Source organism: Parvibaculum sp., from assembly GCF_019635935.1.
Taxonomy (GTDB): domain Bacteria; phylum Pseudomonadota; class Alphaproteobacteria; order Parvibaculales; family Parvibaculaceae; genus Parvibaculum.
This window is the reverse complement of record NZ_JAHBYN010000001.1, coordinates 1,339,773-1,455,115: the sequence shown is the minus strand read 5'-3', so window position 1 is coordinate 1,455,115 and position 115,343 is coordinate 1,339,773. Positions and strand designations below refer to the sequence as shown.

Below are 115,343 nucleotides of genomic sequence, written 5' to 3'. Positions count from 1 at the left end.
AGCTGTCTATAGATTCGATTCGAAGTCTAGGACGCGCATCGAAATTATCGGCATCGGTTCGTGTGGTCGATAACGAGGCTTGGCGGCAATATGCTTTGGTTTTCTCTGATTTCAGCTATCGCTTGCTTCGCGGATATTCGGTCATGGCGGCACGGCGTGTGCGCGCCACATCGGAAGCGGTCGGAATTTTCCTTGGTGAGGCTATAATCGGGTTAGCGGACGTTCGAGTCCGGCGGGTGCCATTGCTGCCCATCGGGATCGCCTATGTCAGTGGTGGACCTGTTACCTGTGTGAATGGGAAATTTGACGGGCCCCGATTCGCAATCTGTCTGGAAGCGCTATGCGATGAGTATGTTGGCCGTCGCAGACTGACGCTTCGGGTGACGCCACCGATCATGGCAGGAGAGAATTCGGCATCTGTGGAAGACATTTTTGGTAGACTTGGATTTGTGCCAAGGCCCGAGGATGAAAAATACCAGACCATACTCAAGTCGATTTCCGGGGAAGAGGAATCTCTCGTTCGTTCTCTTGATAAAAAGTGGCGTAGTGAGCTTGTCAGGTCACGTAAGAGCGGCGCCACGGTGCGCCGCTCGACGCAAGTGTCGGATTTCGATGCGATGATGCCGATCTTTGAAAATTTACGTCAAGCAAAGGGGTTCTCCGTAAACATGGACGTGGCATTTTTCCGGGATGTCCAGGAGATGCTGAGCGAGGGCGAGGAACTCATCTGGCATCTGGCGGAACTTGATGGTGATCTGGTTGCTGGCCATCTCGGCAGCTACTCCGGCAATGTCGCAACTTACCTGCTCGGCGCTGCCAACGACAAGGGGAGGGCAAACCGTAGCTCATACATGCTGCAATGGGAAGCGATGTGCTATGCTGCGTCGCGCGGCATGGGTTGGTACGATCTTGGGGGAATCGACCCGATCGACAATCCGGATGTCTATCGTTTCAAGCGGCGTATGGGGGGATATGAGATGGCCGCAGCTGGACCATATGAACGACACCCAAGCGCCTTTGCCGGTGCTACCTTGTCCGGTGTGGAGTGGGCGCTCGACAAGGCGCGGTGGCTTTCGGCGCTGAAGCGGTGAAGTTGGCCGCGCAATATTTTGGTCAATGAGGACAAAGTGACGGCCGGGCAACAAGAACCTCTTCCCGACATCTCAGTTTTAATTGTCAGCTATAATACTTGTCACCTGACACTGCGGTGCATTGAGACGGTTCTGCAATATGTCGATGGAATCGATATCGAGGTTGTCGTGGTGGACAACGCCTCATCAGATGGATCAGCCGAAGAAATTCGGAATCGATATCCCAACGTCGTGGTCATTGCATCCGACGTCAACGGTGGGTTTGCGTTCGGAAACAATCTTGGTTTCAAGGTCGCTAGGGGCCGTTACGTTCTCCTGCTGAATCCGGATACTGAAGTCAGGGAAAATACGCTCGTCCGATGCTTGCGCTATATGGATATGCATCCCGAAGTCGGAGTGCTTGGGTGTCGTGTCAGGTACGGGGACGGAAGTCAGCAGTCGACAATTTTCAGATATCTACGATTGCGGGACTTGGTGCTGAACATCGTTCTGCCGAACAGGCTGACTCGGAAACACCCTCTGCTTGGTCAATCGCGTTATGCCCGTTTGTCGAGAGATGAAATTCAAGATGTGGACATCGTCGCCGGGTGTTTCATGATGGTGCCGAGGCACGTGATCGAGACGGCGGGCGATATGAATACGATCTTCTTTATGTATGGTGAAGAAGCTGAATGGTGCCATCGTATTTCCCGCTACGGCTTCAAGGTTCGGTACTATCCCGATGCCGAGATCATGCATCACGGCGCCGCAAGTACCAGTGACGACTCTGAGTGGAAGATTTTGGAGATGGCAAAAGGTCAAATTCTCTTTCTCCGTGTCACGCGAGGATATTTTGTAGCTTGGGTGGGAAACCTTTTAATGTTCCTTCGCGATTTGGTTCGTCTGGTCACGTTCCTGCCCCTTCGGCTGTCGGGCAAGGCGAATTCGCGTTCGTTTGCGAGAAACGGAATGTCCAGATTGATATTTCACTGGAAGTCCGTCTGGGGTTTGCCAGGCGGTCAGAGAGTGGGTGGATGAACGGATGCACAGGCTGAGGGGGACGTTCGTTAGTGCTCTGCGCTGGACAATCATGCTTGCGCTTCTGCCACTGGAGCGCATGATTCTTGCGCGCCAGGGGCAGAATGACCGCTGGCGGCCAATTTTCATCGTGGGCGCGCCGAGATCGGGAACATCGCTTCTCTATGAACTAATGGTCGCACGATTTCGGTTTGCCTATTTCTCCAATCTTGCGCACCGCTTCTACATGGTTCCGATCGCCGTAACGTGCCTTGGGTGGCCGGTGGTACGCCGCTGGAGCGGTGAGTTCAGGAGCCGTTATGGTCATATTGACGGATGGGGTGCGCCAAATGAGGCGGGGTGGATATGGGCGCGCTGGTTCAAGACGAACGAATGGCGAGGCCGGGAGCCAAATGCCGCAGGTGCATTCGATCAAATGCGACGGACCATTCAAGCGTTGTCGGCTGTGTTTGGAGCACCCTTTGTCAACAAGAATGTAATGCACAGCAATCGTATCGGTTTGATGTGCAGTATTTTTCCTGGAGCGCTTTTCATCGAGATAAAGCGCAAGGAAACCGACAACGTCCAGTCAATCATGAGGGCGCGAATGAAAGAAGCCGGCCCAACTGAAGACGGCGCTGGGTGGTGGTCGGTGCGACCGCGTATTGCAGATCGGTACATAGGTCGTGATCGACTTACACAAGCTTGTGCACAGGTCCTCGGAGTGAGCTTCGATATTGAACGCGACAGCGCTGAGTATTGCCCGGGCCACGTGTTTACTGTGGACTATGAGGAATTATGCCGTCATCCGGAGGTGTCACTTGACAGTATTCGTAGATTTCTTGAATCTCACGGTCAGAAAGTGGAAAATTATAAATCTGTCCCTGAAGCATTCGAAGCGCTGAACGACAAGCGGCTTCCCGAGGCTGTCATGGATGATCAAATCCGAGATGTCCTGTCAATGATCGAGAGTGATATCCGCGTTGTGCGAGTAGGTGGAGCTTGACCTGCTCCCCGAAAACTGGGCCGTTTGAAGCGGGAAATTCTAATTTAGCGTCCTTGGCCGGGCGGAGGATTTTCCATGAAGAAGACGAAGTTCGGCGAACAGCAGATAGCGTTTGTTTTGCGCCAGGTGGAGGAAGGGACGACGGTCGGGGAGGTCTGCCGGAAGGCGGGGATTTCCGAGGCGACCTATTACAACTGGCGCAAGAAGTATGGCGGGTTGATGCCGTCAGAGATGAAGCGGCTGAAGCAGCTTGAGGAGGAGAACCAGCGGCTGAAAAAGCTGGTGGCGGACCTCTCGCTCGACAAGGAGATGCTTCAGGACGTCATCCGCCGAAAAATCTGAGGCCTGCCCGGAAGCGGCGGCTGGTCGACCATGTTCGATCGGTCTGGCAGGTCAGCATACGCCGCGCATGCCAGGCGGTGCCCGTTGACCGGTCGACCTATCACTACCGGTCGAAGCGTGACGACCCGACGGCACTCAAGCAGCGGATCAGGGAGATCGCGGAGACGCGGGTGCGGTATGGTTATCGCCGCATCCATGTTCTCCTTCAGCGGGAAGGATGGCAGGTCAATGCAAAGCGTGTCTGCCGGCTCTATCGCGAGATGGGCCTGCAATTGCGGAACAAGTCTCCCAAGAGACGGGTCAAGGCGAAGCTGCGGGAGGGGCGCTCTCCGGCACAAGAGCCCAACCAGGTCTGGGCAATGGACTTCGTCCACGACCAGCTCTTTGACGGGAAGAAGATCCGTGTGCTCACGGTCGTCGATACCTTCACGCGGTTCTCGCCGGCGATCGATGTGCGCTTTAGCTACAAGGGGGCAGATGTGGTCGACACGCTTGAGCGTGCGGCACGACAAGCGGGTTACCCGAAGACGATCCGCCTCGACAATGGCCCGGAGTTCATCTCTCGCGAGCTCGATCTGTGGGCCTTCATGCGGGGCGTCACGCTCGACTTCTCACGGCCAGGCAAACCGACGGACAATGCCTTCATCGAAAGCCTCAATGGCAAGTTCCGGGCGGAGTGCCTGAACGCCAACTGGTTCCTGAGCCTCGACGAAGCGCGATCAAAATGCGAGGCTTGGCGTAGAGACTACAACGAGGTCCGACCGCACAGTGCGATCGGAAACGAAGTGCCGATCAGGCTTCATCTTCCGGCCGGCAACCCCGGCCAGCCTGCCGTCAGATGAAGCCGGAATTTACCAGCCCGGCCGGTCCAAGGTTGGGGGCAAGTTCAAATGTTCAAAGGACTCTGCTTCCAACTGGAGGAAACTTGGGGCTCAGGTCATATGGCTACAGTGAACTGATTGAGCGTATGAAAACTCTTCCAATGTCTGCTCCCACCATACCTCGCCGCGTTGCGGACGTAGATGACGGGCGAAATAACAATTTCGATCTAATTCGAATAATTGCCGCAGCTTGTGTGCTCGTTTCTCACTCGTTCCCAATTGCAATCGGGAGTGGCGCAGGTGAGCCTCTCGCTCAGTGGACCGGCTATAGCCTCGGCTTCATTTCCGTCGGTGTTTTTTTCGCGATCAGTGGATATCTGATCACACGTAGTTTCGATCGTCGGAACGATGTGCGGATTTTCCTGCTTTCAAGGTGCCTGCGTATCTTTCCGGGGCTCCTCTTTGTTCTGCTCGCGACGGTGATCATCCTTGGCATGGTCGTAACCGAATTTTCGTGGACGGCCTTTCTCTCCGACTCGCGCAGTCTTGCGTACGTGCCGCGGAATCTATCGCTTTACGCTCTGCAGTATGACTTGCCGGGCGTATTCGAGGAGAACCCGTTCGGACCCGCAATAAATGGTTCATTGTGGACACTCAGACATGAGGTGACTTGCTATCTCGGGGTGATGTTTTGCGGAATGCTCGGATTTTTCAGGCAAAGGATTTTGTTCGCATTTGGACTTATATTATATGCGATCTTCTACATAGTTTCCTTGATACTGGGAGACGAAGGTGGACTTCTATTCTTTTTGTCGCAGTTGCGTTTGCTTTCGCTGTTTTTTGTGTTCGGTGTCGCAATATATGTATTCAGAAATGAATTACATTTAGATGTTAGAATTTTAACCGGTCTTCTTGTTTCAGCATTTCTTTCTTTTGGCACTATATTTTACGAGCTATTATTTGCGACTTTTGTAAGCTATGCGACCATTTACGTATCTTATTGGGCGGTGGACTATTTCAAGTTTTATCGTCGTGTAGGCGACTATTCATATGGCCTTTATATTTACGCTTTTCCCTTGCAGCAGCTCATCACATGGCTTGTTCCCGGCATTTCCCCTTTCCATCTGACGCTTTTTGCGCTTCCGGCGGCGCTGACTTGTGCGATTTTTTCGTGGCACCTTATTGAGCGACCGAGCCTTTCGCTTGTAAGGCAATGGGGGTCATAAATTGAGCTTTGCCTTCGCTAGGGCGTCCGATCAACATGTTTTGAAAGAGACGAGCAAGCAGGCGGCTGAATTCTCAGATTTGGCGAATGCGTCTGGCTGCGCGGCCATTCTCGTAAGTCGGGGTCGACAATGCACCGGCAGCGACCGACCCGCCGAGGCCGAGCATCAGCAGAAACAGGATAAATATGCTGCCCCAGTAGTGAACGGTAAACGCCATTAAAATCAGTGCGAGTATGGAGATCAGCGTAGCGAGAGCAATCGTCCGGGCTTTGCTGTCCATGTTGCGGCTACGCTTGATGACGCGTCGAAATATGTCGATCGACGCGTAACCGAGCAATAGGGCAACAGGGAGGCCAAAGGTCATAGCCATCAGAAGCCAGAAAGTGTCGACGGTGGAGCTGTACATCCACGCCGGCCGCGCCCAATCGTGATGGCCGATGCCAAAAAGCGGATTGTTCATGACGACATCAGTCCCGAATATCCAAATGAGCTGACGATAATAGGCTGTCCCGGCTTCTAGAGTGAAGGACGTCGACAGGAACATTATCGCCCCGCGATTGGAAGCTAGTTCGAGGGACACGAAAAGAATGGCAAAAGCGACAAAGAACCACATCCAAGGATTTTTAACTCTCAGCCGATTGCAGGTCGAATGAAAGGTAAGGAGTCCGACTTGCAGGAAGAAGCCAAGCCACGGTGCGGAGGAGAGAGAAGCGAACGCACCTGCTAGAAGAAAGCCAGATACGAAAACGCGTTTTGCAAGCGTTGCCGCAGTGAGCCAGGCGAACGGCAGCATCGCGATCATGAAGATGCCAGCGTGAATAGGGTGTGCAAATGGGCCTTGGGCGCGAATTAGTCCTAACCGAAAATGCTTCTCCTGATATATGAATTCGGATGCGTGGCCACTTAACATTGAGCTGAGCTCGGAAACTAGATTTCGACCGGCGGAGATTTCTAGGAGCAGTATCGGTACCGAGACTATGAGGCAAAGTACGAGAAGCTTGACAAAATCGACGATGGATTGGAGATCGCGAAAATAGACGCGGGCGACGAAATATCCGAGAACGGTCTCGAAGGCGATAATGCCGCCTGACTCAAACCCCTGCAAGATGCCATGATTGATAGACATCGCCAGCACCATCCATAGCGCCGCCAGCAGGATCGCCACGTCGTAGCTCTTGAACCGGACGCCGCCACCCAGAAGCCTTGCCGTCACAAACGGCAAAATGAGGAAGAGCACGATTCGATAGGCGCTCAGTCGGAAGGAACCAATGTCGACATAGAATTGCGCCGGCACGAAGAGGCTGAGCGTCAGCAGCGCCAGCGGCCATGCGACGGCGAGGCCGCCTTGTCGGACCCGCCGCAGGGCCGGCGCCGCGTGGCGCCTGGTTCTCGCATCGGTGACGGTCACGCTGTTGTTTTCCGGTTGTGTTGGAGACGACTGTTCCCCGGGAGGGCCATTCCGGCGAATATGCCAGCTTTCAGTGTGCAGCGCACCGCTTCCATGTCTTATGGTTACCGCGTCCGCCACATCACGCGATGTGCCTCGACAAAGCGCCATATTCGGATGGCGAAGAGGGCGGCAATGGCTTTCAGCCGGTCGGCAGGCGCTTCGAGCTCCGGCGAGCGCAGAACCTGCCAGACATGAATGAGGGGCGAGAGCAGCACGGCCCAACTCCGGAGTAACCATTTCAGGCGGCCGAAGCGCCGCTCGCGCATCAGCAGATAGCTCTCCAGCGACATGCGCCGCCATTTCGCCTTGAGTTCGGTCCATGTCGCGCGCGCCGGATGCTCGACAACGACCTCATGGCCATAGGCAAGCCGCAAGCCCATGCCGGCCGCCCGGCGGCCCCATTCCACATCTTCCGAGACGCCGCCGCGGAAGCCGCCCACCGTGCCGAAGGTCGCGCGACGGACGAACATGTTGCCGCTGGGCACGAAGCGCTTTTTCGTCACATAGGATTCGATGTCGAAGGCGAAGATGCATTCGAAAGCCTCTGCCGGGGTCAGCGCGCCGGGTTTGCCGCGCCCGACCCGCACGCGCCCTCCAACAACATCGCAGCTTTCCAGTGCCGCGAGGCCCTTTTCCAGCCAGTCGGCGGCTGGCCGGCAATCGGAATCGATGAAGGCCAGCACCTCGCCGCTCGCCGCCGCGGCGCCGCAATTGCGGGCCAAGCCAGCGCCTTTACGCGTTTCCCGCAGCGCCCGCGCGCCCGGGCCTGCGGCGGCGGCGACAGCCTCGATGTCCAGTGGCGAGTTGTTGTCGGCGACCAGGATCTCGAAGCTCCCGCGCGGCAGGCTCTGCACTTCAAGCAGGGCGATGCACTGCCGCAGATTGTCGAGGTCGTTATAGTGGGGAATGACGACGGAGACGCGAATGGTCATCGCTTGGGCCGTCGTCGCCAATTGGTCCAGAGAAGCCGGATATAGGCCTTATTGGTTTTATAGTAGCGCCGCCAGAGACGGCGAGGCTCCTGCCATATACGGAAAGCCCATTCGAGCCCCGCTCTTTGCATCCATTCCGGTGCACGCTTTACCTTGCCGCCATAAACATCGAAACTCCCGCCGACGCCCATCACGAAGGAAACATCCAGTTCATCGCGATAACGATGCAGAAACCGTTCCTTGCGGGGCGTCGGCATGGCGACAAACAGACAGTCGGCATGCGCTGTGTTGATCTTCGTGACGACTTCGTTCTCGGCTTCCGGTGGAAAATACCCGTCACAAAATCCCGCGATCTCAAGCGCGGGGAATTCATTTTCCAGGCGCTGGAGAACCGATTCCAGAACATGAGGCTCGGCGCCGAGCAGGAAGGGACGAAACCCCTGTCGCGCACAAAGCTCAAAGAGCCGTTCCATGATTTCGACGCCGGCGACACGTTCGGGGATTGTCATGCCAAACATCCGAGCTCCCCACACGATCCCCATGCCATCGACATTGATCAGATCGGCTTCCGTCACGTCGCGTCGTAGTTCCTCGTCATTCTGCATGGTCACGAGCTTGGCGACATTGACGACAGTGTGATGCAGTGGCTTGCGCTCGGTCATCGCTTCAACGGCAAGACCAAGCGTTTCCTCCATTGTCAGGAGATGCATGGGCGAGCCGAGAAATACGGCACGCCGCGCCGAGATCAACGGATGATCTGCCCATGCATAAGGAACAGACATGTCGGTCATTGCGCTGCCTAATCCATCCGGCCGGTGTTGCGCCGTTTCTGGTGCCATGTCCAGAGGCCGCGCGTGTCGAGTAGTTTGCGTGTCCCAAGCGCGGCAGCGTCGATCATGGCGAACTGGCGGTGATCGACCAGCAGGACCACAATGTTGGCGGCATCAATCGCCGAGAGCGGGTCGCGAAATTCGACGCCCAGCCGGGCGATGGAATCAGGCAGCCTGTCTATATTCGGCTCCGATGCAATAATGCGTCCGACTTTTGTTCGCGCCAGCAGTTCGACGATCTCGACCGCCGGACTCTCGCGAAGATCGTCGATATCGGCTTTGAAAGCGAGGCCAAGGCAGGCGATCACGGGGTTCTCGATTCCGGCTGCGAGTTCTCCGATTGCCGCAGCCACCCGGTGCGGGCGTTCGCTGTTGACGCGACGTGCGGCCTGCATCAGCGGCGTGTCGTCAGGCGCAGCCGAGATGATGAAATAGGGATCGACCGCGATGCAGTGACCGCCGACGCCGGGACCCGGCTGCAGGATCGAAACCCGAGGATGACGATTTGCAAGATCGATCACCGACCAGACGTCAAGATTCAGCTGTTCGCAGACCGCCGCCAATTCATTGGCAAATGCAATGTTGACGTCCCGAAAGGCATTCTCCGCAAGTTTCACTAGTTCGGCGGTTTCGGCGGTTGTTTGAACGATCGTGCCTCGAACAAAGCTGGCGTAGAGAGAGGCCGCATGTTCGGACGAGCGAGGGGACAGGCCGCCGACGCTCCGGTCGTTCTGTACGAGTTCGGTAAGAATTTTGCCGGGAAGCACCCGCTCCGGGCTGTAAGCAACGAGGACATCCGCTTCGTCACCGGCCGCATGGGGGAAGGCGAGATCCGGGCGTAGCTCCCCGAGAAGCGATGAGACCTGCCGTGTCGTACCGACGGGTGACGTCGATTCCAGGATGACAAGATTTCCCTTCTTCAGATGTGGTGCGATACTGCGCGCCGCGTCGAGGACATAACGGATATCGGGTTTGCGGTCGTCGGTCATCGGCGTCGGTACAGCTACAATGAATGCGTCGGCCGGTTCCGTCCCGATGGTGGCGCGCAGTTTCCCATTGGAGACGACTTTTTGCACCAGCCCGTCGAGATCGGGTTCGACAATGTGCACGGCGCCGCGATTGACGCTGTCGACAACATTCCTGTTTACGTCCACGCCGATAATGGAAATGCCGCGACTTGCGAGCAGGGCGCATGTCGGCAGTCCGATATAGCCCATGCCGATGACGGATACAGTATTCCATTCACGCATGACGGAGCAGTTCCTCGATAATTCGCCGGCTTGCCTCGCCGTCGCCATAGGGGCTGTGTTGCCGACTCATTTTCTCATAGGCAGTCTGATCATCAAGGAGCTGTGTCGCCTCGGACACGATCCGCTCGACGTCGGTTCCGACAAGGCGTGCGGTCCCGGCCTCCACGCCTTCTGGCCGTTCGGTCTTTTCGCGCATCACCAGAACAGGTTTACCGAGAGCCGGCGCCTCTTCCTGTACGCCCCCGGAATCCGTGATGACGATGTATGAATTCTTCAGCAAATAGAGAAACGGGAGGTAATCGAGCGGTTCCAGCAGATGGATATCGGCCGTCTGCCCCAGCGCCCCAAAAACCGGCGCTCGGACATTCGGGTTGGGGTGCACGGGATAGACGATCTGGGTATCGCGACGACCGGCCAGTTGCTTCAAGGCCTCGCATACACGGTCCATGCCGCCGTCGAAGTTTTCGCGGCGATGGCCGGTCACAAGGATGAGACGCTTCCCGGAATCGAGAAACGGAAAGCGGCCGGCCAGCGATTGTGCATGTGCTGGATTTCGGTCGATATCGTTGCTGAAATGCACAAGTGTATCGATCGCGGTGTTCCCGGTCACGATCACCGAAGCGGAAGGCTTTCCCTCGGATAACAGGTTCTTTCGGGCCTGAGCTGTGGGCGCGAAATGCAGCGCAGCGATGTCGCCTATGATTTTCCGATTGAGTTCTTCGGGCCAAGGCGAATAGATGTCGCCGCTACGCAGGCCCGCCTCAATGTGGCCGACCGGAATGCGCTTGTAGAATGCTGACAGTGCCGCGGTCATTGCCGTTGTCGTGTCGCCCTGAACCAGCACATAGTCTGGTCTGGATTTATCAAGTACGCCTGCCATTTCGACCAGTATCTTCGCAGTCGTGTCGAAGAGCGTCTGCCCGGGTTTCATGATGTTGAGATCATAATGAACGGGCAAGCCGGTCAATTCGATGACCTGGTCAAGCATGTCGCGGTGCTGGGCCGTCACACATATGTCAACACGGATACGAGGATCGGCCAATGCACAGCGTGCGACCGGAAAGCATTTCAATGCTTCCGGACGGGTTCCAAAGACAATGAGTAGACGAAGTTTCGATCTGGAATCTTGAGGCATGTTCCGATTTCTTAACGTGTGTCGCCTTGCTACGATCTTACACAGGCTGTGTCGAACGCCCTAGCGCCTTTGCTTGCGACAGTTAAAGGCGTGGCGTCGCATCCGTCATATCTGTAGATTTGATGCGTTCAATCTCACAAAGCGGTAGCTCATGCGCGTGTTCAGCTTCGGCGACGACTATTATGCGAACGAGAAGTCGCTGGGCAACCGCTTGCGGCGGCGGCGGTTCGCCGTGGTTCGGAACATGCTGAGCGGGATCAGCCGGCGGACATCGCCTGTCAGGATCCTCGATATCGGGGGTACGGAGCTCTATTGGCGACCGTTTCTAAAAGACATCGAGGCGCTCAATTGCGAGGTTACCCTGGCCAACCTCGCCAGGGCGGAGGCCGCGAACCCGCGTTTCATTTCCATGGAGGGGAATGCCACCGGCCTTCCATTTGCGGATAATTCCTTCGATTTCGTCCATTCCAATTCGACCATCGAGCATGTGGGTCGCTGGCCGGAGATGCGTGCCATGGCCGGGGAAGTGCGCCGGCTGGCGCCTTCCTACTACCTGCAAGTCCCCTATTTCTGGTTTCCGGTCGAGCCGCATTTTCGTGCTCCCTTCTTCCACTGGCTGCCGGAGCAGGTGCGCGCCCGCTTGCTGATGCGGTTCGGGCTCGGCTATGGCGGACGTCGGCGCGAAACGCTTGACGAAGCCATGGCGGCGCTACAGAGCTCGCAGCTTCTCGACGCGAAGCAGCTCGGGTCATTGTTTCCCGACGCGGATATTCGCCGGGAACGTTTCCTGGGCTTTACCAAATCGCTGATGGCCGTTCGCGACGGTGGGACTTGAGCCAGACCGTGGCGCACCGCGTTAGCCTTCTGGACCTGCGCATTGGGGTGGCGGTTATTTCCTGCCGAACGGGCGCTGCGGCCCTTGGGTACGGCGCGCTTCTTTGTCTCGTGCGAACGACAGCGCTAGACTTTCCGCGGGATGTGTCCCTGCGGCAACAAGCCCGTGGGACAATATGCTGACAATAGAGCATCATACAGGTGGTCTTGGCCGGGCCCGGCGAGTAGTTGCGCCGCTGGCCGGGGATTTGGGGGAAGCAGCATGCGAAGGGCCGAACGGCAGCCCGAGAACGGGGCAGGCTTCGCCGGGAACGGAGCGGTTCAGGAGACGTCCGGCCAGATGCCGACAGCCGGTATGCAGGCGTCGGGGGGGGCGCTTCCGCCGCGTGACGATCGGCGCGTTGTCTCGAAGCGGGTGATTGGCGACGCCGTCATGGCCGTGGATGCGCTTGTCGTCTTCGTTGCGGCGGTCGTTGCCAAGTGGTTCTATATCGGTGCCGTTCTCCAATCGGATCAGGATGTCATCCCCTATGCCGCCGTCGGTGCCGTTGGTGCCATTGTTGCGGCGCTCGCGTTCCATTTTCAGGGGCTCTATGTTTTCGAAACGCTTGCCCGCCCGCGCGGGCAGACGCGGCGGGTCCTTGCCGGCCTCGTGCTGGCCGCGCTGGCGGTCGTGACCGCCGGCTACCTGCTCAAGATCGGCGAGGACTATTCACGCGGCTGGTTCATCTCCTGGATTTCGTTGTCTGCACTCACGCTGGTTGTTTTTCATCCGACACTCGGCAGGATATTGCGCCGATTGACGGCGGAGGGCCTTTTCGCGCGGCGCGTGCTCGTCTATGGCAGTGGCGCCATCGCGGCGCGTCTGACTGAAAAGGCAGCCGGCGACGGATCCCAGATGAGGATCTGCGGGGCCTTCGACGATCCGGCAAATGGCGTCGAGGCGCGAGTTGCCGTTGCCGGCGGGTTAGCTGAACTCATCGCCTATGCCCGCGAAAATCCCGTCGACGAGGTGCTGATTGCCTTGCCGCTCGACGAGGTCGAGCGGATTTCGCAGCTCGTCGAAGCGCTATCCGTGCTGCCGGTCGATATCCGGCTCTGTCCCAGCGCCGCAGAGATTAGGCAGTCGCCCAAAGCCCTGCTCAACTATCAAGGTTTGACGGTGGTCGAGCTTGAAAGCCGGCCGCTCGACGATTGGGGGCCGATCCTCAAGGTGATCGAAGATCGCATGCTGAGTTTTCTCGCCCTGGTCTTCTTCGCGCCGTTCATGCTCCTCATCGCGCTGGCGATCCGGCTCGACAGCAAGGGCCCCATCTTCTTCCGCCAGCGTCGGCATGGCTTCAACAACACGATCTTTCATGTCTACAAGTTCCGCACCATGCATGTCGCCGAGGATGGACCGGACATCGTCCAGGCCCGCCGCGACGATCCGCGCGTGACGCGGGCCGGCCGGTTCCTGCGCCGGACCAGTCTCGACGAGTTGCCGCAACTCATCAATGTGCTCCGAGGCGAAATGTCGCTGGTCGGGCCTCGCCCCCATGCGATCTCGCATAACGAGCATTATTCGACATTGCTTGAGCGCTACGCCAACCGTCACAAGGTGAAACCGGGTATGACCGGCTGGGCGCAGGTAAAGGGCTTCCGGGGGGAGACGGACACGCCGGAGAAGATGAAGGGGCGCGTCGATTGCGATCTTTACTACATCGAGAACTGGTCGCTCTGGTTCGATCTGAAGATCCTGCTGATGACGCCGTTTTTCGGTTTTATCGGGAAGAATGTGCGGTAGGCCTTACCGGCCTTTACCCATTCTCGCGAGCCTCAGATACGGCGTATCCAGAAAGCGCCCGGTTGGCGTTCAGGTTCTTGCGACAGCGCTGGACAAGCGACCGCCAGCTTTTCGATATGGTCATTGGCAAGCATGTTTGCGGCGAGTAAGACTTCGAACGCCTGATTGAACGAAAGAAATGCTTCCAGAAGGTATTGTTCATTCCACATGCGGCGATCGCGCACGATCCAGTCTTCAGGATAGTCGCGCGGCGTAAATATGTCGTGGATATGAACGATCACGCCGGAACGCATGCGTGGCAATATCTCAAGATATTCGAACAACACGTCACCTTGCGGACGGATGACATGCGAACTGTCAATGAAGAGAATGTCATTGGCTTTGAGCTCAGAAAAGAGCTCCATTTTGCAGTCCTCGACTTTTGCGCGGATTAGCTCAACACTTAACTGTTCGAGCCATGGCTGCTCAAAGGGTTCGATGCAGATGTGTCTGCAGGTGTATGAAGCATCATCTCCCTTGTTCTTCGATATGGCCTTCTGCATCAGGATTGTGGACTGGCCGCAGCCGATCTCGACGATGCGTCGCGGCCTGAAATGCCGGATGATATTGTACAAGAGTTCCGCATCACCGTGTTCGTAAGCTCCATTGTTGTAGCCGAACTCGATTTCGCCGGACTTTTCCAGTGGAATTTCCAGAAGCTCTTCCCGATAGCTGAATTCCGCGATCAGATCGAGCTGCTGTGCGACTCGAAAATCGAGACCCGGCAGATTTCTTCTGGCGCTCAGCTGTTTTCCGATGTCGGACGGTATGATCGCCGGGGCGTAGTAGTGATGCCGTAAGACGGTTACACCTAACCGGTCCAGTACTTTGCGTGTATGTGGCAGGAGAGCGGGGCTTCTCGCCAGCGCACGCAGAATTGGGCCGCCAAGCGTGGCGATAGTCGCCAGTGTCATGTCGACCGCAGGCGCGATGTACCTCTTCCACCCAGTTCTCGGGGTCATTTCTTGAGTCCCCCCGGTCTGACCGTTTCCCTGCCCACCGAGTGATATTCGAAACCGGCTCGTGCCATTTCAGCCGGTGTGTAGATGTTGCGCAGATCGATCATCAGCGGTGCCTTCAGTTCGCGCCGTACACGATCGAGATCGAGAACGCGAAACTCGTTCCATTCAGTCAGGATCAACAAGGCGTCGGCGCCGGGCATGACGCCGTAGGCGTCGTCGGCCCATTCGATATCCTTCAAGTGTTTTCGTGCCTGGCCCATACCTTCGGGATCGTAGGCGCGAATATGCGCGCCGGCCTGTTGAAGCAGGGGCAGGATGTCGAGGCTCGGCGCATCGCGCATGTCGTCGGTGTTGGGTTTGAAGGTCACGCCCAACACGCCGATCGTCTTTCCCTCGATGCTGTCGCCGCAGGCCGCGATCACCTTTTCGGCCATGCGGCGCTTTCGTTCGGCATTGGCGGCCATTACGGCCTCGACGATCTGTGTCGGCCGGCCGACCTTTCTTGCGGTGCCTGTCAGTGCCAGCGTGTCTTTCGGGAAGCAGGAGCCGCCGAAGCCGGCGCCGGCCTGCAGGAATTTTGTGCCAATGCGGCTGTCGAGGCCGATGCCACGCGAGACATCCTGCACGTCGGCGCCGACGCGTTCGCAAATGTCGGCGATCTCGTTGATGAAAGTGACTTTCATGGCGAGAAACGCATTGGCGGCATATTTGGTAATTTCCGCCGTGGCGCGGCTTGTGTGGACAATCGGCGTCTCGGCCAGCATCAGCGGCCGGTAGAGAGCCTGCATGACCTCTTTCGCGCGCGCGGCATTCGTGCCGATGACGATGCGGTCGGGTTGCATGAAATCGTCGATGGCGTTGCCCTCGCGCAGGAATTCGGGGTTCGATGCCACGTCGAAATCGGCTTCGGGATTTTGCTTGCGGACAATCGCTTCCACCTCGTCGCCGGTGCCGACGGGTACCGTCGATTTGTCGACAATGACCGTGTATCCCTCCAGATGCGCCGCGATGCCTTGCGCGGCAGCGTAGACATAGGAGAGGTCGGCATCGCCGTCTTCGCGTGGCGGGGTGCCGACGCAGATGAAAATCGCGTCGCATGACGGCACGGCACTGGCTGCGTCCGTGGTGAAGGAAAGCCGGCCTGCTTCGACATTGCGGGCAACGATGTCCTCGAGACCCGGCTCGTAGATCGGGATTTCCGCGCGGTGGAGCTTCTCTATCTTTGCGGCGTCCGTGTCGACGCAGATGACGTGATGGCCGAGGTCGGCAAAACAGGCGCCCGACACCAGGCCCACATAACCGGTGCCGATCATGGCAACTTTCATCCTTCACTCCTGATTGTCATCGGCCGGACAGGCGTCATTTCGATATCTATCTGTTTTTGACCAGCGCGCGCAAATAATTGCCGTAGCTGCTTTTTCCGACGCTGCGGGCGGCCGCCAGCAGTTGTTCGGCATCGATATAGCCCATGCGGTAGGCCACTTCCTCGGGGCTGCCGATCTTCAGGTTCTGGCGTTCCTCGATCGTCTCGACGAATTGCGCCGCCTGCAGCAGCGACTGGTGGGTGCCGGTGTCGAGCCAAGTGAAGCCCCGGCCCAGCAGTTCGACCGTCAACTCGCCGCGCTTCAGGTACATCTCGTTCAGCGTCGTGATTTCGAGCTCCCCGCGTGCCGAGGGGCGCACTTCGGCTGCCCTGTCGCAGACATGGGAGTCGTAGAAATAAAGCCCGGTGACGGCGAAGTTCGATTTCGGCTTTTCCGGTTTTTCCTCGATCGAGATTGCGTTGCCCTTGCCGTCGAATTCGACGACGCCGTAGCGTTCGGGATCGCGCACCCAATAGCCGAAAACCGTCGCGCCCTTGCCCGGCCGCGCGGCGCGCTGGAGGATCGCCGAGAGGCCGTTGCCGTAGAAAATATTGTCGCCCAGCACCAGGGCGCAGCGTTTGCCGCCGATGAAATCGCGGCCGATGATGAAAGCCTGGGCGAGGCCTTCGGGTTTTGGCTGCACGGCATAGGAAATCGAGATGCCCCACTGGCTGCCATCTTCGAGCAGGTGCTCGAAGGCGGCGGCATCCTGCGGTGTCGTGATCACCAACATGTCGCGGATGCCGGCCAGCATCAGCGTCGTCAGCGGATAATAGATCATCGGTTTGTCATAGACCGGCAGCAATTGCTTCGAAACCGCCCGGGTCACCGGGTAAAGCCGCGTGCCGCTGCCGCCCGCGAGGATGATGCCCTTCATGCGCTTTCCGCCTTTGTCCGCTCGATGCCGCCCGCCGGTAGCAGCCGGTCGAGCGTGTCGTCAAGCGCTTCTTCCCAGGGCCGCGGTTCGATGCCGAAAGCGGTTTTGAGTTTCGTGCAGTCAAGCGCTGAATATGCGGGGCGGCGTGCCGGTGTCGGGTAATCGGCGGCCGGGATCGGCCCGATGCGCGCCGTTGCGCCGCCGCGTACCGCCGCGCCGGCCATGATTGCGCGGGCGAAGCCGCACCAGCTCGTCACGCCGGCATTGCAAAAATGATATGTGCCCCAGAGCGGCGCATCCGCCGGTCTTGCCTCGACGGCCGAGGCGGCCAGCGCCAGCAAGGCCTGTGCGATGTCGGTCGCCGAGGTGGGCGAACCGCGCTGGTCGTCGACAACGGCCAGTTCGTCGCGGGTGCTTGCTAGGCGCAGCATCGTCTTGACGAAATTGTTCCCATGCGGGCTGAAGACCCAGGCTGTGCGCAGGATGATGTGGCGGGGCGCCGCCACGCGCAGCGCCGCCTCACCCTCGGCCTTGCTCGCGCCATAGACGCCGAGCGGCGCCACCGGGTCGCCCTCGCGCCAGGGTCGTTCCGACATTCCGTCGAACACATAATCGGTCGAGATATGGAGCAGCGGAATGCCGGTGTGATCGCAAGCGCTGCCAAGGATGCCGGGAGCGCGGGCGTTGACGGCCCGGGCCTGTTCGGGCTCGCTTTCGGCGCGGTCGACGGCTGTGTAGGCGGCCGCGTTGACGACCGCATCCGGCTTCGCGGCGGCAATCGCTGCGGCGACGGCGTTTTCATCGGTGATATCGAGTTCGGCGCGCGGCGGCGCCACAACCGCAAATCCGGCGGCCGCCGCTTCGGCCGCCAGTTCGGTGCCGACCTGTCCGCCGGCGCCGGTCACCAGCAGGCGTTTCAAAGTTTTTCCCGCCGCCATCCGCGCTCAATCCGCATCGATCAGACCGAGGCGTTCGCCGCGATAAGACCCTGAGCGCACGCGTTCCCACCAGTCGCGATTGCCGAGATACCACGCAACGGTCTTGCGCAATCCGCTTTCGAAATTCTCGCGCGGGCGCCAGCCCAGTTCGCGCGCGATCTTCGAGGCATCGATCGCATAGCGCGCGTCGTGGCCCGGCCGGTCGGCGACATGGGTAATCAGCTTCTCATGGGGTGCGTGCGGCGCATCGGGACGCAGCTCATCGAGCAGGCGGCAGATCGACCTTACGATGTCGATATTGGTGCGTTCGGCATTGCCGCCGACATTGTAGGTTTCGCCGACGACGCCTTTCGTCGCAATGGTGATTAGCGCTCGCGCATGATCGTCGACATGCAGCCAGTCGCGCACCTGAAGCCCGTCGCCATAGACCGGCAGCGGCTTTCCCTCCAGCGCGTTCAGCACCATTAGCGGGATCAGCTTCTCCGGGAACTGGCACGGGCCGTAATTGTTGGAGCAATTGCTGACGATTGTTGGCAGGCCATAGGTCTCGCGCCAGGCGCGCACCAGATGGTCGGCGCCGGCTTTCGATGCCGAATAAGGTGAGTTCGGCGCGTAGGGGCTCTTCTCGGTGAAGGCGCCCGCCGGCCCCAGCGAGCCGAAGACCTCGTCGGTTGAGATGTGGTGAAAACGGAAGCGCGCTTTCGCCGCACTGTCGAGACCCTGCCAGTGCGCGCGCGCCACTTCCAGCAGATTGGCCGTGCCGACGATGTTGGTCTCGATAAAGGCGGCCGGCCCGTCGATCGAGCGGTCGACATGGGTTTCGGCCGCCAGATGCATCACGATGTCGGGCCTGAAATCCTCGACAACGCTGCGCAAGGCTGACAGATCGCGAATATCGGTGCGCGAGAAACGGTAGCGGATGTTTTCAGACACGCCCGCCAGCGAATCGAGGTTGCCCGCATAAGTCAGGCAATCGACGTTCAGTACCTCGTGATCCGTCTCGCCGATCAGCATGCGGATCACCGCGGAGCCGATGAAGCCGGCGCCGCCGGTTACCAGGATACGCATCGAATACTTCCCCATTTTCAGTGCCGGTCATTGGTGCGGATCCTGGGGCCCGCCCCTAACCGGCATCGTAAACGAAAGGCGTGTCGAAATCCGCCAGGCGCGGCAAGCGCGCGTCCTTTTCGGAAAGGGCCGCCTTGCCGGACGTCACCGGCCAGTCGATCGCCAGCGCCGGATCGTTCCACAATATGCCTGCATCATGAGCTTGTGAATAATAGGCGTCCACCTTGTAAAAGACACGGGTGTCCGGCACACGCGTGCAAAAGCCATGGGCGAAACCCCTGGGGACCAGCAGCTGTTTACCATTTTCGGCGCTGAGCTCGACCGCCACATGAGCACCGAAGGTCGGCGAACCGCGCCGGATATCGACCGCGACGTCGAAGATCGAACCGGTCTGCACACGCACCAGCTTGGTCTGGGCGAAATCCGGGGTCTGGAAATGCAGGCCGCGGATCGTGCCAGGGACCGCCGAAAGCGATTCATTGTCCTGGATGAAGTCGATATCGATGCCAACCTCCGCCATTGCGCGCCGGTTGAAGGTTTCGGAAAACCAGCCGCGTGCGTCGCCCAAGCGGCGCGGCTTGACGATGCGGATGCCCGGGATGGCGGTTTCCTCGATTTCGATCATTGAATTGTCCGGGCTGGCAGCAGGCAAATGGGGCGGGCAGGGGGCGGATCGTATCGTCCGGAGGCATATATAACAAATTGAAGGGCCGGCCCCGCGCCGGTCACCATTTCGCGGCGTTCCGGCTTGCGGGAGCCGCCAAAAAAAGCTCAATTCCCGGGGCGCCGGAACCGGGTTAGGGTTCCCGTTCATGATTTGGGGGCGACAGTGACCGCAGCAAAACCAAAAACGGCCCTGATCACGGGTATTACCGGCCAGGACGGGGCGTGGCTAGCGCGGCTTCTGCTCGAGAAGGGCTATATCGTCCATGGGACGAAACGCCGCTCGTCCTCGTTCAACACGCAACGCATCGACGATCTTTACGAGGACCCGCATGTCGCGCATGCGCGTCTTCGGCTGCATTACGGCGACCTGACCGACGCAACCAACCTGATCCGGATCGTGCAGGAGACGCAGCCCGACGAAATCTACAATCTGGCCGCCCAGTCCCATGTGCAGGTGAGTTTCGAAACGCCCGAATACACGGCCAATTCGGACGCGGTGGGCACGCTGCGGCTGCTCGAAGCGATCCGCATCCTCGGGATGGAGAAGAAGACCCGCTTCTACCAGGCATCGACCTCGGAGCTTTACGGCAAGGTGCAGGAAACGCCCCAATCGGAGCGGACGCCCTTCTATCCGCGCAGCCCTTATGCGGCGGCAAAGCTCTATGCCTACTGGATCACGGTCAATTACCGCGAAGCCTATGACATGCATGCCTCGAACGGCATTTTGTTCAACCATGAAGGGCCTACGCGCGGCGAGACTTTCGTGACGCGCAAGATCACGCGCGCCGTCGCGGCAATCGAGCTCGGGCTTCAGGACATGCTCTATCTCGGCAATCTCGATGCCAAGCGCGACTGGGGCCATGCGCGCGACTATGTCGAGGGGATGTGGCGGATCGTCCAGCAGGATGAACCGGACGATTATGTGCTCGCCACCGGCGAGACGCATTCGGTGCGCGAGTTCGTGGAGCTCGCCTTTGCCGAAACCGGACGGCGGATCGAATGGAAAGGCCGCGACGCCGACGAACAGGGGATCGATGCCGCGACCGGCAAGGTTCTCGTCAAGGTCGATCCGCGCTATTTCCGTCCCACCGAGGTCGACCTGCTGCTGGGCGATCCGCGCAAGGCGCATCAGAAGCTCGGATGGCGACACAGCACGAGCTTTCCCGAACTTGTGTCCGAGATGGTGGCCTCCGACCTCAAGGCCGTTGCGCTGGAGCAGGACCGCAAGGGGCGTTATGACTGAGCCGGCCGCATATGCGCTTGACGGCAAACGGGTCTATGTGGCCGGCCATCGGGGCATGGTCGGGTCGGCCATTCTGCGCCGGCTCGAGCGGGAATCCTGCGAGGTGCTGGTCGCCGGCCGCGCGCAGGTGGATCTCCGCCGCCAGGCGGATGTCGAGGCATGGATGGAGACGCATCGTCCGCAGGCGGTGTTTGTGCCGGCCGCGACGGTCGGCGGCATCCTCGCCAATGATCAGCGGCCGGCCGAGTTCCTCTACGACAATCTGATGATCGAGGCCAATCTCATTCAGGCCGCATGGCGCGCGGGCGTCGAGAAGCTGCTCTTTCTCGGTTCGTCCTGCATCTATCCGAAGCTCGCGCCGCAGCCGATGTCCGAAGAGGCATTGTTGACCGGGCCGCTCGAGCCGACCAATCAATGGTATGCGGTCGCCAAGATCGCCGGCATCAAGCTCTGCCAGGCCTATCGTCGTCAATATGGCTGCGACTTCATTTCGGCCATGCCGACCAATCTCTACGGTCCCGGCGACAATTTCGACCTGCAATCCTCGCATGTGCTGCCGGCGCTGATCGCCAAGATGCATGCGGCGCGCGAAGCGGGCGCCGCAAGCGTGACGCTTTGGGGCACCGGTACGCCGAAGCGCGAGTTTCTGCATGTCGACGATTGTGCGGACGCGCTGGTTCATCTGATGAAGACCTATTCGGAAGAGGATCACATCAATGTGGGCTCGGGCAGCGACCTGTCGATCCGCGAGCTCGCGGAGCTTGTGCGCGATGTTGTCGGCTATCGGGGCGAGATCGTGACCGATCCTTCCAAGCCCGATGGCACCCCGCGCAAGCTGATGGACGTTTCCCGCCTCACCGCCCGGGGCTGGAAGGCCCGGATATCGCTCGATGAGGGGGTGCGGGAGGTCTATCGCTGGTATTGCGACCACCTGCCGGTCGCCTCCGGCCGGTAAATTGTCCAAAGGCACCGGCCGTCGCATCTGTTGCTCCGCCGGGGCTCATGGTAAAAGCCCTGTACAACCCGCCCCTGAAGGCCCCTTTCCACCCCCCGGACAAGCCCGCCTTGACGCAAGCAACGCCGCTCAAACGCAACAATTTTGCTGGCCATGCGCCGGTGGCCCTGATTACCGGCATTACGGGGCAGGATGGGGGGTATCTTGCCGCCTTCCTGCTCGAAAAGGGCTATGCGGTCCACGGGGTCTCGCGCGACGTGTCGCGGCTCGATCGCGGCCGGTTTGCCCATATTGCCGATCTCAACCGGCGGCTTCATCTGCATAGTTGCGACATGATCGACGCCGCCGGCCTTTCGCGGCTTCTGGACAGCGTGCGCCCCGACGAGATCTACAATCTGGCCGCGCAAACCCACATCCAAACCAGTTTCGACGATCCGGCCTATACGACCGATGTCAATGCGACGGGCGCGGTGCGCCTGTTGAACGCGCTCGTGAAACTCGACCCGGCGCGCCGCACGCGTTTTTATCAGGCTTCAAGCTCGGAAATGTTCGGCGATGCGAAGGGGAAGACCCAGAACGAGGACACGGCGCTTCATCCGTTGAGCCCCTATGCCGTCTCGAAGCACGCCGCTTTCGAGGCGACGGTCAATTTCCGCGAGGCCTTCGGCGTTCACGCCTCCAACGGCATTCTCTTCAATCACGAGAGCCCGTGGCGCGGGCGCAATTTCGTGACCCGGAAAATCTCGCATGCGGTTGCCGAACGGCATGTGGGGAATCCGGCGCCGTTGAAGCTCGGCAATCTTGATGCGCGCCGCGATTGGGGCCATGCGCGCGACTATGTCGAGGGGATGTGGCTGATGCTGCAACAGGACGAACCCGGCGACTATGTGCTGGCAACCGGCGAGCATCATTCGGTACGTGAATTTGTGGAGCTCGCTTTTTCCGAAATTGGCCGATCGGTCGTCTGGGAAGGCGAGGGCGTTGACGAAATTGGCTTTGATACCGATACAAGAGAGCGCCTGGTCGAGATCAATCCGGCCTTCTTCCGCCCGACCGATATCAGCGTCACGATCGGCGATGCGTCGCGCGCGCAGCACAAGCTGGGCTGGCGCCGGCGGACAAGCTTTGCCGAACTGGTCGGCGAGATGGTTGCGGCCGATATTGCGCGCCTTGCGCAGTCAAGCGTTGCCGTTGCCGCCGGCGGTTCCGACTGAAAACTCGCGGCGGCGGGCAAAACCCGCGCGGCACTTGTTCCTCCCGGCGCTTATTCTCGTGTCAGCTTTTCCAGGACGGGCCGGAACTTCGGGGCGATGTCGGGGCGCGCGAGCGCAAGCGCCACATTGGCGGCCAAATATCCGATCTTGTCGCCGCAATCATACGTCGTGCCTTCGAAGCGGTATGAAAAGAAATCCTGTCCGGCCATCAGGGCGATCATCGCATCGGTGAGCTGGATTTCGCCGCCGGCGCCCGGCTTCTGCGTTTCGAGTTTTGCAAAGATTTCCGGTTGCAGGATGTAGCGGCCCGAAACGATCAGGTTCGACGGCGCGTCTTCGAGTTTCGGCTTTTCGACCATGCCGGAAATGCGGTGCGTCGCATTGCCGAGATCGCCGGCCAGCGCGACGACGCCGTAGCGGTTGACATGCTCATGCGGCACTTCCTCGACCGCGATCACATTGCCGCCATGACGCGCATAGACATCCATCATCTGGGCGAAGCAGCCGCGGGGGCCGTGGATCAGCATGTCCGGCAGGGCCAGCGCGAAGGGCTCGTTGCCGACAATGTCGCGGGCGCACCAGACCGCGTGACCGAGCCCCAGCGGCTCCTGCTGGCGCACGAAGCTCGCCGCGCCGGCGGCCGGACGGGTCGCTTCAAGCTGTGCAATTTCAGCGGTCTTGCCGCGGGCCTTCAGCGTCGCTTCAAGCTCATAGGCGATATCGAAATGATCCTCGATGGCGCCCTTGCCGCGGCCGGTCACGAAGACAAAATGTTCGATGCCGGCCTCGGCCGCTTCCTCGACCGCATACTGGATCACCGGCTTGTCGACGACGGTCAGCATTTCCTTCGGCACGGCCTTGGTAGCCGGCAGAAAGCGGGTGCCGAGGCCGGCAACGGGGAAGACGGCCTTGCGAATTTTGCGGGGGGTGGTGGTCATCGGAAGCGGTTTGCCCTTTATGGAAGCGTGCCGGCAAGGTGGGGACAAGGCTCGTCTGGTTTCGCATTAATCCCGATTTGCCGCAAGCGCGAGCCTCCCGGGCCGTGGCCGGGCCTGCCGGCCCTGAAATGATTGCGGCGGTGCTTAACCAAACCGGCCGGAACGGGGTGAAACACCGGACGAACTTGGCTATCTTTGCCGGGCCGCCGCCCACAAGGATAATTGTGCCGACGGGCATCCGGTGCCAGCCAACGGAGCGATGAATGATCTATCCCGTGATCCTTTCCGGCGGTGTCGGCTCGCGGCTCTGGCCGACCTCGCGGGCGCTCTATCCGAAGCAATTGCTGCCGCTGGTTTCAGACCGCGCCATGCTGGTTGAGACGGCTGCCCGCGTTGCCGGGCTGCCGCATTGCGCGGCGCCGATTGTCGTCTCGAACGACGATCAGCGTTTCATCATCGCCCAGCAGATGCAGGAGGCGGGGTTCAGGCCGCTCGCGCATATTCTGGAGCCCGAAGGCCGCAACACCGCGCCCGCGGCCGCGGCGGCCGCAGCCTTTGTCCAGTCGCGCGATCCGCAGGGCATCCTGCTGATCCTGCCGGCCGATCATCATATCGGCGATGTCGAGGCCTTCCGGCGCGCGGTCAACGAGGGCGCGCGGCTGGCCGCGGCCGGCAAGCTCGTCACTTTCGGCATCGTGCCGTCGGCACCCGAAACCGGTTACGGCTATATCAGGCGCGGCGCGGCGCTGGCCGAAGGACCCGGCTTTGCAGTGGCGCGTTTCGTCGAGAAGCCGGACCTTGCAACCGCCGAGAACTATCTTGCCGAGGGCGACTATGACTGGAATGCGGGCATCTTCATGTTCCGCGCCGACCGGATTCTCGAAGAGATGCGCGCTCATTGCCCCGAGATCGCGGCACGCGCCGGCGAGGCGGTGGCGAAGGCGGCGCATGATCTCGATTTCCTCCGTCTCGACGCCGCGGCATTCGCCGCCTGTCCGTCGGATTCGATCGATTACGCGGTGATGGAACGGACGGATGCGGCGGCCGTTATCCCGGCCGATATGGGCTGGAGCGATATCGGCTCCTGGAGCGCGCTCTGGGAGATCGGCGCGAAAGACGACAGCGGCAATGTGACGATCGGCGATGTGATCGCCGAGGACACGCGAGACAGCTATATCCGCGCCGAGCATGGGCTTGTCGCAACGCTCGGCGTCGACAATCTGGTCATTGTCGAGACCGGCGATGTGCTGCTGGTCGCGTCGCGCGACCGCGTGCAGGACGTCAAGAAGATCGTTGCGCGGATTGCCGGCGCCGGGCGCAGCGAACACAGCGCCCATCGCCGCGTTCACCGGCCCTGGGGCTTCTATGAAAGCCTCGATGCCGGGGCGCGGCATCAGGTCAAGCATCTGATGGTGCATCCGGGCGCGGCGCTGTCGTTGCAGATGCATCACCGGCGCGCCGAGCACTGGGTCGTGGTCAAGGGCCGGGCGCAGGTGACGGTCGGCGACGCGGTGTCGATGCTGGAGGAAAACCAGTCGGTCTATATTCCGATCGAGACGAAGCACCGGCTTGAAAATCCCGGCAGCGAGCCGCTCTCGATCATCGAGGTGCAATCGGGCGCCTATCTCGGCGAGGACGATATTGTCCGCTTTGACGATGTCTATGGCCGCGATGTGAAGAAGCCCGCCGCGGAATAGGGGCGACCGCCCGCCAATATGCCCCGCTACGAGAGAGCCTTATGCCGTTGAGCGATCCCCATAGCCTTCGCCGCCTCCGGCTGCTGCTTGTGCTTGTCTGGCTGATGCTCGGGCTTGCCGTTCTGGCGGGCTCGCTGATGCCGGATCTCGGGCCGTCATCCCTGAAGATTCCACTCCCTCATGCCGACAAGCTTGTGCATTTTTGCGCCTGGGCGCTGCTGGCGGCTTTTGCGCCGCCGCTGCTCGTGCGGTTTGCATCGCGGTTGGCGGCGGCCTCGGGCCTCTTCCTGCTGAGCGGCGCGATCGAACTTGCCCAGGCCTTTCTGCCGATGCGTTCGGCCTCTTTCGGCGATCTCGCCGCGAACGGGCTTGGTATCGCGGCTGGAACCTCGGCCGGGATCCTTGTCGCGATGTTGCTTGCGCGCCGGTCCCGTCCGGTGGCGGCAGGACTTGCTTTCGATGGCGGGGACGGGTTGTTCGCGCCCGGCGAGGCGCGCTAGACCCCCGCTGGACGCCCGCTCAGACAGGTGCGGGCGGCGTATCGCCGATGCGTATCGGTCCGGCGGACTCATTGGCGAGTTGTGCGGGCTCCGCGGTCTTTGCGTCCCGTGCGGGCTCGGTGTCCCGTGCGGCTCGTGCGGTCCCGGCGCCCCCCGTCCCGTTCATCGAGAGCGCCTTCAGACGCGCCTGGAAGAGCGCGCTGAGGATCGCGGCATAATGCCGGCCGGTATCGCTGACGAGATCGGGCCGCTCCGCCACGAGCCGGGCGAGGAAGCGCTTGTTCTGTGTATAGAGCGCCTCGAGGGTGATGGCATCGGCGGCGCCGTTGACGGCGCGGCGCAGCGCCGAACAGGCCATGATCGGGCTGGTGTAGAAGCCCAGAACCTCGCCCGCGGGGTCCCGCAGCAGCCAGCGGTCGCGGGCGGGCAGGGTCCGGTTTGCGGGTGGGGAGAGCGCATCGGCCGGGACGCCGTCTGCCGCGTCCCGCGCCTTGCCGTCGGCCGGCGCCGTCTCGTAAAGCGTCAGCCCGAAGGGCGCACCGATGGTGGCCAGCGCCCGCTTGGTCGCATCGGTCTCGGCCGCCTTGAGGGCCTGTCCATGCGCCTCGCCCGGATGCAGGCCCTGACCATGACCGACCCCCGACCCCTCGCGCACAAAGCTTGCGGTCCCGGCCCGGATACAGAGCCGGACCCGGGCCGTGTAGCTGCAGGCGGGCTTGCCTTCATACTTGCCCTGCCAGACGCATTGCGTCGTCAGCGTGATCCGGTCCCAGCGCTCCGGCCCGAAGATCCGGTTGGCCTCGCGGACCAGATACCAGCCCTCCAGATAAGAGAGCGACTTGCCCCCTTCCTCCCGGGTCCGGATCGCGTCGGCGGGCGGGGCGATCCCGAGCGCCTTGACCTGCTTGCGTGTCAGCGGCATCTCCGGCTTCCCCCCTCAGGCTGTGCGGATGGTGATCGAGCAGCGCGCCGCGCCAAGCGTCGCGCCGGCAACCGCCTCGCCGCGGCGCAAGGCCTCGCCAAGTGCGGCCCGGTCGAGCTTCGGGGCTTGCGGCTTCCAGAAGGCCTCGGGCACCTGCGCCTCATCCTCGACGACCAGACCCGGCGGCACGGTTCTCAGCGAGGCGGTGAAGTCGGGCATCAGCAGGCGCCTGATGTCGGCGCGGACCATCACATCGGCGACCAGGCTCCGCTTGCGCTCGGCCCGGTCCTGGAAACGCTCGAGCCGGGCCCGCATGGTCTCGATCCGGGCCTTGAGGCCCGTGGCAAGCGACAGGTCCTCCTCGCGCGAGCGCAGGACCGAGGCCAGCGCCTCGTTGAGCCGGGTCTCGCCGTCCAGCGTATCGGCAAGGGTCTCGTCGTCGAGATCGGGGAACTCGGCCTCGAGCCGCTCTTTCAGGTAGAGATGCTGATGGAGTTCGGCGGCAACCGCCGGGCTCATGCCCTGTGGCGGTCCGTCCGGTGCCGGCGGCACGGGAGGCGGGGCTGGCGGGGCGGCAGGGCTTGCAACAGTCTCGGTCATGATAAATGATCCTTTTCCGGTCATTAGGGACCTGAACCATGCCATCGGGACGCCTGAAGTCAACTGAAACAGGTCATATCAGACTTATTTGAGGTCCTTTCCCGTGCTCCATTCCGCCCAGATACGTGCCGCCCGCGGCCTGCTCGACTGGTCGCGCGACGACCTCGCCCGGAAGGCGGGGCTCGGCCTCTCGACCGTCCAGCGCATGGAGCGGGGCTCGGGCATCGCCCAAGGCCATGCCGGCAATCTCTGGCGGCTGCAGCAGGCGCTCGAGGCGGCCGGCGTGACCTTCACGCCACCCGATGCCGCGGGCGGGCCCGGGGTCCGGCTTGCCTCGATACCGGCCGACGCATCGACATCGGCCGACGGCTAGGCGCGGTCCGGCGACTTGTCCCCGTTCTTCCCGTTTCCCCCTGCAACAACTGCCAGCAACGAAGTCACTGAAGGTGGTTGCAGTGGGGCAGGGAGTTGCGGGGACAAACAGCATCCGATGAGGCGATGACCCAACGCGCGGCAGATGCGGCGGAAAATTCGGCCCGGTTCCGGGGTGTCCCGGTCGTTCGCCTGAATGTCCGGCAAGCGATGGTGCAGTGGATATGATTGCCCGAAGACGTGCTGTTACACTCGCGCCAGGCCTGGGCTTGCTGGCGTTGGCCGTGTGGTCATGCCGGGATGATGGCGATCAGGTGATGCGCTAGCGGTCCCGGCGTGCGGGGAAGACCTGCGGGGCATGTGTCACGAGGAAGCGCATTGCCTCGATGCTGCCGCTCAGATTCCAGAGTGCACGTGCGAGCGCGTAGGGGTTGATGCCATGCGAGGTCCAGAAGACCTCCTCGTTCATCCGGTGCTGCGCATCCGGCCCTTCGGTGTGGTGGGTGGGGCATAGCGGCAGCACGCGCCAGTCCTCGGGTTTCATGCCCTTGCCGGTGTGAGCGGCGCCTTCCAAAACACATGCGAAACGGATATGGGCGACGTGGACCGGATGTGCACCGCATCCGGGGACGGCACAGGGCAGGAGCGCGATAATCCCAAAATGAGCGCGATTGCGCGGTTGCCGCCCCGTGGCGGCCTTGCGATGCTTTCCGGCAGGCTTCGGGCTGCCGCGCCGGAAAATCGGGGTCAGGGGGACGATCCGGAACATTTCTATGCGGCTAGACGGTGCCTGAGATTACCGTCGCACCACCCGGTCCCGGAACGTTCCTGTCGAGTCCCGGTGTGTTCATGCGGCGGCCTTCCGCGACTACGAGGCCGCGGGTCGACCGGTCGTGGCGGGCGCGATTCATGAAGCCTCCCCTCAATAGTCTGTACAGAGATTAATTTCTCCGACAGCCCTGAGTGATGCCTGCCCCGCTTGGGAAGTCCAGTTCTTTCGAGCACACGGATCCGTCCAGCGATCAGACGGCCTGCGTTCCCTCACTCACCGATGCCTTGTGCTTCAGCATGGAGGTGACCATGTCGTCGAGCAACGCAACCTCGTGTACATGGAGGTTCCGTGCCAGCCGGCATATGCGCGCGATCACGTCGTCGACATCGGGCGCGTTCATGTCCTCATCGATCAGGTAGCGGATCGACACGTTGAAGTGATCCGCCAGGCGCGTGACCAGCGCGATGGATGGATTGTCAGCCCTTTCCTTTTCAAGCTCGCAGATATGTGCCTTCGACACACCGACGGCGTCGGCCACCTGCTGAAGCGATTGATCCCTGTCGGTTCTCAATTGCCTGATCTTCGGTCCCAGACCCATCGGGTCCTCCTTCCCGGGCATCGCCCGTCTTCCTGCCGGGCATCGCCCGGAAAAGCACAAACAAGCGTCGCTTGTTCATTTAGTCGAACGTTTTATACTATAATAATTGACACAATGCAACATCCCTGCGAATCTTCCTGAGAACGAAGCATGTACCTGGCATCGCAATACGCAGGAGGGGGTGAAAATGAAGCGGTTGGCTTGTGAGGAGATTGCACCTGATGATTTGCGTCCCTGGGCGCGCAATGCCCGTACGCATTCGCGCAAGCAGGTCGGTCAGATTGCCGAGAGCATCCGCGTCTTCGGCTTTACAAATCCGGTGCTGATCGATGACGAGAACGCCATTCTTGCCGGCCACGGTCGCGTCGAGGCGGCGCGATTGCTGAAGATGGAGCAGGTGCCATGCGTTCGGCTCGCGAATATGACGGTTGCGCAAAAGAAAGCTTACGTGCTTGCCGACAACAAGCTGGCGCTCAATGCGGGTTGGGACGAGGAGATTCTGGCCGAGGAGCTCCAGGGCCTGCTTGAGATCGACGATGATTTCGAGATCAGCATTACGGGTTTCTCGATCCCGGAAATTGACAACCTGATTGAGGGGTTGAACCCCGAGGAGCCAGGTGATCCGGCAGATGATCTATTGCCGCCGCTGGAGGAGGAGCACGCGGTCTCCTGCGCTGGCGATATCTGGCTGCTTGGAAAGCATCGCCTGATATGCGGCAACGCGCTTGAGGCGGATACCTATCGGCGTCTGATGGCAGGCGAGAAGGCCGGCATGGTCTTCACGGACCCGCCCTATAATGTCCCCATCGATGGCAATGTCGGCGGGTTAGGCGCGATCAGGCATCGCGAGTTTGCGATGGCGTCGGGCGAGATGTCGCGTGCCGAGTTCACCGGCTTCCTCGAAACGGCCTTTCGTCATCTTGCCGATCAAAGCGCGGAAGGTTCGATCCACTTCATCTGCATGGACTGGCGCCACCTGCCGGAAATCATGGCGAGCGGCGAGGCGGCCTATACCGAACTCAAAAACCTCTGTGTCTGGGTCAAGGACAATGGCGGTATGGGGACGTTCTATCGCTCCCGCCACGAGCTGGTTCTGGTCTTCAAGAAGGGGAGTGCCGCCCATGTCAACAATTTCGAGCTTGGCCAGCATGGTCGCTATCGAACGAATGTCTGGGAATACAAGGGCGTCAATACGCTGAAGGCGGGTCGTCTGGACGAGCTGGCGCTTCATCCGACCGTCAAGCCTGTCGGCATGATTGCCGATGCCATCAAGGATGTATCGAGGCGGGGCGATATCGTTCTCGATCCTTTCGGGGGCAGCGGCTCGACGCTGATGGCGGCACACAAGACCGGCCGCCGGGCGTTTCTGGCGGAACTCGATCCCGTCTATGTCGACCGGATTGTTCGCCGCTGGCAGATATTTGCCCATGACGATGCGATCAATGCTGAAACAGGCGAGACCTTTGATGCGATCGCGAAGCGACGCCGGGTCTCAGGCGAGTTGGCACGCTCGGCGACCGACACGGCTCTGTAACGCGTTCATTCTGATCACCTCAAAACGATCGAGAGCATGAGAGCATGAGCCGGAAAAATCCGCGGGACGAGCCTCGGGCTACGACGCCGAAAGAGGGGGCCTACGAGGTAGGTTACGGCCGGCCGCCGGTCGCGTCGCGCTTCAAGAAAGGCCGGTCGGGAAACCCGCGGGGAAGGCCGAAAAAGATGTCGCGCCCACCCGTTCTGGAACGTATCGAGGACGAGCCCGTCAAGCGCATGTTGCTCGAAGAGGTTCATCGAACGATCGTGGTGCGCGACGGTGACAAGACGGTTGAGATGCCGGTCATCCAGGCGGCGATCAGAAGCCTGGCGCTGTCAAGCGCGAAAGGGAACTTTCGCGCGACGAAGTTGCTATTCGAGTTGTTGTTAGCGGCCGAGGCGGCGGCGAGAGCGGATACGGCGCGGCTTGTCGAGGTGTTGATCCAATACAAGCTTGATGGACAAAAGGATATCGATCAGTGCGAGGAACTTGGGATCGAACCACCCGAGATGGTGCCGCATCCGGACGATATTCACTTTGATCCCCGCACCGGCGTACTCACGGTCCGCGGTCCGATGACGGAGAAGGAAAAGAAGCAGATGGCCACCCGCGACAAGTTGCGCTGCCAACTGGTCGAGGAGATTGAGGTGCTTGAGCGCAAACTTTCAAAGAGGCCCGGTGACAAGGCCATCTCCGACGAAATCAGATCCAGGGAACGCATCATCGAACGGGTCGACGCGATCGCGAATCCGATCTGGTCGCCCAACGCGCGGTTGGTCGAGGGCTGATCCTTCGTCCTCTGCCGCCGCGAGGGAACGGCCGGTTTTCTAATGCTTTGTATATATTTAAAGAAAAGCCGTAAATGTCGTATTGGTTCTCCATGAAAAACGGATCTCTGGCGCATCGCATTCTCAAGGCCGTCGGCCGTCGCCGGATTGTCCGGCGGCGCGATCTTGAGCGGTTGGGTGGCTACGATCAGGTCGGCCGCGCGCTCAGGCGGCTGGAGGAGGAGGGCTTTCTGGAGAAAATCGACCGGGGCGTGTGGCTTCGCCTGGGACGCGCTGTTGGGCGGCAGATGCATGCACGGGCATGGAGCACACCGGGCGGCGCATCCGACGACAAGGTTCTGAGGCTTACGCTGGCGCAGCCGAGCTTTGACGATCTGGCGGCGCTTTGCTTGAGCCTTGGACTGAAGCGAGCGGACATGACCCTGAGCGAGCTGCGTGCGGACAACGAGATATCGCCCGGGGTTGCGCGACGCGATGAGGAAATCATTGCCAATGTGCGCGCGGGTCTTCTCAGAATGGCGCGGGCGGATGACCGATCTGCATCTCGATAAATTGCCACCGGACACGCGGGGGTTGTTCGAGTTTTTCGCAGCTCAGCCGGAAATGAACGGCCGGTTTGTGTTGACCGTCGGCACGGCTATCACGCTTCACCACGGGCATCGTCGGAGCGAGGATCTCGATTTCTATTCGTTGACGCCGAAACTTCCCCGGCGTGCGCTGGATACGCTTCTTCAGCGGATCGAGACTGCTTTTGAAAAACCGCTCCTGGCGATCCGCGAGGAGGCGATCGAGGACTTCGAGAATGAAGGTGGAAACGCGCTTGCCGATTATCAGCAGAACTACACTGTGGGGAAAGTCAAGCTGACCTTCTTTGCCGAACACGATGCGGCGCAGATCGCGTTTACGAAGACGCATGTCGGCGCTCGGTATGGAGAAATTGCGATCCTGTCCTCGCCGGCGCTCTTCGCAATGAAGTCCAGGCTCATCATGAAGCGTACGACGTCGCGTGATCTATTCGATTTGTGGTTCTACCTGTCGGGCGGACACCACAGCATGAAAGAGCTTGCGGGATATGCGATGACCGAGGCTCGAACCGACTGGGAGGGCGTGCGTCTCCGTCTCCTTCCGGTTCGCTTGCCGTCAACTGATCCGGGATTTGAGGGCATGATTTCCGATGGGCCGCGGACCTTTGAGGCGCTGATCGGCGCGCTGCGTGCGCTGGCGGACGAATACGAACAGGGACCGCGTCTGGACGAGGTATCAGGCGGCACGCCCTAGTCTGATCGCTCGCTCCCGGGCGTCCCGCTTCCGCGTTGCGGCTGGCTGTCTCTGCATAACACCAGGACTGCGAATGGCGGGGACATCCGGGTTGGGCGGCTCGGCGCGTAGACAGGCCGCATCACCCGCGATGCGCCGCGGCCACCAGTTCCTGAAACTGGATGACACCGTTTTCATGGACGGGTGAGAGCCGCCCCCGGTCGTAGATGCCCGCTTCGAGATTCCTCTGCACGGCAATGCAGATGTCGATGTCTTCCTTGGCGACCATATAGGCCCAGTCGATCAGCGCGTCGCGCTCCTCTTGCTTTGCCGGATCGAGATCCTTCACGAAATAGCGATAGGTAAGGCGCATGCTGCGCGGGCCTGTGGGCTCGAGCTGTGCGACGTTCATCCCCCAGTTGTACATATTGAAAAAAAGCCCCGGCAGCCGCCATACCCAGAAACCGTCCGTCTTGCCGCCGTCGCGCGCATCCGCCATGTGGCTTTGCAGCGTGTGTCCCATCGTCGTGATTTTATAGCTCGCCATGTCGATGGATTCATTGAGCCCCGGATGGATCGTCGGGATGTGCCATGCCTCGGCATAGTTGTCGCCGTAAGTCTTCCAGTTCACATCCGCCTCGATGGTGAATTCGCGCGCGATCTGCATCTCTTCCAGCGGATAGCGCAGCGCCGCCGTCGCTATATCCTCAAGCCAACTTTCGAGCGGAACGGCGGGGTCGAGAGACACGAACACGAGCCCGCGCCAGCTCTCGCAACGGACCGGAAAGAGCCCATACTTGTCCTTGTCGATTTCCATGGTCGGAGCACCGCGCAGCCGCCCTTCGAAGTCGTAGAGCCAGCGGTGATAAGGACAGGCGAGCCGGTCGGTGTGGCCCGCGCATTCCTGCACCAGTGGCGAGGCGCGGTGCCGGCAGGCATTGTGGAAGGCGCGAACGATGCCGTCCCGCCCTTTGATCGCGAATATGGGGTAGCCCGCCAGCGTTGCCGACACATAGTCGCCTGCCGCGTCGAATTGCGCGGCGCGCCCGATCAGGAACCAGTGCTTCGCCCAGATTTCCCGGCGTTCGACCTGCCACGCCTCGTCGCTCCAGTACCACGCGGCGGGCAGCGTTTCCGGACAGGGCATGGAAATGGTTTCGGACATCGTTGCCTCCCTCGCGCGGCCATTTCCGGCGAAGGCTAGCGGCGGCTTCATAACCGCCATATGCCCCAGTTAGGACGGGTCTCAGCTCTCGCTGCGATGAGACAGCGCCTCGTCCAGCGTTTCGAAGAAGAGCGCCAAAAGTTCGGCCTGCGAGCGCACGTCGAGCTTCACATAGATACGCTTGATGTGGTTGCGAACCGTTCCCGGCGCGATGCCGAGCATACGGCCGACCGCCTTCGGCGGCAGGCCCTTCAACAGAAGGTTTGTCACCTCCTTCTCGCGTTCGCTGAGGCTGTCGCCGCCGAAGCGCCGGTACGCGGTTGAGAGAAGCTGATGGAGCTGGAGCGATCTGTCGTCGTCGGAACTGCTTTTTCGGTCGAGCAGCGACCAGAAATGCGTTGCCGCGGTTTCGATCGCCGGCAGAACAGCGGCAAGCCGCCGGTATTCAACCGCACTGAAAGGGGCATTGTCCGCAAGCCGCATCAGCGAGACGTATCCGGCAAGGTCGGTGTCGAGATAGAGGAGGTAGCAAATTTCGTCGACCATGCCATAAGGTCGATAGTAGGAGAGGTAGTAGTCGCTCTTCCGGAAGTCGGGCGGGAACATTTCCTTGGGCGAGAGGCAGACGCTTTCCGCGCGGGCGAGAAACTGATCATAGGTCGGATCGAGCAAGTATTTGCCGTCCGTGTATCCATCGTTCCATTCATCATGTCCATCGACATCGACGATGACCGGCGGCATGTCGCTGCGGTAGAAGCCGATATAGATCTGGGTGTCGGGCACGAAGTGCCGCAGCCCTTCGGCGAGCCTCGCGGCGCTGGCATGAACCTCCGTCGCTGCGAGTGCGCCAGCGAGCCCCTCGCTCCAGCCGGCCACGGCGCCGAGCGGCAGTGTTCCTTTGATTTCTCGGTCTGTCATGGGCCAAGTTTAGCACGGTCCGTCACCATGCCCAGCCCGCTTGCGCGTGCCCTATAGCCTACCAAGGCCACAGATCGCGAAGGGGGGATCGGTTAGAAATAACCATCCGACGATACGTTTGCATGGAGAACCTCTTGAGCCTCGCCGAGCGAAATCTCAATGAATCCGGCGTAGAGAGCGCCGACCGGCGCCACAATATTCATCCGTTTACGGATTTATCGGTGATGGAGGCGGCGGATCGCACGGTCATCGCTTCGGCGAAGGGAAACTACGTCTATGGCGAGGACGGACGGAAGTTTCTGGACGGCCTCGGCGGCATGTGGTGCGTCAATATCGGTCACGGGCGTGACGAAATGGCCGATGCCGTTGCGAGCCAAATTCGTACTCTCGACTACTATTCGCCGTTCGACGATCTAACCTCTGCGCCCATGGCCGCGCTCGCCGAAGCCCTCGCCACGCGCGCGCCGGGCTCGCTCAACCGCGTGCTCTTCACGACCGGGGGATCGACAGCCGCCGATTCGGCCATTCGCCTCGTTCACCACTATTTCATCCGTCGCGGCGAACCGTCCCGCCGGCACATCATCACGCGCGACAAGTCCTATCACGGCAGCACCTATCTCACCGCGTCGCTGAGCGATCGGGGCTACTCGACGGACTGGAGTGCCGAAACCGCGTTCATTCATCACATCGCATCGCCGGGGCTTTATCGCCGTCCGGACGGTGTCACGGAGGCGGAATTCACCCAGCTTCTGGTTGCGGAGTTCGAGGCGAAAATCCTCGAGCTCGGCCCCGAAAATGTCGCCTGCTTCATCGCCGAACCGATCCAGGGTTCGGGCGGCGTCATCGTGCCTCCCGTCGACTACCATCCGCGCATGATCGAAATCTGCCGGAAATACGGTGTTCTCTATATTGCCGACGAAGTGGTCACAGCCTTTGGGCGCCTGGGGCATTTCTTTGCCTCGCAGGACTACTTCGGTTTCGTTCCGGATATCATCACTTGCGCAAAAGGCCTGACTTCAGGGTATGTGCCGGCGGGCGCCGTCATTCTCTCCGATGAAATCTACGAAGTGCTGTGCCGCCCGGGCACTTACTTCAATACCGGCTTCACCTATACCGGACACGCGGTCGCATGCACGGCCGCCCTCAAGAACATCGAGATTATCGAGCGCGAGCGCATCTGCGAACGGGTGCGGGAGATCGGCCCCTACTTTGAGGAACGGTTGGCTCCGCTTGCCGATCTGCCGCTTGTCGGCGACGTCCGCGGCCGACGTTTCATGATGTGCATCGAATATGTGGCGAACAAGGGCCGCAAGGAGCTCTTCGCCGACGACGTGCGCATCGGCAAGCGCATATGGCGCCATTGTCAGAAGCGCGGCCTTCTGGTCCGGCCGCTCGCCCATCTGAACGTCTTGTCGCCGCCGCTGACGCTTGAGAGGAGCGAGATCGACTTTATCGCCGACGTGCTCCACGACGCCATCATCGACACGGCTGACGAACTTGTTCGAGAGGGGGTCGCGGCCGAATAGCGGCTTGTCCCATTTAGGACATATCGCACCGGTCGCCCGGCGGTCTAGCTTTCACGATGGCCGCGATTGTCTGGCGGTGTTGCTTGGGGAGCGCTCCGGGGAGAGCGGAACACAAAAAGGGGGTTTCCATGTTGGATCGTCGCGGGCACTCGGGTATTTCGTTTCTGTCGATGGGGCTCGTGGCGGGGGGCCTGATGGCCGCTGTCGTCGCCGTTCCCGATGTGGCATTCGCCATGCAGTTCAAATACGGAAATGCGGATATCTCCTTCGATACGACGATCTCCGCTGGCGCCGCGATGCGGACGTCCGGCCGCAAGTGCATGTATATCAGCGTCGCCAACCCTCAGGGCTGCGCGAATGACGGCCTGACCGACAACTACGACGACGGCAATCTGAACTACGACAAGTGGGATGTCTTCTCCGCGCCGGTATCGGGCCTCTCCGAGCTCGAAGTCAAGCTTGAAGACCTCGGCTTCTTCTTGCGCGGCAGCTACTTCTTCGACGCGATACAAAGCGACAAGGAATCGACGCGCCGCACCGACCTGACCGATGCCGCGGTCAGCCGCGTCGGCCGCCGCGCACGTCTGCTGGACGCCTATGTGTACGGCGATGTCGACATGGGCATTCCGGTTCATTTCCGGCTCGGCAACCAGGTGATCAACTGGGGCGAGAGCATCTTCTACGGCGGCGGCATCGCGGAGACCAACGCGTTCGACGTGACGAAGCTGCGCGGCGCCGGCGCCGAGATCAAGGAAGCCTTCCTGCCGGCCCCGATGGCCCTGGCGCGGTTTGCACCCGTCTCCAATCTCGATGTTTCGGCCTACTACCAGTTCCGCTGGAACGAAACCGAACTCGACCCCGTCGGAACCTTCTTCTCGTTGGAAGACGCGGTCGGGCCCGGCGCAGTCGGTCTTTTCTACGGCCCGGCATTTGGCGGCTTCGGCGATCCGGCAGCCTCGGGCGTCGATGCGCCGACCCAGTTCCTGCTCGGTACCGGCATTCCGCTGGTCGCCGACCAGCGGCCGTCGCATTCCGGCCAGTGGGGCATCTCGGCGCTCTACTTCAGCGAAATGCTGCAGACGGAGCTCGGCCTCTACTACATGCGCTATCATCAGAAAGTGCCGGTCGTCGGCGCATTCGCAGCTTGCGATCCGATCTTCGGCTGTTATCCGACGGCCTATTTCAGAAACTATGTTTCCGACCAGGACCTCTTCGGTGCCAGCGCAAGCTTCGTCTGGCAGGATATCTCGTTCGGCGTCGATGTTGCCTATCAGCCTGACTACGCCATTCCGCTCGCCGATCCCTTCACGGCGGCGGCCACCACGGCGTTCCTCGTCGATCCGGTCGGCTTCACCGGAACGGCGGTCGAGCAGGGCTTCATCCGCGAAAATCGTACACAGACGATCCTGAATGCGCTTTATTCGGCGGGCCCCGCCGCACCGGTTTTCGGCACGGTCATCCGCACGTTCGGCATGGACGACATCACCTTCATCGGCGAAATGGCCTGGACGCATTTCGACAGCAAGCCGGCGGGTACCTTCGGTCACTCCGATGCCGTCGGCTACATACTCGATATCACCGGCAGCTATCAGGGCGTCTTCGGCACGCCCTGGGTGCTCTATCCGGGCCTCTCGTTCCGCCATGACGTAAATGGAACCGCGCTCGACTACGCGATGACGGACTCGCATATCGATGCGCGCCGGCAGGTCACACTGCGCCTGAACGCCGACTACCAGTCCACATGGGCGCTCGGCGTCTCCTACACGAGGAACTCCGGTGGCGGCTACATGAACTTCTCGCGGGATCGCGACTTTGCGACCCTGACAGTTTCCTATGCCTTCTAGGCGGCATGTGAAGTAACGGAAGGCGAAAGGGGAGAAAGATGTTTACACGGGTTTTCGCGACTGCCGCTCTCTTCACATGCGGCATGATTTTCGGGTCGGGTTTCGCACAGGCCGACGGTGCGGCCGATCTCGGTGGGCGGCTGACGCCGCTTGGCGCCGAAACGTCCGGCAATGCGTCGGGCACGATCCCGGCATGGGATGGCGGCATCGTTACGCCGCCTGCGGGCTATGCGCGAGGCGGCGACTATGTCGATCCTTACGCCGCCGACACGAAACTCTTCTCGATAACGAATGGCAATCTCGACAGCTACCGGGAGAACCTCGCCGCGGGTCAGATCGCGCTACTCGAACGCTACGCGGACTACCGGATGGACGTCTACCCGACGCGCCGCAGCTGCGCCTTTCCGGCCTCGGTCTACGAAAAGACCCGGGAAGGTGTTGGCAAGGCGCGGCTCGATCCGGCGACGCACGATCTGGTCGACGCCCTGCCGGGCGGCTTCCCGTTCCCGCTGCCGCAGTCGGGCGCGGAAGCGATGTGGAATCACCGTGTGGCATTCGAAGGCATCGCGCGAAGCGTTCTCGGAACGACCGCCGTCGTCAGCGCGGGCGGTCAGTACGTGCCGCTGAAATGGGACGAATTGCGTCTTTCCAATTTCTACAATCCGGAGCGCCAGACCTTTGGCGATCTCGGAAACGTGCAGCTCAAATATCTCAGCACCTACATTGCGCCGGCCCGCGTCGCGGGTGAGGCTTATCTCGTTCACGAAACGCTGAACGGCGAGCGCAATGCCTGGTTCTACAGCACCGGTCTCCGCCGCGTACGCCGCGCGCCGACCCTCTCCTACGACAACCCCGTGTCGGGCTACGAAGGCCTCGGCGCCTCCGACCAGCTTTACATGTATAACGGCCGCCTCGACCGCTACGACTGGGAACTGGTCGGGAAGAAGGAACTCTATATCCCGTACAACAACTATGAGTTCGCGCATTCGAAGAACAGCGTTCGCGATCTTGTGGGACCGAACTTCCCGAGCCGCGATGCAACGCGCTACGAGCTGCACCGCGTCTGGGTCGTCGAAGCGACCGTGAAGCAGGGCACGCGCCATATCATGCCGCGCCGAACCTTCTACATCGACGAAGACAGCTGGCGTGTCGTTGCGGCGGATATGTATGACGGTCGTGGCGGTCTGTGGCGTTATCAAGAGGAAACCACCGTCAACGCCTACGACGTCCCGACATGTTTTGGCTTCGGTCAGGCGCTTTATGACTTCCAGGCTGAGCGCTATATTCTCGACCTCGTTTTCAACGATGACCGGCGGCCGGACTTTCATGCGGCCGATTCGGTAACCGACGATATGTTCGAGGTTGGCGCACTTCGCAAGCGGGGCACGCGCTGAGTTCCGGGGGGACCCCGCCTGTTTCAGCGGGGAATGCGCGAATGCCGGGGCAGGGCGGGAGCGAAAGCTCCTGCCCTTTTCCATTGTTGTGAGGCATGCGGATATGAGCGAAGAGGCCGGCATGAGCGGGGACGCGGTACGGCAGGGCTGGTGGCGAGGGCTCGATCCCGGCGGATCGGCCGTTCTTTTTCTTGTCGCCGCCTGCGGCACCTACGGTGCGATCGTAGCGTCCGCCTTGCCGAGTCTTGTTGGCGCATGGATATCCGATATTGGTCTCACCGAGCGCATGGCGGGCGAGGTCGCGACGGTAAACGTGCTCGCCGCAACGCTCGGGCTTTGTCTTTCGCTCTTCCTTGTTTCGCGCTGGTCCCTGCCACGTATTGCGCGGCTCGGGCTCCTTCTCGGTATCTGCGGCGACCTGCTCTCCATTCTCGCTTCCGACATGCTGCAGCTCTCCGCGCTGCGCGCCGTGCAGGGCCTCGGCGTCGGATTGCTGGTCGGCGCGACGACCAACTGGATCGGCCGTCAGGAAAACGCGGCGCGCGGCTTCGGCATGTACATCATGCTGCAATTTGTGCTTGCCGCCGTGCTGATCGCGGCGATCCCGGCGCTGCTGTCGTATCTTGGCGCGGCGAGCGTCTATGCGGCGCTTCTCGCGCTTGCGGCCGTTTCCCTCATCCTCTATCCGCTGCTAGGCCTCAATGGCGGCTCGGTGCCGCTTCGCCCCGCCGTCGCGGAAGTGCTGGAGCACGCGGACGCTGCCGCCGAGGCGGAACATCCAGCCATGCTGAAACTCATGTCCGTCCTTGCTTTCGGCCTTTTCAACATCGCCGCCATCGGCCTCTGGAGTTACATGTTGCGCTATGGCGAGGTTGTCGGTCTCTCGGCGGAGGGGGCGGCGCAGACGCTAGCGCTCTCCTCCCTCTGCGGCATTCCGGGCACAATCCTCGTCATCGTTCTGAGCGCGCGCTACGGTCGCTTCCGGCCGCTGATGCTGGCACTCGCCGTCTACACGGTGCCCGTTGTTGTCTTTGCTGCTTCGCATGTGGCGGCCGCGGTCTTCGTCGCTGGTCTGATCGTCCAGAGTGTCGCCTGGGCCGTCGTCGCGCCCTATTTCCAGGCGGTGCAGGCGGCGCTCGATCGCACGGGCCGGCTTGCGGTCTGGGGCATGATCGTCGCCTCCATTGGCGCGGGGCTCGGCCCCGCCTTCATCGGCTTCGCGATCGACGGCACGTCCTATGTGGTGGCCTTCGGGGTCGCCATTCTGGCGCTCGGGCTTGCGGCGCTGGCCGGCGCCGCGCCCGCCCTCGTCACGGACCGGCGCGAGGGCGGAAGCTAGATCTCGCTGCGGAAATCCGGAAAGGCGCCGTCCTTGTAGAGCGGTTCCACCACGCGCTCATAGGCGCTTGCAAGTGCGAACACCGTATTGTCGTCATAGCGGTCGCCGATGATCTGGATCGACGTCGGCACATTGTTCGCCGCGCGACCTGTTTGCGCCACGACGATCGGATAGAGATAAAGCAGGTTGAAGGGATGGGCGAGACACCATCCGGTCATCGAGTCGACCGTCATATTGTTGATCGTCACGCTGTCCGTCGCGTGGTTGGTTGCCGCGGGGATCGATGGCAGGCCCGTCGTCGGCGAAACGATGGCGTCGAAACCGGCGCTGAAGATCGCGTGAATTTCGGTGTTCATTTCCGCCACCAGCATCGCCGCCGTTTCCGCCGCGTTCTTCGGGAGCGAAAGCATCTTCTGGTAGAGACTATGATACTGGTCCGAAACCTCCTTCGGATCGGAAATCATCTCCTGGATCTGGTCGAAGAAAGCCCGCCACGATCCGGTGAGCAGGGTACCGTGAAATGCCTCCTGCACCTTTTCATCGGTCCAGTTAACCGCCACTTCCTCGACATGCGCCCCGAGCGCTTCGAAGTGTTTCAGCGCGCGTTCGGTGTTGGCGCGCACTTCGGGGTCTACATGCGCGAAGCCGAGATCGGGGCTATAGGCGATGCGCATGCCGGCGACCGTCCGCATCGGATCCGGCAGCGTGTTCTTTTGAAGCGCCGTGTGGTCGTAGGACGCAGGCCCGTTGCCGAGATCGTACATCGTTGCAAGATCGGTCATGCTGCGCGCCATCGGCCCATAGACGGATTGGGGCGAGAGTGTCCATGGTACGACGGTTGGAAATCGGCCATAGGGCGCCTTGAAACCGCAGACGCCGTTGACGCCAGCTGGAATACGGATCGAACCGCCTGAATCGCTTCCGGTCGCGAGCGTAGTCGTGCCGGCCGCAAGCGCCGCGCCTGAACCGCCAGAAGAACCGCCCGGCCCGTATTCGAGGTTCCAGGGATTGCGCGTCGTGCCCCAGTGGTGCGATGTCGTTACCGTGCAGATGCAGAATTCCGGCACCGTCGTCTTTGCATGAACGATCGCGCCGGCGTCGAGGAAGCGCTGCACCATGGGGTGTGAGGTGCGCGCGACATAATCGAGAAAGAGCTTCGAGCCCGACGCCGTCGCCTTGCCTTCAAGGTCCGTATCGTCCTTCACCGCCAGCGTCACACCTTCGAGCGGCCGCGCTTCGCCGCTCATGTAGCGCGCTTCGGCGCCTCTCGCCGCCTTTCGCGCCTCGTCGTAGAATTTCCAGGCGAAGGCGTTGATTTTGGGCTCTACCTCGTCGGCTCGCGCGAGCTGCGCTTCGAGCACCTCCACCGGCGAAAGCTGCTTCGAGCGATAGAGCCGAAGTTGCGTCGCGGCGGGCATATAAGCGAGGTCGAGCTTGTCGGTCATGCGGAAGTCCCCTTTTCCCGCATATTAAGCGGGATAGGGTTGGCTGCACGCCATATCCTTATTGGGCCAGCGTAAAGGTCAGGGAAGCGCCACGGCTTTTATCTCCGTGAAATCCTCGATCCCGAAAATGCCGCCCTCGCGCCCGTTGCCGGATTGCCTGTAGCCGCCGAAGGGAGCGGCGGCGGGCGGCGCCGCGCCGTTGATCTGGACCTGGCCTGCACGAAGCTGCCGTGCTACCCGCATCGCGCGTTCCCCGTCGCCCGACGACACATAGGCCGCAAGCCCGTAAGGCGTGTCGTTCGCGATCCGGATAGCTTCATCCTCATCGCGGTAGGAGACGATGGACAGAACCGGCCCGAAGATTTCCTCCCGCGCTACAGTCATTTCGGGTCGGACATGAGCGAAGACGGTGGGTTTCACGAAATAGCCGGCACCGAGTTCCTCGACCGCCTCCGCTCCGCCCGTCACCAGAACAGCGCCTTCCTGACGTCCGATTCGGATGTAATTGCGAACGCGTTCTAGATGTGCGAGCGAGACGACGGGGCCAATATCGGTTTTGCTGTCCCGCGGATCGCCGACACGCAGGCTTTTCGCAATTTCCGCGCAATACTCGGCGATCTCATCGTGCCGTTCTGCCGGCACAATGAGCCGTGTCGGAGCGTTGCAGGACTGACCCGTATTCTCCATGCATCCTTCGACAGCGTTTCTGACCGCTGTGCTGAAGTCTGCGTCGCGAAGCAGAATGTTCGGCGATTTACCGCCGAGTTCCTGTGTCACGCGTTTTACCGTCGGCGCGGCGTTGATCGCGACTTGAACGCCCGCGGCGGTCGAACCGGTGAAGGAGACCATATCGACAAGCGGATGTGCGGCCATGGCGGTGCCGACGTTTGGCCCGTCGCCATGCACCAGATTGAAGACGCCCGCGGGAACGCCCGCTTCCTCCAGCACCTCCGCGAAAAGTACGGCCGACATCGGCGTCAACTCGCTCGGCTTCAGCACCATGGTGCATCCGGCGGCGATTGCAGGGGCAACCTTTCCGGCAATCTGGTTCATCGGCCAGTTCCAGGGCGTGATCAGCGCGCAGACGCCAACAGCCTCGCGGCGCAGCCGCACATTGCCGGTGGCCGGTCGTTCGATCGCGAAGTTTTCAAGCGCCTCGATCGTCGCACGGAGATGATCCGCTCCGGCGGCAGCTTGCGCCTCATATGCGAGCGTTTTCGGCGCACCCATTTCGACGGTAATCGCATCGGCGAATGCCGCAAGCCGTCGTTCATAGATGTCGAGCACGCGCTGCAGCATCGACTGGCGCTCCCCGGCCGTCGTTTCGGAAAAGCGGGAAAATGCCTTACGTGCCGTTTGCACGGCGGCATCAACGTCTTCGGCCGTACCAAGCGCTACTTCGCCGTAAGGCGTTGCGGTCGCGGGGTTCAGCAGGATCTGCCGCGGCCGCACCGATGCGTCCACCCATTTGCCGCCGATGAAATACTTGTCGAACATGTTCATGTTCTCGTTCCCTGCGCATCGCAGGAGGGCGAGTCTAACGATCCTCGCGGAGGCTGCGATGATCTTGATAGGCTAACAGCCTGATTGCGTGGACGGCTTTCCTGGATGTGTCCAACAACGGTCACAGTCACGGCACTCAGATGCCGCGCGTGGGAGGCGACCACACCGTCAGGTCAGATTTCATCCGATCTCGCGGCACTCTGCCTGAGCCTTGGCCTGAAGCGAGCGGATGTGATCCTGGGTGAGCTGCGTGCGGATAGAGAGATATCGCCCGGGGTTGCGCGAGGCGATGAAGATATCACCGTCAATCCACGCGCGGGCGCAACAGCGTAGACGAGCTTGCGGGATATGCGATGGTCGAGACCCGAACCGATCGGGAGGGCGTGCGCGTTCGCCTGCTCCCCGTTCGCCTGCCGTCAATTGACCCGGGATTTGAGGGCATGGTCTCTGATGGGCCGCGGACCTTTGAAGCGCTGATCGGCGTGCTGCGTGTGTTGGCGGATGAATACGAACAGGGACCGCGTCTGGATGAGGTACCAGGTGGTACGCCCTGGCCCTCTCTTGCTGCTTGCGGCCTTGCCGCTGATTGCCTCCGCAGGAATGCTGGCGTCGTAAATGCGGCCGGAAAATCAGCGTTTGGCGCGCGCCCCGGAAATTGTCAGCCCGGCCCGTCCAAGGTTTGGGGGCAAGTTCAACAATGACGACAATTCACCCTGACTGCGGTCAAGCGTTCGGTGCTGCTTCAACGGACGGAATCTTTCCGGCGACGGGGCGAGCCGTCATCTGCCGCCTCTTTCCCGGGCGGCGCCGACTTTCCCTGTATTCGCGTTGTTGCTTCCCTGCTCGCGCAAAAAAATTCCCTGTTTCGTCGTCTAGGGAATTTTACGCCAAGCTCCTGAATTCTTGAGACCTTTCCAGCGGGCATCTCCGGAATCCGGACCCAAACAGGCAACTTTCCCTGTTCTTTCCCTGCTGAACAGGGAAACGAGCGTGACGTTGATTGCACACACCGCCGCGACCTCGTCGCTCCATTCCGGATGTGTTTTCGCGCCGGTCGCTCCGCATCGGTTGCGTTCATGCTTAATCGAAACTCTTTCTACATTGCCGCCGGGCAGGATTTGCCTCGCGACAGATGGTGAAGACCGGTTTGTCTGCTGACGGAATTTTCCATGCAGCGGGGCCGGCTTCCGGCGAAGAGGAGATCGAGATGACGCTCAATGAACAGAATTCGGCCATGGCGGGTGCCAGCGGCGGCGCGGCGCGGCGGCGTCCGCCCGAGCCGCCGGTGCGGCTGGTGCGGCCCGGCAATGAAGACATCACGATCGGCGAGAACAGCGTTCTCGAAGGATCGTTCGACACGCGCGGCGCGATGTTCGTCGATGGCGCGGCGATCAATGCCGACCTCAATGCCGGGTTTCTCTCGATCGGCACATGCGGCCGGGTCGAGGGCCAGGCGCGGGTCGAACGCGCCGAGATCGCCGGTGTTTTCGACGGTACGCTTGTCGCGTCCGGCGAGGTGACGCTGCGGGCTTCGGCCCGGGTGGATGGCGACATCAAATGCGCCCGGATCGTCACCCATCGCGGTGCGGTTATCGCGGCGCAGATCCGTATCGTCGAGACCGAGGCGGCGTCCGGCGACGGCGTGGCGGCGGCGCTGGCCGGCCTGCAGGCCGCGCAGGGGCCGATGCGGCGCAGCATCCGCCGCCGGATCAAGCGGGCCATGCCGCTCGTCTGGGGCGCGGCACTGGCTTTCGGCCTGATCGGGGTGCGCTCGATCTTTTGACGGGCCTGCTTCTGGCGAGGGCCGGCGAAAGTCGTCCGTCTTTTGCCCGTGTTGTGAGCAACACGAGGTCGGACAATTCGCGGGAGGCTGTCTCCCCGGTGGCGTCTGTGTGAGAATATCGGGCACCGCCAATTGGCGAATCACCGGACGAGGGAAAACCGAGGCCATGCCGGAGAACGATGCGATCCATCCGGGCGTCCGCCTCTTCTCCGGCGATAGTGTCAGTCCGGTCCATCGCTGCGACGAGAATGACGAGGCCGTGGCGCAGGAGCACGAATACAAATTTGGTGCCGACAGCGGTTGGACGCAGGGCATTTCTCGTCAGGCAGGGGCATGAGAATGACATTCAGGACCGAGCAGGAGAAATTCTGGACCGGCGCGTTCGGCGATGCGTATATGGACCGGAATCAGGGCGAGCACATCGTTACGTCGAACATGGCGCTTTTTGCCCGTATCCTCAGATCGGCGCCGGACGTCGGCTCGATCGTCGAGTTTGGCTGCAATATCGGGCTGAACCTGCAGGCGCTGCACCGCATCAATCCGAATTTCGAACTTTGCGGGCATGAAATCAACGGCACCGCGGCGGACAAGGCCCGCGCCCTCGGTATCGCCGAAATCGTCCATGGAACGATCATCGATGCGCTGCCGGTGGGGCGGACATACGACATGGCGTTCACCAAGGGTGTGCTCATTCATATCAACCCGGACGAGTTGACGCGGGTCTATGACAACCTTCACGCGCTTTCGGCGCGCTATGTGATGGTCTGCGAGTATTACAATCCCGCCCCGGTGGTTGTGAATTATCGCGGCATCGAGGATCGGCTGTTCAAGCGCGACTTCGCCGGCGAAATCATCGAGCGGTTCGGTATGCGGCTGGTCGATTACGGCTTTGCCTACCACCGGGACAATTATTTCCCGCAGGACGATTTGACGTGGTTTCTTCTCGAAAAATGAGCCAGGGCGACCGGAGCCCGCGATGCCGAATCCGCAGCGGCCTGGCGCTTCTATATGCGACCGCTGTCGTTTTTCGCCGTTGACGAAGCCATCTCCGGCCCGCTCCGGATGCTGTCGAACATCTACTCAATGTCCTCAAGCTTGACGGGCGTGTTGCGCTGAATGTCGGCTTTTACACGCCGGCCTATCAGAGCGTCGAGATGCTTTGGTGCCAGACCGTAGCCGGGACGTACGCTGCGAATGGCATCCCGGGTAATCGCTTCGCCTGCTCTCAAATCTTTCACGAAATAAAGCGAGCGCCGGAATTTGATGTTTCCCAGTTCACTGGACTTTCGCCCGTAGTCGATCGTGCCGATCGCCCCCCATGCCGTCCGCGCGCCATTCACAAGCGCCGCAAACTCTTTCGGTTCGAGTGAAAAACTGTCATCCGGTCCGCCGCCCGTGCGATCCATCGTCATATGTTTTTCGATCACAGTGGCTCCCAGCGCCACCGCGGCGATTGCGGTCGTATTGTCAAGCGTATGATCCGACAGACCCACCGGTACCTCGAAGCGCGCCGCCAGATCCGAGAGCGTGGCGAGGTTGTAGTCCGAGGCCGGCGCCGGATAGCCCGAGACGCAGTGCAACAGCACCAATTCGCGGCAGCCAGCTTCGTGCGCCGCCTCGACCGCTTCCGAAATTTCCTCCAGATCTGCCATGCCGGTGGAAATGATCATCGGTTTGCCCTTCGAGGCGACATAGCGGATCAGCGCCAGGTCAACGGCCTCGAAGCTGGCAATCTTGTATGCTGGCGCGCCGAGGGCTTCCAAAAGGTCCACCGCCGTGGAGTCGAAGGGCGACGAAAACAGCGTGATGCTTCGTTTGGCGGCATGGGCAAAGAGCGTTTCATGCCACTCCCATGGCGTATGCGCCCACTCATACAGATCGTAAAGCGTACGCCCGGCCCACAGGCCTTCGGAAATCTGGAAATCCGGCGCATCCGATTTCAGTGTGATCGTGTCGGGGCGATAGGTCTGGATCTTGACCGCGTCCGCGCCCGCCTCGGCGGCGGCGTCGATGAGGCGCAACGCCTGGTTCAGGTCGCCATTGTGATTGGCCGACACTTCAGCAATGACATAGGGCGGATTGCCGGCGCCGATGGCGCGGCCTGAAATTTCAATGTTTGTCATCGCTCTGAACCTTTTTCAGGCTGATCGAATACACATGGCCATGCAGTCTGAAGAACGCCGGGTAACGGTTCGGATCGCATACCCTGATCTTGTCGAATTGTTCGGAAATTGACTTGCCCGGGTCAACTTCACTGTCCGCAGGGGTTCTGCGCGGGTAGTAGCTCGCTTCAGTATCGGGCTGGGGTACTGGTGTCTCACCGCGTTCCACCATACCTACGACCTGGTCCAAAAGCGCAATTTCGGCATCGAAAAGCGCTGCGTCGATCTCATCGTGCAACTGATGTGGCGCAACATCGAAGGCTCTTTGCGCCCAGATCGCTCCGCTATCCACGCGATCTTCGGCATCGATTGCAGACACCGTTATGGTCGACGCACCTTCGAGAATCGACCAGATGTGCGGGCTCCAGCCACGGCCGGCGGGAAGATCGCTGGCGTGGAGAACGATACAATGTCTGTAGAGCTTTCTCTGTTCCGACGAGATCAATTCGGTGCAAGAGATCAGGAAAAGAATGTCGCCTGATGTGAGTTCTGTTTTTTTCCGCAAGAGTCCAAGTCGATGCCGGGTCTCGTGCTTGCGCATCCATTGTTTAAGCCAGGGATTTACCGGATGGTCGTCGCTTGAACAGATGATGTCGATTTTCATGCCGACGCCCCCTGACCGAAAATGGACAACACCCGCCCGACCCCCTCGCCATCGCAAAGCGCGGCTGCATTTTCCGACAGGGCAGCCATGCGGCCGGGATCGCGGGCGTCGGCCAGCGCCGCCCGCAATCTGTGCGCGAAATCCGGGGTGTGCAGCGGCCCGGGATCGAGCGCCGCCCCTGCCTTGGCCAGTGCCTGCGCGATACCGGCCTGATTCTCGGCAATCTGCACGATGATACTGGGCAGACCAAGGCAGCAGCGTTCCCATGTGGTGCCGCCACCCGCACCGATGGCCAGATCGGCCTGACCCATACGCGCGGCCATGTCGCGCACATCAACCACTACTTTCGTTCGCCAGGGCATTTCGCCTGCCAGCGCGCGAACTTGTTCTAGCGCAGGGGCCTGCGCGCCCATGACCACTGCGATCTCCAGATTCTCGGGCAGTGGTGCGCCCGGCAAGGCCCGAAGAATGGTCAATGTCGCATCGACTGTATCCACTCCGCCCATCGAAATCAGCAGATGCCGCAGGCCGCGCCCGGCACGCGCCGCCAGTGCCTTTGCCCGCAGATCGGCGAATTCGGGGCGCAGCAGCGCGTAACGCGGCCCGGTCAGGCAGATGCTGCCGTCAGGCACCAGCCCGGCATAATTCAAAGCGTCATGGCCAAGGTTCTGGTCAAGCAGCATGTCGCAGATATGGGGGCGGTCAGCCAGATCGTCGATCACCATCAGCTTCGTGCCGTCGGGCAGGGCGGCCTTTTGCCAACGCGCATCAAAGGCGTAGTGATCCAACACCAGCCAATCCGTAGGCGCCGCCTGCAGCGCTGCGCGGGTTTCCACCGCGTCCTGCGTCCAATCCACGCCGGCCCAAGCTGCATGGGCGGGCGGGCCGGCCGGGACAGGTCCTTGTGGTGCAGGAAGCGGGGTCAGGCCGAACTCCGCCGCGATTTGGGGATTGAGGTTGCCTGGCAGGTCGCGACAGACGAACCGGCAGTTGTGACCTTGCAGCGCCAACGCCCGAGCAAGCGTCAGGCAACGCATGACATGGCCGGTGCCGATGGTCAGTGCGGCGTCTGTGCGGAAGGCGACATGCATCACGGATGCGCCTCCGCCTGAAGAATGCGCATCATGTGTTCCGCGCGGATCCAGTCTTCCTCGGTGTCGATATCCTGAACGCGATGACGCGGCAGCGGCAGGCCATATGCGCCATTGTCGAATATGCCCGCCCCGCTTTGCCATGTCGCGGCCCGCGCCCAGTAGAATTGCCCGGCGTCGTGCCACGCTTCTTCCAGATCCTGAGATCGGGTCTGCATCTGCGCGGGGTCGAACATTTCGACCGCGCCCGACGAATGGCGCCTCAGCGCCCGCTGGATTGGGAAAGCAAAGCTGGTCACGCTCAGAACAAAGGGCGCGCGGGTTTCCTCAAGCAACCGGTGACCGGCGCGCAGATCGGCGGGCGCGACAAAGGGGGCCGTCGCATAAAGGCAACACACGGCGGTGCTATCCGCGACGTTCAGGCGCGCTATTGCATCGGCGATTACCGGCACCGTGGGGGTGTGGTCATCAGCAAGGCCGGGGGGACGGCGAAACGGTGCCTCTGCACCGCAGGCGGCCGCGACTTCGGCGATTCTTTCATCGTCGGTCGAGACGACGATCCGGTCGAAGAGCCCGCTCTCCCGCGCCGCCTCGATCGACCATGCGATGATCGGCTTGCCCGCAAAAGGCCGAATGTTCTTGCCCGGAATGCGCTTGCTGCCGCCACGCGCCGGGATCACCGCGACGATCATGCCAGCGCCTCTTTTAGTGTCGCGACGACCTTGTCCTGGTCGTCAGGCGTGAGGTCGGGAAAGAGCGGCAGCGTCAGGGCGCGGGCGTAGAACTTCTCGGCACCGGGAAATTCGCCGTGCCGGAAACCGAGCGCACGGTAATACGGCTGAAAATGAACGGGAATATAATGCACATTGACGCCGACACCCGCGGCACGCATGTGCTCGAACACATGCGCCCGCAACGTACCATTGTCATCGGCTGCTTCGAGGTTGATCGCATAGAGGTGCCAGGCGGAGTTTCTGTCGGTGCGGCGCGGCGGGCGTCCGACCGGCAGGTTGCCGAGCAGCACGTCGTAGCGATCGGCGAGCGCTGTGCGCTTCGCGACGAATTCGTCGAGGCGTTTCATCTGGCTCGCGCCAAGCGCCGCGGCAATGTCGGTCATCCGATAGTTGAATCCGAGCGCGTGTTGTTCATAAACCCATGAGCCGCGTTCATCGCCGCGCATCACCGCCAAATCGCGCGTGATGCCATGCGAGCGTAACAGCCGCATCGCTTCTGCGAGCGCCGGATCGTTCGTCATCGCCGCGCCGCCCTCACCGGTCGTCACGATTTTCACCGGATGAAAGCTGAACACGCAAATGTCGGAATAACGGCAATCGCCGACAGGCCCCCCATCATAAGCCCCTCCGATCGCATGGGAGGCATCCTCGATTACATGAAAGCCGTACCGCGCCGCCAGCACCGCGATTTCCTTCATGTCGCAGGAGTGGCCACCGAAATGCACCGGGATCAGCACCTTGGGAAGACGACCCTGAGCCTCGGCACTCGCAAGCTTTGCCTCCAATGCGGCGGTATCCATGTTGTAGCTCGCAGGATCGATATCGACAAAATCGACCGTCGCGCCGCAGTAAAGCGCGCAATTGGCCGACGCTACAAATGTGTTGGGTACCGTCCATGCGATGTCGCCGGGCCCGAGCCCAAGCGCAAGACAGGCGATGTGGAGCGCCGAAGTCGCGCTGTTGACTGCTACCGCATGGTCAGCACCCGTTGCGGCGCAAAGGGCGGCCTCGAAGCGAGGCACGGCAGGGCCTTGCGTCAGCCAGTCCGATTTCAGCGTTTCGATGACTGCTGCGATGTCGTCGTCGCTGATGCTTTGCCGCCCATAGGGGATCATGCCTCGGCCCGTGCGTTGTACGCAGCGATCTCCTCTGTATTCAGGAAGTGCGGGTTCGTGCCGGAATTGTATTCGAAACCCTGTTCGACGATCTTGCCTTTTTCGCCGCGCCGGTTCGTCAGGTAATCGGCATCGCCGTTGAAGAACCTGATGGTTGGGCGGATGACATAGTGATCGTCGAATTCGACAGTAAGATGGGAATCGTCGGCCGGACACATGATTTCATGCAGCTTCTCGCCGGGGCGGATGCCGATGGTCCTGGTCGGCATTCCCGGAGCTATCGCGGCAGCCAGATCGGTGATCCGGATTGACGGGATCTTGGGCACAAAGATCTCGCCGCCATGCATGCGCTGAAGATTGTCGAGCACGAAGTCGACGCCTTCCTGGAGCGTGATCCAGAAGCGCGTCATCCGTTCGTCGGTGATCGGCAGTTCCTTCGCACCGTCCTGGATGAGCTTGGCGAAGAAGGGAACCACCGAGCCGCGCGAGCCGACCACATTGCCATAGCGCACGACGGCAAAACGTGTCGGCGCACTGCCGACCATGTTGTTGGCGGCCACGAAGAGCTTGTCGGAGGCCAGTTTGGTCGCCCCGTAGAGATTGATCGGGTTGGCCGCCTTGTCGGTCGATAGCGCCATCACGTGACCGACCTTGTTCTCGATCGCGGCCTTGATGACGTTCTCGGCGCCGTGAATGTTGGTCTTGATGCATTCCATCGGATTGTATTCGGCTGCCGGTACCTGCTTCAGGGCGGCGGCGTGGATCACGATGTCGACGCCCTGCATGGCCTGGCGCAGGCGCTCGCCATCGCGCACGTCGCCGATGAAGTAGCGCATTTCAGACCCGTTGAACCGCTGCGCCATCTCGAACTGCTTCAGCTCGTCGCGCGAATAGATCACGAGGCGTCGCGGGCGGTGGCGCTCAATCAGCGTGCGGGTAAATTTCTTGCCGAATGATCCCGTGCCGCCTGTGATCAGGATCGACTTGTCCTCAAACATGGCTCTGGCTCTGCCTTTCCGAATGATTCGGGCCTGCGCCCCCGCCTGCCGCCCTTCATTCTTGCCAGAGTTAACCTTTACGGATGGTTACCAAGTGCGCGGATCGCCGGTGCTTCGACGGCGGCCTTCCGGGCTCTCGCTTTCTTTATGTCGTTGATTTTGCTTGTTTTTGTCTCTTCGCGCACGAAAGACCCGGCAGCCTTTCGGTTGCCGGGTCTGTCAATTTCTCCGCCTTTTTCAGGTTAAGACCGTTTCAGCAGGCGCCCTTGCGCAGCAGTACGGCCGGCAGCGTCTTGAACATGATCGCGATGTCCTGCCAAAGCGACCAGTTCTTGACGTACCAGGCGTCGAGCTGGACGCGGCGCATGTAGGTCGTGTCGTTGCGGCCGCTGACCTGCCAGAGGCCGGTGATGCCGGGCTTGGCGGAGAGGTAGTATTCGGCGTCCTCGCCGTAGCGCAGGACTTCCGGGTAGGTGACCGGACGCGGTCCGACAAGGCTCATTTCGCCGCGGATCACGTTCAGGAGCTGCGGCAGTTCGTCGAGGCTGGTCTTGCGCAGGAAGGCGCCGATGCGGGTGATGCGGGGATCCTCGCGCAGCTTCTGGTCGCGGGCCCATTCGGCGGCGCGCTGCGGATCGCTGTCCAGAATTTTCTTCAGGATTGCATCGCCGTCCACATGCATGGTGCGGAACTTCCGGCACATGAACTCGCGGCCCTTCTCGCCGACGCGGCGGTGGCCGTAGAAGGCCGGGCCGCCGTCGAGGCGGATCAGCGCCGAAGCGGCCCAGAAGAAGGGCGAGAGGACCAACAGCGCGGCGGAGGCGACCGCGAGGTCGAAGCTGCGCTTGACGATGCGCGCCATCGGACGGTTCAGGTTGTCGGCCAGCGTCAGCATCACGAGGTCGTGGCTGAAGAAGTTGCCGGTTTCGAGCGCCATCACGCCGATGCCCTTGACCGGCGGGATGATCGAAAAGGCGATGCGGGCGCGGTGCAGGGCGCGAAGGATGTGGTCGAGCTTGGCCATTTCCTCGGGCGAGGGCGCCAGCACCACGAAACGGGCGCCGTGGCCGTTGCAGGCGAGGCGGAGCGCCGCCGAGAGCTGGCCACCAGCGCGATAAAGCAGGCTGCCGGGCCTCGAGGCATTGCTTTCCGAGGTCAGGTCGGCGAGGTCCACCGTGCCGGCGATCTCGTAGCCCAGATAGGGCTCGGATTCGAGGACCTGGGCGGCCTCGTCGGTGTTCTCCTTCGAGCCGATCAGCAGCACCGGTGCCGTCCAGCCGCCGTACCGCTTCAGGACATGTCTCATACCGATACGCGCCACCGGGACCAGAACCAGCGCCCAGACCCAGGCCTGGAGCATCCAGAGGCGGGAGAAATAGTCCTTGGTCAGGTAGAGCAGGAAGCCGTCGACCAGCGCGACCAGGGCAATCGCCTTAACGATTTCCTTGGCCTCCGACCAGAAAGGGGTGCGCTTCGAATAATGGCCCTTGGCGGCCCACCAGAGGACCGGCAGCATCAGCAGGAAGCCGATGCGGACAAGGCGGCCGGTCAGTTCTTCGGCGTTCAGGGCACCGAAATCGGTGTTGAAAAGCTGGATACTGACGCCGAAAGCGATCATGCCGGCAATCAACTGGGCGATCATCAGCGCCCCCATATCGCCCATCAGCAGCATGAAGCGGTCGGCGAGCGGCGTCAGGCGCGAGCCGGCCACCTGCTGCTCGCGCGGCGCGGCCTCGGTCGCGGGCGCCAAGGGCGAGGCAACGGGGGTTGCGGTCTCGAAAGCTGAAATCCGGTTGTTCAGTGCGGTCACGGTACTCACGCCTACAATGTGTCCGAATGCGACAATTGCTTCGTGAGAGCGCAAGTTGTGCGCCAGAATGCCGTGTGCCGAATTGAGCTGTTGAACGCGGTTAATTCGGGGTTAATGCAAAGGTGGGGCCTTCGTTGTTTACCTTCAGACGACATTCGATGCCGGGTGGCCGCGAGTTGCTGCTTTATGGGCGTGGGCTCCATGAGGCGCCGCCGCTCGCGGCGCTGCCGGCCGAGCCCCCGGCCACGCCGCCGCATCTGCGCTGGCATCCATTGCTTGGCGAATGGGTTTCCTACGCGGGCGCGCGACAGGGGCGGACATTCCTGCCCGACGCGGCGGCCTGTCCGCTTTGCCCGGCGGCAGAGGGGCGGCTTGGTGAAATTCCCTTTGCCGATTTCGAGATTGCCGTCTTCGAAAACCGGTTCCCTGCGCTGGTTGCCGGGACGAACGAATTGCCGGCGATCGAAGGCATCGCCACGTCGCCGGCTGCGGGGCGCTGCGAAGTGGTGGTGTTTTCGGCCGATCATGCGGGCGGGCTCGGCACGCTGCCGGTCGACAGGCTGGCGCTGCTGATCGAGGTCTGGGGTGCGCGGCTCAAGGCACTGCGCGACGAGGCCGGCTTTGCCTTCGTCCTTCCTTTCGAGAACCGGGGCGAAGAGATCGGCGTGACGCTGCATCATCCGCACGGCCAGATCTATGCCTTCTCCTTCGTTCCGCAACGGGCGCTGCGGGCCGCGCAGGCGCAAGCGGATGCGCCGGTCGTCACACGTCTAGTTGAGGCGGGCGCGCCTGCGCTGCAGCTCGACGAGAACGGCGCCGCGGTGTCGTTCGTGCCGCCATTCGCGATGTACCCGTTCGAGACCTGGCTTGCGCCGCGCCGCCGCGTTCCCGGTCCCGATGCGTTGTCGTCTGCGGAAACGGAAGCGCTGGCACGTCTGCTAGGCCGCTCGGTGCGCCGTCTCGACGGGCTTTTCGGCAAGCCGATGCCCTACATACTGACGGTGCAGGCAGCGCCGCGCGGCTTCGAAGACAGTTTTCACATGACGATCGAAATTCGTCCGTTCCGGCGTGACGCCGGCAAGCTGAAATATCTCGCGGGCGTCGAGCAGGGCGCCGGTATCTTCCTTGTCGACATCCCGCCCGAGCAGGCAGCGGCGCGCCTGAAAGCCGTCGATCCGGAGGGCCGTGCGTGAGCGACATTTTCCTGCGTGCGTTCGGCCGCGCGCCGGCCGTCGAGGCGTCGGCGCCGGGCCGGGTCAACCTGATCGGCGACCACACCGACTATGCGGAGGGTTTTTGCCTGCCGATGCCGCTCGATCTCGAAACGTCGGTTGCGCTGGCACCAGCCCATGCGTTTCGGGCCTGCAGCGAGGGGATGGGCACGACGCTTGTCTTCGATCCGTTCGGCCCGCCGCGCGGCGACTGGACCGACTACATCGCCGGACCGTTGGCCGAACTTGCAAAGGCCGGTTTCGACGTGCCTCCGGTCGAGGTGTCAGTGTGCTCGTCGGTTCCGTCGGGCGCCGGGCTTTCGTCGTCGGCGGCGCTCGAGGTTGCCACATTGCGCGCCATGCTGGCACTCACCGGGCAGACGCTTCCCGATGGCGAGGTGGCGCGTCTCGCGCAGGCGGGTGAGAACAACTATTGCGGCGTCCAGTGCGGTATTCTCGACCAGATGGCGAGCGCGGTCGGCCGTCCGGCGCAAGCCTTGCTGCTCGATTGCCGTACGAATACCGGCCGTCTCGTTACCGTACCGCCGGAATTCCACTTTGCGATCGTGCATTGCGGCGAACCGCGGCGTCTGGCGGACGCCGCCTACAATGCAAGACGGCAGGCGACCGCGGAGGCCGCGCGTCGTCTCGGCTTGCCGGCGTTGCGCGATGCGGATGCTGGCGCACTTTCTGGGCTCACCGACGGCGAAATGCTGAAGCGCGCGCGCCATGTCGTGACCGAAAACGAGCGCGTTCTTGCCGCGGCTTCGGCGCTGGAGGCTGCCGACCTTTGGCGTTTCGGCGCGCTGATGAATGAGAGCCATGTTTCGCTGGCGCGGGATTTCGAAGTGTCGACACCGGCGCTCGACAGGCTGGTCGAGAGCGCGCTGGATGCCGGTGCGGCCGGTGCACGCCTCACCGGCGCCGGGTTCGGCGGTTGCATCGTTGCGCTTTTTCCGCCGGACATTTCGGACTGGTGGCCGAGAGTTGCGGCCGGAAATCCTGCTGCGTGGCGCGTCGGGGACGGCGCGTAGCCGCGCCGCTGCCTACTGCGCGGCGTGAACGCCCGGGCGTTGTGCCGGTGCTTTCTTCAGGATTCTTTCTTTCGGAAAGCGGATGCTGACCGTTGTGCCGCGTCCGGGGTCGCTTTCGATTTGCAGCGTGCCGCCGTGATGTTCCATCAGGCATTTCGACAGGGGCAGGCCGAGCCCGGTGCCCTCATATTTGCGTGCGAGATCGGAGTCGATCTGACCGAATCTCTCAAGCGCGACCGGGATGTCGTCGGGTGCGATACCGATGCCGGTATCGATGACGCGGATGACGAGCGCTCCGCCTTCGACGCCCGCTACGACGCGAACTTCGCCGCCGGCCGGTGTGAATTTCACCCCATTGGACATCAGGTTCAGCAGCACCTGCCGAACGCGGCGGTGGTCGGCGTGAATGTGCGGCAGGCGTTTGTCCAGTTCGATGTGCATGGCAACGTTGCCGGCATTGGCCTGGGCTTCGATCATGTGCGCGGCGTCGCCGATTGCCTCGCCGACATCGACATCTTCCTCGTTGAGCAGCAGCGCGCCGGCGTCGACACGGGTGAAGTCGAGAACGTCGTTGATCAGCGACAGGAGGTGCTTGCCGCTTTTCAGGATGTCGTCGGAGTAGTCCTTGTAGCGCGAGCTTCCGAGCGGCCCGAAAGTTTCCGACGACATCAATTCGGAGAAGCCGAGTATCGCATTGAGGGGTGTGCGCAATTCATGGCTCATCGTTGCAAGGAATTGCGACTTTGCCTGATCGGCCGAAGCCGCGGCGCCGAGCGCCACCATCAGTTCCTTCGATGTGGTTTCGAGCTTGCGCTTGGTTTCTTCGAGTTCCGCAACATAGGCGCGCAGGCGGTCCGCTTCCTTTACGGAGCGGTCGGACAGATACCCGTCGACCGCCGATCCGGCAAAGGCGAGTACGACGATCAACACGGTGATGGCTGCGACTGCGATGGCCATGGCATAGGGTTCCACGGCGCTCTCGGTAAAGACGACGGACGGATCTGGAACGATGGAAACCGCTGCCATTCCCGTAAAATGCAGAGAGCAAATCGCAAGCGTCAGCAATGTCGCGGCAGCCATGCGCCCCATGAATCCCGGCAGGGCGGAAAGCGCTTGCAATGCCGCTGCGCCGAGAACGACACCAAGGACGATCGAGGCGATGACGAAATCGCGATCCCAGACGAGGTGACCGTGAAGGCTGACGGCGGCCATGCCGACATAGTGCATGGCGCCGATGGCGAAGCCGAGCGCCGCGCCGCCGATGCCGGCGGGCCGCAGGCGCTGGGCAACGAAAAGCCCGGCCGTCGAAAGCGCAAGCGCGATGATGAGCGACGCGAAAGTCAGGCCCGGCGCGTAGTTCACGGGCTCGTCCGGACGGAATGCCAGCATGGCGATGAAATGCGTCGCCCAGATGCCGCAACCGGCGACGATGCCAGCACCCAGAATCCAGAGTGCACGACGCTCCGGCCCGACTTCCCGCGCGTGGACGAGAAGACTGACAGTCGAAAGACTGGCAAGCGTACAAACAAGCCCGGCAAGAAAGACAAGGCTCAGGTCGTGCTCAACCGTTATGCAATTGTAAATCGTCAGCATGTTCCGCGATTGGAGCATGCCGGCGCTTAACCCCGTCTTAAGGTTGCGCGAAAGCGCCGTTTTTGAAGCGGGAAGCGGTTATGTTGTTCCGTTTTCAGCCGATTTCCGGGCGAGCCGGTCGAGAAACCGGAACAGCAGGGCGCCCGCCACCATGGCGGCCACCCCCAGCACGACGGTGCCGTCAATGCGATCGGGGAAGTAGGGATGCGACGCGATGAGACGCGTCTTTTCGTCGATCAAAGCGTATTCACGTTCCTTGAACGGCCAGACCGCAAGCAGCGAGCCACCCAGAATGCCGATCACGGTCAGCATCGTCTGACGATGATAATGGGTCAGCAACCAGGCGATGGCGCGCGAAAAGGCCAGGGCGCCGGCGACGATGCCGGCCGCCAGCGGCACGAGGAACGAGAAGTCGAGACGGCCCAGCGCATCGATTGTCTCGGTGTATTTGCCGAGGATCAAAAGCACGAATGAGCCCGATATGCCGGGCAGCAGCATGGCCGCAATCGCGATCATGCCGCAAAGAAAGACAAACCAGATGTCGTCCGGCGTGCGAACAGGCACCAGGATCGAGACGGCGAGCCCGAAGGCGACGCCGGCGGCAAGCCATATCCAGTGCAGGCGCCTGCCCGGGCCGACATGAGACAGAAGGCCGACAACGGAAGCGGCGATCAAGCCAAAGAAGAAGCCGAACATCGCTTCGGGAAACTCGGTCACGAGAACCGACAGCGGTACGACGCGGGTGAAGACAATGATGGCGAGAAGCGCGCCGAAACCGAGCGGCAGCAGAAACAGGAAGTCGATGTGGCGCAGTGCGGCCGTCAATTCGCGTTTCCGGAGCTGCTTCAGAAACATCATGTCGACATGAGCGATCGCGGCGATCAGCCGGTCATAGATGCCGAGGATAAGCGCCATCGTGCCGCCGCTGACGCCGGGTATGAGGTCCGCCGTGCCGATGCACATGCCACGCAGCGTCTGCCGTGTCGGATCGACATTGTCGCGTCCGTCGACGCTCAGGCGCCTGACCGCATTGAACCACACCGCGAGCACAGCGTCGGTCCAGCGTACAGCAAAGCCATGTACCCACCAGCCGAACGGCGTTCCGTGCACGATGCCGATCGTTAGCAACGTCACGGCGCCGCCGCCGATCACGACGTCGGTTGCCCAGTGCGCGCCGGCGGCGATGCGCGGCATCGCGAAGACAATGCCGAGAGCGGCGCCGAGCAGGCCCATGCGCCAGCCAAGGCCCACCCACCACAGCACCGCGATGATCATGGTGACGGTGGCGTGATCGCCCGGGAAACTCGAATTGGAACCTTCCTTGGCGAGTGACCAGGGCACATAGGTCTGGATTGAGTGATATGCGTCGAGCGCCAGCGACGGCGAGAGGCGCGGAAAGGAAATGATCTCGCGCTGAAGAACGATGACGACCAGCAGGATTGCCGCCGTCACGACGCCGAAGGCAACGCCGTCGCGGAATCGCGCGAAATCGCCGCGTGAAATGTAAGCGAGATAGACACCGAGAATGATGAGCGCCGACAGGTAGTCGAAGCGCCGGTCGCCCGACAGGGCCCAAATCACCGCCATCGGCTGCGATGTGACGGTGGCATTCGTTGTATGGAAGACCCAGATATCGAAGGCGTCCCACCACGCGCGCGTTACTTCGATGGGCCACCATGAAGCAAAGAGAAGTGCTGAAAGGACTGTCCAGAGCAGCAGCGACTTCCATTGCCATGTTCTGGACAGTGCGAATTCCATCAAGCTTCCTCTCGCGCCACGAATCGGTTCTGCTTCCCCACAAGCAAGGCCCGGATTTTATATTCACGTCGCGGAAATGACACAAAAATCGGCAATCGCGGCCGTCAATGAAAGCGCGGCAGCCAGTCGCCATGCGCGTCGATCAAATCGTCGACGAGCCCCCATATCTGATCGAGCGACAGTTCGGCCGCCGTATGCGGGTCCATCATGGCGGCGTGGTAGATGTGTTCGCGCTTGCCGGTTGCCAGCGCCTCCAGCGTCAACGACTGCACATTGATGTTGGTCTGCATCATGGCGGCCAGATGAGGCGGCAGGGCGCCCACCCGTGTCGGCGTCACACCGTTTGCGTCGACGAGGCAGGGCACCTCGACGCAGGCGCCGGCCGGCAGATTGTCGATGAGGCCTGTGTTTGCGACATTGCCATTGATGACCGCCGGCTTTCCGGTTGCGACGGCGCGCATGATCTTCGCGCCGTATTCGCCCGAAAATTTTACCTCCAATCGGTTCGCCGAAACCAGTTCGCGCTCCTGGGCTTCCCATGCCGCAATCTGCTCTTCGCATCGGCGAATATACTCGTCGAGTGGGATGTTGAACTTCTCGATCAGTTCCGGCCGGTCGCGCTTGATGAACCAAGGCACGTATTCGGCGAAATGTTCGCTCGACTCCGTGACGAAATAGCCGGTGCGGCGCAACACCTCGTAGCGCACCTTGTTCCACGCGGGCTCGGTGCCTTGCGACGCGATTTCCTTCAGGCGCGGATAGAGGTCCTCGCGCGTGCCGTCGGGGCGTTCGCGCTCGAACTTCGTGTAGAAAGCCATGTGATTGATGCCGGCGCATTGGTAGCGCAGCGATTTGTAGTCGACGTCGAGATCCTTCGAGAGTTCGTAGGCCGTACCTTGCACCGAATGGCATAGGCCAACATGACGGATGTCGGGCGCCATGCGGTTGAGCGCCCAGCAGTTGATTGCCATGGGATTGACATATTGGAGCATCAATGCGTTCGGGCAGAGCTCGCGCATGTCGCTGGTAATCTCCAGCAGCACCGGAACGGTGCGCAGGCCGCGCATGATGCCGCCGACGCCAAGCGTGTCAGCGATGGTCTGGCGGAGACCGTATTTCTTCGGGATCTCGAAATCGGTCACCGTGCCGGGCTTGTAGCCGGCGACCTGAATCATCACGATCACGAAATCGGCATCCCTCAGCGCCTCTCGCCGGTCGGTCGTCGCAGTGATCGTGGGCGATACCGACAGCGCATCGGCGATCTTGGCGGCGACGACGGCGGAGGTTTTCAGGCGCGCTTCGTCGATGTCGTGCAGCGCGATCTCGCAATCGGCGAAAATCCCGTTCAGCAGGATGTCGCCTACGAGGTTTTTCATGAAGACCGTGCTGCCCGCGCCGATCAAGCAAACCCTGGTCATGTTTCGTGCCCTTTTGCCGCCTTGCGGTCCTGCCGCCGTTTCCGGCAAGTTAGAGAAAACCGGAGGGGGAATCCATGGCCGAACCGCGCGACACCGACGTTACGATCGGGGTCTGCTACTATCCCGAGCATTGGCCGGAGGCGATGTGGGCGGACGATGCGCGGCGAATGCGGGCCACGGGCATCAGGCGTGTCCGGATCGGCGAGTTTGCGTGGTCGCGGCTCGAACCTCGTCCCGGCCATTACGATTTCGACTGGCTCGGCCGCGCCCTCGACACGCTGCATGACGCCGGACTTGAAGTTGTCCTCGGCACACCGACCGCGACACCGCCGAAATGGCTGGTCGACGCGATGCCGGACATGTTGCCGGTCGACGCCCGCGGCCGCCCGCGCGGCTTCGCCTCGCGCCGCCACTATTGTTTTTCCCATGCGGGATACCGGCGTGAATGCGCGCGAATCGTGACGGCGCTTGCGACGCGCTTCGGCAAGCATCCGGGCATCGTCGCCTGGCAGACCGACAACGAGTATGGCTGTCACGACACGGTACTCTCATACTCGCATGAAGCGCTTGTCGGCTTTCGTCACTGGCTGAAGGAGCGCTATGGCGACATTCACCTGCTCAACGAAGCCTGGGGCAATGTCTTCTGGAGCATGGAATATCGCGACTTCGCCGAGATCGACTTGCCGTCGGGCGCCGTCACCGAGACCAATCCGTCGCACCGCGCCGACTTCCACCGCTACTCGTCCGATCAGGTGGCGGCGTTCAACCGCGTGCAGACCGGCATCATTCGTGCGCTCTCGCCGGGCCGCGACATCCTGCACAATTTCATGACCTTCTTCCTCGACTTCGACCACTACGCGGTGATGAAGGACCTCGATATTGCGACCTGGGATTCCTATCCGCTCGGCAGTCTCGATGTCTTTCCCGGAGAAACGGCGCACAAGGCTGCCTTCGCGCGCACTGGCGATCCTGACATGCAGGCCTTCCACCACGATCTTTATCGTGGCGCGGGGCGTGGACGTTTCTGGGTGATGGAACAGCAGCCGGGGCCGGTCAATTGGGCCCAATACAATACCGACGCGTTGCCGGGTCTCGTCCGGCTCTGGGGGCTCGAAGGTTTCGCGCATGGCGCCGAGACGATTTCATACTTTCGCTGGCGGGAGGCGCTCTTCGCGCAGGAACAGTTTCATGCCGGCCTCAACATGCCCGACAACACGCCCGATCGCGCGCTCTTCGAGGTCGAGCAATTGTCGGCCGATCTCAAGGCGCTCGGGCCGCTGGGTGCGGCCGCACCCGCCAGGGCGGCGCTGGTCTTTTCCTACGAGGCGGCGTGGTTCCTGCGTGTGCAGCCGCAAGGACGCAACTTCAACTATGTCGAGCCGGTTTTCGCGATGTACCGCGCGCTCCGTCGCCTCGGCCTCGATATCGACATCGTCGGCCCACATGCCGATCTATCCCCCTATGCGCTGGTGCTGGTGCCTTCCATGCCGCATGTTCCGGACGTGCTGGCCGCGGCGCTCGCCACCTTCGAGGGCACGCTGCTTGTCGGCCCGCGCAGCGGCAGCCGCACGGCCTCGCACCGCATTCCCGACAATCTGGCGCCCGGCCCGCTTGCCGAGGTCCTCGGCGTCAAGGTCACACGCGCCGAGAGCTTCCGGTCGTATTCGGCTGTGCCGGTTCGCTACGACAACGAGACCTTCGCCTTTGACCGCTGGCGCGAATTCGTCGAGCCCGCGCCGGGAACGGAAGTGCTGGCCGAGAGCGAAGACGGCCATCCGGCGCTGACGCGGTGCCGCCGGGCTTACTATCTGGCGGGGGGTGCCGACGGGGCCCTCCTTGAACGTATTGTCGAGCGGCTGGCGCGCGAGGCGGGGCTTTCGGTCTGCGCCCTGCCGGCCGGTCTCAGGACGCGGCGGCGCGGTCCGTGGCGCTTCGTCTTTAACTATGGGCCGGCGCCGGTCGACATCTCGCCTTATTTCACCGATAGGGATTTCGTGTTCGGGGCGCCGATGCTTGCCGTCGGTGGCGTTGCGGTCTCTCGATTTTCTGACGGGCCGTGATAGCGTCTGCCGATCGACATGCGTTGGAGTGCGCGATGCCAGCTTCTATCCTTCCGGGTTTCCGCTCGCGAGCCCGGCTTTCCTTGCGGTCGGCCGTTACCGCCGTCGCGCTGGTCGGCTTCTCGGTAACGGGCTGCGCCGCCAATGTGCCGCCCGGCGTGCCGCTGCCGCCGCCCGGCAGCGCCGCCGCGCTTGCCGACGATACCGAATTCGCCGGCTGGCTGACCGGCTTTCGCGAAGCGGCACTGAAGGCCGGTGTTGCGCCGCAGACCTTCGACCGTTCGATGCGCGGCGTCCGCCCCGATCCGCGCGTCGTCGAAGCGAACGAGAGCCAGCCCGAGTTCACGCGGCCGGTCTGGGAATATCTCGAAGGCGCGCTGTCGGACACGCGCGTTGCGCGGGGCAAGGCATTGCTGACCGAAAACAAGGCGCTGCTCGACCGCATCGAGGAGGCCTATGGCGTCGATCGTCATGTGCTGGTGGCGATCTGGGGTCTTGAATCGAACTATGGCAGTTTCCAGGGCACGATGTCGGTCGTCCGCTCGCTGGCGACGCTGGGTTACAAGGGCCGCCGTCAGGACTATGGCCGCACGCAACTCATCGCTGCCCTGCAGATCGTGCAGAGGGGTGACATTGAGCCCGAGCGCATGCTCGGATCATGGGCGGGCGCGATGGGCCAGACACAATTTATTCCGACCACCTACAATGCCCATGCGGTCGATTTCGACGGCAACGGCAAGCGCGACATCTGGAACTCACATGCCGACGCTCTGGCGTCTGCCGGTCACTACCTGCAGAATTCAGGCTGGCGGCGCGGCGGCGTCTGGGGCTACGAGGTCAAGCTGCCGCAAGGGTTCGAGTTCGCCGAAGCGGACATGTCGGTTTCGAAAACGCAAGCGGAATGGATCAAGGCCGGCGTCGCGCGCATCGACGGGCGGCCTTTCCCGGGCGGCGAGGCCGATGAAAATTCCTCGATCTTCCTGCCGTCGGGTCATCGGGGGCCGGCCTTCCTCGTCATGCACAATTTTCGCACCATCCTCGCCTACAACGCCTCGACATCCTATGCGCTGGCCGTTCATCTGCTGGCCGATCGCTACAAAGGCCGCGGCGAGATCGCGGCGTCCTGGCCGCGCGGCGACCGGCCGCTGGGACGCAGCGAACGTCACGACCTGCAACGGCTGCTGACCGAGCGCGGCTACGACACCGGCGGCGTCGACGGCATCATCGGCTTCAACACGCGCAAGGCGATCCGCGCTTATCAGGTCACGGTGGGGATGCCGGCCGACGGCTACCCGACGCCCGAACTGCTCGAAAAACTGCGCGGCCGCTGAAGATCATTTGGGCAGACTGCCTGTTTTTTCGACTGAGGTAGCCTGTTTCTGCGGGTCAATGCCGCAAACGCCACATTTCCGGGAATGGCATCACTCTTGCTCTCCCTGTAGGGTCAACGGGCGAAAAAATTCGCCGCAAACGACAGGAGCAATATGGCGTCGGCCTTCTTTGACGAAATGGGATCCCGGGGCGCGGAGGTCCGGCAGGCCTATCGGACGCTGCAAGCCTGGCTCGACGAGACGCCGACCGAGATATTGACCCTCCGGCGCGACGAGGCCGAGACGTTTTTTCGCCGTATCGGCATTACCTTTGCGGTCTATGGCGAAGGCGGCGATCCGGAGCGCATTATTCCCTTCGACATCATCCCGCGCATCCTGGAAGCCGCCGAATGGCGGCAGATTTCGAGCGGGCTCCTGCAGCGCGTCAAGGCGCTGAACGCATTCATTGCCGACGTCTATGGCGCGCAGGAAATCCTGAATGCGGGCGTTGTGCCGCGCGATCAGGTGCTGCTCAACGAAACATGGCGTGCGCAAATGCAGGGCGTCGCCGTTCCGCACAATGTCTACACCAACATCGCCGGTATCGACATGGTCCGCGTCGGGCCGGAAGAGTTCTACGTGCTGGAGGACAATTGCCGCACGCCTTCCGGTGTTTCCTACATGCTGGAGAACCGCGAAATCACCATGCGGCTGTTCCCCGATCTGTTCGCGCGCCACAATGTTGCGCCGGTCGACCACTATTGCGACGATCTTCTGAAGACGCTTTCGTCGGTCGCGCCGCGCAATTGCATCGGCGAGCCGACCGTCGCGGTGCTGACGCCCGGCATCTACAACAGCGCCTATTACGAACACTCGTTTCTGGCCGACCAGATGGGCGTCGAGCTTGTCGAAGGTCCCGATCTCTATGTGATGGACGACGTTGTCTACATGCGCACCACACAGGGACCGAAGCGTGTCGATGTCATCTATCGCCGGGTCGACGATGATTTTCTCGATCCGCTGACCTTCCGGCCGGATTCGGCGCTCGGTGTCGCCGGTCTGATGAGCGCCTATCGCGCCGGCAACGTCAATCTTACCAACGCAATCGGTGCCGGCATCGCCGACGACAAGTCGATCTACACCTATGTGCCGAAGATGATCGAGTTCTATCTCGGCGAGAAGCCGATCCTCAAAAATGTCCCTACCTGGCGCTGCAGCGAGCCGGACGAGGCTGCCTATGTGCGCGCTCATCTGCATGAGCTTGTCGTCAAGGAAGTTCACGGCTCGGGCGGCTACGGCATGCTTGTCGGCCCCAAGGCAACAAAAGAGGAGATTGGCGAATTCGCATTGCGGCTCGAGACGATGCCCGAGAAATACATCGCCCAGCCGACGCTGGCGCTCTCGACCTGTCCGACCTTTGTCGACGAGGGCGTGGCGCCACGGCATGTCGATCTGCGGCCCTTCGTTCTTTCGGGCGCCGACATGCGGGTTGTGCCTGGCGGATTGACGCGCGTGGCGATGCGCGAAGGGTCGCTGGTCGTCAATTCGAGCCAGGGCGGCGGGACCAAGGATACATGGGTGCTGAAGGGATGAGCCCATGTTGAGCCGCACCGCCGACAATCTGTTCTGGCTGGCACGCTACATGGAGCGCGCCGAGAACCTGGCGCGCATCCTGCGGGTCACGGATCGCTTGTCGCTGATGCCTTCGACTGTCGATGCCGATGGCAGCGAATGGCATTCGACAGTGGTCGTGTCGGGCTGTGAGGAGGGTTTTTACGAAAAGCACGAAGAAGCAACGCCCGAGAACGTCATTTCCTATCTCGCTTTCGACCCCGACAACCCGTCGAGCATCCGTTGCTGCATCGAAACGGCGCGGCGCAACGCGCGCGCCGTTCGTACCGCGCTCACCACCGAGCAATGGGAAAGCCTCAACACGGCGTGGCTCGAATTGCCGGGGTGGAACGAGGCGCGGGTGCGCGGCAGCGGGCTTCACCGCTTTCTCGATTGGGTGAAAGACCGGTCGCTGCTGTTTCACGGCGGCACCGTCGCCACCATGCTCCGCCGCGACAGCTACTACTTCACCCGGCTCGGCACCTTCATCGAGCGCAGCGACAACACCGCGCGCATCCTCGACGTCAAGTATCATTTGCTGCTGCCCGAACATGCCGAGGTCGGCGGCGGAATCGACTACTATCAATGGGCGGCGATCCTTCGCGCGGTATCCGGTTATCGCAGCTATCACGCGGTCTACAAGGAAGGCCTGAAGCCCTGGCTGATCGCCGAGTTTCTGATCATGCGCGAGGAAATGCCGCGTTCGCTGATCAGCTGCGCGGCCGAAATGAAAGATTGTCTCGACAAGCTCGGTGAGGAATATGGCCAGCGCAACGAAGCGCATCGCATGGCGGGTCAGGTTCATTCGCGCCTGCGCTTCGGCAAGATCGAGGACGTATTCCGGCAGGGCCTGCATGAGTTCCTGACCGAACACATCGCCCAGAACGACCGGCTCGGCGTCGAGATCAGCCGCGGCTACCTGATGTGATATGATGATCAAATGCGAATTCTGATCCGTCAGGAAACGACCTATCGCTATGAAGGGCCCGCCAACTATTCGGTGCAGGCGCTCCGGCTCGTTCCGTTGGGCCATACCGGGCAGAAAGTCCTCTCCTGGCGGGTGACCGCCATGCCCGCTGGCCGGGTTCGCGAAAGCCGTGACGCCTACGGGAATGTCCTGCAGATGCTTTATCTCGACCGGTTGCACGAGGCGCTGACGATCAGCGTCGAGGGCGAGGTCGAGACGTCGGATGCCGGCGGCGTCGTTGCCGGCACGTCGGAGCCGCTGCCACCGCTTTACTTCCTGCGCCAGACCGAACTGACGGCGCTCGATGCAGCGATCCGCGCGCTGGCCGCCGCCGCGCAAACCGCATCGGACGGCACGCCTCTCGATCTGGCCCACCGGCTGATGGATGCGGTGCGCGATGCCATCGACTACCGGATCGGCGAAACCCATGCCGCGACGACCGCGGCCGAGGCGCTGGCCCACGGCTATGGCGTCTGCCAGGACCACACCCATGTCTTTCTCTCGGCCGCCCGCCATCTCGGCCTTCCGGCGCGCTATGTCAGCGGCTATCTCTGGTTCGAGGGCGACACCGAATATGAGGCTAGCCATGCCTGGGCTGAAGCCTGTATTGATGGCCTCGGATGGGTCGGCTTCGACGTCGCCAACCGTATCTGCCCGACAGAAGCCCATGTGCGGGTCGCCTGCGGTCTCGACTATCTGGAGGCCTCGCCCGTCCGGGGGCGCCGGCGTGGCGGCGGCGAGGAAACACTCGAGGTGCGCCTCAAGGTGGACGACGGAGCGGCGCAGCAATAGCGCAGGCCCTGACGACAAGAAACGGATGAGATCGGGAGACTTCGATGACCTATTGCGTCGCGCTTCGGCTTGAAGGCGGCCTTGTTATGCTGGCGGACACCCGCACCAATGCGGGCGTCGACAATATCTCCACTTTCCGAAAACTGAGCGTCATCGAGCATCCGGGCGACCGCGTGATCGGGCTGATGACGGCCGGCAATCTCGCGGTCAGCCAGGCGGCGGTCAACCGCGCGGTCGAGCAGGGGGTCAGGCTCGGCGATAGCGAGGAACTCGAAACCCTGCACACCGTGCCGACCATGGTGCGCGCCGCGCAGCTGATGGGGCAGGCGGTGCGCGATGTCTACCGCACCGACGGGCCTTCGCTTGAGGCACAGGCCGGCGACTTCAACGTCTCGATCCTGCTCGGCGGGCAGGTCGGCAATGGCGAGCTGCGGCTCTTCCAGATCTATTCGGCCGGCAACTACATCGAGGCGACGGAAGACACGCCCTATCTCCAGATCGGCGAACACAAATACGGCAAGCCGATCATCGACCGGGCGCTGAACTACGACACAGATCTCGGCGACGGGTTGAAGCTGGCGCTGATTTCGATGGATTCGACCATGCGCTCCAACCTGTCGGTCGGCATGCCGATCGACCTGATGGTCTATCGCCGCAAGGCGCTGAAGGTCGCGCTGCAACGGCGCATCAAGGACGACGATCCCTATTTCGCCGATCTGCGCCGCTCATGGTCGGATGCGCTGACCCAGGCCTATCGCGCCATTCCGGGCCCCGGCTGGGACTTCTAGGCGGTGGTCAGCTCGCGGCCTTGGTGAATGTGCCGAGATCGAAATAGTCGCGCCAGACCTTGATCTTGCCGTTTTCCATTTCGAAGACGCCGCAACAGGGGAGCGCTACCGGCTTTCCACCGACCTTCATGCGGTCGACGCGTTCGGCAATCACAATGTCGCCGCGCGAGACGAGGTTGAGGATTTCCCATTTCGTGTCGGACCAGTTGGCGACGAAGGCGCCGATAAAGCCCGTCAGCGCCTCGCGCCCCTTCACCGGCTCCAGCATCATGTTGTGATAGACGCCGTCCTCGGCGAAATAGCCGACGATTTCCGCCACGTCGAGACGCGGCCAGGCGTCGACGAAGTCGCGAATGATTTTTTCGTTGTCGCTCATCAAAATTCTCCCCGCCGGAAACAGTTCGGGGCGGTCCTTGCGGGCCGCCCCGTTCTTCATTCGATCAGAAGTCCGAGAACTTCTTGCCTTCCGCGACAATCTTTTCCAGAAGCGCGGCGGGCTTGAAGTCGTCGCCCATCTGCGCCTGGAACTCCTTCATCTTGGCCAGCACCTTGTCTGCGCCCACCGTGTCGCCATAGAACATCGGGCCGCCGCGATAGACCGGGAAGCCGTAGCCGTTGATCCACACGATATCGATGTCGGAGGAGCGGATCGCCTTTCCTTCTTCCAGGATCTTCGCGCCTTCGTTGATCATCGGATAGATGCAGCGTTCGAGGATTTCATCGTCCGAAATCTTGCGGCGGTTGATGCCCTTGCTGGCGGCGTGATCGAGGATGATTTTCTCGACGACCGGCGAAGGTTTCGCGTTGCGGTTCTCGTCGTAATCGTAGAAGCCCGCGCCTGTCTTCTGGCCGCGGCGGTCCATTTCGCAGAGCTTGTCGCGGATCGTCTCGCCTTTCGACTTTTCCTTCGACCAGCCGATATCGAGACCGGCAAGGTCCGACATGGCAAAGGGGCCCATCGGCAGGCCGAAATCGTAGAGCACGCGGTCGACATCCCAGGGCATCGCGCCTTCGAGGATCAGCTTCTGCGCCTCGCGCTGGCGCTGGGCGAGAATGCGGTTGCCGACAAAGCCGGGGCAGACGCCCACAAGAGCGGCGATCTTGCCGATCTTCTTCGCCATCTGCATCGAGGTGGCGATGACGGGCTTCGAGGTCTTGTCGGCGCGCACGACTTCGAGAAGCCGCATCACATTGGCGGGCGAGAAGAAATGCAGGCCGATCACCGCTTCCGGCCGCTTCACGGCGGTGGCGATTTCGTCGATGTTGAGGGCCGAGGTGTTGGTCGCGAGAATGGCGCCCTGCTTGACGATCTTGTCGAGCTTCGAAAACACTTCCTTCTTGATGTCCATGTTCTCGAACACGGCCTCGATCACGAGGTCGCTGTCGGCGAGCGCGTTCATGTCGAGCGAACCTGTCAGCAGGCCCATGCGCTTCTCGACTTCCTCCATGGAGAAGCGGCCCTTCTTGGCCGAATTCTCGTAGTTCTTGCGGATGGTGGCGATGCCCCGGTCCAGCGCTTCCTGCTTCGTCTCCACGATGGTGACGGGGAGGCCGACATTCAGGAAGTTCATGGCGATGCCGCCGCCCATTGTGCCGGCGCCGATGATGCCGACCTTGTTCACAGGAATCGTCGGCGTGTCGGCCGGCACGTCCGGCAGCTTCCAGACCTGACGTTCGGCAAAGAAGACATGGCGCTGCGCGGCCGACTGCGTGCCGGTCACCAGTTCGCGGAACAGCTTCTGCTCGACCTTGATGCCTTCGTCGAAGGGCAGGTTCACTGCCGCCTCGATGCACTGGATGTTGTATTCGGGCGCCAGGAAGCCGCGGAACTTGCGGGCATTGGCCTTGCGGAATTCGGAGAAAATTTCCGGCTTGCCGCGCGCCGCTTCCACTTTCTCGTTGAGGTCGCGCACCTTCTTCAGCGGCCGCTTCTCGGCAACGATCTTTTTCGCGAAGGCGACCGCGCCTTCGCGCAGCTTTCCTTCTTCGGCGAGGTCGTCGACGAGGCCCATTTCGAGGCACTTCTTCGCGCCGACATGTTGGCCGCTCGTCACCATTTCGAGTGCCTTCTCCGGCCCGACGATGCGGGGCAGGCGCTGCGTGCCGCCGGCGCCCGGCAGGAGGCCGAGGTTCACTTCCGGCAGCCCGCATTTGGCGGACGGCACCGCCACGCGGTAATGGCAGGTCAGCGCCACTTCGAGGCCGCCGCCCAATGCCGTGCCGTGGATTGCCGCGACGACGGGCTTCGGCCCGTGTTCGATCATCGCCAGCGCATCGAACAGGCTCGGGCCCGACGGCGCCTTGCCGAACTCGGTGATGTCGGCGCCGGCGATGAAGGTGCGGCCCTCGCAGATCAGAACGATGGCCTTCACGTCCGCGTCGTCGATCGCCTGTTTGATGCCGTTGTTGATGCCTTCGCGCACCGGCCCGGACAGGGCGTTCACCGGCGGCGAGTTCAGCGTCAGAACGGCGATCTCGCCTTCTTTCTCCAGCGTGGCGACATCGTTGATCTTGGTCATGGAGGGGCCTCCCGGCGGTTATTCTTCTGGTGTTTTGAGGCCGGGATTATAGCGGCGGGGCCCGCCCGCGCCAGACGCGGCGCTGTACAGCGGCTCACGGCCCCGGTCGGCGGGTGAACAGGCACACCGCCCGCAAGCTTGACCTGTTAATGCGTTTCATTAAAATCCGGGGCCAAAGAGGAAAGGGGAGGTTGGATCCATGAAAATCGGACAGAGAGGGCTTGCGATCGGCGGCGGTGTGCTGATTGCGGCGGTGGCGCTGGGCTGGTTCGCCTTCGAGCGCTATGCGATCCAGCTTCCGGCCATGATGATGGATTGGCGCGATCCGATCGGCCCCAACCGGGCAGTCGAATGGGCGGCGGGGCCCGACGCGCCTCAGGCCGCGGCCGAGAACCGTCCGCCCAACATCGTGTTGATCGTCGCCGACGATCTCGGCTGGAACAACATCACCTTAAACGGAGGCGGCGTCGCCGGCGGCTCGGTGCCGACCCCCAATATCGACTCGATCGCGAAAGCCGGTCTCGTCCTCTCGCATGGTTATTCCGGCAGCGGCACCTGCGCGCCCTCGCGCGCGGCCATGATGTCGGGACGCTACCCGACGCGTTTCGGTTTCGAATTTACGCCGATGCCGCCCGGCATGGCGCGCATCACCACGCGTTTCGCCGCCGAGGATGAAACGGCGCTGCGCAACACCGTGCTGCGCGACGCGGAAGGCGAGGAGCTTCATTTCACCGAGATGGGCATGCCGCAGAGCGAAATATCGATGGGCAACCTGCTGCAGGATGCCGGCTACCGCACCATCCATATCGGCAAATGGCATCTGGGCGAAACCAACGGCATGGCTGCCTACGACCAGGGGTTCGATGAAAGCCTGCTGATGGCGTCGGGCCTCTATCTCAACCTCGACGATCCCGCATCGGTCGAGGCGCGCAACGATTTCGATCCGATCGACCGCTTTCTCTGGGCCAATATGCGTTTTGCCGTGCGCAAGAATGGCGGCCCGCGCTTTGAGCCGGACCGTTATCTGACCGACTATTTCACCAACGAGGCGGTGAAGGCGATCGAAGCGAACAAGAGCCGCCCCTTCTTCCTCTACCTCGCGCATTGGGCGCCGCACACGCCGCTGCAGGCGACGCAGGAAGACTATGACGCGCTTTCCCACATCGAGGATCATACGCTGCGTGTCTATGGTGCGATGATCCGCGCGCTCGACCGTGGTGTCGGCGAGGTGCTGGATGCGCTGAAGCGGAACGGGCTTGAGGAGAACACGCTCGTCATCTTCACCTCCGACAATGGCGGCGCGCATTACATCGGTCTGCCCGAAATCAACCAGCCCTATCGCGGCTGGAAGGCGACCTTCTTCGGCGGCGGCATCCGCGTGCCCTTCTTCCTTAAATGGCCGGCGAAGATCGAGGCCGGGCTGGAATATAGCCACCCGGTGCATCATTTCGACCTCTATGCGACGGCGGCGGCGGTGGCGGGCGTGCCGGTGCCCGATGACCGGATCGTCGATGGCCGCAATCTGCTGACCGTATTGGAAGATGCCGAAAGTCCGCTGCATGAAACGCTCTTCTGGCGCAGCGGCCATTACCAGACGGTCCTGCATCGGGGCTGGAAACTGCAGCGCACCGAAAGGCCCGACGCGGTCTGGTTGTTCGATCTCGACAGCGATCCGACCGAGCTGAACAACCTGGCAGCCGGACGTCCGGAAAAGGTCGCCGAGCTTGCGGCGCTGCTCGACGCCCACAATGCCGAGCAGAAGGCGCCCGGCTGGCCGTCGCGCGTCGAGATGCCGGTCTCGATCGACAAGAGCCTGCGCGAGCGGCAAGCGGAAGACGACGAATATATCTACTGGCCCAACTGAGGCATCCGCTGCCGATCACATTCCCGTGCGGCGGGCTTTTGCCCGTTGACCCTCACACCCGGCGATGCGAGCTATAAACGCATCGTTGGGGGGAGGAATTTTCAATGCGCATCGCATCTGCCGTTTGTGTCGCCGCTCTGCTCCTTGCTGTGCGGGCCACTGCACTTGAAGGCCCGGAGGGCCGCTGGATTGCGCCTGAGGAGGACGCCGTGGTCGAGATTGCGCCCTGCGGCGATGCGCTGTGCGGCACTGTCGTCGAAATCCTCTCGAATCCTGACGGCGATGCCGGTTCCGTCACCAAAATCCTGATCGACTTTGAGGCGGCGGGCGGCGGCAAATGGTCGGGAACAGCCTATAGCCGCGCGAAGGACAAAAGCTACGATTGCAATATCGAGATGCTCGACGCCAACCGGCTGAAGCTCCGGCCCTATGTCGGCATTCCGATTTTCGGCGAAACGCTGGTCTGGGAACGCGCGCCGGAATAACACCGGCGTTCAGCCGCGCAACTTCTCCCGCCCGACACTGCGGCAATGCCGCGCAGCTTGCGGTTGGATTCCGCTTTTCCGGCGATTGGATGTTAAAGTCCCGGCCGGGGCTGCATCCGAGGGAGACAGGCGATGAGCGACAATCAAGCGGCGACAGGACAGGCGGCGAATGGGCAGGCGGCGCCCGGTCGCGACTACACCCGCAAGAATGCCGAAATGGCCTCCAAGTGGAAGATCGACGTCAACCGCGACCCGTGGTCGATCCCGCTTGAGGAACTCGACCCCGCGCATGACGAACTTTTCGCGGCCAACAAGGTGCTGCCCTATTTCGAACGGCTGCGCCAGGAAGATCCGGTGCATCTGAACGAGACGGGTCCTTACGGCCGCTACTGGTCGGTGACGAAATATGCCGACATCATGCATGTCGACACCAATCACAAGATTTTCTCCTCCGACATCCGCAATGGCGGCATCCGCCTCGGCGGGATGCGCGTCGAGGGCGAGCCCGATCCGCTGACCCATCTGCCCATGTTCATCATGGAAGATCCGCCCAAGCACGACGAGCAGCGCAAGGTCGTGCAGCCGATGTTCACGCCGCAGAACCTCGCCGACCTCGAACCGCTGATCCGCGAACGCGCCGGGCTCATTCTCGATGCGTTGCCGCGCGGTGAGGAATTCAACTGGGTGCGCCAGGTCTCGGTCGAGCTCACCGGCCGCACGCTGGCGACGCTTTTCAACGTGCCGCAGGAGGACCGCCACAAGCTCATCCACTGGTCCGACACGGTCGAGCGGATCGGCGACCCGGCCTATTTCGAGACGCCGGAAGATGCGTTCAAGGAGCTGTGGAACTGCTGGGAGTATTTCGACGGCGTCTGGAAAGACCGGCTGGCCAATCCGGGGTCGGACCTCATTTCGCTGCTCGCGCATGGCGAGTCGACCAGGAACATGTCGCCCAACGAATATCTCGGCAACATGCTGCTTCTGATCGTTGGCGGCAACGACACGACGCGCAATTCGATCACCGGCGGCGTTCTGGCTCTCAATCAGTTCCCGGATGAGTACCGCAAGCTGCAGCAGGACCCGGACATCATTCCCAACATGGTGTCCGAGATCATCCGTTGGCAGAGCCCGGTCGCCCATATGTGCCGCACCGCGCTCGAAGACACGGAGCTTGGCGGCAAGCAGATCAAGAAGTGGGACAAGGTTGCCATGTGGTACGTCTCGGGCAACCGCGACGACAGCAAGATCGACCGTGCCAACGAATTCCTGATCGACCGCGAAGGCGCGCGGCATCATCTTTCCTTCGGCTTCGGCATTCATCGCTGCATCGGCAACCGGGTCGGCGAGATGCAACTACGCGTTCTCTGGGAAGAGATCATGAAGCGCTTCAAGAAAGTCGAAGTCGTCGGCGAGCCGGCATATCTGCGTTCGAACTTTATTCGCGGCATCACCGAACTGCCGGTGATCGTCCGGGAATAGGAACGGGCGGTTCGCCGCATGGTCGAAACTAGTGTGTTCCCATGAAAGCATCGCTTGAAAGCCTCATGCAGGAAGGCCGGGACGTCGTCTTGCGGCCTCTTGCCGAAGCGTCCACGCTGCCGCCCGGCTTCTACACGTCGCCGGAGATCTTCGCGCTCGAAAGCGAGCGTGTCTTTCGCCGCAACTGGGTTGCGGTCGGCCGGGCCTCGGAGATCCCCAATGCAGGCGACCGCTTTCGCATCGATGTCGCGGGCGAGCCGCTTCTCATCGTGCGCGGGAAAGACGGCGCGGTGCGCGCGCTTTCCGCCGTCTGCCGTCACCGCTGGATGCTGCTCGGCAGCGGGGCGGAAAGCTCGGGCACGATTTCCTGCCCCTATCACAAATGGACCTATGCGCTTGACGGTTCGCTGATGGCGGCGCCGCTGATGGAGCGGGCCGATGGCTTCGAGCGTGAAAACTGCTCATTGCCGTCTTTCGGCTGCGCGCTCTGGAACGGCTTCATCTTCGTCAATCTGAGCGGCGAGGCCGCGCCGCTGTCGCACGCGCTCGCGCCGCTCGCGGAGGAGTTCACGCCCTGGAAGATGGATGAGATGGAAGTCGTCGGCCGGATCGAGTTCGACCAGCGCTACAACTGGAAGGTGCTCGCCGACAATTTCATGGAGGCCTATCACCACTTCGCCATCCATCCGGAAACCTTCGAGCCGAACTATCCGGCCGCGATCTCCCATGCGGACGAAGCGAACGGGCCTTATGCGGCTCTGCGCATGCCGCACAAGGACGACGGACTTTCGGACACACTTTTCAAGCCGCTCGACGGCATTCCCGAGCGTGCGCGGCGCGGCTTCTCCGTCTTCAACGTCTATCCCTCGATGCTGCTTGCGGTGCTTGCGGACAGTGTCATCTGGTACCGCATGGAGATCGAGAGCGTCGACAGCTTCAAGCTCACCGTCTATCTCCTCGCGCATCCGGCGTCGCTCGACGTGCCGGACGTCGAGACGCTCAAAACCTTTCTGCGCGAGGGCACTTTCGCGGTCCATATGGAAGATCTGCCCGCCTGCGAGGGTGTTCAGCGGGGCCTCATGAGCGGCGTGGCACGGGCCGGCCGCCTCAGCCATCTCGAAGGTGCGATCCACGCGCACCAGAAATGGCTCATCGGCGAGCTTGCGCGGCCCTGACCGGTAAGGTGCGCCGCACGGGCCGCCAGCCGGACAGCGCCCACCGCCTTCGGCGCAAAGGCGCGGCCGATGCGGAACGCGGGGCTGCGGCGCCGAAAGGCTCCACGACGATGTAAATGTCGTGACCGGTCTCGATCGCCTCGTTGGGCGAAACGCCGTAGCGGGCGAGGAACTCCATCGGTGTTTCCTTGGCCTTGAAGAAATTGCCCTCCACCATGCCGCGCGCGTTCATCCGCAGCGGCGGTTCGCTACCCAGCCTCACTTCCTTGATGCGGAAGCCGGCCTGATTGAGCGCCGATTCGGCATAGCGCACCGAATGGGTGTTGGGCAGATATTTGGTCCAGTCCGCGCCATAGACGCGTTTCATCCAGGCGATCTGCACGCTGGTGTTGGCGTTTTCGACATTCGACATCTTGATCAGCTTCAGCGACGGATCGCCAAAGGGAATGTCGAGATTGTGGAAGGCGCGCATGTTGAGCATGGCGGCGGAGCTGGTGCCGCGGTCGCTGATCATCGGCACATTCACATTGTCGAAGAAGTCCGGCAGGAGCTTGGCCTCCATATAGGACCAGGTCATCTGCTTCGAGCCGGCGAATTCCGGCAGTTCGGCAAGGCCGAGCTCGCGCTCGACGACCGCGACGTCGTCGCCGCCATTGAGGAACTTGTCGGTGCTGAACTTCTTCCCGTCGCCTTCCAGGACTTCATGCTTGAAGGCGACCGGCTGCTCCTTGCCGTCCTTCATCACTTGCTTGGGCAGCCAGTGGTCCTCGGCCGCCTCGTCGAAGGCGCCGGGCAGGGGTTGCTTGACGCGCTTGCGCTCATTGGCGAGTGCCTTCTGGAATTCGGCCGGATCGCGATAGGGCTGCAATTCGATCACCGCGCGGACATCGGGGTCGCCGGCGGCCTGACGAAGGATCGACGGATCGGCTTCGATCAGTTTCTGAAAGTCCGCCCGGCCACCCAGATGCGCAATCTTCTCATAAGACGCCCGGTCGAGGCCGCGCGCCCAGGCCGGCACCCCGCCGGCATCGCCGACGACACTCTCGGCGATGCGCAGCGCCGCCTGCTCGGTCGCGTCGAGTGCCTTGAGGCCCGCTTCGGCGGCAAGGCGGCGTGCATCGAAGATCGCGTTGGCCACGTCGATGCGCTGCGGTTCGGGCAGGCCGCGGACCTTGCCGATCGAGCTTTCGGCCAGCCGCTCGCTCGCCGTCAGCGCCTGGGTTTCGAGCAGGCTCATCGGCAGCAGGTCGTTGTCGGCGGCGAGTTTCCGCAAGCTCGCAATGCCGTCGGCGTCGGCGAGATGCTCGAAGCCGTCAAGATCGGTGTAAGTGCCCTGCCGTTGCAGACGCGAGAAGAAATCCTCGCCCGCATCGGCGGCCCGGTCGATCCAGCGTTTCAGAAGGGCGAGCTCCGCGGGCGTGGCCGCGCCGGTATAGCTGCGCGTCACCAGTTGCAGCACATCCTCGGCATAGAGCCCGTCGACGATCTCAAGACCAGCGCGCGGTATAGCGGTGCGCTGCAACTCGTCGAGCATCGCAAAGCGCATCAGGTCGCCGCGCCCCGACGCGACGTCGTATTTGGAAATAATCGCGTGGATTTCTGATTCCGTCAGACCGACGCGGCGCGCTTCCGAGATCGCGGTCTCGATGACCTCTTGTGCGGCAGCCGTGTGCGCGCCTTTGAGGAGTTCGTTGCCCTCGCCCGGCGTGATGTCCCGGCCTTCGGCGAAGGCCTGTTGGGCATTCTCACGGGCCTTTTCGTAACCGGCATTGGCGTCGTTGCGCATGCGGTCGAGTTGATCGGCATTGGCTCTCGCAGCGTCGGCCTCGGGAAGGCGCTGCGTGTCCGCGCCCGAGCTGGGCGCCGCGCCATCGCCGGGCTGGCCGACGCGGATCGTGTCGTCGGCGCTGGTGCTGCCCGGCGCGGGCGTCGCCGGTGCGCCGGGCGTACCCTCGATGATTGTATCGCCGGCGGCGGAGGAACCGGGCGCGCCTTCGAGGATCGTGTCGCTGGCGGCGGTGCCGGACGGTTCCGGTGGCGCGCGCGGTTGTGCGGGCGGCGTGGCTTGCGTCTTGGTCAGATCCTCGACATCGGGCAGCTTGCCGGGATTGGCCGGGTCGATCAGGTCGTCGAGTTCGAGGTTCGAGGCGCGCTGCACATCCTTGCCGTCGGGAAAATTCTTCGCAAAATCCTCGGCCGGAATTTTCGGCGGCTCAAGCTGCGCGAGTCTCGGCGGCGCGGCCTGGCCGACGCCCGTGCCGACGCTCACCTCGCCCAGCAGCTTGCGCCCGCGTTCGATGGAGCGCGCCTGCGAGACAAGGCGCTTGCCGCCGCGATAGACGGCGGCCGAGGACCCGCCGATATCCTTCAACCCCTTCAGAAAATCCACGCCGGAGGTGAAAGCGAGGCTCGGCACCACATCGAGATAAAGACCGGCGGAGATTTCGGCCCAGTGGCGGTCTTCGGCGAGCGCCTGTTCGAGACGCGCATCGCCGAGTACGGCATGTGCGCCGCGCGCAAAGCGGACTTCCGCCGTGGTGTTCAGCTTGTGGCCGACCTCGGTGTAGAGCACATGGGCGGCATTGGCGACATCGGCCATCGTCGCCACGGTGCTGAAAAAGAGCGCTTCGTAACCGACCGCCCAGCCGAGGAGACCGCCGCCCGCGGCCGCCGCCGAAGTGCCGATGGTCGCGGCGATAACGATGATTTTGGTGTCCTGCGCCGAGAGCGATTGCTGCGCGGAGAGAGCCTCGGCAAATACCGGCACGCCCGCCATCCAGGCCCGCGCCACGCGGTCGGCCTTCCAGGCGTCGTCGCGTTCGCCGCGGATGGATTGCGCGGTCATCAACCGGCTGCGGGCGTAGCGATTGACGGCTGCAAAGCCGCGCCCGGTCAGTTCGACGAGTTTCTGGTGCTCGCCACAGGTCTTGATCGCCCGCGCCACGCCAAGCGCCGCGCGCAGCGAGGCCAGATATTCGCGCAGCATCTGCCGCGTCGCGTCGAGGCGCCACGCCTCGGCGGCGGCCGCATCGAGGCCGAGTTCCTGCTTCAGCAGATCGTCGCTTGCATAGCTGAAGCTGAAGGAGACGGTCTTGCCGTTCGGCGCTTTGACATCGATTGTCGAGAAGGGATGGTTCGGCGCGTAGGACGAGGGGATTTCGGCGCTGGCGCGGAACCCGTATATGGCGGCGTCCGAGCGGATTGCGCCGACATCCTCGATCTGGCGCGTCATCATTTCGATGAAGGCTTCGCGCAGGATCAGCATGGCGGCGTGGTCGCCGACCAGCATGTCGAGCGCATAGGTTTCGCCGCCGGTAAAGGCGGTCGGGCTCTGGATCACGCCGGCGGCGGCGTCGCGGCCAAGCCGGGCGCCGCTGGCAAGCCATCCTTCGCCGCCGATCGCACCGAGCATCTCCTTGCCCGTGGCGCGCTTTGCCGCGTCCGCGAGATAAACCTTGCTTTTGAATGTTGCCGCCTTGCGCCTCGCCAGCGCGTCGAAATCGACGGGCGTGTCGATCGGCGTTCCGGTGCAACGCGCCGCCTCCATCACGGCGCGCGTCCATGTCAGGTTCTGCGCCGCGCCGAGACCCGGCGCCGTGTGCCGCACAATCTCGGCCGGCGAATTGACGACCTTTGCCTGGGCGTGGAACGGCTCGGTGCGCAAAATGTCGGTGGCGGCGCTGACGCCGCGGATCGTGTCGCCGTCCTTCACCTCGACGCGCCAGTCGTCGCCGACCTCCGGCAGGTCCATGGCGCCGCCGGCGGCTTCCTGTCCCTTGTCGACAAGGCCGATGGGCGGCGTCCGGTAAATATGGATCGGCTTGACGTTTTCGACATTGCCGCCGGCGAAGCGCACGGCCTCGCGCAGTTCGGCCAGCGCCTCGTCGTCTTCCTTGGTGCGCGGCAGCCGCTTGGCCATGATCGTGCGGTTGCCGGCGAAGACATGCACTTCGTCATTGACCCAGAGCTGAACTGGCAACTCATCGGTAAGAAGCGGTGCCGCCGTGCGAAACTCCAGATAGATTTTTTCGGGGATCAGCACATGGTCGGCGCCTTCGGTCTCGGCGCCGACCGGCCGCGTCACCGCGAAATCGGCGACGAAATCGCCATAGCGCAGCACCCAGCTTCCCTCGGCGCCGTTCAGCGTGAAGCCCTTGCGGCCCGGCGCGGCCGGACGCTTCAGCTCGGCGCGGATCAGGATCCAGTCCTTCTTGTAGATCGCATCCATCATCGCCTGAAGGAGAGCATCGTTGCCGATGCCGTCGGCCAGCATCTGCTGCTTCAGATTTTGCCGGATATGGGCGAAGGCGTTGTCGAGGATCAGTTGCGCCGTCGGGCGGTCGCCATATTGCGAGCGCTTGGCCTCGACGAAATATTCGACATCGGCGTCGAGCGACTTCAGTTCGGCCGTCTCGCCGGTTTCGGTCGGCAGCTCGTCGCCGACGACCAGCAAATAGCGGCGATCGATCAGAATTCCGACCGATGAGCCGTCCGCCTTCCAGGGGTAGGGAAATTTCGCGCCGAGATATTCGCGGATGGCGAGCTGGTTTTCGCTCGGCGCCACCGCATGAATGATCGGGCGCGGGCGATACCAGGTCTCGATGCCGGTCTGATAGGCGCGGCCGGTGCCGTCGCCCGCGAAGCGGAAATCGGCGATGCGGCCGCCCTCGCTTTCGTCGCGGCCCGTAACGGCGTTTGCCCATTGCTTCCAGCTTCCGGTCAGCGCCTCGTCGCCGATGTAAAGCTCCATCTCGACCTTGTGCTTGCCGACAGGCTGGTCCTTCAGAACCTTGAATGTCTCCTCGGAGTCGCCATGGGCCAGTGTGATCTTTTCCGGCCCCTGCCATTCATAGGGCGAGCCTGCGCCGACAGGTTTTGCCTCACCGAGGGGCGGCTCGACATATCCTTCCGCGCCGGGCCATTGGCCTTCGAGCGTCACGCTCAGCGTGTCGCCCGAGCGCGCGAAGCGGGTTGAACGCAGCGTGTATTCCTCTTTGGTCTTGGGATGCGTCAGCACGACTTCGGCGCTGCCTTCGCCGTCCGCCACCGTCGCCTTGCCCCGCACCCGGCCGAGAATGCGGTCGTGATAGGCGACTTCCCATTTCCCGGCGAGATCGACCGGCGCCAGATCGTCGTCGCCGAATGCGCCCATCGCCAGCATGGCTGCACCCGCCAGCGCCGCCGCGCCGCCTGCGCCGGCCACGGCCATGCCCGCCGGCGTGGCGAGGTCGGGAAGCGGAATGTCGAAGCCGAAAAGTTTCATCGCCCGCTCCCATAGGTGACGCCGGCATGGGTCAGGACCAGCGTGGCGCTGCGATAGAGGCGCGGGTTTTCTTCGGTCTGTTCGACCAGCACCGAATATCGGCCGTTCAGGCGCACATTGTAGGTGCTGCCCGGACGATCCTCCTCGAACAGCGCCTCGACATGGAAGGGGTGACCGAAGTGAATGCCGTCCACGGGTTCGAAGACATATTTCGGCATCGGCGCGGCGAGATCGTCGTCGTCGAGACGCGCGGGCTCGTCCATTTCCTCAAAGCGCGGCACCACGATTGAAAGCCGCGCCGGGATTTCAGGTTCGGGCTCGCCGATGCAGGGCGGCTTGCTGTCGATTGCGTACCGCAATCGGTTCGGCAGAGACGCCATTCCCCCATCGTCGCTGTCGTAGGGAATGGTCAGTGGAAGTCCGCTGAAGATGTCGATGCTGCCGGCAATCGGCGCCCGATATGCCCAGCCCACAGGGTAGCCGTCCGGCGGGTAGTGACCGTCAAAGGCGACGCTCGGATTCCTGTCGAGAAACCCGACCCAGCTTTGGGTCTCCGAGCCGCAGTCGTTTGCCTCCCGCCATCCCTCGCTCTCCAGACGATCCGCCATCTCGTCGATTTCCCGGCGCTTTGCCCTGCGCTGCAAGACACCCGCCTCGTCGGACGGGATCTTCGCGTATTCGAGGACGGCGGTTTCCAGATAATCCTCCCAGCGCATCTGGATCGCCGCGACGTCCTGCAAGTGACGTGCGTGAACGGCCAGCCCGTCCAGTACCGCGTCGCGATAGGCCGGCAGGAGTTCCTCCTTGAGTTCCTTCTCGGTGCTCTTCCAGATCTTGTGGCCGCCTTCCAGATAGGCGACCTCGGCCTCCAGCACGTCGCGGACGCGGCGGGGCAGCGTCACGGTCCCACGGCGCGGCGCCAGCGCATCGGCATCCGCATGCCCGCTCGCGGCCAGCGAATTGAGGATCGGCCAAGGGCGCGCGGTCAGGTCCTTGCGGTAGTGTTGGAGTATCTCGATGTAGCGGGTAAAGAAGCCGCGCTCCACGCCATCAATCACGTCATCGTCGATCGGCGCATTGCGTGGCACCGACCGCAGCAATGGCATCGCGTCTTTTTGCGGTTCCGCCCGGGAAAACGGCAATGTCGAAAAGCTGACAGGGCTGTAGTCCCGTTCCGGCACCGTCAACTTTTTGGGCAGCCATCTCTCGATGATCTGCGCGTCAGTCGTGTCGTAGGCGTAAAAAGGGGATCTTTCGCTGAGACTGACACGGTGGAGCCGGGCGCCGGAGGACGGGCCCCCGGCGAGATAGACGGCGGAACCGGCGAACGCCATCGTGGCGGTTTGGAAACCCGGCGCGGAGGACGCGACACCGCGCCTTGCATAGGCATCGGCCGCCATCTGCAGCACGTCGGGGCCCCTCAATATCGGCGCGACGCCGCGTTGCGCTTCGGCGATCTCGTCGATCATCTTGTCGACCCGCTGCCCGAGTTCGTCGATGAACTTGCGGTCGCTGTTGCTCAGCAGCGCCATCGGATTGGCGGGCGCTCCGGCAATGACCGGCGCCACAAAGGGTGAGCCGCCGCTGGCGATGGGCGGCGTTCCGCCCGGCGACACAGGCGTCGACATCGGCGCCGACATGGGCGGCGCCATTACCGGCGGCATCGACGGGACTTCAAACGTCATGGGCGGCGACTGGATCGTATAGGGCGGAGGCTCCAGCCGCTCGTCTTCACGTTGCGCCAGCGCCGGCACGCACAGCATCGCCGTCAGGGCGAGGCCCGCCGTCAGCGACCGTGCGACAGAGTGGTTCATGCCGACCTCCGGGTCGTGAGCCTATTGCCGCACCAGTTCGACGCGCCGGTTCAGCGCGCGGCCATCTTCGCTTTCATTGGTCGCGACCGGCGCGAGCAGGCCGACGCCCGCCGCTTTCAGCCGCGCGGCCGCAATGCCGTGTTGTCCGGTCAGCGCCGCGACGACGCTTTCGGCGCGGCGCGCCGAGAGCGACATGTTGTGGTCGTAAGCGCCCTTGCTGTCGGTGTGGCCGACGACATAGAGCTTCAGGCCGGTGTCGTCCTTCAGCAGCTTGGCAATCTCTTCGAGCGTTGCGTCGGATTCCGGTTTGATGGTCGCGCTGTCGGTGTCGAAATAGACGCCGTAAAGCGCGATGCGGCCGGTCTCGGCAATGGCCTTGGCCATGGCGGCCGCCTCGACCAGCACCATGCGCTGTTCCATTTCGCCGGTCTCGATCACATCGAGCAGCACCAGCGGTTTCTTCGCCGTCATCCTGAACTGGTCGAAGCCTTCGATGGCGATGGCGAGCGAGACATAGACCGCGCCTTCAGGCCGGTCGAGCTTCGCCGTCAGCGCGCGCACGTCGTTCGGCTGCGAAAACGCATATTGGGTCACCTGGCCCATATTGGTCAGCGGCACGCGCTTCAGAAGGGCGCTGGTAATCAGATAGGAGCCGGCGCGCGGCGCATCGGGACCGTTTCCGCATTCCGCGCCGCCGCATTCGAAGATGGTTTCAAAGCCGGCGTCGGCCAGTTCCTTCCGGTAGTTGCGCATCACCTCAAGTGTCGAACGCCCCTCCGGCGCCACATAGAGAATGCGGGTATGCGCGCCTTCGACGGTCTGGGCGTCGGTGAGTTTCGAGGCGGAACTCCGGTGGGGGCCGGTCGCAATGTCGAATTCGTCGTAGGCGCGCGTGTGATAGCCGATGATGATGGAGTCTTCGTAGCGCTTGAGCAGCGGGTGGTCGCTCGCGCCGTCGACATCGTTTGCCTGCGCGGCGCCTGCCAGCGCCAGACCCGCAATGGCCGCCAGCGCCGCGGCGCGACGCCAGACCCCCGCTCGCCGCGTGCCCTCGATCCGCTTGGTCATCGGTCTGCCCTCCCTGCGACGCCGGTGGCGAAACCGCCCCTTTTCACAAGGGATAGAGCCGGTTTGCCTGTTCTGTCCTCATCAAAAGTGATGATAGGGTGGAGCTCGGGGATAACGGGTCCCTGCTGGCGGGGCGCTGATGGAGAACACTGTCGAGACCATTCCACTTGCCGAGGCGGCGGGCTTCCCGCGGCCTTCCGTCTGGTGCGGCGCGGCGGAAGCCGACGGCCCGACGGTCCTCTATGTCTATGGCGGCACCTTCGCGATGAACCGGGGGCCGATGCACAGCGTCATTGCCGACCAGGTGGCCCGCAATGCGCGCGGCCGTGTGCTGATGGTCGATTACAGGCTGGCGCCCGAACATCCCTTTCCGCTCGCCATCGAGGATGTGGTCGCGACCTGCAAGGCGCTGCTGGCGCGCGGCGTCCCGCCCTCGAAGCTCGTCGTGATGGGCGACACCGCCGGCGCCGGCATCGCGCTTGCCGCCCTCATCGCGCTGCGCGACGAGGGTGCGCCGATGCCCGCCGGTTTCGTCGCGCTCACGCCCTGGGTCGATCTCACGATGTCGGGCGGTTCCTATGTCGAGAACATCCGCACCGGCCGCTTCGCCTCCGATGTCGAGTTGCTGGCCATGCTGACGATCGACTATCTGCAGGGCGCCGATCCCCGTCATCCGCTGGCCTCGCCGGTTTTCGGCGAGCTTTCCGGCCTGCCCGAAACGCTGATCCATGCCGGCGCCGACGACATCCTGCTCGACGATGCGCGGCTGCTTGTCGAGGGGCTGCGCCGCGTCGGCGGGCGGGCGCATCTTCATGTCTGGCAGGGACTTCCCGACACCTGGCAGCGCCTCCAGCCGCTCTCGCCGCAGGCCGCGGCGGCGCTTGCCAGCATCGGCCAGTTCGTGCGGCGGCGCACCGGCGCGACTTCCCGCAGCGCGGCCGAAAAACAGCAGCTCAGCGACGCCTATTCGCGTGAACTCGCGGAATTCGTCCAGCCGCACATGAACGAACGCTTCGACCAGCTTTTCGAATGGGCGCGCGATCACGATCCCGACTGGGTCTGGCATTTCATGGAGCGGCGGCTCGAATTCGGCGCCCTCGTCACGCAGGAGCAGATCGAGCATGACTGGCTGGCGCTTCTTTTTGCCGACGCGCCGGAGGCGATGCTGCTCTTGAGCGCCAGCCGGCATGTCATCCTCGCCAATCGCCGGGCGCGCCGGGTGCTGGAGAGCGGCGGCGTCTTTGCCCACAAGAACGGGCGGCTCACCGGCGCCGATACGCAGAGCGAGGACGCGCTTTCGGTCCTGATGGATCAGGCTTTCGGACTGGTCAGCGCCGGGAACAATTTCGGGCCCGCCGACCGCTATGGCCGCGTCGCGAACGGCAAGGGCGAGGTTTTTCTTCTGCGCTGCGAGCGCATCCAGCCGCCGGCCGACGGCTCCGGCGCGCCGCCGATCGCGCTTGTCCGGATCTTCGAGGAAGGACGCCGCCGCCGGATCGACCGCGATGCGCTTCGCGCCTGGTATGGCCTCTCGCCGCGCGAGGCGGAGCTTGCGGCGTCTTTTGCCGAGGGCTCAAGCCTTGCCGCCTTTGCGCGCTCGGAGGGACTTTCGATGGCGACCGTCCGTACGCATTTCTCGCGCATCAAGTCGAAGCTCGGCGCCGCGGATCAGGCCGCCGTCGTCGGCAAGGTCATCCGCGCCGCCTTTGGGTGATCCGCAAGCCGGAACCGGCTCACGGAATATAGCTGCAAGAGGCGTCGAAGCCGCAGCCCTGATAGGTGTTTTCGAACTCGTCGCGGATGATATGGGCAACGCCTTCGGCGCGCGCCGGTTCGATCAGCAGCGGCTCGGACAGCACCTTCACGTCATAGGTCCAGCCCTCGGGAAGATTCAACCGGTCGCCGAGCTGCGCCATATTGGCGGACGAAAGCGTCTTGTCGGTGTTGTGGCTGTAGACCTGCATCACCCACACCTTGCCGTCGGGCTGGCGCATCAGGAAGACGGGCCGGTCCTTCTCGAAGTACCAAAGCGTGTCGCGCGTGATCTCGACATACTCATATGGCTTGGCGCGCGTGATGTTCGCGGCGGCGGCGGCGGTCATTTCGGCCGCCCAGGTCAGCTTGACGCCATCGGCATCCATCACGTCGCCGGCCTTGTAGAACATCACCTTGTCGGCAATCCAGAAGCGTGCCGGATTCAGCATCAGGGCGGGCACCCCGTATTTTTCCGCCAGCGCCTTCAGGTCGAATTTGTCGCTCACTTCCGTGGTGCAGGGGATGGGGGAGTTGGTCGAATTGAAAACATGCACCACAACGTCGGGCGGCGTGCCGATTGCCGGGCCGAGTTCGCACCATGGCGTATCGCGCGTGTTGTTGGCGGCCAGCGAGTGACCGGGCAGTGCGCCCATCTTCAACGCGTCCGCCTGCGCGGGCGCTCCCGTCATCGCGAGGCCGGCGCAGAGCCCTGCAGCGGCAATGTGCCTGGCGATTGCGGATTGAAGGATGCTCATGGGGTGTCCTTTCGACGAATGATGTGCAGCATGGCGTCCGGGCTTTTTGCCCCGCATTTTCCAAGGCGGTTGAAAAGGCGCCTTCGTTGACATACCATTTAGTATCTAAATACCAACTGGTATGTCAATACCCTTCGATTGGCGGGCCGATATGAACGACACGCAGGTGAAACGACGGCAGCGGTTGACCCGGCCCGAGAGCAAGGTCCGCACACGCGCGGCCCTGCTCGCGGCGGCGCAGAAAGTTTTCTCGGAAGGCGGCTATCCGGGAGCCTCGCTCGACCGGATCGCCGCGGAGGCCGGTTTCACCAAGGGAGCGGTCTATGCGCATTTTTCCAGCAAGGAGGAGCTCTTTCTCGAATTGCTGACCGGGACATTGGCGCTGCAGGTCGCCGACCTCGAAAACATTCTCGAAGCGGTTCGCGGGGCGCCCGACCGGATCGCCGAAATTCTCGAAGGATTTCTTGGCCGCTTCGACGACGCCGGCCCGGACGGCAGGCGCGACCTACCCATGCTCGGTATGGAGTTGCAGCTTGAATCGCGGCGAAACCCCGGATTCGCGGTCGCTTTCGAAAAGGTCATCGAGCGTCACCGCCGCACATTGGCGGCCGTCATCGGCGAAATCTTCCGTCTGCAAGGCAAGGCCGCGCCGATGCCGATCGAACAATATAGCGGCACGCTGATCGCAATCGTCGAAGGCATGGCGCTGGCGCGGGCGGCAGGCCCATCGGGGTCGGTCGGATCGATCGGCCTGGTTCTGAAGATATTGCTCAGTCTGGAACCGGCCGACCGGCCGGCAGCGGCCGAAGACAAGCGCTGAGCCGCGCGGCTCTGGCCGTTCAACCTTGTTCAGGGCGCCGTTTGTTTTGGCGTTGTCCGTCTCTTTCTCCCCTGTGCTACGCTCGCAGCAATCGCAACAGGTTAACGCAGGGAAGGGGCGGTTTTCCGTCCCTCGATGATCGCTTGAGCAACGAGAGAAACGCACCCGCCGAGATCGAAGCGGTCCGCAAGGGCTTCGAGACGCGCGGCTATATCTGCAACGCCCATATCGCCACCTCGATTTTTCTTGCCGAGCGGCTGCAAAAGCCGCTGCTGGTCGAAGGTCCGCCCGGCGTCGGCAAGACCGAGCTTGCCAAGGCGACCGCCGAACTTCTCGGCAAGCCGCTGATCCGGCTCCAATGCTACGAGGGGCTCGACGAGGCCAAGGCGCTTTACGAGTGGAAATACGGCAAGCAACTTCTCTACACGCAGGTGCTGAAGGAAAAGCTCGGCGACCTGATGGCCGGCGCCAAGGGTCTGAAAGAGTCCATGACGCGGCTGCATGATTTCGACGACACGTTTTTCTCCGAGGAATTTCTTGAGCCGCGCCCGCTCCTGAAGGCGCTGTGGCAGCCGGGCGGCGCGGTGCTGTTGATCGACGAGATCGACAAGTCGGACGACGAGTTCGAAGCCTTCCTGCTCGAGCTTCTGTCGGACTATCAGATTTCGGTGCCCGAGCTCGGCACGATCAAGGCGCGCACGACGCCGATCGTGTTCCTCACCTCCAACAACACGCGCGAAATCGGCGACGCGCTGAAGCGCCGTTGCCTGCATCTCTATATCCCCTTTCCCGACACCGATCTCGAACAGCGCATCATCCGCTCGCGCGTGCCGGAAGTGGAAGAGGAGCTGCGCCGCCAGCTTGTCGCCTTCGTGCAGGGCCTTCGCACGCTCGACCTCAAGAAACTCCCCGCCGTCAGCGAAACCATCGACTGGGCGCGCACGCTTGTGCTGCTGCACGCCCGCGAGCTCGACGCAGATCTCGTCCGCAACACGCTCAATGTGCTGCTGAAATTCCAGGACGACATCGACAATGTCGACGGCGAGATCAATGCGCTGGTGACGAAAGCGGTGCAGGCGAGGTAAGCGCCCATGACCGAAGTCCTTGGCGATTTCATCCGCGCGTTGCGTTCGGCCGATGTCCGCGTTTCGACCTCGGAATCGATCGATGCCGGCCGCGTCGTCGGGCTGGTCGGGCTCGACGACCGCATGACGCTCCGCGATGCGCTGGCGCAAGTGCTGGCGAAAAGCGAAGACGAGAAAGCCGCCTTCGAAGAAACCTTCGACGCCTTCTTTGCTTTCGACCAGTTCAAGAGCCGTCCGCCCGCCGCCAATGACGACCGCGCGGATGCCGCCGAAACAGCGGAAGCCGAAGGCGGCGAGGGCGAGGACGGGTCGCCGCAGCAATCGGGCAGTCCGTCGGCGCCGGGGTCGGGCGGCATGGGCGGCGAGCCGGGGGAGGGTGGCGAACCTTCGCCTGCCGCCGATCTCGCCGCGCTGCTCGAACGCGGCGACCAGGCCGAGCTTCAGATGGCGCTGGCCGAGGGCGCGCGTCAGGCGCAGCTCAACCGCATCCGTCTCTTCACGCAGCGCGGCATGTTCACGCGCCGCATCATGGAGTTGATGGGGCTCGACGGGCTCAACGAGGAAATCGAACGGCGCGAGCGCGACGGCAATGTGGCGGGCGCCGAGCGGCTTGCGGAAGCGCGCGAGGGCTTGCGCGGCCAGGTGCGCGACTATGTCGAGAAGCAGCTCGAAATCTTCACCGCCAATTCGGGCCGCCAGTTGCGCGAGGAAGTTCTGGCGCAGGTACGGCTTTCCAATATCGACCGTTCCGACATGCGGATCATGCGCGAACTGGTGCGCAAGATGGCCAAGCGCCTGATCGCGCTGCATTCGCGCCGCAAGAAAGTGTCGCGACGCGGCGTGCTCGACGTGCGCCGCACCATCCGCGCCAATATCGAATTTGACGGGCTGATGTTTCACACCGTCTGGAAGCGGACGAAAATCGACCGCCCCAAGGTGATGGCGGTTTGCGACGTTTCCGGGTCGGTGGCGCAGGTCGCGCGTTTCCTGCTGATGTTCCTTTACTCGTTGCAGGAAGTGCTGCCGGGTGTCCGCAGCTTTGCCTTTTCCGGCCGGCTCGGCGAAACGACATCGCTCTTCGAGCGCGAGAAACTCGAAGAGGCGCTGGTCGAGGTCTTGCGCGAGCATGGCGGCGGCTCGACCGACTACGGCCAGTCCTTCATGGATTTCGAGGAAATCGCGCTCGACGACATCGATCATCGTACCACGGTTCTCATTCTCGGCGATGCGCGCTCGAATTATGGCGATCCGCGTGGCGACATATTAAAAAAGATCCATGCGCGGGCACGCCGCGTCGTCTGGCTCAACCCGGAACCGCGCACGATGTGGAATTCGGGCGACAGCGAGATGCGAAAGCTCCAGCCCTATTGCGACAAGGCCGTCACCTGCGCCTCGCTGAAGGACCTTGAGCGCGTCGTCTCGGAGCTTTTGCGGAGCGCTGTTTGAGCGTCGCTCCCGAAAGCGGGGATAGATTATTTTTCCCCGCGATTTATCCCCGGGGTCTTTTGCCGCGCACAGGTGGCGCGAGCGTGTTCGTGACAGTTTTTTGACAGATCGATGACAGAAGGCCCGTTTTCCTGAGCGGTCGCCGCACTTATCCCCGGCCAATCCAGTGGGCGTATCATGGCCCTGTCTAGGCAATCCTTTATGTGCCGACTAGACTTTGTCTCGTTTTGAGGCGCGGGTCGGGGCACGGGCTCTGCAGGACAAGGGGCGGGTTGCGGCCATTCAGCGGCTGAAAACGTCCCGTTGCGGGACGTATTTGGGAGTATTCGGGGTATTCGATGCATCGGGGCGTCGCGAAAACACAAGCAAAAGTGCAGGAAAATCAACGGTCGCGTCTCGCGCTGCTGATGGCGCTCGTGCTGCCGCTGGCGCTGTTCTGGTGGACCGCCGTTGCCGCGCAGCCGATGCAATTGACGCCGGTGCATGTCGAAAGCGCCGCGCTGGTCGAAGACGAGGCGCCGCCGCGCGCCGCCGAAAAACCTTCGGAATCAAGACGTTACAATGTCGTCGTCATGGGCGACTCGCTCGGCGACGGCACTTGGGCGGGGCTCTACCATGTGCTCCGTCAGGACAAGCGTTTCACCGTCATCAAGAAATCGCGCGTCGCCACCGGCTTTTCGCGTGCCGATTACTACGACTGGAACGAAGCGGTGCGCGACATCGCGGCGGAAACGCGCATCGACATCGCGGTCGTCGTCATGGGCACCAACGACCGCCAGCCGATCGTCGAAAAAGGCCAGCGCCATGCGCTTTTCGAGCCGGGTTGGCGCGAAATCTACGAACGCCGCGTCGACGCGTTCACGGCGACGCTGCAAGCGACCGGCGCCCGCATCTACTGGCTCGAACTGCCGGTGATGCGCAGCCCGCGTTTCGGCGGCGACATGGCGCAGTTCAACGAAATTTTCGAGGAGCGGGCACGCATCAACGGCGTTTCCTTCGTCAGGACCGATGGTCTGGCCACGGACGAAACAGGCGGCTACACGGCCTACGGCGCCGACCGTTTCGGCCGCACGCGGTTGTTGCGCGCCGAGGACGGCATTCACTTCACGATGCCGGGATACGAGTTGCTGGGCGAGCGCGTGGCGCAGGCGATGCTCGCCGATGTCGAAACCGGCGGGGGGCCCGTTCGCGTTGCCGAAGCGCCGCCGCAATTGCGGGCCGAGATTTCTGCGCCGGAAGTGCCTGCGGCAGAGCAACCCGTTGCGCAGGAGCCGTTTGTCTATGACACATCCGGCAGACGCCCCGGCAGATCCGATGACTGGCGCTGGACCGGCCCGGTCAACTGATACTTCCCGCGCCCGCGCCCGCGCCGCGCGTTTCGCGGCGGCGATCCTACTTGCTCTCTGCATTGCGCCCGCTCATGCCGGCGACTGCCCGCCGCCGCCTCCGGGTCTTCAGTCCTTTCATGCGGCAATCGACGCGGTTGACGCGGGAACGCGCAGCTATCCGATCACGGTGCTGCATCTCGGCGACAGCCATATCTCGCTCGATCATCTGACGCGCCCAATGCGCGCGCGCTGGCAGGCGCGTTTCGGCGATGCCGGGCGCGGGCTGATGCCGGGCGTTCCCTTCCGGTATTATGCGCCCGACGGCTTTGCGCTTTCGATGCGCGGGCCCTGGGTGGTCGTTTCGAGTTTGTTGCGTACGACCGAAGGCCCCTTCGGCATTCAGGGATTTCGCGCCAGCGCCGACGGTCACGATGCGGTGATGACAATGACCGCCGATGCGCCCTTTTCGGCGCTGACGCTGGAAGTCGCCGGCGGGCCGGACACCGGGGCGGTCATGTTGAAGCTCGGGGACGCGGCGCCCTTTCGCCTGTCGACACGCCGCGCCGCGCCGGGCCTTGTGCGCCTGACGCTTCCAGCCGCCGCAAATCGCGCCGCGCTCTGGCCGGCGGGCAACGGTCCCGTCCACCTTCTCGGCTGGTCGATTGCGCATGCCGCCCCTGATGGCCACGCGGGCATTCGCTACGACAGTCATGGCATCGTCGCGGCGACGGCCACCATCACCGAGCGCTGGGACAAGGAAATTGTCGATGCACAGCTTGCCGCACTGACACCCGATCTCGTCATTCTCGGCTATGGGACCAATGAGGGTTTCGACAACGGTCTTGATCTCGACGCGCACAAGGCGCTGCTGGGTGGCCTGATCGATCGCATCCGGGCCGCCGCACCCGGCGCGTCGCTCGCGCTGCTCGGTCCCTTCGACGGCGCGCGACAGGGCACGGGCGAGGCTTGCGGCGACGGATGGGCGACACCGCCGAAGCTTGGCCCGCTGCGCGAGACGATGCGCGCGCTCGCCGCCGAGGATGGCGCGTTCTACTGGGACGGCGAAGCCGCGATGGGCGGGCGCTGCAGCGTGCATCGCTGGGCCATGGAAACGCCGCCGCTTGCCTATACCGACCGGGTGCATTTGCGGCCGGACGGCGCGGCGCGTCTCAGCGAGGCGTTGTGGGCGGCGCTGATGGGCGCCCGCGAGACGGCGAAAGGCGGTATCTGCCGGCCGTGAGCCGGTTTGGGTGGTTAACCATAAGTTAAGGGAATTATTGAGCTTTTCGGCCCGGACGAGGATGATGCGTCTGGTTCCGTCATGCCCCCCTGATGGTTGGCTGGGCGACTTCTGTTCGAGTGCGGGTGACGGGGCGGCATGCTTTTTCCGACCATAGAGTTCGGGATTTTCTTTCTGATCGTTTTCACGGTCAGTTGGGCTGCGCGCTGGACGCCGCATTGGCGCAAGCTCGTGCTGCTGGCCGCCAGCTATTTTTTCTATGGCTGGTGGGACTGGCGGTTCATGGGCCTGCTCCTCGTCTCGACCCTCATCAACTATACGGCCGGTCTCGGCCTTGCGCGCACGGCGCATCCCGTGCTGCGCAAACTGATCGTCACATTCGCGGTGACGGGCGGTCTCGCGATCCTCGGCTTCTTCAAATATTACGGCTTCTTTCTCACCTCGCTTTCGACGCTTCTCGAGATGGTGGGGCTCGAGCGCGACCTGCCCTTCATGCAGGTGATCCTGCCGGTGGGTATTTCGTTCTTCACCTTCCAGGGCATCTCCTATGTCGTCGACGTCTATCGCGGTCATGTGCGGGCGGAGCGGTCGCTCGCCAATGTGATGCTCTACATCTCGTTCTTTCCGCAGCTTGTCGCCGGCCCGATCGTGCGGGCGGCGGATTTCCTGCCGCAGTTGCATCGCGCGCCGGCGTTGACACGCGCCCATGTCGGCGTCGGCACGGTGCTGATCCTGTCCGGTCTCGCCAAGAAAATGCTGATCGCGAACTATCTGGCGACCGAGCTGGTCGATCCGGTGTTTTTCGACCCGACGGCGGTCAGCGCGCTCGACCTGCTGATCGGCGTCTATGGCTACGCGATCCAGATTTATTGCGACTTTTCGGGCTATAGCGACATCGCCATCGGCGTTGCGGCGCTGCTTGGCTATCGTTTTCTCGAAAACTTCAACCAGCCCTATCGCGCGTCGAGCCTGCAGGACTTCTGGCGACGCTGGCACATCTCGCTGTCGACCTGGCTGCGCGACTACCTCTACAAGCCGCTTGGCGGCAACAGACAGGGCGAGGCGCGGACCTATCGCAATCTCTTCCTGACGATGTTTCTCGGCGGCATCTGGCACGGCGCGGCATGGACGTTCGTTTTCTGGGGCACTTTCCATGGTGCGATGCTGGGCATCGAGCGCTATGTGCGGCGCAGGCTCGACGAATTCGCGCCCCCCAACAGCGAGGCCGGCGGCATCGCCAGCGCGATCGGGCATGGCGCACAGCACATCGTCGGCGTTTTCTGGACCTTTCATCTGGTCTGCTTTGCGTGGATTTTCTTCCGCGCCGACAGCTTCTCGACGGCCGGCAGCTATCTTGCGGGTTTTGCGCGCTGGTCGGATCCGAGCCAGTATGCGACGCCGTTCCTGGTTGGCCTGATTGCGCTTGCGATGCTTTTCCAGTTCACGCCGCGCGATCTCGGCCGCTGGCTGGCGCAGGGGCTGCAATGGTTGCCGTCGCCCATCCTCGGGCTCATTCTCGGCGGCGGCATCTGGCTGATCTGGGCGGTTGCGCCCGAAGGCGTCGCGCCTTTCATCTATTTCCAGTTCTGAGGCCGAACCATGCTGGATCTCATTCGCGAAATCGAAACGGACCTCGAAGACGGATGGGAAGCCGCCTCGCGCGTCGAGTTGCAGACGGCGGAGCATACGCGACGCGCCGTCGCGCGCTTCGCGCGGGCCTTGTGGATCACACTGGCGATCATGCTTGTCTTCAACAGCGAACGCCTTGTCACCTGGGTCAACGGGTTCGGCGTCGGGCCGGTTCAGGACACGGTGGTGGCGCTTTCGGTCGCGTGGAACGAGCGCATGCTGGCGAGCGGCTTCACCGAGCCGTCGCTTGCGGCGCGCGGGAAGGTCGATGAGCTGCGCGGCGCGAGCTGGGCCGAATTCGAGTTGCGGGTCGACAGCGAGCGCGCCCGGGCGCGGGAAGGCGCAAGGTTGCTGCGCGGCGGGCTTGGCGGCGGTCCGGGCTAAGATCGGTTTACATCAGCGCCTGGAGCGCCCACAACGCGCCCATGCCAACGGCAAGGGTTGCCAGTACGCTTTTCGTCGCCCACGCCACGCCCGCGGCAAGGACGCAGGCGATCAGGCGCGGATTGTCGATTGCGATATCGAGACCGCCCTCGGGCATGCGCAGCGCCGCCGGCAGGATGATCGCGCTCAACACGGCCGCCGGCACAAAACGCAAGGCGCGCGTCAGCGGCCCCGGCAGCGCGAGCATTCCCGACAGACCGATGAAGGAAAAGCGCAGCGCGAACGTGCCGATGCCGATGGCGGCGATGGTCAGCCAGAGCGTTGTCGTGTCCATCAGTTCTCTCCCTGCTGCGGCTTTTTCGGCGTCCATCGCGTTTCGCAGAAATATCCGGCCGCGATGCCGCAGGCGGCGGCGAGAAACAGGCCGAGGTTGAAGGGAAGGCCCGAGGCGGCGACGGCCACCGTCGCGCCGGTCACGGCGGCAAGGCCGGCGGCGCGGTCGCGAATGCCCGGCACCAGCAGCGCCAGAAAGCTCAACGGCACGAAGAAGTCGAGCGACCAGCTGGGCGGCACACGGCTGCCGAGCGTGAAGCCCGCCGCCGTCGCCGCCAGCCAGACGACCCACATGGCGATCGCGCCGCCGAGATAGAAGCGGGCCTTTGCGCGCGCGGTTATTTCGCTGTCGGCGGTATAGCGCGTGATGCCGAGCGCATAGGACTGGTCGGTCATCAGATAGGCGAGCATCGCGCGGCGGCGGAGCGAGAGGCCGGCGAAATGCGGCGCCAGCGAGGCGCTGTACATCGCAAAGCGCAGGTTGATGACAAGGCCTGTCAGCACCACGATCAGGGCCGGCGCGGCGTCGGCGATCAATTGGGTCGAGGCAAGCTGCGCCGCGCCTGCGTAAATGACGATCGACTGGCCGATCCCGGCGGCGGCGCCGAATTTCGCCTCGGCCGCAACCGCGCCCGCGATCATGCCGAAGGGAACGGCGCCGGGGAGCAGCGGCAGCATGACGCGGACGCCCTCGACATAGTCGCCAGTTGCCGGTTTCATCTTTCTCATCTCTTGCCCGTTCATTCCAAAAAATCGAAAAGCCCCTGCGAGGGTTCTCACAGGGGCTTTTCCGTTTTGCGTGGCGCTTGTCGGTCAGCGCGGCAATGTCGTTTCCCCCATCAGGAACAGGTCTACCTCGCGGGCAGCCTGCCGGCCCTCGCGAATGGCCCATACGACAAGCGATTGGCCGCGGCGCATGTCGCCGGCGGCGAAAATCCTGTCGAGCGACGATTTGTAGGTCGCCGTGTCGGCGGCGACATTGCCGCGTTTGTCGAGCTGCAGCCCAAGTTCCGCCAGCATGCCCTCGTGGACAGGATGCACAAATCCCATCGCGAGCAATACGAGGTCGGCCTTGATTTCGAATTCGGAGCCGGGGATGGCTTGCATTTTCTCATCGACCCGGACGCATTCGATGGCACGGACATGCCCGTCCTTGCCGAGGATACGCCGCGTCATCACCGCAAAGTCGCGCGCCGCGCCCTCGGCCTGGCTTGAGGATGTGCGCATCTTCAGCGGCCAATCCGGCCAGGTCAGCAGCTTGTTTTCCTTTTCCGGCGGCGCCGGCATGATTTCGAGTTGCGTCACCGAAACAGCACCCTGACGGAACGATGTGCCGATGCAGTCGGAGCCGGTGTCGCCGCCGCCAATGACGACGACATGCTTGCCGCCGGCAAGGATCGGTTCGACCTGGCCGATGGGTTCGTCGGAGACGCGCCGGTTCTGCTGCGGCAGGAACTCCATCGCGAAATGAACGCCGGAAAGCTCGCGGCCTTCGACTTCGAGATCGCGCGGCTTTTCGGCGCCGCCGGTCAGCAGCACGGCATCGAACTCGCGGTCGAGATCCTTCGCACTCTTGTTGACGCCGACATGGACGCCGTAGTGGAAGATCGTGCCTTCCTTCTCCATCTGGGCGATGCGGCGGTCGATGTGATGCTTTTCCATCTTGAAGTCGGGAATGCCGTAGCGCAGCAATCCGCCGGCCTTGGCCTGCCGTTCGAACACATGCACCTCGTGGCCGCGCCGCGAAAGCTGTTGCGCGGCGGCAAGGCCTGCGGGGCCTGAGCCGACAATGGCGATCTTCTTGCCGGTTTTCGCGGCCGGGCGCTGCGGTGCAATCCAGCCTTCCTTCCAGCCGCGGTCGACAATGGCGCATTCGATCGTCTTGATCGTTACCGGCGCTTCGGTGAGGTTCAACGTGCAGCTTGCCTCGCAGGGCGCGGGGCAGATGCGGCCGGTGAATTCGGGGAAGTTGTTGGTCGAGTGGAGGTTGCGGCAGGCTTCTTCCCAGTCGTCGCGATAGACGAGGTCGTTCCAGTCCGGAATCTGGTTGTTGACCGGACAGCCATTGTGACAATAGGGAATGCCGCAATCCATGCAGCGCGCCGCCTGGTCGCGCAGGGCGTCCTCGGCGAGCGGGATCACGAACTCGTTGTAGTTCCTGATGCGGTCGGCGGCAGGCAGGTACTTGCGGTCCTGCCTGTCGATTTCCAGGAAACCGGTAATCTTTCCCACGACTCTTATTCTCCTGCTGCGGCCATTGCCTGCGCGGTTTCCTGCGCCTTCTGCATTTCCCTCAAGGCCCGGCGATATTCCACCGGCATTACCTTGCGGAATTTCGGCAGCATGGCCTCCCAATCGTCGAGAATGGCGCGCGCGCGCGACGAATTGGTGTAATGCGCGTGGTTCTCGATCAACTGGTGCAGACGTTCGGAGTCGAAACGCGTCATGTCTGTCATCACGTCGACACGGCCATGGCTTTCGAGGTCGCCTGTCTGGTGGCGGCGACGTTCCATGATGTCGTGTTCTTCCTTCACCGGTTCGAGATCGACCATGGCAAGGTTGCAACGACGCTCGAACATGCCGTGTTCGTCCAGCACATAGGCGATGCCGCCCGACATGCCGGCCGCGAAGTTGCGGCCCGTCTCGCCAAGAACGACGACAATGCCGCCGGTCATGTATTCGCAGCCATGATCGCCGGTGCCCTCGACAACGGCGATGGCGCCCGAGTTGCGCACGGCGAAGCGCTCGCCGGCGACGCCGCGGAAATAGCATTCGCCGGCGATTGCGCCATAAAGCACCGTGTTGCCGACGATGATGCTCTTTTCCGGCACGATGCGCGCATTGGAGGGCGGATAGACGATTAGACGCCCACCCGACAGGCCCTTGCCGACATAGTCGTTGGCCTCGCCTTCAAGCTCCAGCGTCACGCCGGCGGCGGTCCATGCGCCGAAGCTTTGCCCGGCGGTGCCGTTCAACTTCACATGGATTGTGTCGTCGGGCAGGCCCGTATGTCCGTGACGTTTCGCGATCTCGCCCGAAAGCATCGCGCCCGTCGTGCGGTCGGTATTGCGGATCGGCATTTCGATCTGTACGGGCTTGCGGGCTTCGATTGCCTCCTTTGCGGCGGCGATCAGCTTGCGGTCCAGCACGTCCACGATCTTGTGGTCCTGCTTTTCGCAGTGGAAGATCGCGACGCCCTTCGGCGCTTCGGGCTTGTGGAACAGCTTCGAGAAATCGAGACCCTTGGCCTTCCAGTGCTCGACGACCTTGCGCTTGTCGAGCATCTGCATCTGGCCGATCATTTCGTCGAACTTCCGGTAGCCCATCTCGGCCATCAGCTCGCGCACTTCCTCGGCGACGAAGAAGAAGTAGTTGATGACGTGCTCGGGCGTGCCGACGAAGCGCTTGCGGAGTTCGGGGTCCTGCGTTGCAACGCCGACCGGGCAGGTGTTCAGGTGGCACTTGCGCATCATGATGCAGCCGGCGGCGATCAGCGGCGCGGTCGCGAAGCCGAATTCGTCGGCGCCCAGCAACGCCGCGATGACGACGTCGCGTCCGGTGCGCAATCCGCCGTCGGCCTGCACCGCGATGCGGCCGCGCAAATGGTTCATCACCAGCGTCTGGTGCGTTTCGGCAAGGCCGATTTCCCAGGGGCTGCCCGCATGCTTGATCGAGGTCAGCGGCGAGGCGCCGGTGCCGCCCTCGAAACCCGAGATCGTCACATGGTCGGCGCGCGCCTTCGAGACGCCGGCCGCGACCGTGCCGACGCCGACTTCGGAGACGAGCTTGACCGAGACGAGGGCCGCCGGGTTGGTGTTCTTCAGGTCGAAAATGAGCTGCGCCAGATCCTCGATCGAATAGATGTCGTGATGCGGCGGCGGCGAGATCAGGCCGACGCCCGGCGTCGAGTGACGCACCTTGGCGATCACCGCGTCCACCTTGTGGCCCGGCAACTGGCCGCCTTCGCCGGGCTTTGCGCCCTGCGCCATCTTGATCTGGATCATGTCCGAGTTGACGAGATACTCCGTCGTCACGCCGAAGCGGCCGGACGCGACCTGCTTGATCGCCGAGCGCATGCTGTCGCCGTTCGCCATCGGCTTGAAGCGGTCGGCTTCCTCGCCGCCCTCGCCGGTGTTCGACTTGCCGCCGATGCGGTTCATCGCCAGCGCGAGCGTCGTATGCGCCTCGCGGCTGATCGAGCCGAAAGACATCGCGCCGGTCGCGAAGCGCTTGACGATTTCGGACGCCGGTTCGACTTCGTCCAGCGCGATGGGCGTGCGGCCCGCTTCCTCGGCTTTGCGGATTTCAAAGAGACCGCGGATCGTCAGCAGACGTTCGTTCTGGTCGTTGATCTGGCGCGCGAAGGCCCGGTACTTGTCCTGGCTGTTGCCGCGCACCGCGTGCTGCAGGTCGCGAACGCTGTCCGATGTCCATGCGTGGTCCTCGCCGCGAATGCGGTAGGCATACTCGCCTCCAACATCGAGCGCGTTCTTCAGGACCGGCGCATCGGAGAAGGCGAGCCTGTGCCGGCGCAACGTTTCCTCGGCAATTTCCTCGACGCCGACGCCTTCGATCATCGAGACGGTGCCGGTGAAATATTTCTGTGTGAAATCGGACTTCAAGCCGACGGCATCGAAAATCTGCGCGCCGCAATAGGACTGATAGGTCGAAATGCCCATCTTGGACATGACCTTCAGCAGACCCTTGTCGATCGCCTTGATGTAGCGCTTTTCGGCTTCCTTCTGCGTCAGGCCCTCGTCGAGATCGGGCAGGATGTCGATCAGCGTCTCGAAAGCGAGATAGGGGTTGATCGCTTCGGCGCCGTAGCCCGCGAGACAGGCAAAATGATGCACCTCCCGCGCTTCGCCGGTTTCGATCACAAGGCCGACCGAAGTGCGCAGGCCCTGACGGATCAAATGATGGTGCACGGCAGAGGTCGCGAGCAGAGCCGGAATGGCGACGCGGTCCGCCGAAATCAGCCTGTCCGACAGGATGACGATGTTGTAGCCGTGCTTGACCGCTTCTTCGGCGCGCGCGCAGAGACGCTCCAGCATGTCGACCATTTCCCCGGCGCCGCGCTTCACATCATAGGTAATGTCGAGCGTCTGCGTGCGGAAGTGGTTGTCGGCAACCTCGCCGATCATGCGGATCTTCTCGAGATCCTCGTTGGTCAGGATGGGCTGGCGCACTTCGAGGCGCTTCACCTGCGACATGCCTTCAAGGTCGAGCAGGTTCGGGCGCGGTCCGATGAACGAGACCAGCGACATCACCAGTTCCTCTCGGATCGGGTCGATCGGCGGATTGGTCACTTGCGCGAAGTTCTGTTTGAAATAGGTGTAGAGCAGCTTCGACTTCGAGGAGAGGGCCGAGATGGGCGTGTCGGTACCCATCGATCCGACGGCTTCCTGTCCTTCCATCGCCATCGGCGTCATCAGGAACTTCAGATCTTCCTGCGTGTAGCCGAATGCCTGCTGCGTATCGAGCAGCGAGGCATAGGTCGGCTGCTTTGCCGGATGCAGCGGCGCCGGCATCTCCTCAAGCTGGATCTGCGTCGCGTTCAGCCATTGCTGATAGGGGTGAAGCTTTGCCAGCTCAGCCTTGATTTCGTCGTCGGCAATGATGCGGCCCTGCTCAAGGTCGATCAGCAGCATGCGGCCCGGCTGCAGACGCCACTTCTCGACGATCTTCTCCTCCGGCGCGGGCAACACGCCCATTTCGGAGGCCATCATCACGAAGCCGTCATCGGTGACGTAATAGCGGGCGGGGCGCAGGCCGTTGCGGTCGAGCGTCGCGCCGATCTGGCGGCCGTCGGTGAAGGCAACGGCGGCAGGGCCGTCCCACGGCTCCATCAGCGCCGCATGATATTCGTAAAAGGCGCGGCGCTCGGCATCCATCAGCGGATTGCCGGCCCAGGCTTCGGGAATGAGCATCATCATCGCGTGGGCGAGCGAATAGCCGCCCATCACGAGAAGTTCGAGCGCGTTGTCGAAACAGGCGGTGTCCGACTGGCCCTCGACGGCGATCGGCCAGAGCTTCTTCAGGTCGTCGCCGAGAAGATCGGACTGCATCGACGAATAGCGCGCCTGAATCCAGTTGACGTTGCCGCGCTTGGTGTTGATTTCGCCGTTGTGGCAAATCATGCGGAACGGGTGGGCGAGGCTCCATGTCGGGAAAGTGTTGGTGGAGAAGCGCTGATGCACCAACGCGATCGCCGTCACCATGTCCGGGTCGGTGAGGTCCGTGTAGTACTTGCCGACCTGGGCCGCGAGCAGCATCCCCTTGTAGACGATGGTGCGCGACGACAGCGAGGCAATATAGAGCCCCTTCGGGATCGAGCCCGTCTCGTGGAAGAGCGTGTTGAAGATGCGCTTGCGGATGACGAAGAGCTTGCGCTCGAACGCGTCCTGATCCGCGCAAGCCGGTCCGCGGCCGACAAAGACCTGCCGGTGAAAAGGCTCGGTCGGCTTCACCGAATAGCCGAGGTCGGAATTGTCGACCGGCACGTCGCGCCAGCCGAGGAAAACCTGGCCTTCCTCCGCGATGACCTTCTCGGTCAGGGCGCAAATCTTGGCCCGTTCGGCCTCGTCCTTCGGCAGGAACATGTGGCCGACGCCGTAGTGTCCTTCGGCGGGCAGCGTGAAGTCGAGCTTCTGAGCTTCCTTGCGGAAAAAGGCGTCGGGAATCTGGATCAGAATGCCGGCGCCGTCGCCGGCCTTCGGGTCCGCGCCGACGGCGCCGCGATGCTCGAGGTTTTCGAGAATCCGCAGTCCGTCCTCGACGAGCTTGTGGGATTTGATGTTGTGGATGTTCGCGACGAAGCCGATGCCGCAGGCATCGTGTTCGTTGCGGGGGTCATAGAGCCCTTGCGCGGCCGGAAGCCCGGCGTGTTCCGCCATTGCCGCTCCGTCCATCCGTTCCCGCTCTTGCGTCATGCCCGTCCATCCTTCACCCGGCGCCGAGGCAGGTTGCCTCGATCATCGTCCGTTCCTCGCCCGCGCGCTTTTCTGTCCCCGGCGCGTTTCAGGCCGAAGCTCCGTTTGCCGGAGCGCGGGACGCTAGCGGATCGCACGCGTTATCGCAAAAGTCCCGGCCGTATCCGGCGAGACATATCGTTGCCGGATCGCTCGTCGCGATCCGATGTCCGGCACGCGCCGGAGTTCGGCCCGAGGCCAACACACTCCTTGTCGCGTACCCTTGCAGTGCCGCCATCGCTGACGGAGCTTTCTGCTTGGTGCTCCCTATTGCCCGGAGCGGGGGCTTACTGACAGGCGAGCCGCACCCGTTTCGGTCAGCCGGTCGGCCCGGAAAAGCGATGCTCTTCCAGTGGCGCGATCATGCCAGACGGGGGGGCTTGAATCAAGCAAATAAGACAGGAATACTGACCTATAACTTGTCTTGTGGAATCAAGGCGTTAGTGCCGGAATTGGCCGGTGGCGGGGTTCCGCCACCCATCGGATGGAGCGATTATGGACTTCACGAGCGACAACGCGGCCGGGGCGGCGCCGGAAATCCTGGCAGCGCTCGCCCGGGTGAATGCCGGAACCGAGGCTTCCTACGGCAGCGACGCGGTGACGGCGCGCCTCATCCGGCGGTTTTCGGAGATTTTCGAACGGGAGGTGGCGGTCTACCCGGTCGTCACCGGCACGGCGGCCAATGCGCTGGCGCTGGCGGCGCTGACGCCGCCACACGGCGCCGTAATGTGCCATGAGCTTGCGCATGTGCATGTCGATGAATGCGGCGCGCCCGAGATGTTTTCGGGCGGCGCAAAGCTGGTGCCGCTTTCGGGCGCCGGCGCCAGGATCGAACCGGCCGCACTCGAGGCGGCGCTGGCGGCACTTCCGGCCGGCATCGTTCATCATGTGCAGCCGGCGGCGTTGACGCTGACGCAATCGACCGAGCTTGGCGCGGTCTATACGCCGGATGAAATTCGCGCGCTTGTCGAAATCGCGCGCGGGCGCGGCTTGCACGTTCACATGGACGGTGCGCGATTTGCCAATGCGCTGGCGACGCTCGGGCTTTCGCCGGCCGAAGCGACATGGAAGGCCGGCATCGACATCATGTCGTTCGGTGCCACCAAGAACGGTGCGCTGGCGGCCGAGGCCGTGATCGTTTTCGATCCGGCGCTGGCGCGCGATCTTGCGTTCCGGCGCAAGCGGGCCGGGCACCTTCTGTCGAAGATGCGCTTCGTCTCGGCGCAGCTCGAAGCCTATCTGGAAAACGGTTTGTGGTTGCGGCTGGCGGCGCATGCGAACGCCATGACGGGCCGTCTCGCCGCGGGCCTTGCCGCACTGCCGGACGCGACGCTTCACGTCGAGCCGCAGGCGAACGAAATATTCGTCAGACTGCAGACGAGCACCATCGCCCGGCTCAGAAAAGGCGGCGCGCGCTTCCATCCCTGGCCGATGCCGGGCGACGACGCGCAGGCTCGGACCGTCCGCCTCGTGACGTCTTTTCAGTCGCAACCGTCCGAAATCGACGCGTTTCTGGCCCTGGCGGCCGGTTGAAACCGGTCCTTTCAAGATTTCCTTAACGCTCCCCCGCTACCGTCAGGTCAAGGCAGCCGGTCGGTCCGGCAAGCGTGGGTGGAGCCATGGGATTTCCCAAAGACGAGGCGACGGGCGACTACGACAGCCTGATTGCGCAAGCCGAGGCTGCGGTCGAAGCCTTGCGCGACACCTATCGCGAACAGCTTGCCAACGATGTTGCGGCGCTCGAAGAAGTCTGGGCCCGTCTCGAAGGCGGCGCACCGGCCGAGGCAACGCTTGCCGAGCTTCATGGCATCGCCCACAACATCAAAGGGCAGGGCGGTTCGTTCGGCTACGACCTCGTCACCGAAATCGGCGCCTCTTTCTGCGACTATCTGCGCAGCGGTAAACGCTCATCCGCCGATGAACGCAATATCATCCACATGCATATCCGCATGCTGAAGACGGTTTCCGAGAACAACATTTCGGGAGATGGCGGCGAGACGGGCCGCCGTATTGCCGAGAAGCTCGACGTCTTGACGGGCCGCAGCGCCGGCTAACCGGCCATCCGTTCCAGTTCGCTCAGCATATCGGCCAGCGGGTCCGCGGCATCGGGCGCTGCGTCGGCGGCGGCTGCCGTCGCCGTCCCGCCAATTCCGGCTGCTGCCGGACGGCGATGCTGCGTCGTACGCTCCATTTCGGCCACCAGCAGATCGATCTTGAACGGCTTCGAGACGAAGCCGTTCATGCCGGCCTCCATGTAGGCCTCGCGATGTCCGTCCATCGCATGCGCGGTAACGGCGACAATCGGAATATCGTGCCAGGGTTCGTCGAAGCTGCGAATGACCTTCGTCGCCTGAATGCCGTCCATCAGCGGCATCTGGATGTCCATCAGGATCAGGTCGAAGCTGCCTTCGCGCAGCTTGCGAATAACCTCGACGCCGTTCTCCGCAATGGTCAGGTCGTGGCCGAGGCGTTCCATCACCGCCATCATCAGCTTCTGGTTGACCGGCTGGTCTTCCGCCAGGAGCACGCGCAGTTGGTGCGGTTCGTCGGCGGCCGCGGCCGCGGGTTCCTGCGGTTGCGGCTGCGTTTCCGGCGCGGCGGTTGCGTCCGCCACGACCTGAACGGGCAGACGAACGCGGAAGGTGCTGCCTTCGCCGTCGCGGCTCTCAACCGATATCGCTCCGTTCATCAGCGTCGTCAGTTCGCGCGCGATAGCGAGGCCGAGACCGGTGCCGCCATAGGTGCGGGAGATCGAGGAGTCGGCCTGCTGGAAACGCGTGAAGAGACTCGGCAGCATAGCCTCTGGGATACCGATGCCGGTGTCGCGGACCGTGAAAAGAATCTCCATCGCGTCGGCTTCGCGGTCCGGTATCGCATCGACGGTCACATCGATGTGGCCTTCGGGTGTGAACTTGATCGCGTTGCCGATCAGATTGAACAGGATCTGGCGCAGCCGCGTGGCGTCGCCGACGATGCTCTCGGGCACGTTGTCGCTTATCTCGACGTGCAACGACAACGACTTCTCTTCGGCGTTCGGCCGCATCACCTCGACGACCGTTTCGACGACTTCCCGAGGCGCCACGGGGGCGCACTCTAGCATCATCCGGCCGGCCTCAAGCTTCGAGAGATCGAGAATGTCGTTGAGGATTGTAAGCAGGCATTCGCCGGATTCGCGGATCATCTCGACGCGCTCGCGCTGCACCGGCGGCATTTCGCTGGACAACAGAAGATCGGCAATGCCGATGACGCCGTTCATCGGCGTTCTCAGTTCATGGCTCATCGTGGCGAGGAAAGCCGACTTGGCGCGATTGGCGTTTTCGGCCGCTTCCTTGGCGTTCGACAGGTCCTGCGCGGTTCGGGCGAGATTGGCGCGCTCCTGTTCGAGCTGTTCATAGGTCACCTGCAGGTCCTGGACGCGATCCTGCAATTCCTGGCGGCTGCGTTTCAGCGCGATCTCGGTTTCCTTCATCTCGGTGATGTCGTTCTCGATGACGATGAAGTTGCGGATTTCGCCCTGAATATCGCGGATCGGACGCACCTCGACGGTCGCCCAGTATTGCTTGCCGTCGCGCGTCAATCCGATGGTTTCGACGTTGCGTGCCTCACCGTCGCCGATGCTTTCGGCAAGGACCGCCGGCGCCCCGGCGCCGGCATGTTCGGTCAGAATTTCGTGCGGCGTACGGTCCTCGAGTTCCTGATGCGAGAAGCCCGTCATGGCCGTGTAGCCGGCATTTGTCCAGACGATGCGGCCATCCCGGTCGGCGATCAGCACGCCGGCATCGGTGCCGTTGGCGACCAGCGCCAGTTGTTCGTTCTCGCCGCGGCTCGATTGCAGGCGTTTGAACACGCGGGCAAAGAGTTCCGCAAGATCGCCGAGTTCGCCTTTCGGCATCCCGGGGGGAACGTCGAAGCGGCCGGTCGCGCTGCTGGCGCGCACGGCGCCGGCGAGCCGCGCTATCGGGCCGATGACGGCGCGATGCAGCAGCACGAAGAGGGCGACGGAAACGGCGGCGGCGGTGACGATGCGCCGCAGAACGGCGGAGACGAGGGAGGCCGAGAGTTCGGCGCGTGCCGGCCGCAGATCGACCACGGTGACGGTCGCGAGGCCTTCGTCGGGAAGGGCCGCGACATGCGCCCAGCTGTCGATGCCGTTGGCGCTCGTCTCAAAGCCGGCTGCAATGCCCTCGGCAAAGCTCCGGCGGATCATGTCGCCGATGAGCGGATCGGCGAGAAAGGAATTCGTGTCTTCGATGCGCGCGGCGCCGTGTCCGGCGAGCGGCCGGCCGGACGCGTCGACGAGATAGACCGCCAGCAGGTCGGCGTGCCAGCGCGTTTCGCGCGCGACGGCCTGGCTCGCTTCGGCGATGCCGAAATCGTCGTCGAGGATCGAGCGCATCGCCAGATGATCGCTCACCGATGCCGCGCGCTGCGCCACATGGTTGAACGTCATTTCACGGAGATGGCGGTAATCGACATATGACTGGACGGCGGAGATCAGAACCAGCAGCACGAACATCTTCAAGGCGAGGCCGCGCGCCGTCGGCCCGATCAACGAGCGAAAGGTGCTGTCTCCGACGCCGGAATAGATGCGGTTGCCCATGTCCCCACCGGTATTTCCCAAAGTCGGAAATGCCCGGTCCCTCGTCCACGGCCCAGCCGGGCCTCCTCTCCGCATCCGCCGGATACGGTGAAACAGTCATAACAGGAGGTGAGTTAAGACAGCCCTAAAACGGCGTGTGATCCAGCATCGGAACTGGTCAATTTTTATGTTTATTTTCAGTGGCTTGAGAGGTCAGTCGGCGGCCCGCCGGCTGGGACCGCCGGTAATCGCCCTGGCATGGAGATAGGCCCCGATTTCGGCCACCGAGGCGCGCGCCTCCGGGAGCTGGGGGAAGGCCTGAAACACATGCGGCACGCCCGGCCAGACGCGCAGCGTCACCTCGACCCCGGCGGCCTGCGCCTTCTCCGCAACGCGGCGGCTGTCGTCGAGAAGTATTTCGTTCGCACCGACATGGATCAGCAGCGGCGGCAGGCGCTCGAAATTTCCGTAGAGCGGCGAGGCCAGCGGTTCTGCCGGCGACGCGCCTTGCAGATAGTGCCGGGCGGCTGTCAGCGCCGCATCGACGCTCAGCATCGGATCGAGTTTGCCATGCGTAATGTGCGACCAGCCGGACATCGCTAGGTCGGTCCAAGGCGACAGCAACGCCGCGCCGGCGGGCAACGGCTCGTGCGCATCGCGCAGTTTCATCAAGAGCGCCAGCGTCAGGCCGCCACCGGCCGAATCGCCCGCGACCGTCAATCGCGACGGATCGGTCCCTTCCGCCAGCAATGATTTGTATGCGGCATAGGCATCTTCGACCGCGGCGGGGAACGGATGTTCCGACGCCAGCCGATAGTCGAGTAGTAGTGCACGCATTTTGGCGGCGCTTGCGAGCCGCGCCACGAGGCCGCGATGCGTATCCGGCCCGCAGATCGAATAACCGCCGCCATGCAGATAGAGCAGCGTATTGCCGTTGTCCGCGACTTGCGGGTGGATCCATTCGGCCGGAATTCCGGCAACCGCCGCCCTCTCCACCCGGACACCTCGCGGCACGCCGCCGAAGCGCTGTGCAAGCTTCGTCGTGCGGGCGCGGATTGCGCGTGGATCGGCCTGGGGATTGAAGCGGCTCTTGACCAGCAGCCGCAGCATCCGGTCGGTCAGGCGCGCCTGAATACTGGCCATGGCTCTTCATCTCCCTCAAAGCTGCCGATGCGGCGAAAGGCGATCCTGCGCCGCCGTTGCAATTTCGTCATACTCTATGTCCATCGTCGGTCCGCCGCCAGCCGCTCCCCCTTTTCCGCAAGGCAGTGCCCATGTCGATCCGCAATCTCGACCGCATGTTCGCCCCGCGCTCCGTCGCCCTGATTGGCGCCAGCGCGCGTGCAGGCTCGGTCGGCAACGTTCTCCTGAACAATCTCTCCGGCGCCGGGCTTGACGGCCCTGTCTGGGCCGTCAATCCAAATGGTGGCCGCGCCGGCGAGGTCGAGTTTCTGCCGGATGTCGAGAGCCTGCCCGATGCGCCCGACCTCGCGGTCGTCGCGACGCCGCCCCAAACGGTGCCCGGTCTGATCGCCGCGCTCGGCGCGCGCGGCACGAAAGCGGCGGTCGTGATCACGGCCGGCTTCGGCGAGCTGGGCGCGGAGGGGCGGGCGCTGCAACAGAAGATGCTGGATGCGGCGCGGCCGCATCTGTTGCGCATCGCGGGCCCCAATTGTCTCGGCCTGATGGCGCCCGGCAACGGACTCAACGCTTCGTTCGGCCATGTGCAACCGCTGAAGGGCAATGTCGCCTTTGTCTCGCAATCGGGCGCCGTCGTCACCGCCGTGCTCGACTGGGCAACGAGCCGCGGCATCGGCTTTTCGTCGATCGCCTCGCTTGGCGGCATGTCGGATGTCGATTTCGGCGACATGCTCGACTTTCTCGCCGCCGATCCTCAGACGAAAAGCATCCTGCTCTACATCGAGTCGATCACCGATGCGCGCAAGTTCATGTCGGCCGGACGGCAGGCATCGCGCCTGAAGCCCGTCATCGTCATCAAGTCCGGGCGGCACGCGGCGGGGGCGCGCGCCGCGGCGTCCCACACCGGTGCGCTGGCGGGTTCGGATGCGGTCTATCACGCGGCCTTTCGGCGTGCCGGCATGTTGCGCGAGCTTGGTATCGAAGATCTTTTCGAGGCTGTCGAAACGCTTTCGACGCGCTCCGAGCGCCGCCCGATCCTTGGCGACCGTCTTGGCATCCTGACCAATGGCGGCGGCGTCGGCGTGCTCGCCACCGATTTCGTCATCGATCAGGGCGGACGGCTCGCACAAATTTCGGATGAGACGGTTGCGGCTCTCGACAAGGTGTTGCCGCGCACCTGGAGTCGCGCTAATCCGGTCGACATCATCGGCGATGCCGGCGCCGAGCGCTATGCACAGGCGATGGAAGCGCTGCTCGAAGATCCCGGCACCGATGCGCTGCTGGTGATGAATTGCCCGACCGCGGTCGTCAACAATCTCGCCGCCGCCGAAGCCGTCATTGAGGCGGCGGATGCGAGCAGCAAGCCGGTCTTCACCAACTGGCTCGGCGACAAGGGCGCGCAGGCGGCGCGCGAAGCCTTCATCGCCCACAAGATACCGACCTACGACACGCCGACGGGTGCTGTGCGCGCCTTCATGCTGCATGTCCGGCACAACCGCAACCAGCGCCTGCTGATGGAAATTCCGCCGGCGGGCCCGGCGATGCCGCAACGCGATCTCGACACCGCGCGCAAGCTTGTCGCGGCGGCGCTTGCCGCCGGTCGCGAATGGTTGAGCGAGGTGGAAGCGAAAGCGTTGCTTGCGGCTTATGGCATTCCGGTGGTCGAGACACGGATTGCCCGCTCGGCGTCCGAGGCGGCGCGCATCGCCGATGAGCTTGGCTATCCGGCGGCATTGAAAATTCTCTCGCACGACATCACCCACAAGTCCGACGTCGGCGGCGTCGCGCTGGCGCTCGAGGATGCGGCGGCGGTGGAAGAAGCGGCGTCGCGGATGCTCGCCCGCGTGTCGCATGCCTGTCCGGGCGCTTCGATCGACGGTTTCACCGTGCAGCGCATGGCGGCAAAGCGCGATGCCTTCGAACTCATTCTCGGCCTTGTCGACGATGCGACGTTCGGGCCGGTGATCCTGTTCGGACAGGGCGGCACGTCGGTCGAGGTGGTGCGCGACAAGGCGATGGCGTTGCCGCCGCTCAACCGGGTGCTGGCGGACGATCTCATTTCGCGCACCCGCGTTTCGCGCCTGCTCGACGGCTATCGCGGCCGCCCGGCGGCGGATCGCGAGGCGATTTCCGCTGCGTTGATGGCGCTCGGCGATCTTGCCGCCGATCATCCCGAAGTTGTCGAGCTCGACATCAACCCGCTCTGGGCCGATCACGACGGTATCGTCGCGCTCGATGCGCGGGTTCGTCTTCAGCCGCCGAAAAGCCGGGGGACGTCGCGTTTTGCGATCCGGCCCTATCCTTCGGCGCTCGAAGGCGCGCTTGCCGGCCGCGAGGGCGGGGCGTTTCCGCTGCGCCCGGTGCGCCCCGAAGATGCGCCGTTGATCGACGAACTCCTTGCGCATACGGACCCGGAAGATTTGCGGTTGCGCTTTCTGTCGCCGCTGAAGCGGCTGCCGCGCCAGCTCGCGGCCCGCCTGACGCAGATCGACTACGATCGCGAAATGGCCTTCGTCGTCTTCACCGACGAAACGCGCGCGCATCTCGCGGCAGTGGGACGTCTTTCCGAAGATCCCAACAGGGAGCGTGCCGAATACGCGGTCCTGGTGCGCAGCGACATGCAGGGCCACGGGCTTGGCTATGCGTTGATGCTGAAGCTCATCGACTATGCGCGCCAGCGCGGCATCGGCGAGATATTCGGCCATGTATTGCGCGAGAACCGCGGCATGCTCGACATGTGCGACGATCTCGGTTTCACGCGACACAGCATCGAGGGCGACCCGAGCCTTGTCGAGACAAGGTTGTCGCTGGCCGGTTGAGCGCGCAAAAAAGGGACGCCCTTTCGGGGCGTCCCTTGCATTTGCCTGTCGGCGCGGGCCTTAGTCGGCGGCCGTCGCCAGATTGCCCTCGATCGTCTTGCGGCCTGTGGGCGCTGCCGAAATCTCGATCTTGCGGGGCTTTAGTTCCTCGGGCACGCGGCGCACGAGGTCGACATGCAGCAAGCCATTCTCGAGATGGGCGCCTTTCACCTCGACATGATCGGCGAGCTGGAAACGGCGCTCGAAGCTGCGGCCGGCGATGCCCTGATAGAGGTAGTTCGCCCCTTCCGGCTCGGCGCGCTTGCCGGCGATGGTCAGCACGTTCTGTTTCACCTCAAGCGAAAGGTCGCTCTCGGCAAAGCCGGCCACCGCCATCGAGATGCGGTATTCGTGTTCGCCGGTGCGTTCGATGTTGTAGGGGGGATAGCTCGGCTGGCCGGCGTCGCGGGTCACCGAATCGAGCAGCGATTGGAGCTGGTCGAAGCCGACGGTCGAGCGATAGAGCGGCGAAAAGTCGAAGCTGCGCATTGGTAACATCCTCATTCAAGCGATGTTGTCGACGGGGGAGAACGCTCTGCCGCCGCCGTCATGGCCGGTGGCCGCCCTCCCCGCCGGACCCGCGATCTGCGGCATCCGGCATTGTGTATCTGGGAATTTCACATGCGGGCGTCAAGACGGGTATAAGGGTCCGGGTTCGATTGGCGCGCGGGGGAGAAGGCGATGCGGAAAGGGCTGTTTTCCGGGATTTTTCTGGGGCTGGCGCTGCTCGCCGGCCCGGCGGCGGCCGACGATCCCGGCATCATTCGCCTCGGGGCCGCGGTCTCGCTTACGGGTAAATATTCCTCCAACGGCGCCTTCACGCGCAAGGGCTACGACCTCGCCGTCGAGAAGATCAACGCGGCGGGCGGCGTCACGGTCGCCGGCAAGCCCTATCTCCTGCAAATCATCTACTACGACGACGAGTCCACGCCGGCGCGCGGCGCGCAGCTTGTCGAGCGGCTGATCCAGCAGGACAAGGTGCAATTTGTGCTCGGGCCCTATTCGTCGGGCCTCACCGAAGCCATCGCGCCCGTCACCGAGAAATACGGCGTGCCGATGGTCGAGGCCAACGGCGCGGCGATCTCGCTCTTCCGCAAGAACTACCGCTATCTCTTCGCCGTGCTGTCGACCACCGACGAATATCTGCGCGGCGCCATCGACATCGCGGCACGGCTGTCCGGCGACCCGTCGAAGCTGCGCGTTGCGATGGCCTTCGAGAACGATCCCTTCTCGCAGGATGTGCGCGACGGCGTTCTTGCTGACATGAAGCGGCACGGCATGAAGGTGGTGGTCGACGACAAGCTGCCGCCGGAGCTCAACGACATGTCGGCAACCTTGTCGAAGGTCAAGGCGCTCCGGCCCGACCTTCTGCTGATTTCCGGCCACGACAAGGGCGCCTCGCTCGCGATCCGCCAGATGGCGGACCAGCGCGTCAATGTGCCGATGCTGGCGCTGACGCATTGCGATTCGGCGCGCATCGCCGAAAATTTCGGACCGGCCGCCGAATATGCGCTCTGCGCCGCGCAATGGGCATCGACGCTGACCTATGAAGACGATCTTTTCGGCAGCGCGTCGGACTATGCGCGCCTCTACGAGGAAACCTATGGCGAGGTCGCGCCCTATCAGGCGGCGGAATCGAGCGCCGCGGTGCAGGTCTATGCCGATGCCTTTGCGCGCGCCAAATCGCTCGATCCCGAAGACGTCCGCCAGGCATTGACCGAAACGGCGATGATGACCTTCTACGGCAGGATCGAGTTCGACGAGACGGGCAAGAATGTCGCCAAGCCGATGGTTCTCTTCCAGGTGCAGGACGGCAAATATGTCGTCGTCTATCCCGAAGAATTCGCCGAGGCGAAAATCCGTTGGCCGACGCCGCCCTGGGGCGAGCGCTGAGCGAAAGAAAGCAGTTTCGTGCTCGACAACCTACTTCTTTTCGTTCAGTTCCCGCCGCTCGCCGTCGATGTCGTCGTCAACGGGCTGCTGATCGGTGCGATCTTCGCGCTTGCCGCCTATGGCATGGCACTGGTCTGGGGCGTGCTCAACATCGTCAATGTCGTGCAGGGCGAGCTTGTGGTGCTCGGCGGCTATGTGACCTTCCTGCTGGTGCAATGGGGCATGCCGCCGCTCATCGGCGTGCCGGTGTCGGCGCTCGTGATGTTCGGTGTCGGCTGGGTGCTCTATCGCGCGATCGTCTTTCGCGTCGTCGACAAGGACATCTTCATTTCGATCCTCGCGACCTTCGGCCTTGCCATCCTGATCCAGCAGCTTGCCAATCTGTCCTTCGGCGCCGATGTGCGCTCGGTCGATGCCGGGCTCGGCTCGCTGCATTTCCTCGACGGCATGGTGACGGTCGCCTGGGTCAAGCTGATTGCCTTTGCGTTGGCGCTTGTGGCGGGCGCGTCGCTCTGGTTCTTCCTGCGCCATGCGCGGCTCGGGCAGGCGATCCGCGCAACGGCACAGAACCCGCGTGCGGCGCGCATTCTCGGCATCGACACGGGCCGCGTCTATGCGGCGACCTATGCGCTCAACGCGGCGCTGTGCGGCGCAGCGGGCAGCCTCGCCGTCATGGCCTGGACCATCCATCCCTATATGGGCCTGCCCTACACGGTGCGTTCTTTCATGGTGGTGGTCGTTGCCGGGGTCGGCAATGTCGGCGCGGTTGTGGCCGCCGGGCTCGGTCTTGGGGCGCTTGAAAATGTCGCCGGCTTCGTCCTCGGCACCGAATTCCAGATCGCCTTCGTTTTCGCGCTGATGGTGACGATCCTTGTCTGGCGCCATTTGCGCGCTGCGCGCCGCCGGGAGCATCTCAAATGACGAAGCTCTCCGACTGGCACATCATGGGCGTGCTCGCCATTGCCGGCCTCGGCTTGCCGTTTCTTGCGCCGAGCCTCATCACGCAGCTTTCCTTTCTCTGGTTGATGGTCATTTTCGCCCTGACCTGGGACATGCTGGGCGGGCGCATGGGCTACAATTCCTTCGGCAACATCGTCTTCTTCGGCATCGGCTGCTATGCCGCCGCCGTCGTGCAGCGCGATGCGGGGCTGCCCTACTTCGAAGCGCTGGCGCTCGGCCTTGTGCTCGGCGCGGCGCTTGCCGTCGCTGCGGCGCTTCTGTTCGGCGCGGCGCTGCTCGGCATTCGCGGCCACTACTTCGCCATCGGCACGCTTGGCCTCGGCATCACGGCGGCCGAGGTTGCGGCCGGGTGGGATTATGTCGGCGCCGGCTCCGGCATGGCGCTGCCGCTCTATCCCGGCGCGCTTGGGCAACGCGAGTTCTTTTTTTGCTTCTCGTTGTTTGCGGTCGCCATCGTCTGTTTCCTGTTTCTGCGCTGGCTCTACGGCACGCGGTTCGGCCTCGCGCTCAACGCCATTCGCGACGATCAGGACAAGGCCGATGCGATGGGCCTGCGCACGACCCCGATCAAGGTCTTCGCCTGGTGCATTGCAGCCTTCTTCCTTTCGATTTCGGGCGGGCTTGCGGCCAACATGATCGGCTTCATCGATCCGCGCGACGTTGCCTTCGCCGGCGCCACCTTCGGCGTCTGGATGGTGCTGATGGCGATACTCGGCGGCAAGGGAACGCTTTGGGGGCCGGTGCTTGGCGCCATAGTCTTCCACATCACGCAGGAACTTTTCTGGACATATCTTCTCGGCTGGCAGCGCGTCGCGCTTGGCCTTCTGATCGTCGTCATCGTCGTCTTCTTCCCGCAAGGCATCATGGGCTGGATCGCCGAACGCCGCGCGGCGCGCCAGGGAGCGGCTCCATGAGCGCGATGCTCGAAGTGCGCGATGTCACCAAACGCTTCGGCGGCGTTGTCGCCAATGATCGTATTTCGTTGACAGTGAAACAGGGCGAGATCGCCGGGCTGATCGGTCCCAACGGCTCGGGCAAGACGACGCTGTTCGGCTGCATCACCGGCACATTGCCGGTCGATGGCGGCGAGGTTTATTTCGAAGGCCAGCCGATATCGCATCTCCGCGCAGGCCCCATCGCGCGGCTCGGGCTGTTGCGCACCTGGCAGCAGACGCGCATTTATGGCGAGATGACCTGCGCCGAGAACATGGCGATCAGCGCCCGCGAAGCGCATGGCGGCCTCATATCTCTGCTGAAGCCGGTGCCGGCGGCGACGAAAACCCGCGCCAACGATCTTCTCGCCTTTGTTGGCCTGTATGAAAAGCACGACGAGCGCGGCGGACGCCTGAGCTTCGGCCAGCAGAAGCTGCTCGAATTCGCGATGGCGCTGATGAACGAACCGAAACTTCTGCTGCTCGACGAGCCGACCGCCGGCATCAACCCGACGCTGATCAACGGGCTGATCGACCGCTTGCGCCGCGCCAATGCTGAGCTTGGCGTCACGCTGCTCGTCATCGAACACAA

The 115,343-nt window shown here is 62.8% G+C and carries 95 protein-coding genes (3 of these 95 running past the window's edge); 52 read left to right on the top strand and 43 right to left on the bottom strand.

The window, feature by feature from the left end; translation table 11 throughout:
- Positions 1 to 12 carry the end of a polysaccharide deacetylase family protein gene (locus KF719_RS07360; protein WP_293508070.1) on the top strand. The gene continues 684 nt to the left of window position 1, outside the view, so only the last 12 of its 696 coding nucleotides appear in the window; its start codon lies beyond the left edge, outside the window; the stop codon is at positions 10 to 12.
- Positions 1 to 1,091 carry the 3' portion of a peptidoglycan bridge formation glycyltransferase FemA/FemB family protein gene (locus KF719_RS07355; RefSeq protein WP_293508069.1) on the top strand. 10 nt of this gene lie to the left of the window's left edge, so 1,091 of the gene's 1,101 nt are visible here — the last part of the coding sequence; its start codon lies beyond the left edge, outside the window; its stop codon occupies positions 1,089 to 1,091. The genes KF719_RS07360 and KF719_RS07355 overlap by 22 nt, the downstream gene beginning before the upstream one ends.
- Positions 1,092 to 1,127: 36 nt before the next feature.
- Positions 1,128 to 2,108 (top strand): glycosyltransferase family 2 protein, encoded by a 981-nt coding sequence (locus tag KF719_RS07350; protein WP_293508068.1) that lies wholly within the window; start codon positions 1,128 to 1,130, stop codon positions 2,106 to 2,108.
- Between the two features lie 52 nt (positions 2,109 to 2,160).
- The gene (locus KF719_RS07345) at positions 2,161 to 3,093 is read left to right on the top strand and encodes a sulfotransferase (protein ID WP_293508067.1); all 933 of its coding nucleotides are present in this window, start codon (positions 2,161 to 2,163) and stop codon (positions 3,091 to 3,093) included.
- A gap of 75 nt (positions 3,094 to 3,168) precedes the next feature.
- Positions 3,169 to 4,277 (top strand): IS3 family transposase gene (locus KF719_RS07340; protein WP_293508066.1). Its coding sequence is split into 2 segments (ribosomal slippage): positions 3,169 to 3,424 and positions 3,424 to 4,277, totalling 1,110 coding nucleotides; the frame shifts between segments, so codons are not numbered across the junction.
- A gap of 140 nt (positions 4,278 to 4,417) precedes the next feature.
- Positions 4,418 to 5,482, top strand: a complete 1,065-nt coding sequence (locus KF719_RS07335) for an acyltransferase (protein ID WP_293508065.1) — start codon at positions 4,418 to 4,420, stop codon at positions 5,480 to 5,482.
- Positions 5,483 to 5,555: 73 nt separating this feature from the next.
- On the opposite strand, the gene KF719_RS07330 is transcribed toward KF719_RS07335, so the two are convergent.
- The 5 genes from KF719_RS07330 to wecB all read right to left on the bottom strand — a co-directional run bounded on the left by KF719_RS07330 (position 5,556) and on the right by wecB (position 11,079).
- On the bottom strand, positions 5,556 to 6,890 hold the full coding sequence (locus KF719_RS07330; RefSeq protein ID WP_293508064.1) for a hypothetical protein: 1,335 nt from the start codon (positions 6,888 to 6,890) through the stop codon (positions 5,556 to 5,558).
- Positions 6,891 to 6,994: 104 nt separating this feature from the next.
- Positions 6,995 to 7,864, bottom strand: a complete 870-nt coding sequence (locus KF719_RS07325; RefSeq protein WP_293508063.1) for a glycosyltransferase — start codon at positions 7,862 to 7,864, stop codon at positions 6,995 to 6,997.
- Positions 7,861 to 8,655 (bottom strand): WecB/TagA/CpsF family glycosyltransferase, encoded by a 795-nt coding sequence (locus KF719_RS07320; RefSeq protein WP_293508062.1) that lies wholly within the window; start codon positions 8,653 to 8,655, stop codon positions 7,861 to 7,863. The genes KF719_RS07325 and KF719_RS07320 overlap by 4 nt, the downstream gene beginning before the upstream one ends.
- 8 nt (positions 8,656 to 8,663) lie before the next feature.
- Entirely contained in the window at positions 8,664 to 9,944 is a 1,281-nt protein-coding gene (gene wecC, locus KF719_RS07315; RefSeq protein WP_293508061.1) for a UDP-N-acetyl-D-mannosamine dehydrogenase, read from the bottom strand.
- Positions 9,937 to 11,079: a UDP-N-acetylglucosamine 2-epimerase (non-hydrolyzing) gene (gene wecB / locus KF719_RS07310; protein ID WP_293508060.1), complete on the bottom strand. Its 1,143-nt coding sequence runs from the start codon at positions 11,077 to 11,079 to the stop codon at positions 9,937 to 9,939. The genes wecC and wecB overlap by 8 nt, the downstream gene beginning before the upstream one ends.
- Before the next feature lie 151 nt (positions 11,080 to 11,230).
- On the opposite strand from wecB, the gene KF719_RS07305 reads away from it, so the two are divergent.
- Complete coding sequence (locus KF719_RS07305; protein ID WP_293508059.1) at positions 11,231 to 11,914, top strand: class I SAM-dependent methyltransferase; 684 nt, start codon at positions 11,231 to 11,233, stop codon at positions 11,912 to 11,914.
- Between the two features lie 339 nt (positions 11,915 to 12,253).
- Entirely contained in the window at positions 12,254 to 13,699 is a 1,446-nt protein-coding gene (locus tag KF719_RS07300; protein WP_293508058.1) for an undecaprenyl-phosphate glucose phosphotransferase, read from the top strand.
- A gap of 32 nt (positions 13,700 to 13,731) precedes the next feature.
- On the opposite strand, the gene KF719_RS07295 is transcribed toward KF719_RS07300, so the two are convergent.
- The 6 genes from KF719_RS07295 to rfbC are packed head-to-tail and all read right to left on the bottom strand — an operon-like array spanning position 13,732 to position 19,572.
- Positions 13,732 to 14,652, bottom strand: coding sequence for a class I SAM-dependent methyltransferase (locus KF719_RS07295; protein ID WP_293508057.1), 921 nt, complete (start codon positions 14,650 to 14,652; stop codon positions 13,732 to 13,734).
- Positions 14,653 to 14,696: 44 nt separating this feature from the next.
- Complete coding sequence (locus KF719_RS07290) at positions 14,697 to 16,025, bottom strand: UDP-glucose/GDP-mannose dehydrogenase family protein (protein WP_293508056.1); 1,329 nt, start codon at positions 16,023 to 16,025, stop codon at positions 14,697 to 14,699.
- A 46-nt stretch (positions 16,026 to 16,071) separates the two neighbouring features.
- Positions 16,072 to 16,941 (bottom strand): glucose-1-phosphate thymidylyltransferase RfbA, encoded by an 870-nt coding sequence (gene rfbA, locus KF719_RS07285; protein WP_293508055.1) that lies wholly within the window; start codon positions 16,939 to 16,941, stop codon positions 16,072 to 16,074.
- On the bottom strand, positions 16,938 to 17,861 hold the full coding sequence (gene rfbD, locus KF719_RS07280; RefSeq protein WP_293508054.1) for a dTDP-4-dehydrorhamnose reductase: 924 nt from the start codon (positions 17,859 to 17,861) through the stop codon (positions 16,938 to 16,940). Before rfbD ends, rfbA begins: the two co-directional genes overlap by 4 nt.
- Positions 17,862 to 17,885: 24 nt before the next feature.
- Positions 17,886 to 18,947, bottom strand: a complete 1,062-nt coding sequence (gene rfbB, locus KF719_RS07275) for a dTDP-glucose 4,6-dehydratase (protein WP_293508053.1) — start codon at positions 18,945 to 18,947, stop codon at positions 17,886 to 17,888.
- A gap of 55 nt (positions 18,948 to 19,002) precedes the next feature.
- On the bottom strand, positions 19,003 to 19,572 hold the full coding sequence (gene rfbC, locus KF719_RS07270; RefSeq protein WP_293508052.1) for a dTDP-4-dehydrorhamnose 3,5-epimerase: 570 nt from the start codon (positions 19,570 to 19,572) through the stop codon (positions 19,003 to 19,005).
- Between the two features lie 204 nt (positions 19,573 to 19,776).
- Between rfbC and gmd (KF719_RS07265) the strand changes: the two genes are divergently transcribed.
- The 3 genes from gmd (KF719_RS07265) (at position 19,777) to gmd (KF719_RS07255) (ending at position 23,025) form a co-directional block, all read left to right on the top strand.
- Positions 19,777 to 20,856, top strand: coding sequence for a GDP-mannose 4,6-dehydratase (gene gmd / locus KF719_RS07265; RefSeq protein ID WP_293508051.1), 1,080 nt, complete (start codon positions 19,777 to 19,779; stop codon positions 20,854 to 20,856).
- The gene (locus KF719_RS07260; RefSeq protein WP_293508050.1) at positions 20,849 to 21,811 is read left to right on the top strand and encodes a GDP-L-fucose synthase; all 963 of its coding nucleotides are present in this window, start codon (positions 20,849 to 20,851) and stop codon (positions 21,809 to 21,811) included. The genes gmd (KF719_RS07265) and KF719_RS07260 overlap by 8 nt, the downstream gene beginning before the upstream one ends.
- Before the next feature lie 110 nt (positions 21,812 to 21,921).
- A complete protein-coding gene (gene gmd, locus KF719_RS07255) occupies positions 21,922 to 23,025 on the top strand; it encodes a GDP-mannose 4,6-dehydratase (protein ID WP_293508049.1) in 1,104 nt (367 codons plus the stop codon).
- A 50-nt stretch (positions 23,026 to 23,075) separates the two neighbouring features.
- Here the strand turns inward: gmd (KF719_RS07255) and galU are convergent, their stop codons facing one another.
- On the bottom strand, positions 23,076 to 23,963 hold the full coding sequence (gene galU, locus KF719_RS07250; protein ID WP_293508048.1) for a UTP--glucose-1-phosphate uridylyltransferase GalU: 888 nt from the start codon (positions 23,961 to 23,963) through the stop codon (positions 23,076 to 23,078).
- 263 nt (positions 23,964 to 24,226) lie between these two features.
- Here galU and KF719_RS07245 point away from each other — a divergent pair, with 263 nt between their 5' ends.
- Positions 24,227 to 25,660 carry a mannose-1-phosphate guanylyltransferase/mannose-6-phosphate isomerase gene (locus tag KF719_RS07245; RefSeq protein ID WP_293508047.1) on the top strand — a complete coding sequence of 478 codons (1,434 nt, stop codon included), beginning with the start codon at positions 24,227 to 24,229 and terminating at the stop codon, positions 25,658 to 25,660.
- Between the two features lie 47 nt (positions 25,661 to 25,707).
- Positions 25,708 to 26,160: a VanZ family protein gene (locus KF719_RS07240; protein WP_293508046.1), complete on the top strand. Its 453-nt coding sequence runs from the start codon at positions 25,708 to 25,710 to the stop codon at positions 26,158 to 26,160.
- A gap of 19 nt (positions 26,161 to 26,179) precedes the next feature.
- Here the strand turns inward: KF719_RS07240 and KF719_RS07235 are convergent, their stop codons facing one another.
- Together KF719_RS07235 and KF719_RS07230 are read right to left on the bottom strand one after the other, a co-directional pair.
- Positions 26,180 to 27,082, bottom strand: a complete 903-nt coding sequence (locus KF719_RS07235) for a Rad52/Rad22 family DNA repair protein (RefSeq protein ID WP_293508045.1) — start codon at positions 27,080 to 27,082, stop codon at positions 26,180 to 26,182.
- Positions 27,083 to 27,097: 15 nt separating this feature from the next.
- Positions 27,098 to 27,682, bottom strand: a complete 585-nt coding sequence (locus tag KF719_RS07230) for a siphovirus Gp157 family protein (RefSeq protein ID WP_293508044.1) — start codon at positions 27,680 to 27,682, stop codon at positions 27,098 to 27,100.
- Positions 27,683 to 27,785: 103 nt separating this feature from the next.
- Between KF719_RS07230 and KF719_RS07225 the strand changes: the two genes are divergently transcribed.
- The gene (locus tag KF719_RS07225; protein ID WP_293508043.1) at positions 27,786 to 28,055 is read left to right on the top strand and encodes a helix-turn-helix transcriptional regulator; all 270 of its coding nucleotides are present in this window, start codon (positions 27,786 to 27,788) and stop codon (positions 28,053 to 28,055) included.
- 321 nt (positions 28,056 to 28,376) lie between these two features.
- On the opposite strand, the gene KF719_RS07220 is transcribed toward KF719_RS07225, so the two are convergent.
- A complete protein-coding gene (locus tag KF719_RS07220) occupies positions 28,377 to 28,823 on the bottom strand; it encodes a hypothetical protein (RefSeq protein WP_293508042.1) in 447 nt (148 codons plus the stop codon).
- Between the two features lie 253 nt (positions 28,824 to 29,076).
- A complete protein-coding gene (locus KF719_RS07215; RefSeq protein ID WP_293508041.1) occupies positions 29,077 to 29,445 on the bottom strand; it encodes a helix-turn-helix domain-containing protein in 369 nt (122 codons plus the stop codon).
- Between the two features lie 166 nt (positions 29,446 to 29,611).
- Between KF719_RS07215 and KF719_RS07210 the strand changes: the two genes are divergently transcribed.
- The 4 genes from KF719_RS07210 to KF719_RS07195 all read left to right on the top strand — a co-directional run bounded on the left by KF719_RS07210 (position 29,612) and on the right by KF719_RS07195 (position 33,024).
- Complete coding sequence (locus KF719_RS07210) at positions 29,612 to 30,958, top strand: DNA methyltransferase (RefSeq protein WP_293508040.1); 1,347 nt, start codon at positions 29,612 to 29,614, stop codon at positions 30,956 to 30,958.
- 44 nt (positions 30,959 to 31,002) lie between these two features.
- Positions 31,003 to 31,746, top strand: coding sequence for a DUF5681 domain-containing protein (locus KF719_RS07205; protein ID WP_293508039.1), 744 nt, complete (start codon positions 31,003 to 31,005; stop codon positions 31,744 to 31,746).
- Positions 31,747 to 31,820: 74 nt separating this feature from the next.
- Entirely contained in the window at positions 31,821 to 32,297 is a 477-nt protein-coding gene (locus KF719_RS07200; protein WP_293508038.1) for a hypothetical protein, read from the top strand.
- Entirely contained in the window at positions 32,275 to 33,024 is a 750-nt protein-coding gene (locus tag KF719_RS07195; RefSeq protein ID WP_293508037.1) for a nucleotidyl transferase AbiEii/AbiGii toxin family protein, read from the top strand. The genes KF719_RS07200 and KF719_RS07195 overlap by 23 nt, the downstream gene beginning before the upstream one ends.
- A 121-nt stretch (positions 33,025 to 33,145) precedes the next feature.
- Here the strand turns inward: KF719_RS07195 and KF719_RS07190 are convergent, their stop codons facing one another.
- Together KF719_RS07190 and KF719_RS07185 are read right to left on the bottom strand one after the other, a co-directional pair.
- Positions 33,146 to 34,168 (bottom strand): aromatic ring-hydroxylating dioxygenase subunit alpha, encoded by a 1,023-nt coding sequence (locus tag KF719_RS07190; protein WP_293508036.1) that lies wholly within the window; start codon positions 34,166 to 34,168, stop codon positions 33,146 to 33,148.
- An 81-nt stretch (positions 34,169 to 34,249) separates the two neighbouring features.
- Positions 34,250 to 35,086 (bottom strand): helix-turn-helix transcriptional regulator, encoded by an 837-nt coding sequence (locus KF719_RS07185; RefSeq protein ID WP_293508035.1) that lies wholly within the window; start codon positions 35,084 to 35,086, stop codon positions 34,250 to 34,252.
- A gap of 122 nt (positions 35,087 to 35,208) precedes the next feature.
- On the opposite strand from KF719_RS07185, the gene KF719_RS07180 reads away from it, so the two are divergent.
- The 4 genes from KF719_RS07180 to KF719_RS07165 all read left to right on the top strand — a co-directional run bounded on the left by KF719_RS07180 (position 35,209) and on the right by KF719_RS07165 (position 41,189).
- On the top strand, positions 35,209 to 36,612 hold the full coding sequence (locus tag KF719_RS07180; RefSeq protein WP_293508034.1) for an aminotransferase: 1,404 nt from the start codon (positions 35,209 to 35,211) through the stop codon (positions 36,610 to 36,612).
- Positions 36,613 to 36,740: 128 nt separating this feature from the next.
- Positions 36,741 to 38,456: a DUF1302 domain-containing protein gene (locus KF719_RS07175; RefSeq protein ID WP_293508033.1), complete on the top strand. Its 1,716-nt coding sequence runs from the start codon at positions 36,741 to 36,743 to the stop codon at positions 38,454 to 38,456.
- A gap of 38 nt (positions 38,457 to 38,494) precedes the next feature.
- On the top strand, positions 38,495 to 39,850 hold the full coding sequence (locus KF719_RS07170) for a DUF1329 domain-containing protein (RefSeq protein ID WP_293508032.1): 1,356 nt from the start codon (positions 38,495 to 38,497) through the stop codon (positions 39,848 to 39,850).
- Positions 39,851 to 39,953: 103 nt separating this feature from the next.
- A complete protein-coding gene (locus tag KF719_RS07165; protein WP_293508031.1) occupies positions 39,954 to 41,189 on the top strand; it encodes an MFS transporter in 1,236 nt (411 codons plus the stop codon).
- Here the strand turns inward: KF719_RS07165 and KF719_RS07160 are convergent.
- Together KF719_RS07160 and KF719_RS07155 are read right to left on the bottom strand one after the other, a co-directional pair.
- A complete protein-coding gene (locus KF719_RS07160; protein WP_293508030.1) occupies positions 41,186 to 42,634 on the bottom strand; it encodes an amidase family protein in 1,449 nt (482 codons plus the stop codon). The genes KF719_RS07165 and KF719_RS07160 overlap by 4 nt on opposite strands.
- Before the next feature lie 78 nt (positions 42,635 to 42,712).
- Positions 42,713 to 44,137, bottom strand: a complete 1,425-nt coding sequence (locus KF719_RS07155) for an aldehyde dehydrogenase family protein (RefSeq protein WP_293508029.1) — start codon at positions 44,135 to 44,137, stop codon at positions 42,713 to 42,715.
- 1,207 nt (positions 44,138 to 45,344) lie between these two features.
- Between KF719_RS07155 and KF719_RS07150 the strand changes: the two genes are divergently transcribed.
- The 3 genes from KF719_RS07150 to KF719_RS07140 all read left to right on the top strand — a co-directional run bounded on the left by KF719_RS07150 (position 45,345) and on the right by KF719_RS07140 (position 46,874).
- The gene (locus KF719_RS07150) at positions 45,345 to 45,920 is read left to right on the top strand and encodes a polymer-forming cytoskeletal protein (RefSeq protein WP_293508028.1); all 576 of its coding nucleotides are present in this window, start codon (positions 45,345 to 45,347) and stop codon (positions 45,918 to 45,920) included.
- A gap of 166 nt (positions 45,921 to 46,086) precedes the next feature.
- On the top strand, positions 46,087 to 46,257 hold the full coding sequence (locus tag KF719_RS07145; RefSeq protein WP_293508027.1) for a hypothetical protein: 171 nt from the start codon (positions 46,087 to 46,089) through the stop codon (positions 46,255 to 46,257).
- A gap of 2 nt (positions 46,258 to 46,259) precedes the next feature.
- Positions 46,260 to 46,874, top strand: coding sequence for a pseudaminic acid biosynthesis-associated methylase (locus KF719_RS07140; RefSeq protein ID WP_293508026.1), 615 nt, complete (start codon positions 46,260 to 46,262; stop codon positions 46,872 to 46,874).
- Positions 46,875 to 46,996: 122 nt separating this feature from the next.
- Here KF719_RS07140 and pseI read toward each other — a convergent pair whose 3' ends face one another.
- From pseI to wbaP, 7 genes are all read right to left on the bottom strand, one after another.
- Entirely contained in the window at positions 46,997 to 48,043 is a 1,047-nt protein-coding gene (gene pseI / locus KF719_RS07135) for a pseudaminic acid synthase (protein WP_293508025.1), read from the bottom strand.
- A complete protein-coding gene (locus KF719_RS07130) occupies positions 48,030 to 48,686 on the bottom strand; it encodes a formyltransferase family protein (protein WP_293508024.1) in 657 nt (218 codons plus the stop codon). Before KF719_RS07130 ends, pseI begins: the two co-directional genes overlap by 14 nt.
- Positions 48,683 to 49,777 carry a UDP-2,4-diacetamido-2,4,6-trideoxy-beta-L-altropyranose hydrolase gene (gene pseG, locus KF719_RS07125; protein WP_293510606.1) on the bottom strand — a complete coding sequence of 365 codons (1,095 nt, stop codon included), beginning with the start codon at positions 49,775 to 49,777 and terminating at the stop codon, positions 48,683 to 48,685. Before pseG ends, KF719_RS07130 begins: the two co-directional genes overlap by 4 nt.
- The gene (gene pseF, locus KF719_RS07120) at positions 49,777 to 50,469 is read right to left on the bottom strand and encodes a pseudaminic acid cytidylyltransferase (protein WP_293508023.1); all 693 of its coding nucleotides are present in this window, start codon (positions 50,467 to 50,469) and stop codon (positions 49,777 to 49,779) included. The genes pseG and pseF overlap by 1 nt, the downstream gene beginning before the upstream one ends.
- On the bottom strand, positions 50,466 to 51,626 hold the full coding sequence (gene pseC, locus KF719_RS07115; RefSeq protein ID WP_293508022.1) for a UDP-4-amino-4,6-dideoxy-N-acetyl-beta-L-altrosamine transaminase: 1,161 nt from the start codon (positions 51,624 to 51,626) through the stop codon (positions 50,466 to 50,468). Before pseC ends, pseF begins: the two co-directional genes overlap by 4 nt.
- The gene (pseB, locus tag KF719_RS07110) at positions 51,623 to 52,624 is read right to left on the bottom strand and encodes a UDP-N-acetylglucosamine 4,6-dehydratase (inverting) (protein ID WP_293508021.1); all 1,002 of its coding nucleotides are present in this window, start codon (positions 52,622 to 52,624) and stop codon (positions 51,623 to 51,625) included. Before pseB ends, pseC begins: the two co-directional genes overlap by 4 nt.
- Before the next feature lie 253 nt (positions 52,625 to 52,877).
- Positions 52,878 to 54,434 carry an undecaprenyl-phosphate galactose phosphotransferase WbaP gene (wbaP, locus tag KF719_RS07105; protein WP_293508020.1) on the bottom strand — a complete coding sequence of 519 codons (1,557 nt, stop codon included), beginning with the start codon at positions 54,432 to 54,434 and terminating at the stop codon, positions 52,878 to 52,880.
- A gap of 158 nt (positions 54,435 to 54,592) precedes the next feature.
- On the opposite strand from wbaP, the gene galT reads away from it, so the two are divergent.
- A complete protein-coding gene (gene galT / locus KF719_RS07100) occupies positions 54,593 to 55,627 on the top strand; it encodes a galactose-1-phosphate uridylyltransferase (protein ID WP_293508019.1) in 1,035 nt (344 codons plus the stop codon).
- Positions 55,624 to 56,679 carry a galactokinase gene (galK, locus tag KF719_RS07095; RefSeq protein ID WP_293508018.1) on the top strand — a complete coding sequence of 352 codons (1,056 nt, stop codon included), beginning with the start codon at positions 55,624 to 55,626 and terminating at the stop codon, positions 56,677 to 56,679. The genes galT and galK overlap by 4 nt, the downstream gene beginning before the upstream one ends.
- Before the next feature lie 12 nt (positions 56,680 to 56,691).
- Here the strand turns inward: galK and KF719_RS07090 are convergent, their stop codons facing one another.
- From KF719_RS07090 to KF719_RS07080, 3 genes are all read right to left on the bottom strand, one after another.
- A complete protein-coding gene (locus tag KF719_RS07090) occupies positions 56,692 to 58,290 on the bottom strand; it encodes an MHYT domain-containing protein (protein ID WP_293508017.1) in 1,599 nt (532 codons plus the stop codon).
- Positions 58,291 to 58,350: 60 nt separating this feature from the next.
- Complete coding sequence (locus KF719_RS07085; protein ID WP_293508016.1) at positions 58,351 to 60,030, bottom strand: DUF368 domain-containing protein; 1,680 nt, start codon at positions 60,028 to 60,030, stop codon at positions 58,351 to 58,353.
- A gap of 104 nt (positions 60,031 to 60,134) precedes the next feature.
- Positions 60,135 to 61,448, bottom strand: coding sequence for an alpha-glucosidase/alpha-galactosidase (locus tag KF719_RS07080; RefSeq protein WP_293508015.1), 1,314 nt, complete (start codon positions 61,446 to 61,448; stop codon positions 60,135 to 60,137).
- Positions 61,449 to 61,522: 74 nt separating this feature from the next.
- On the opposite strand from KF719_RS07080, the gene KF719_RS07075 reads away from it, so the two are divergent.
- The 6 genes from KF719_RS07075 to KF719_RS07050 all read left to right on the top strand — a co-directional run bounded on the left by KF719_RS07075 (position 61,523) and on the right by KF719_RS07050 (position 68,976).
- Complete coding sequence (locus KF719_RS07075; protein WP_293508014.1) at positions 61,523 to 63,508, top strand: beta-galactosidase; 1,986 nt, start codon at positions 61,523 to 61,525, stop codon at positions 63,506 to 63,508.
- Between the two features lie 35 nt (positions 63,509 to 63,543).
- A complete protein-coding gene (locus tag KF719_RS07070) occupies positions 63,544 to 64,839 on the top strand; it encodes a lytic murein transglycosylase (protein ID WP_293508013.1) in 1,296 nt (431 codons plus the stop codon).
- A 153-nt stretch (positions 64,840 to 64,992) separates the two neighbouring features.
- The gene (locus tag KF719_RS07065; RefSeq protein WP_293508012.1) at positions 64,993 to 66,411 is read left to right on the top strand and encodes a circularly permuted type 2 ATP-grasp protein; all 1,419 of its coding nucleotides are present in this window, start codon (positions 64,993 to 64,995) and stop codon (positions 66,409 to 66,411) included.
- 4 nt (positions 66,412 to 66,415) lie between these two features.
- The gene (locus KF719_RS07060) at positions 66,416 to 67,357 is read left to right on the top strand and encodes an alpha-E domain-containing protein (RefSeq protein WP_293508011.1); all 942 of its coding nucleotides are present in this window, start codon (positions 66,416 to 66,418) and stop codon (positions 67,355 to 67,357) included.
- Positions 67,358 to 67,369: 12 nt separating this feature from the next.
- Positions 67,370 to 68,188 carry a transglutaminase family protein gene (locus KF719_RS07055; protein WP_293508010.1) on the top strand — a complete coding sequence of 273 codons (819 nt, stop codon included), beginning with the start codon at positions 67,370 to 67,372 and terminating at the stop codon, positions 68,186 to 68,188.
- Positions 68,189 to 68,232: 44 nt separating this feature from the next.
- Entirely contained in the window at positions 68,233 to 68,976 is a 744-nt protein-coding gene (locus KF719_RS07050) for a peptidase (protein WP_293508009.1), read from the top strand.
- A 7-nt stretch (positions 68,977 to 68,983) separates the two neighbouring features.
- Here KF719_RS07050 and KF719_RS07045 read toward each other — a convergent pair whose 3' ends face one another.
- Together KF719_RS07045 and KF719_RS07040 are read right to left on the bottom strand one after the other, a co-directional pair.
- Positions 68,984 to 69,352, bottom strand: coding sequence for a limonene-1,2-epoxide hydrolase family protein (locus KF719_RS07045; protein WP_293508008.1), 369 nt, complete (start codon positions 69,350 to 69,352; stop codon positions 68,984 to 68,986).
- 64 nt (positions 69,353 to 69,416) lie between these two features.
- Complete coding sequence (locus tag KF719_RS07040) at positions 69,417 to 71,486, bottom strand: 3-hydroxyacyl-CoA dehydrogenase NAD-binding domain-containing protein (protein WP_293510604.1); 2,070 nt, start codon at positions 71,484 to 71,486, stop codon at positions 69,417 to 69,419.
- Positions 71,487 to 71,694: 208 nt separating this feature from the next.
- On the opposite strand from KF719_RS07040, the gene KF719_RS07035 reads away from it, so the two are divergent.
- The 4 genes from KF719_RS07035 (at position 71,695) to KF719_RS07020 (ending at position 76,498) form a co-directional block, all read left to right on the top strand.
- On the top strand, positions 71,695 to 73,359 hold the full coding sequence (locus KF719_RS07035; RefSeq protein WP_293508007.1) for a sulfatase-like hydrolase/transferase: 1,665 nt from the start codon (positions 71,695 to 71,697) through the stop codon (positions 73,357 to 73,359).
- Between the two features lie 104 nt (positions 73,360 to 73,463).
- Positions 73,464 to 73,844: a DUF2147 domain-containing protein gene (locus KF719_RS07030; RefSeq protein WP_293508006.1), complete on the top strand. Its 381-nt coding sequence runs from the start codon at positions 73,464 to 73,466 to the stop codon at positions 73,842 to 73,844.
- A gap of 216 nt (positions 73,845 to 74,060) precedes the next feature.
- Positions 74,061 to 75,323 carry a cytochrome P450 gene (locus KF719_RS07025; protein ID WP_293510602.1) on the top strand — a complete coding sequence of 421 codons (1,263 nt, stop codon included), beginning with the start codon at positions 74,061 to 74,063 and terminating at the stop codon, positions 75,321 to 75,323.
- A gap of 41 nt (positions 75,324 to 75,364) precedes the next feature.
- The gene (locus KF719_RS07020; RefSeq protein WP_293508005.1) at positions 75,365 to 76,498 is read left to right on the top strand and encodes an aromatic ring-hydroxylating dioxygenase subunit alpha; all 1,134 of its coding nucleotides are present in this window, start codon (positions 75,365 to 75,367) and stop codon (positions 76,496 to 76,498) included.
- Here the strand turns inward: KF719_RS07020 and KF719_RS07015 are convergent.
- Genes KF719_RS07015 through KF719_RS07005 form a run of 3 tightly spaced genes read right to left on the bottom strand, consistent with a single transcriptional unit; the run spans position 76,473 to position 84,643 of the window.
- Positions 76,473 to 81,761: a hypothetical protein gene (locus tag KF719_RS07015; protein ID WP_293508004.1), complete on the bottom strand. Its 5,289-nt coding sequence runs from the start codon at positions 81,759 to 81,761 to the stop codon at positions 76,473 to 76,475. The two genes, KF719_RS07020 and KF719_RS07015, sit on opposite strands and share 26 nt — an antisense overlap.
- Positions 81,758 to 83,575, bottom strand: coding sequence for a hypothetical protein (locus KF719_RS07010; RefSeq protein WP_293508003.1), 1,818 nt, complete (start codon positions 83,573 to 83,575; stop codon positions 81,758 to 81,760). The genes KF719_RS07015 and KF719_RS07010 overlap by 4 nt, the downstream gene beginning before the upstream one ends.
- A gap of 21 nt (positions 83,576 to 83,596) precedes the next feature.
- The gene (locus tag KF719_RS07005) at positions 83,597 to 84,643 is read right to left on the bottom strand and encodes an OmpA family protein (RefSeq protein ID WP_293508002.1); all 1,047 of its coding nucleotides are present in this window, start codon (positions 84,641 to 84,643) and stop codon (positions 83,597 to 83,599) included.
- Between the two features lie 139 nt (positions 84,644 to 84,782).
- Here KF719_RS07005 and KF719_RS07000 point away from each other — a divergent pair, with 139 nt between their 5' ends.
- Positions 84,783 to 86,357, top strand: a complete 1,575-nt coding sequence (locus KF719_RS07000; RefSeq protein ID WP_293508001.1) for an alpha/beta hydrolase fold domain-containing protein — start codon at positions 84,783 to 84,785, stop codon at positions 86,355 to 86,357.
- Positions 86,358 to 86,376: 19 nt separating this feature from the next.
- Here the strand turns inward: KF719_RS07000 and KF719_RS06995 are convergent, their stop codons facing one another.
- The gene (locus tag KF719_RS06995; RefSeq protein ID WP_293508000.1) at positions 86,377 to 87,153 is read right to left on the bottom strand and encodes a hypothetical protein; all 777 of its coding nucleotides are present in this window, start codon (positions 87,151 to 87,153) and stop codon (positions 86,377 to 86,379) included.
- A gap of 151 nt (positions 87,154 to 87,304) precedes the next feature.
- On the opposite strand from KF719_RS06995, the gene KF719_RS06990 reads away from it, so the two are divergent.
- From KF719_RS06990 to KF719_RS06960, 7 genes are all read left to right on the top strand, one after another.
- A complete protein-coding gene (locus tag KF719_RS06990) occupies positions 87,305 to 87,973 on the top strand; it encodes a TetR/AcrR family transcriptional regulator (RefSeq protein WP_293507999.1) in 669 nt (222 codons plus the stop codon).
- 143 nt (positions 87,974 to 88,116) lie between these two features.
- A complete protein-coding gene (locus KF719_RS06985) occupies positions 88,117 to 89,058 on the top strand; it encodes a MoxR family ATPase (RefSeq protein WP_293507998.1) in 942 nt (313 codons plus the stop codon).
- 6 nt (positions 89,059 to 89,064) lie between these two features.
- Positions 89,065 to 90,504, top strand: coding sequence for a VWA domain-containing protein (locus KF719_RS06980; RefSeq protein ID WP_293507997.1), 1,440 nt, complete (start codon positions 89,065 to 89,067; stop codon positions 90,502 to 90,504).
- A gap of 371 nt (positions 90,505 to 90,875) precedes the next feature.
- Positions 90,876 to 91,850 (top strand): DUF459 domain-containing protein, encoded by a 975-nt coding sequence (locus KF719_RS06975; RefSeq protein WP_293507996.1) that lies wholly within the window; start codon positions 90,876 to 90,878, stop codon positions 91,848 to 91,850.
- Positions 91,819 to 93,072 (top strand): GDSL-type esterase/lipase family protein, encoded by a 1,254-nt coding sequence (locus KF719_RS06970; protein ID WP_293507995.1) that lies wholly within the window; start codon positions 91,819 to 91,821, stop codon positions 93,070 to 93,072. Before KF719_RS06975 ends, KF719_RS06970 begins: the two co-directional genes overlap by 32 nt.
- 138 nt (positions 93,073 to 93,210) lie before the next feature.
- Positions 93,211 to 94,662: an MBOAT family protein gene (locus KF719_RS06965; RefSeq protein WP_293507994.1), complete on the top strand. Its 1,452-nt coding sequence runs from the start codon at positions 93,211 to 93,213 to the stop codon at positions 94,660 to 94,662.
- A gap of 9 nt (positions 94,663 to 94,671) precedes the next feature.
- Positions 94,672 to 95,085, top strand: coding sequence for a hypothetical protein (locus KF719_RS06960; protein WP_293507993.1), 414 nt, complete (start codon positions 94,672 to 94,674; stop codon positions 95,083 to 95,085).
- A 7-nt stretch (positions 95,086 to 95,092) separates the two neighbouring features.
- Here KF719_RS06960 and KF719_RS06955 read toward each other — a convergent pair whose 3' ends face one another.
- From KF719_RS06955 to gltB, 4 genes are all read right to left on the bottom strand, one after another.
- Entirely contained in the window at positions 95,093 to 95,419 is a 327-nt protein-coding gene (locus KF719_RS06955; RefSeq protein WP_293507992.1) for an AzlD domain-containing protein, read from the bottom strand.
- On the bottom strand, positions 95,419 to 96,138 hold the full coding sequence (locus tag KF719_RS06950) for an AzlC family ABC transporter permease (RefSeq protein ID WP_293507991.1): 720 nt from the start codon (positions 96,136 to 96,138) through the stop codon (positions 95,419 to 95,421). The genes KF719_RS06955 and KF719_RS06950 overlap by 1 nt, the downstream gene beginning before the upstream one ends.
- Positions 96,139 to 96,231: 93 nt before the next feature.
- Positions 96,232 to 97,650 (bottom strand): glutamate synthase subunit beta, encoded by a 1,419-nt coding sequence (locus KF719_RS06945; protein ID WP_293507990.1) that lies wholly within the window; start codon positions 97,648 to 97,650, stop codon positions 96,232 to 96,234.
- A 5-nt stretch (positions 97,651 to 97,655) separates the two neighbouring features.
- Positions 97,656 to 102,350 carry a glutamate synthase large subunit gene (gene gltB, locus KF719_RS06940; protein WP_293507989.1) on the bottom strand — a complete coding sequence of 1,565 codons (4,695 nt, stop codon included), beginning with the start codon at positions 102,348 to 102,350 and terminating at the stop codon, positions 97,656 to 97,658.
- 534 nt (positions 102,351 to 102,884) lie between these two features.
- Between gltB and KF719_RS06935 the strand changes: the two genes are divergently transcribed.
- Both KF719_RS06935 and KF719_RS06930 read left to right on the top strand, forming a co-directional pair.
- Entirely contained in the window at positions 102,885 to 103,922 is a 1,038-nt protein-coding gene (locus tag KF719_RS06935; RefSeq protein WP_293507988.1) for a beta-eliminating lyase-related protein, read from the top strand.
- 86 nt (positions 103,923 to 104,008) lie between these two features.
- On the top strand, positions 104,009 to 104,443 hold the full coding sequence (locus KF719_RS06930; RefSeq protein ID WP_293507987.1) for an Hpt domain-containing protein: 435 nt from the start codon (positions 104,009 to 104,011) through the stop codon (positions 104,441 to 104,443).
- On the opposite strand, the gene KF719_RS06925 is transcribed toward KF719_RS06930, so the two are convergent.
- Both KF719_RS06925 and KF719_RS06920 read right to left on the bottom strand, forming a co-directional pair.
- Positions 104,440 to 106,989, bottom strand: a complete 2,550-nt coding sequence (locus KF719_RS06925) for an ATP-binding protein (protein WP_293507986.1) — start codon at positions 106,987 to 106,989, stop codon at positions 104,440 to 104,442. The two genes, KF719_RS06930 and KF719_RS06925, sit on opposite strands and share 4 nt — an antisense overlap.
- A gap of 192 nt (positions 106,990 to 107,181) precedes the next feature.
- A complete protein-coding gene (locus tag KF719_RS06920) occupies positions 107,182 to 108,111 on the bottom strand; it encodes an alpha/beta hydrolase (protein ID WP_293507985.1) in 930 nt (309 codons plus the stop codon).
- A 131-nt stretch (positions 108,112 to 108,242) separates the two neighbouring features.
- On the opposite strand from KF719_RS06920, the gene KF719_RS06915 reads away from it, so the two are divergent.
- Positions 108,243 to 110,927, top strand: a complete 2,685-nt coding sequence (locus KF719_RS06915; protein WP_293507984.1) for a bifunctional acetate--CoA ligase family protein/GNAT family N-acetyltransferase — start codon at positions 108,243 to 108,245, stop codon at positions 110,925 to 110,927.
- 60 nt (positions 110,928 to 110,987) lie between these two features.
- Here the strand turns inward: KF719_RS06915 and KF719_RS06910 are convergent, their stop codons facing one another.
- The gene (locus KF719_RS06910) at positions 110,988 to 111,455 is read right to left on the bottom strand and encodes an Hsp20 family protein (RefSeq protein ID WP_293507983.1); all 468 of its coding nucleotides are present in this window, start codon (positions 111,453 to 111,455) and stop codon (positions 110,988 to 110,990) included.
- A 192-nt stretch (positions 111,456 to 111,647) separates the two neighbouring features.
- Here KF719_RS06910 and KF719_RS06905 point away from each other — a divergent pair, with 192 nt between their 5' ends.
- The 4 genes in view from KF719_RS06905 to KF719_RS06890 are tightly spaced (at most 18 nt apart) and all read left to right on the top strand, a layout consistent with a single transcriptional unit that may run on beyond the window.
- Entirely contained in the window at positions 111,648 to 112,859 is a 1,212-nt protein-coding gene (locus KF719_RS06905) for an amino acid ABC transporter substrate-binding protein (protein ID WP_293507982.1), read from the top strand.
- A gap of 18 nt (positions 112,860 to 112,877) precedes the next feature.
- Positions 112,878 to 113,780, top strand: coding sequence for a branched-chain amino acid ABC transporter permease (locus tag KF719_RS06900; RefSeq protein WP_293507981.1), 903 nt, complete (start codon positions 112,878 to 112,880; stop codon positions 113,778 to 113,780).
- The gene (locus KF719_RS06895; RefSeq protein ID WP_293507980.1) at positions 113,777 to 114,733 is read left to right on the top strand and encodes a branched-chain amino acid ABC transporter permease; all 957 of its coding nucleotides are present in this window, start codon (positions 113,777 to 113,779) and stop codon (positions 114,731 to 114,733) included. The genes KF719_RS06900 and KF719_RS06895 overlap by 4 nt, the downstream gene beginning before the upstream one ends.
- On the top strand, positions 114,730 to 115,343 hold the 5' portion of the coding sequence (locus tag KF719_RS06890; protein ID WP_293507979.1) for an ABC transporter ATP-binding protein. It continues 130 nt past the right edge of the window; 614 of the gene's 744 nt are visible here — the first part of the coding sequence; its start codon is at positions 114,730 to 114,732; the stop codon falls past the right edge of the window. The genes KF719_RS06895 and KF719_RS06890 overlap by 4 nt, the downstream gene beginning before the upstream one ends.

Bases quoted from the DNA above. Each gene is read 5' to 3' on its own strand.
- KF719_RS06905 (WP_293507982.1), top strand. From the start codon at position 111,648: ATGCGGAAAGGGCTGTTTTCCGGGATTTTTCTGGGGCTGGCGCTGCTC.
- gltB (WP_293507989.1), bottom strand. From the start codon at position 102,350: ATGACGCAAGAGCGGGAACGGATGGACGGAGCGGCAATGGCGGAACAC.
- KF719_RS07055 (WP_293508010.1), top strand. From the start codon at position 67,370: ATGCGAATTCTGATCCGTCAGGAAACGACCTATCGCTATGAAGGGCCC.
- rfbA (WP_293508055.1), bottom strand. From the start codon at position 16,941: ATGAAGGGCATCATCCTCGCGGGCGGCAGCGGCACGCGGCTTTACCCG.
- KF719_RS06910 (WP_293507983.1), bottom strand. From the start codon at position 111,455: ATGCGCAGCTTCGACTTTTCGCCGCTCTATCGCTCGACCGTCGGCTTC.
- KF719_RS07075 (WP_293508014.1), top strand. From the start codon at position 61,523: ATGGCCGAACCGCGCGACACCGACGTTACGATCGGGGTCTGCTACTAT.
- KF719_RS07165 (WP_293508031.1), top strand. From the start codon at position 39,954: ATGAGCGAAGAGGCCGGCATGAGCGGGGACGCGGTACGGCAGGGCTGG.
- KF719_RS07335 (WP_293508065.1), top strand. From the start codon at position 4,418: ATGTCTGCTCCCACCATACCTCGCCGCGTTGCGGACGTAGATGACGGG.
- KF719_RS06950 (WP_293507991.1), bottom strand. From the start codon at position 96,138: ATGAAACCGGCAACTGGCGACTATGTCGAGGGCGTCCGCGTCATGCTG.
- KF719_RS07260 (WP_293508050.1), top strand. From the start codon at position 20,849: ATGACTGAGCCGGCCGCATATGCGCTTGACGGCAAACGGGTCTATGTG.
- KF719_RS07150 (WP_293508028.1), top strand. From the start codon at position 45,345: ATGACGCTCAATGAACAGAATTCGGCCATGGCGGGTGCCAGCGGCGGC.
- KF719_RS07020 (WP_293508005.1), top strand. From the start codon at position 75,365: ATGAAAGCATCGCTTGAAAGCCTCATGCAGGAAGGCCGGGACGTCGTC.
- pseF (WP_293508023.1), bottom strand. From the start codon at position 50,469: ATGATCGTCGCGGTGATCCCGGCGCGTGGCGGCAGCAAGCGCATTCCG.
- KF719_RS07155 (WP_293508029.1), bottom strand. From the start codon at position 44,137: ATGAACATGTTCGACAAGTATTTCATCGGCGGCAAATGGGTGGACGCA.
- pseC (WP_293508022.1), bottom strand. From the start codon at position 51,626: ATGATCCCCTATGGGCGGCAAAGCATCAGCGACGACGACATCGCAGCA.
- KF719_RS07230 (WP_293508044.1), bottom strand. From the start codon at position 27,682: ATGACCGAGACTGTTGCAAGCCCTGCCGCCCCGCCAGCCCCGCCTCCC.
- KF719_RS07160 (WP_293508030.1), bottom strand. From the start codon at position 42,634: ATGACCGACAAGCTCGACCTCGCTTATATGCCCGCCGCGACGCAACTT.
- KF719_RS07195 (WP_293508037.1), top strand. From the start codon at position 32,275: ATGACCGATCTGCATCTCGATAAATTGCCACCGGACACGCGGGGGTTG.
- pseB (WP_293508021.1), bottom strand. From the start codon at position 52,624: ATGTTTGAGGACAAGTCGATCCTGATCACAGGCGGCACGGGATCATTC.
- KF719_RS07090 (WP_293508017.1), bottom strand. From the start codon at position 58,290: ATGCTCCAATCGCGGAACATGCTGACGATTTACAATTGCATAACGGTT.
- KF719_RS07175 (WP_293508033.1), top strand. From the start codon at position 36,741: ATGTTGGATCGTCGCGGGCACTCGGGTATTTCGTTTCTGTCGATGGGG.
- KF719_RS07210 (WP_293508040.1), top strand. From the start codon at position 29,612: ATGAAGCGGTTGGCTTGTGAGGAGATTGCACCTGATGATTTGCGTCCC.
- KF719_RS07030 (WP_293508006.1), top strand. From the start codon at position 73,464: ATGCGCATCGCATCTGCCGTTTGTGTCGCCGCTCTGCTCCTTGCTGTG.
- KF719_RS07035 (WP_293508007.1), top strand. From the start codon at position 71,695: ATGAAAATCGGACAGAGAGGGCTTGCGATCGGCGGCGGTGTGCTGATT.
- KF719_RS06895 (WP_293507980.1), top strand. From the start codon at position 113,777: ATGACGAAGCTCTCCGACTGGCACATCATGGGCGTGCTCGCCATTGCC.
- KF719_RS06955 (WP_293507992.1), bottom strand. From the start codon at position 95,419: ATGGACACGACAACGCTCTGGCTGACCATCGCCGCCATCGGCATCGGC.
- KF719_RS06935 (WP_293507988.1), top strand. From the start codon at position 102,885: ATGGACTTCACGAGCGACAACGCGGCCGGGGCGGCGCCGGAAATCCTG.
- rfbC (WP_293508052.1), bottom strand. From the start codon at position 19,572: ATGATCGAAATCGAGGAAACCGCCATCCCGGGCATCCGCATCGTCAAG.
- KF719_RS07345 (WP_293508067.1), top strand. From the start codon at position 2,161: ATGCTTGCGCTTCTGCCACTGGAGCGCATGATTCTTGCGCGCCAGGGG.
- KF719_RS07060 (WP_293508011.1), top strand. From the start codon at position 66,416: ATGTTGAGCCGCACCGCCGACAATCTGTTCTGGCTGGCACGCTACATG.
- KF719_RS07235 (WP_293508045.1), bottom strand. From the start codon at position 27,082: ATGCCGCTGACACGCAAGCAGGTCAAGGCGCTCGGGATCGCCCCGCCC.
- galU (WP_293508048.1), bottom strand. From the start codon at position 23,963: ATGACCACCACCCCCCGCAAAATTCGCAAGGCCGTCTTCCCCGTTGCC.
- KF719_RS07170 (WP_293508032.1), top strand. From the start codon at position 38,495: ATGTTTACACGGGTTTTCGCGACTGCCGCTCTCTTCACATGCGGCATG.
- KF719_RS06920 (WP_293507985.1), bottom strand. From the start codon at position 108,111: ATGGCCAGTATTCAGGCGCGCCTGACCGACCGGATGCTGCGGCTGCTG.
- KF719_RS06980 (WP_293507997.1), top strand. From the start codon at position 89,065: ATGACCGAAGTCCTTGGCGATTTCATCCGCGCGTTGCGTTCGGCCGAT.
- KF719_RS06960 (WP_293507993.1), top strand. From the start codon at position 94,672: ATGCTGGATCTCATTCGCGAAATCGAAACGGACCTCGAAGACGGATGG.
- KF719_RS07295 (WP_293508057.1), bottom strand. From the start codon at position 14,652: ATGACACTGGCGACTATCGCCACGCTTGGCGGCCCAATTCTGCGTGCG.
- KF719_RS07300 (WP_293508058.1), top strand. From the start codon at position 12,254: ATGCCGACAGCCGGTATGCAGGCGTCGGGGGGGGCGCTTCCGCCGCGT.
- KF719_RS07140 (WP_293508026.1), top strand. From the start codon at position 46,260: ATGACATTCAGGACCGAGCAGGAGAAATTCTGGACCGGCGCGTTCGGC.
- KF719_RS07290 (WP_293508056.1), bottom strand. From the start codon at position 16,025: ATGAAAGTTGCCATGATCGGCACCGGTTATGTGGGCCTGGTGTCGGGC.
- KF719_RS07200 (WP_293508038.1), top strand. From the start codon at position 31,821: ATGTCGTATTGGTTCTCCATGAAAAACGGATCTCTGGCGCATCGCATT.
- KF719_RS07050 (WP_293508009.1), top strand. From the start codon at position 68,233: ATGACCTATTGCGTCGCGCTTCGGCTTGAAGGCGGCCTTGTTATGCTG.
- KF719_RS07180 (WP_293508034.1), top strand. From the start codon at position 35,209: ATGGAGAACCTCTTGAGCCTCGCCGAGCGAAATCTCAATGAATCCGGC.
- KF719_RS06930 (WP_293507987.1), top strand. From the start codon at position 104,009: ATGGGATTTCCCAAAGACGAGGCGACGGGCGACTACGACAGCCTGATT.
- KF719_RS07220 (WP_293508042.1), bottom strand. From the start codon at position 28,823: ATGTTCCGGATCGTCCCCCTGACCCCGATTTTCCGGCGCGGCAGCCCG.
- KF719_RS07015 (WP_293508004.1), bottom strand. From the start codon at position 81,761: ATGAAACTTTTCGGCTTCGACATTCCGCTTCCCGACCTCGCCACGCCG.
- KF719_RS07190 (WP_293508036.1), bottom strand. From the start codon at position 34,168: ATGTCCGAAACCATTTCCATGCCCTGTCCGGAAACGCTGCCCGCCGCG.
- wecC (WP_293508061.1), bottom strand. From the start codon at position 9,944: ATGCGTGAATGGAATACTGTATCCGTCATCGGCATGGGCTATATCGGA.
- KF719_RS06915 (WP_293507984.1), top strand. From the start codon at position 108,243: ATGTCGATCCGCAATCTCGACCGCATGTTCGCCCCGCGCTCCGTCGCC.
- KF719_RS07245 (WP_293508047.1), top strand. From the start codon at position 24,227: ATGATCTATCCCGTGATCCTTTCCGGCGGTGTCGGCTCGCGGCTCTGG.
- pseI (WP_293508025.1), bottom strand. From the start codon at position 48,043: ATGACAAACATTGAAATTTCAGGCCGCGCCATCGGCGCCGGCAATCCG.
- wecB (WP_293508060.1), bottom strand. From the start codon at position 11,079: ATGCCTCAAGATTCCAGATCGAAACTTCGTCTACTCATTGTCTTTGGA.
- galT (WP_293508019.1), top strand. From the start codon at position 54,593: ATGCCGGGTGGCCGCGAGTTGCTGCTTTATGGGCGTGGGCTCCATGAG.
- KF719_RS06995 (WP_293508000.1), bottom strand. From the start codon at position 87,153: ATGAGCATCCTTCAATCCGCAATCGCCAGGCACATTGCCGCTGCAGGG.
- KF719_RS07145 (WP_293508027.1), top strand. From the start codon at position 46,087: ATGCCGGAGAACGATGCGATCCATCCGGGCGTCCGCCTCTTCTCCGGC.
- pseG (WP_293510606.1), bottom strand. From the start codon at position 49,777: ATGCATGTCGCCTTCCGCACAGACGCCGCACTGACCATCGGCACCGGC.
- KF719_RS07305 (WP_293508059.1), top strand. From the start codon at position 11,231: ATGCGCGTGTTCAGCTTCGGCGACGACTATTATGCGAACGAGAAGTCG.
- KF719_RS07205 (WP_293508039.1), top strand. From the start codon at position 31,003: ATGAGCCGGAAAAATCCGCGGGACGAGCCTCGGGCTACGACGCCGAAA.
- KF719_RS07085 (WP_293508016.1), bottom strand. From the start codon at position 60,030: ATGGAATTCGCACTGTCCAGAACATGGCAATGGAAGTCGCTGCTGCTC.
- KF719_RS07320 (WP_293508062.1), bottom strand. From the start codon at position 8,655: ATGACCGACATGTCTGTTCCTTATGCATGGGCAGATCATCCGTTGATC.
- KF719_RS07080 (WP_293508015.1), bottom strand. From the start codon at position 61,448: ATGACCAGGGTTTGCTTGATCGGCGCGGGCAGCACGGTCTTCATGAAA.
- KF719_RS07065 (WP_293508012.1), top strand. From the start codon at position 64,993: ATGGCGTCGGCCTTCTTTGACGAAATGGGATCCCGGGGCGCGGAGGTC.
- KF719_RS07045 (WP_293508008.1), bottom strand. From the start codon at position 69,352: ATGAGCGACAACGAAAAAATCATTCGCGACTTCGTCGACGCCTGGCCG.
- KF719_RS07215 (WP_293508041.1), bottom strand. From the start codon at position 29,445: ATGCCCGGGAAGGAGGACCCGATGGGTCTGGGACCGAAGATCAGGCAA.
- KF719_RS07005 (WP_293508002.1), bottom strand. From the start codon at position 84,643: ATGACCAAGCGGATCGAGGGCACGCGGCGAGCGGGGGTCTGGCGTCGC.
- KF719_RS06990 (WP_293507999.1), top strand. From the start codon at position 87,305: ATGAACGACACGCAGGTGAAACGACGGCAGCGGTTGACCCGGCCCGAG.
- rfbB (WP_293508053.1), bottom strand. From the start codon at position 18,947: ATGCGTATCCTGGTAACCGGCGGCGCCGGCTTCATCGGCTCCGCGGTG.
- KF719_RS07025 (WP_293510602.1), top strand. From the start codon at position 74,061: ATGGCCTCCAAGTGGAAGATCGACGTCAACCGCGACCCGTGGTCGATC.
- KF719_RS06970 (WP_293507995.1), top strand. From the start codon at position 91,819: ATGACTGGCGCTGGACCGGCCCGGTCAACTGATACTTCCCGCGCCCGC.
- KF719_RS07325 (WP_293508063.1), bottom strand. From the start codon at position 7,864: ATGACCATTCGCGTCTCCGTCGTCATTCCCCACTATAACGACCTCGAC.
- KF719_RS07010 (WP_293508003.1), bottom strand. From the start codon at position 83,575: ATGAACCACTCTGTCGCACGGTCGCTGACGGCGGGCCTCGCCCTGACG.
- KF719_RS07130 (WP_293508024.1), bottom strand. From the start codon at position 48,686: ATGAAAATCGACATCATCTGTTCAAGCGACGACCATCCGGTAAATCCC.
- KF719_RS07070 (WP_293508013.1), top strand. From the start codon at position 63,544: ATGCCAGCTTCTATCCTTCCGGGTTTCCGCTCGCGAGCCCGGCTTTCC.
- KF719_RS07000 (WP_293508001.1), top strand. From the start codon at position 84,783: ATGGAGAACACTGTCGAGACCATTCCACTTGCCGAGGCGGCGGGCTTC.
- KF719_RS07185 (WP_293508035.1), bottom strand. From the start codon at position 35,086: ATGACAGACCGAGAAATCAAAGGAACACTGCCGCTCGGCGCCGTGGCC.
- KF719_RS06965 (WP_293507994.1), top strand. From the start codon at position 93,211: ATGCTTTTTCCGACCATAGAGTTCGGGATTTTCTTTCTGATCGTTTTC.
- KF719_RS06925 (WP_293507986.1), bottom strand. From the start codon at position 106,989: ATGGGCAACCGCATCTATTCCGGCGTCGGAGACAGCACCTTTCGCTCG.